General features: G+C 65.0%; 110 protein-coding genes, 1 tRNA gene and 2 pseudogenes (2 of these 113 cut by a window edge). 64 read left to right on the top strand and 49 right to left on the bottom strand.

The genetic code is table 11. The features are described from left to right. Positions 1-459 carry the 3' end of a xanthine dehydrogenase family protein molybdopterin-binding subunit gene (locus BCCGELA001_RS02145; RefSeq protein ID WP_202815408.1) on the top strand. Its footprint begins 1,809 nt before the window's first position, so 459 of the gene's 2,268 nt are visible here — the last part of the coding sequence; the start codon falls outside the window, past its left edge; its stop codon occupies positions 457-459. Between the two features lie 91 nt (positions 460-550). Here BCCGELA001_RS02145 and BCCGELA001_RS02140 read toward each other — a convergent pair. Beyond that, positions 551-640, bottom strand: a tRNA-Ser gene (locus BCCGELA001_RS02140). Between the two features lie 134 nt (positions 641-774). Between BCCGELA001_RS02140 and BCCGELA001_RS02135 the strand changes: the two are divergent. Further along, a pseudogene (locus tag BCCGELA001_RS02135) lies at positions 775-1,637 on the top strand (alpha/beta fold hydrolase). A gap of 169 nt (positions 1,638-1,806) precedes the next feature. Here BCCGELA001_RS02135 and BCCGELA001_RS02130 read toward each other — a convergent pair. Beyond that, a complete protein-coding gene (locus BCCGELA001_RS02130) occupies positions 1,807-2,961 on the bottom strand; it encodes an ROK family protein (RefSeq protein ID WP_060734509.1) in 1,155 nt (384 codons plus the stop codon). Positions 2,962-3,292: 331 nt separating this feature from the next. On the opposite strand from BCCGELA001_RS02130, the gene rplU reads away from it, so the two are divergent. From rplU to BCCGELA001_RS02115, 3 genes are all read left to right on the top strand, one after another. Next, the gene (rplU, locus tag BCCGELA001_RS02125) at positions 3,293-3,679 is read left to right on the top strand and encodes a 50S ribosomal protein L21 (protein ID WP_008538808.1); all 387 of its coding nucleotides are present in this window, start codon (positions 3,293-3,295) and stop codon (positions 3,677-3,679) included. A gap of 102 nt (positions 3,680-3,781) precedes the next feature. Next, positions 3,782-4,051 carry a 50S ribosomal protein L27 gene (rpmA, locus tag BCCGELA001_RS02120; protein WP_008538809.1) on the top strand — a complete coding sequence of 90 codons (270 nt, stop codon included), beginning with the start codon at positions 3,782-3,784 and terminating at the stop codon, positions 4,049-4,051. A gap of 152 nt (positions 4,052-4,203) precedes the next feature. After that, positions 4,204-4,797, top strand: coding sequence for a GNAT family N-acetyltransferase (locus BCCGELA001_RS02115; RefSeq protein WP_008538810.1), 594 nt, complete (start codon positions 4,204-4,206; stop codon positions 4,795-4,797). A 69-nt stretch (positions 4,798-4,866) separates the two neighbouring features. Here the strand turns inward: BCCGELA001_RS02115 and BCCGELA001_RS02110 are convergent, their stop codons facing one another. Then, on the bottom strand, positions 4,867-5,781 hold the full coding sequence (locus BCCGELA001_RS02110) for a DMT family transporter (protein WP_060734508.1): 915 nt from the start codon (positions 5,779-5,781) through the stop codon (positions 4,867-4,869). A 124-nt stretch (positions 5,782-5,905) separates the two neighbouring features. On the opposite strand from BCCGELA001_RS02110, the gene BCCGELA001_RS02105 reads away from it, so the two are divergent. The 3 genes from BCCGELA001_RS02105 to BCCGELA001_RS02095 all read left to right on the top strand — a co-directional run bounded on the left by BCCGELA001_RS02105 (position 5,906) and on the right by BCCGELA001_RS02095 (position 9,386). Next, on the top strand, positions 5,906-6,388 hold the full coding sequence (locus tag BCCGELA001_RS02105; RefSeq protein WP_060737444.1) for a MaoC family dehydratase: 483 nt from the start codon (positions 5,906-5,908) through the stop codon (positions 6,386-6,388). An 84-nt stretch (positions 6,389-6,472) separates the two neighbouring features. Further along, positions 6,473-7,513, top strand: coding sequence for a GTPase ObgE (obgE, locus tag BCCGELA001_RS02100; RefSeq protein ID WP_008538819.1), 1,041 nt, complete (start codon positions 6,473-6,475; stop codon positions 7,511-7,513). Positions 7,514-7,751: 238 nt separating this feature from the next. Beyond that, complete coding sequence (locus BCCGELA001_RS02095) at positions 7,752-9,386, top strand: alkaline phosphatase family protein (RefSeq protein WP_060734507.1); 1,635 nt, start codon at positions 7,752-7,754, stop codon at positions 9,384-9,386. A 180-nt stretch (positions 9,387-9,566) separates the two neighbouring features. Here BCCGELA001_RS02095 and BCCGELA001_RS02090 read toward each other — a convergent pair whose 3' ends face one another. Continuing rightward, positions 9,567-10,544 (bottom strand): Bug family tripartite tricarboxylate transporter substrate binding protein, encoded by a 978-nt coding sequence (locus BCCGELA001_RS02090; RefSeq protein ID WP_008538831.1) that lies wholly within the window; start codon positions 10,542-10,544, stop codon positions 9,567-9,569. Positions 10,545-10,741: 197 nt separating this feature from the next. Here BCCGELA001_RS02090 and proB point away from each other — a divergent pair, with 197 nt between their 5' ends. Continuing rightward, positions 10,742-11,863: a glutamate 5-kinase gene (gene proB, locus BCCGELA001_RS02085; protein ID WP_008538833.1), complete on the top strand. Its 1,122-nt coding sequence runs from the start codon at positions 10,742-10,744 to the stop codon at positions 11,861-11,863. Positions 11,864-11,880: 17 nt separating this feature from the next. Here proB and BCCGELA001_RS35655 read toward each other — a convergent pair whose 3' ends face one another. Together BCCGELA001_RS35655 and BCCGELA001_RS02080 are read right to left on the bottom strand one after the other, a co-directional pair. Then, entirely contained in the window at positions 11,881-12,003 is a 123-nt protein-coding gene (locus BCCGELA001_RS35655) for a type II toxin-antitoxin system RelE/ParE family toxin (protein ID WP_008538835.1), read from the bottom strand. 163 nt (positions 12,004-12,166) lie between these two features. Beyond that, positions 12,167-12,445, bottom strand: a complete 279-nt coding sequence (locus BCCGELA001_RS02080; RefSeq protein ID WP_008538837.1) for a type II toxin-antitoxin system ParD family antitoxin — start codon at positions 12,443-12,445, stop codon at positions 12,167-12,169. 180 nt (positions 12,446-12,625) lie between these two features. Between BCCGELA001_RS02080 and BCCGELA001_RS02075 the strand changes: the two genes are divergently transcribed. From BCCGELA001_RS02075 to BCCGELA001_RS02035, 9 genes are all read left to right on the top strand, one after another. After that, the gene (locus tag BCCGELA001_RS02075) at positions 12,626-13,921 is read left to right on the top strand and encodes a glutamate-5-semialdehyde dehydrogenase (protein WP_060734506.1); all 1,296 of its coding nucleotides are present in this window, start codon (positions 12,626-12,628) and stop codon (positions 13,919-13,921) included. A gap of 22 nt (positions 13,922-13,943) precedes the next feature. Then, entirely contained in the window at positions 13,944-14,588 is a 645-nt protein-coding gene (locus tag BCCGELA001_RS02070) for a nicotinate-nucleotide adenylyltransferase (RefSeq protein ID WP_060734505.1), read from the top strand. A 223-nt stretch (positions 14,589-14,811) separates the two neighbouring features. Then, on the top strand, positions 14,812-15,168 hold the full coding sequence (gene rsfS, locus BCCGELA001_RS02065) for a ribosome silencing factor (protein WP_008538851.1): 357 nt from the start codon (positions 14,812-14,814) through the stop codon (positions 15,166-15,168). A gap of 106 nt (positions 15,169-15,274) precedes the next feature. Next, positions 15,275-15,757, top strand: coding sequence for a 23S rRNA (pseudouridine(1915)-N(3))-methyltransferase RlmH (gene rlmH, locus BCCGELA001_RS02060; protein WP_060737443.1), 483 nt, complete (start codon positions 15,275-15,277; stop codon positions 15,755-15,757). Positions 15,758-15,788: 31 nt separating this feature from the next. Beyond that, positions 15,789-17,123, top strand: coding sequence for a murein hydrolase activator EnvC family protein (locus BCCGELA001_RS02055; protein WP_060734504.1), 1,335 nt, complete (start codon positions 15,789-15,791; stop codon positions 17,121-17,123). Beyond that, on the top strand, positions 17,120-18,478 hold the full coding sequence (locus BCCGELA001_RS02050) for a S41 family peptidase (protein ID WP_060734503.1): 1,359 nt from the start codon (positions 17,120-17,122) through the stop codon (positions 18,476-18,478). The genes BCCGELA001_RS02055 and BCCGELA001_RS02050 overlap by 4 nt, the downstream gene beginning before the upstream one ends. A gap of 159 nt (positions 18,479-18,637) precedes the next feature. Further along, the gene (locus BCCGELA001_RS02045) at positions 18,638-19,858 is read left to right on the top strand and encodes a divergent polysaccharide deacetylase family protein (protein ID WP_060734502.1); all 1,221 of its coding nucleotides are present in this window, start codon (positions 18,638-18,640) and stop codon (positions 19,856-19,858) included. Between the two features lie 78 nt (positions 19,859-19,936). Further along, positions 19,937-20,443 carry an RNA pyrophosphohydrolase gene (locus BCCGELA001_RS02040; RefSeq protein ID WP_008538863.1) on the top strand — a complete coding sequence of 169 codons (507 nt, stop codon included), beginning with the start codon at positions 19,937-19,939 and terminating at the stop codon, positions 20,441-20,443. Positions 20,444-20,506: 63 nt separating this feature from the next. Further along, positions 20,507-21,007: an RNA pyrophosphohydrolase gene (locus BCCGELA001_RS02035; RefSeq protein WP_008538866.1), complete on the top strand. Its 501-nt coding sequence runs from the start codon at positions 20,507-20,509 to the stop codon at positions 21,005-21,007. 103 nt (positions 21,008-21,110) lie between these two features. Here the strand turns inward: BCCGELA001_RS02035 and BCCGELA001_RS02030 are convergent. The 6 genes and pseudogenes from BCCGELA001_RS02030 to BCCGELA001_RS02005 form a co-directional block, all read right to left on the bottom strand. Continuing rightward, positions 21,111-22,756, bottom strand: a pseudogene (locus BCCGELA001_RS02030) (adenylate/guanylate cyclase domain-containing protein). A gap of 145 nt (positions 22,757-22,901) precedes the next feature. Continuing rightward, a complete protein-coding gene (locus tag BCCGELA001_RS02025; RefSeq protein ID WP_008538868.1) occupies positions 22,902-23,309 on the bottom strand; it encodes a F0F1 ATP synthase subunit epsilon in 408 nt (135 codons plus the stop codon). 96 nt (positions 23,310-23,405) lie between these two features. Then, positions 23,406-24,839 (bottom strand): F0F1 ATP synthase subunit beta, encoded by a 1,434-nt coding sequence (gene atpD, locus BCCGELA001_RS02020; RefSeq protein ID WP_060734501.1) that lies wholly within the window; start codon positions 24,837-24,839, stop codon positions 23,406-23,408. 83 nt (positions 24,840-24,922) lie between these two features. After that, positions 24,923-25,795: a F0F1 ATP synthase subunit gamma gene (locus BCCGELA001_RS02015; RefSeq protein ID WP_008538882.1), complete on the bottom strand. Its 873-nt coding sequence runs from the start codon at positions 25,793-25,795 to the stop codon at positions 24,923-24,925. Between the two features lie 143 nt (positions 25,796-25,938). Next, positions 25,939-27,468, bottom strand: coding sequence for a F0F1 ATP synthase subunit alpha (gene atpA / locus BCCGELA001_RS02010; protein WP_060734500.1), 1,530 nt, complete (start codon positions 27,466-27,468; stop codon positions 25,939-25,941). After that, positions 27,468-28,028, bottom strand: coding sequence for a F0F1 ATP synthase subunit delta (locus BCCGELA001_RS02005; RefSeq protein ID WP_008538894.1), 561 nt, complete (start codon positions 28,026-28,028; stop codon positions 27,468-27,470). Before BCCGELA001_RS02005 ends, atpA begins: the two co-directional genes overlap by 1 nt. 633 nt (positions 28,029-28,661) lie before the next feature. On the opposite strand from BCCGELA001_RS02005, the gene BCCGELA001_RS02000 reads away from it, so the two are divergent. Further along, positions 28,662-29,162, top strand: coding sequence for a septal ring lytic transglycosylase RlpA family protein (locus BCCGELA001_RS02000; RefSeq protein ID WP_060734499.1), 501 nt, complete (start codon positions 28,662-28,664; stop codon positions 29,160-29,162). Positions 29,163-29,401: 239 nt separating this feature from the next. On the opposite strand, the gene BCCGELA001_RS01995 is transcribed toward BCCGELA001_RS02000, so the two are convergent. After that, positions 29,402-31,612 (bottom strand): primosomal protein N', encoded by a 2,211-nt coding sequence (locus BCCGELA001_RS01995; protein WP_008538902.1) that lies wholly within the window; start codon positions 31,610-31,612, stop codon positions 29,402-29,404. A gap of 123 nt (positions 31,613-31,735) precedes the next feature. Between BCCGELA001_RS01995 and BCCGELA001_RS01990 the strand changes: the two genes are divergently transcribed. Beyond that, complete coding sequence (locus BCCGELA001_RS01990) at positions 31,736-32,701, top strand: tyrosine recombinase XerC (RefSeq protein ID WP_060734498.1); 966 nt, start codon at positions 31,736-31,738, stop codon at positions 32,699-32,701. A gap of 101 nt (positions 32,702-32,802) precedes the next feature. Then, positions 32,803-33,393: a DUF4337 domain-containing protein gene (locus tag BCCGELA001_RS01985; RefSeq protein WP_008566449.1), complete on the top strand. Its 591-nt coding sequence runs from the start codon at positions 32,803-32,805 to the stop codon at positions 33,391-33,393. 178 nt (positions 33,394-33,571) lie between these two features. Here BCCGELA001_RS01985 and BCCGELA001_RS01980 read toward each other — a convergent pair whose 3' ends face one another. The 11 genes from BCCGELA001_RS01980 to zapE all read right to left on the bottom strand — a co-directional run bounded on the left by BCCGELA001_RS01980 (position 33,572) and on the right by zapE (position 46,330). Next, positions 33,572-34,102, bottom strand: a complete 531-nt coding sequence (locus BCCGELA001_RS01980; RefSeq protein ID WP_008538915.1) for a hypothetical protein — start codon at positions 34,100-34,102, stop codon at positions 33,572-33,574. Between the two features lie 34 nt (positions 34,103-34,136). Beyond that, the gene (gene lpdA / locus BCCGELA001_RS01975; protein WP_060734497.1) at positions 34,137-35,537 is read right to left on the bottom strand and encodes a dihydrolipoyl dehydrogenase; all 1,401 of its coding nucleotides are present in this window, start codon (positions 35,535-35,537) and stop codon (positions 34,137-34,139) included. A 57-nt stretch (positions 35,538-35,594) separates the two neighbouring features. Then, positions 35,595-36,344, bottom strand: coding sequence for an SDR family oxidoreductase (locus tag BCCGELA001_RS01970; RefSeq protein WP_060734496.1), 750 nt, complete (start codon positions 36,342-36,344; stop codon positions 35,595-35,597). 25 nt (positions 36,345-36,369) lie between these two features. Further along, a complete protein-coding gene (locus BCCGELA001_RS01965) occupies positions 36,370-36,603 on the bottom strand; it encodes a hypothetical protein (RefSeq protein WP_008538925.1) in 234 nt (77 codons plus the stop codon). Positions 36,604-36,614: 11 nt separating this feature from the next. Beyond that, entirely contained in the window at positions 36,615-37,856 is a 1,242-nt protein-coding gene (odhB, locus tag BCCGELA001_RS01960) for a 2-oxoglutarate dehydrogenase complex dihydrolipoyllysine-residue succinyltransferase (protein ID WP_060734495.1), read from the bottom strand. Between the two features lie 178 nt (positions 37,857-38,034). Then, positions 38,035-40,992 (bottom strand): 2-oxoglutarate dehydrogenase E1 component, encoded by a 2,958-nt coding sequence (locus tag BCCGELA001_RS01955; RefSeq protein WP_060734494.1) that lies wholly within the window; start codon positions 40,990-40,992, stop codon positions 38,035-38,037. 137 nt (positions 40,993-41,129) lie between these two features. After that, positions 41,130-42,014, bottom strand: a complete 885-nt coding sequence (gene sucD, locus BCCGELA001_RS01950; RefSeq protein ID WP_008538936.1) for a succinate--CoA ligase subunit alpha — start codon at positions 42,012-42,014, stop codon at positions 41,130-41,132. Positions 42,015-42,047: 33 nt separating this feature from the next. After that, positions 42,048-42,527, bottom strand: a complete 480-nt coding sequence (locus BCCGELA001_RS01945) for a DUF1579 family protein (protein ID WP_008538937.1) — start codon at positions 42,525-42,527, stop codon at positions 42,048-42,050. A gap of 4 nt (positions 42,528-42,531) precedes the next feature. Next, complete coding sequence (sucC, locus tag BCCGELA001_RS01940; protein WP_008538940.1) at positions 42,532-43,728, bottom strand: ADP-forming succinate--CoA ligase subunit beta; 1,197 nt, start codon at positions 43,726-43,728, stop codon at positions 42,532-42,534. 208 nt (positions 43,729-43,936) lie between these two features. Further along, on the bottom strand, positions 43,937-44,905 hold the full coding sequence (mdh, locus tag BCCGELA001_RS01935; protein WP_025032846.1) for a malate dehydrogenase: 969 nt from the start codon (positions 44,903-44,905) through the stop codon (positions 43,937-43,939). 240 nt (positions 44,906-45,145) lie between these two features. Beyond that, the gene (gene zapE / locus BCCGELA001_RS01930; RefSeq protein WP_008538950.1) at positions 45,146-46,330 is read right to left on the bottom strand and encodes a cell division protein ZapE; all 1,185 of its coding nucleotides are present in this window, start codon (positions 46,328-46,330) and stop codon (positions 45,146-45,148) included. 195 nt (positions 46,331-46,525) lie between these two features. On the opposite strand from zapE, the gene BCCGELA001_RS01925 reads away from it, so the two are divergent. Together BCCGELA001_RS01925 and BCCGELA001_RS01920 are read left to right on the top strand one after the other, a co-directional pair. After that, complete coding sequence (locus BCCGELA001_RS01925) at positions 46,526-46,780, top strand: type II toxin-antitoxin system VapB family antitoxin (RefSeq protein ID WP_008538952.1); 255 nt, start codon at positions 46,526-46,528, stop codon at positions 46,778-46,780. After that, positions 46,780-47,184, top strand: coding sequence for a type II toxin-antitoxin system VapC family toxin (locus BCCGELA001_RS01920; RefSeq protein WP_008538955.1), 405 nt, complete (start codon positions 46,780-46,782; stop codon positions 47,182-47,184). Before BCCGELA001_RS01925 ends, BCCGELA001_RS01920 begins: the two co-directional genes overlap by 1 nt. A 4-nt stretch (positions 47,185-47,188) precedes the next feature. Here BCCGELA001_RS01920 and thpR read toward each other — a convergent pair whose 3' ends face one another. Continuing rightward, positions 47,189-47,725: an RNA 2',3'-cyclic phosphodiesterase gene (thpR, locus tag BCCGELA001_RS01915; RefSeq protein WP_008538959.1), complete on the bottom strand. Its 537-nt coding sequence runs from the start codon at positions 47,723-47,725 to the stop codon at positions 47,189-47,191. A 172-nt stretch (positions 47,726-47,897) separates the two neighbouring features. Continuing rightward, entirely contained in the window at positions 47,898-48,533 is a 636-nt protein-coding gene (locus BCCGELA001_RS01910) for an arylesterase (protein ID WP_060737442.1), read from the bottom strand. Positions 48,534-48,588: 55 nt separating this feature from the next. Between BCCGELA001_RS01910 and BCCGELA001_RS01905 the strand changes: the two genes are divergently transcribed. From BCCGELA001_RS01905 to BCCGELA001_RS01890, 4 genes are all read left to right on the top strand, one after another. Further along, a complete protein-coding gene (locus BCCGELA001_RS01905) occupies positions 48,589-49,311 on the top strand; it encodes an ABC transporter ATP-binding protein (RefSeq protein ID WP_060734493.1) in 723 nt (240 codons plus the stop codon). Continuing rightward, positions 49,308-51,878, top strand: coding sequence for an ABC transporter permease (locus tag BCCGELA001_RS01900; protein ID WP_060734492.1), 2,571 nt, complete (start codon positions 49,308-49,310; stop codon positions 51,876-51,878). Before BCCGELA001_RS01905 ends, BCCGELA001_RS01900 begins: the two co-directional genes overlap by 4 nt. Positions 51,879-52,158: 280 nt before the next feature. Beyond that, positions 52,159-52,950, top strand: coding sequence for a Bax inhibitor-1/YccA family protein (locus BCCGELA001_RS01895; RefSeq protein ID WP_008538981.1), 792 nt, complete (start codon positions 52,159-52,161; stop codon positions 52,948-52,950). A gap of 272 nt (positions 52,951-53,222) precedes the next feature. Continuing rightward, the gene (locus BCCGELA001_RS01890) at positions 53,223-53,753 is read left to right on the top strand and encodes a GNAT family N-acetyltransferase (protein ID WP_060734491.1); all 531 of its coding nucleotides are present in this window, start codon (positions 53,223-53,225) and stop codon (positions 53,751-53,753) included. Between the two features lie 101 nt (positions 53,754-53,854). Here BCCGELA001_RS01890 and BCCGELA001_RS01885 read toward each other — a convergent pair whose 3' ends face one another. The 3 genes from BCCGELA001_RS01885 to acnA all read right to left on the bottom strand — a co-directional run bounded on the left by BCCGELA001_RS01885 (position 53,855) and on the right by acnA (position 58,499). Next, the gene (locus BCCGELA001_RS01885) at positions 53,855-54,226 is read right to left on the bottom strand and encodes a DUF2794 domain-containing protein (protein WP_008569083.1); all 372 of its coding nucleotides are present in this window, start codon (positions 54,224-54,226) and stop codon (positions 53,855-53,857) included. 556 nt (positions 54,227-54,782) lie between these two features. Next, entirely contained in the window at positions 54,783-55,559 is a 777-nt protein-coding gene (locus BCCGELA001_RS01880) for a DUF1223 domain-containing protein (protein ID WP_060737441.1), read from the bottom strand. 219 nt (positions 55,560-55,778) lie between these two features. Further along, positions 55,779-58,499, bottom strand: a complete 2,721-nt coding sequence (acnA, locus tag BCCGELA001_RS01875) for an aconitate hydratase AcnA (protein ID WP_060734490.1) — start codon at positions 58,497-58,499, stop codon at positions 55,779-55,781. A 240-nt stretch (positions 58,500-58,739) separates the two neighbouring features. Here acnA and ccmA point away from each other — a divergent pair, with 240 nt between their 5' ends. The 5 genes from ccmA (at position 58,740) to BCCGELA001_RS01850 (ending at position 61,727) form a co-directional block, all read left to right on the top strand. After that, complete coding sequence (ccmA, locus tag BCCGELA001_RS01870) at positions 58,740-59,342, top strand: heme ABC exporter ATP-binding protein CcmA (protein WP_008539004.1); 603 nt, start codon at positions 58,740-58,742, stop codon at positions 59,340-59,342. 53 nt (positions 59,343-59,395) lie between these two features. Further along, positions 59,396-60,064, top strand: a complete 669-nt coding sequence (gene ccmB, locus BCCGELA001_RS01865; RefSeq protein ID WP_060734489.1) for a heme exporter protein CcmB — start codon at positions 59,396-59,398, stop codon at positions 60,062-60,064. A gap of 91 nt (positions 60,065-60,155) precedes the next feature. After that, a complete protein-coding gene (locus BCCGELA001_RS01860) occupies positions 60,156-60,941 on the top strand; it encodes a heme ABC transporter permease (protein WP_060734488.1) in 786 nt (261 codons plus the stop codon). Then, positions 60,938-61,123, top strand: coding sequence for a heme exporter protein CcmD (ccmD, locus tag BCCGELA001_RS01855; RefSeq protein WP_060734487.1), 186 nt, complete (start codon positions 60,938-60,940; stop codon positions 61,121-61,123). The genes BCCGELA001_RS01860 and ccmD overlap by 4 nt, the downstream gene beginning before the upstream one ends. A gap of 10 nt (positions 61,124-61,133) precedes the next feature. After that, the gene (locus BCCGELA001_RS01850) at positions 61,134-61,727 is read left to right on the top strand and encodes a DsbE family thiol:disulfide interchange protein (RefSeq protein WP_008568468.1); all 594 of its coding nucleotides are present in this window, start codon (positions 61,134-61,136) and stop codon (positions 61,725-61,727) included. Positions 61,728-61,856: 129 nt separating this feature from the next. Here the strand turns inward: BCCGELA001_RS01850 and BCCGELA001_RS01845 are convergent, their stop codons facing one another. Then, positions 61,857-62,459 carry a septation protein A gene (locus BCCGELA001_RS01845; RefSeq protein WP_060734486.1) on the bottom strand — a complete coding sequence of 201 codons (603 nt, stop codon included), beginning with the start codon at positions 62,457-62,459 and terminating at the stop codon, positions 61,857-61,859. 122 nt (positions 62,460-62,581) lie between these two features. After that, the gene (gene ftsY, locus BCCGELA001_RS01840; RefSeq protein WP_060734485.1) at positions 62,582-63,523 is read right to left on the bottom strand and encodes a signal recognition particle-docking protein FtsY; all 942 of its coding nucleotides are present in this window, start codon (positions 63,521-63,523) and stop codon (positions 62,582-62,584) included. A gap of 47 nt (positions 63,524-63,570) precedes the next feature. On the opposite strand from ftsY, the gene BCCGELA001_RS01835 reads away from it, so the two are divergent. Further along, positions 63,571-64,272 carry an RluA family pseudouridine synthase gene (locus BCCGELA001_RS01835; RefSeq protein WP_060737440.1) on the top strand — a complete coding sequence of 234 codons (702 nt, stop codon included), beginning with the start codon at positions 63,571-63,573 and terminating at the stop codon, positions 64,270-64,272. A gap of 255 nt (positions 64,273-64,527) precedes the next feature. Then, a complete protein-coding gene (locus BCCGELA001_RS01830; RefSeq protein WP_008539025.1) occupies positions 64,528-65,637 on the top strand; it encodes a DUF2336 domain-containing protein in 1,110 nt (369 codons plus the stop codon). A 171-nt stretch (positions 65,638-65,808) separates the two neighbouring features. Here the strand turns inward: BCCGELA001_RS01830 and mtaB are convergent, their stop codons facing one another. Next, positions 65,809-67,062: a tRNA (N(6)-L-threonylcarbamoyladenosine(37)-C(2))-methylthiotransferase MtaB gene (gene mtaB / locus BCCGELA001_RS01825; RefSeq protein ID WP_060734484.1), complete on the bottom strand. Its 1,254-nt coding sequence runs from the start codon at positions 67,060-67,062 to the stop codon at positions 65,809-65,811. Further along, positions 67,062-67,937: a diaminopimelate epimerase gene (gene dapF, locus BCCGELA001_RS01820; RefSeq protein WP_060734483.1), complete on the bottom strand. Its 876-nt coding sequence runs from the start codon at positions 67,935-67,937 to the stop codon at positions 67,062-67,064. Before dapF ends, mtaB begins: the two co-directional genes overlap by 1 nt. 250 nt (positions 67,938-68,187) lie before the next feature. Here dapF and BCCGELA001_RS35650 point away from each other — a divergent pair, with 250 nt between their 5' ends. Together BCCGELA001_RS35650 and BCCGELA001_RS01810 are read left to right on the top strand one after the other, a co-directional pair. Continuing rightward, complete coding sequence (locus BCCGELA001_RS35650; RefSeq protein ID WP_083543281.1) at positions 68,188-68,952, top strand: GyrI-like domain-containing protein; 765 nt, start codon at positions 68,188-68,190, stop codon at positions 68,950-68,952. 5 nt (positions 68,953-68,957) lie between these two features. Then, positions 68,958-69,662 carry an SIMPL domain-containing protein gene (locus tag BCCGELA001_RS01810; protein WP_060737439.1) on the top strand — a complete coding sequence of 235 codons (705 nt, stop codon included), beginning with the start codon at positions 68,958-68,960 and terminating at the stop codon, positions 69,660-69,662. 202 nt (positions 69,663-69,864) lie between these two features. Here the strand turns inward: BCCGELA001_RS01810 and BCCGELA001_RS01805 are convergent, their stop codons facing one another. After that, positions 69,865-70,275 (bottom strand): hypothetical protein, encoded by a 411-nt coding sequence (locus BCCGELA001_RS01805; RefSeq protein ID WP_236840810.1) that lies wholly within the window; start codon positions 70,273-70,275, stop codon positions 69,865-69,867. 170 nt (positions 70,276-70,445) lie between these two features. Then, on the bottom strand, positions 70,446-71,510 hold the full coding sequence (locus BCCGELA001_RS01800) for an MBL fold metallo-hydrolase (protein ID WP_008539042.1): 1,065 nt from the start codon (positions 71,508-71,510) through the stop codon (positions 70,446-70,448). Positions 71,511-71,819: 309 nt separating this feature from the next. Between BCCGELA001_RS01800 and ffh the strand changes: the two genes are divergently transcribed. The 7 genes from ffh to BCCGELA001_RS01765 all read left to right on the top strand — a co-directional run bounded on the left by ffh (position 71,820) and on the right by BCCGELA001_RS01765 (position 77,737). Continuing rightward, positions 71,820-73,367, top strand: coding sequence for a signal recognition particle protein (gene ffh, locus BCCGELA001_RS01795; RefSeq protein WP_008539043.1), 1,548 nt, complete (start codon positions 71,820-71,822; stop codon positions 73,365-73,367). Between the two features lie 85 nt (positions 73,368-73,452). After that, the gene (gene rpsP, locus BCCGELA001_RS01790) at positions 73,453-73,785 is read left to right on the top strand and encodes a 30S ribosomal protein S16 (RefSeq protein ID WP_060734480.1); all 333 of its coding nucleotides are present in this window, start codon (positions 73,453-73,455) and stop codon (positions 73,783-73,785) included. Positions 73,786-73,794: 9 nt separating this feature from the next. Further along, positions 73,795-74,364 carry a ribosome maturation factor RimM gene (gene rimM / locus BCCGELA001_RS01785; protein ID WP_008539046.1) on the top strand — a complete coding sequence of 190 codons (570 nt, stop codon included), beginning with the start codon at positions 73,795-73,797 and terminating at the stop codon, positions 74,362-74,364. Positions 74,365-74,465: 101 nt separating this feature from the next. Continuing rightward, positions 74,466-75,221 carry a tRNA (guanosine(37)-N1)-methyltransferase TrmD gene (gene trmD, locus BCCGELA001_RS01780; RefSeq protein ID WP_008539048.1) on the top strand — a complete coding sequence of 252 codons (756 nt, stop codon included), beginning with the start codon at positions 74,466-74,468 and terminating at the stop codon, positions 75,219-75,221. Positions 75,222-75,330: 109 nt separating this feature from the next. After that, positions 75,331-75,711, top strand: a complete 381-nt coding sequence (gene rplS / locus BCCGELA001_RS01775; RefSeq protein WP_008539050.1) for a 50S ribosomal protein L19 — start codon at positions 75,331-75,333, stop codon at positions 75,709-75,711. A 324-nt stretch (positions 75,712-76,035) separates the two neighbouring features. Next, positions 76,036-77,442 carry a 3-isopropylmalate dehydratase large subunit gene (leuC, locus tag BCCGELA001_RS01770; protein ID WP_008539054.1) on the top strand — a complete coding sequence of 469 codons (1,407 nt, stop codon included), beginning with the start codon at positions 76,036-76,038 and terminating at the stop codon, positions 77,440-77,442. Between the two features lie 94 nt (positions 77,443-77,536). Next, complete coding sequence (locus tag BCCGELA001_RS01765) at positions 77,537-77,737, top strand: hypothetical protein (RefSeq protein ID WP_008539056.1); 201 nt, start codon at positions 77,537-77,539, stop codon at positions 77,735-77,737. Between the two features lie 69 nt (positions 77,738-77,806). On the opposite strand, the gene BCCGELA001_RS01760 is transcribed toward BCCGELA001_RS01765, so the two are convergent. The 3 genes from BCCGELA001_RS01760 to BCCGELA001_RS01750 all read right to left on the bottom strand — a co-directional run bounded on the left by BCCGELA001_RS01760 (position 77,807) and on the right by BCCGELA001_RS01750 (position 79,152). Then, positions 77,807-78,376, bottom strand: a complete 570-nt coding sequence (locus BCCGELA001_RS01760) for a hypothetical protein (protein ID WP_060734479.1) — start codon at positions 78,374-78,376, stop codon at positions 77,807-77,809. A gap of 174 nt (positions 78,377-78,550) precedes the next feature. Beyond that, positions 78,551-78,790 (bottom strand): hypothetical protein, encoded by a 240-nt coding sequence (locus tag BCCGELA001_RS01755; RefSeq protein ID WP_335339436.1) that lies wholly within the window; start codon positions 78,788-78,790, stop codon positions 78,551-78,553. Between the two features lie 74 nt (positions 78,791-78,864). Further along, positions 78,865-79,152, bottom strand: coding sequence for a hypothetical protein (locus BCCGELA001_RS01750; RefSeq protein WP_008539062.1), 288 nt, complete (start codon positions 79,150-79,152; stop codon positions 78,865-78,867). Positions 79,153-79,308: 156 nt separating this feature from the next. Here BCCGELA001_RS01750 and BCCGELA001_RS01745 point away from each other — a divergent pair, with 156 nt between their 5' ends. The 5 genes from BCCGELA001_RS01745 (at position 79,309) to BCCGELA001_RS01725 (ending at position 82,878) form a co-directional block, all read left to right on the top strand. Beyond that, on the top strand, positions 79,309-79,707 hold the full coding sequence (locus tag BCCGELA001_RS01745; protein ID WP_060734478.1) for a metallopeptidase family protein: 399 nt from the start codon (positions 79,309-79,311) through the stop codon (positions 79,705-79,707). A gap of 81 nt (positions 79,708-79,788) precedes the next feature. Next, positions 79,789-80,394 (top strand): 3-isopropylmalate dehydratase small subunit, encoded by a 606-nt coding sequence (leuD, locus tag BCCGELA001_RS01740; RefSeq protein WP_008539074.1) that lies wholly within the window; start codon positions 79,789-79,791, stop codon positions 80,392-80,394. 80 nt (positions 80,395-80,474) lie between these two features. Beyond that, positions 80,475-81,260, top strand: coding sequence for a hypothetical protein (locus BCCGELA001_RS01735; protein WP_008539075.1), 786 nt, complete (start codon positions 80,475-80,477; stop codon positions 81,258-81,260). A 237-nt stretch (positions 81,261-81,497) separates the two neighbouring features. Next, positions 81,498-81,917 carry a hypothetical protein gene (locus tag BCCGELA001_RS01730; RefSeq protein ID WP_008539084.1) on the top strand — a complete coding sequence of 140 codons (420 nt, stop codon included), beginning with the start codon at positions 81,498-81,500 and terminating at the stop codon, positions 81,915-81,917. Positions 81,918-82,056: 139 nt separating this feature from the next. Further along, positions 82,057-82,878 carry an LssY C-terminal domain-containing protein gene (locus tag BCCGELA001_RS01725; RefSeq protein ID WP_060734477.1) on the top strand — a complete coding sequence of 274 codons (822 nt, stop codon included), beginning with the start codon at positions 82,057-82,059 and terminating at the stop codon, positions 82,876-82,878. A gap of 51 nt (positions 82,879-82,929) precedes the next feature. On the opposite strand, the gene BCCGELA001_RS01720 is transcribed toward BCCGELA001_RS01725, so the two are convergent. The 3 genes from BCCGELA001_RS01720 to BCCGELA001_RS01710 form a co-directional block, all read right to left on the bottom strand. Continuing rightward, complete coding sequence (locus BCCGELA001_RS01720; protein ID WP_144441094.1) at positions 82,930-84,402, bottom strand: tetratricopeptide repeat protein; 1,473 nt, start codon at positions 84,400-84,402, stop codon at positions 82,930-82,932. Positions 84,403-84,705: 303 nt separating this feature from the next. Then, the gene (locus BCCGELA001_RS01715; protein ID WP_008539087.1) at positions 84,706-85,029 is read right to left on the bottom strand and encodes an HAD hydrolase-like protein; all 324 of its coding nucleotides are present in this window, start codon (positions 85,027-85,029) and stop codon (positions 84,706-84,708) included. Positions 85,030-85,032: 3 nt separating this feature from the next. Beyond that, positions 85,033-85,914 carry an HpcH/HpaI aldolase/citrate lyase family protein gene (locus BCCGELA001_RS01710; RefSeq protein ID WP_008539088.1) on the bottom strand — a complete coding sequence of 294 codons (882 nt, stop codon included), beginning with the start codon at positions 85,912-85,914 and terminating at the stop codon, positions 85,033-85,035. A 99-nt stretch (positions 85,915-86,013) separates the two neighbouring features. Between BCCGELA001_RS01710 and BCCGELA001_RS01705 the strand changes: the two genes are divergently transcribed. Continuing rightward, a complete protein-coding gene (locus BCCGELA001_RS01705; protein WP_008539089.1) occupies positions 86,014-86,655 on the top strand; it encodes a carbonic anhydrase in 642 nt (213 codons plus the stop codon). Between the two features lie 62 nt (positions 86,656-86,717). On the opposite strand, the gene BCCGELA001_RS01700 is transcribed toward BCCGELA001_RS01705, so the two are convergent. Further along, positions 86,718-87,752, bottom strand: coding sequence for an aspartate-semialdehyde dehydrogenase (locus BCCGELA001_RS01700; RefSeq protein ID WP_008539090.1), 1,035 nt, complete (start codon positions 87,750-87,752; stop codon positions 86,718-86,720). Between the two features lie 116 nt (positions 87,753-87,868). On the opposite strand from BCCGELA001_RS01700, the gene BCCGELA001_RS01695 reads away from it, so the two are divergent. Both BCCGELA001_RS01695 and BCCGELA001_RS01690 read left to right on the top strand, forming a co-directional pair. Continuing rightward, the gene (locus BCCGELA001_RS01695) at positions 87,869-88,657 is read left to right on the top strand and encodes a hypothetical protein (protein WP_008539091.1); all 789 of its coding nucleotides are present in this window, start codon (positions 87,869-87,871) and stop codon (positions 88,655-88,657) included. Positions 88,658-88,813: 156 nt separating this feature from the next. Continuing rightward, the gene (locus BCCGELA001_RS01690) at positions 88,814-89,200 is read left to right on the top strand and encodes a hypothetical protein (RefSeq protein WP_060734476.1); all 387 of its coding nucleotides are present in this window, start codon (positions 88,814-88,816) and stop codon (positions 89,198-89,200) included. 112 nt (positions 89,201-89,312) lie between these two features. Here the strand turns inward: BCCGELA001_RS01690 and BCCGELA001_RS01685 are convergent, their stop codons facing one another. Then, a complete protein-coding gene (locus tag BCCGELA001_RS01685; RefSeq protein WP_008539093.1) occupies positions 89,313-89,948 on the bottom strand; it encodes a DapH/DapD/GlmU-related protein in 636 nt (211 codons plus the stop codon). 134 nt (positions 89,949-90,082) lie between these two features. Then, positions 90,083-91,195 carry a 3-isopropylmalate dehydrogenase gene (leuB, locus tag BCCGELA001_RS01680; protein WP_008539094.1) on the bottom strand — a complete coding sequence of 371 codons (1,113 nt, stop codon included), beginning with the start codon at positions 91,193-91,195 and terminating at the stop codon, positions 90,083-90,085. A 230-nt stretch (positions 91,196-91,425) separates the two neighbouring features. Here leuB and BCCGELA001_RS01675 point away from each other — a divergent pair, with 230 nt between their 5' ends. After that, positions 91,426-92,628, top strand: a complete 1,203-nt coding sequence (locus tag BCCGELA001_RS01675; protein ID WP_060737437.1) for a YbfB/YjiJ family MFS transporter — start codon at positions 91,426-91,428, stop codon at positions 92,626-92,628. 66 nt (positions 92,629-92,694) lie between these two features. Here the strand turns inward: BCCGELA001_RS01675 and BCCGELA001_RS01670 are convergent, their stop codons facing one another. The 4 genes from BCCGELA001_RS01670 to BCCGELA001_RS01655 all read right to left on the bottom strand — a co-directional run bounded on the left by BCCGELA001_RS01670 (position 92,695) and on the right by BCCGELA001_RS01655 (position 95,978). Next, positions 92,695-93,477: a molybdopterin-binding protein gene (locus BCCGELA001_RS01670; RefSeq protein ID WP_008539096.1), complete on the bottom strand. Its 783-nt coding sequence runs from the start codon at positions 93,475-93,477 to the stop codon at positions 92,695-92,697. Positions 93,478-93,547: 70 nt separating this feature from the next. Next, on the bottom strand, positions 93,548-94,177 hold the full coding sequence (locus tag BCCGELA001_RS01665) for a cytochrome b/b6 domain-containing protein (RefSeq protein ID WP_008539097.1): 630 nt from the start codon (positions 94,175-94,177) through the stop codon (positions 93,548-93,550). A 181-nt stretch (positions 94,178-94,358) separates the two neighbouring features. After that, a complete protein-coding gene (locus tag BCCGELA001_RS01660; protein ID WP_060734475.1) occupies positions 94,359-94,913 on the bottom strand; it encodes a fasciclin domain-containing protein in 555 nt (184 codons plus the stop codon). A gap of 303 nt (positions 94,914-95,216) precedes the next feature. Next, positions 95,217-95,978: an SDR family oxidoreductase gene (locus BCCGELA001_RS01655; protein ID WP_060734474.1), complete on the bottom strand. Its 762-nt coding sequence runs from the start codon at positions 95,976-95,978 to the stop codon at positions 95,217-95,219. 85 nt (positions 95,979-96,063) lie between these two features. Between BCCGELA001_RS01655 and BCCGELA001_RS01650 the strand changes: the two genes are divergently transcribed. Then, the gene (locus tag BCCGELA001_RS01650; protein WP_008539101.1) at positions 96,064-97,593 is read left to right on the top strand and encodes a malonate--CoA ligase; all 1,530 of its coding nucleotides are present in this window, start codon (positions 96,064-96,066) and stop codon (positions 97,591-97,593) included. Positions 97,594-97,775: 182 nt separating this feature from the next. Here BCCGELA001_RS01650 and BCCGELA001_RS01645 read toward each other — a convergent pair whose 3' ends face one another. Then, a complete protein-coding gene (locus tag BCCGELA001_RS01645) occupies positions 97,776-98,636 on the bottom strand; it encodes a sulfite exporter TauE/SafE family protein (RefSeq protein WP_060734473.1) in 861 nt (286 codons plus the stop codon). A gap of 504 nt (positions 98,637-99,140) precedes the next feature. Between BCCGELA001_RS01645 and sdhC the strand changes: the two genes are divergently transcribed. The 11 genes from sdhC to BCCGELA001_RS01590 form a co-directional block, all read left to right on the top strand. Beyond that, complete coding sequence (sdhC, locus tag BCCGELA001_RS01640) at positions 99,141-99,539, top strand: succinate dehydrogenase, cytochrome b556 subunit (RefSeq protein ID WP_008539103.1); 399 nt, start codon at positions 99,141-99,143, stop codon at positions 99,537-99,539. Beyond that, complete coding sequence (gene sdhD / locus BCCGELA001_RS01635) at positions 99,536-99,952, top strand: succinate dehydrogenase, hydrophobic membrane anchor protein (RefSeq protein ID WP_008539104.1); 417 nt, start codon at positions 99,536-99,538, stop codon at positions 99,950-99,952. Before sdhC ends, sdhD begins: the two co-directional genes overlap by 4 nt. Before the next feature lie 3 nt (positions 99,953-99,955). Beyond that, complete coding sequence (sdhA, locus tag BCCGELA001_RS01630) at positions 99,956-101,791, top strand: succinate dehydrogenase flavoprotein subunit (RefSeq protein ID WP_060734472.1); 1,836 nt, start codon at positions 99,956-99,958, stop codon at positions 101,789-101,791. A 101-nt stretch (positions 101,792-101,892) separates the two neighbouring features. Next, the gene (locus BCCGELA001_RS01625; protein WP_060734471.1) at positions 101,893-102,675 is read left to right on the top strand and encodes a succinate dehydrogenase iron-sulfur subunit; all 783 of its coding nucleotides are present in this window, start codon (positions 101,893-101,895) and stop codon (positions 102,673-102,675) included. A gap of 186 nt (positions 102,676-102,861) precedes the next feature. Continuing rightward, complete coding sequence (locus BCCGELA001_RS01620) at positions 102,862-105,000, top strand: hybrid sensor histidine kinase/response regulator (protein WP_060734470.1); 2,139 nt, start codon at positions 102,862-102,864, stop codon at positions 104,998-105,000. A gap of 53 nt (positions 105,001-105,053) precedes the next feature. After that, a complete protein-coding gene (locus tag BCCGELA001_RS01615) occupies positions 105,054-107,009 on the top strand; it encodes an ABC transporter ATP-binding protein/permease (RefSeq protein WP_060734469.1) in 1,956 nt (651 codons plus the stop codon). 224 nt (positions 107,010-107,233) lie between these two features. Then, complete coding sequence (locus tag BCCGELA001_RS01610) at positions 107,234-108,058, top strand: FkbM family methyltransferase (RefSeq protein ID WP_060737436.1); 825 nt, start codon at positions 107,234-107,236, stop codon at positions 108,056-108,058. Between the two features lie 24 nt (positions 108,059-108,082). After that, positions 108,083-108,469 carry a VOC family protein gene (locus tag BCCGELA001_RS01605; protein ID WP_060734468.1) on the top strand — a complete coding sequence of 129 codons (387 nt, stop codon included), beginning with the start codon at positions 108,083-108,085 and terminating at the stop codon, positions 108,467-108,469. 63 nt (positions 108,470-108,532) lie between these two features. Beyond that, entirely contained in the window at positions 108,533-109,018 is a 486-nt protein-coding gene (locus BCCGELA001_RS01600; protein WP_008539109.1) for a pyridoxamine 5'-phosphate oxidase family protein, read from the top strand. Further along, positions 109,018-109,260 carry a hypothetical protein gene (locus tag BCCGELA001_RS38650; RefSeq protein WP_008539110.1) on the top strand — a complete coding sequence of 81 codons (243 nt, stop codon included), beginning with the start codon at positions 109,018-109,020 and terminating at the stop codon, positions 109,258-109,260. Before BCCGELA001_RS01600 ends, BCCGELA001_RS38650 begins: the two co-directional genes overlap by 1 nt. A gap of 186 nt (positions 109,261-109,446) precedes the next feature. Next, positions 109,447-111,196: the 5' portion of an OmpA family protein gene (locus BCCGELA001_RS01590; RefSeq protein ID WP_060734467.1), read on the top strand. The gene runs 377 nt beyond the window's last position; the window shows 1,750 of its 2,127 coding nt (coding positions 1-1,750); the start codon lies at positions 109,447-109,449; its stop codon lies off the right edge, out of view.

Genomic DNA, 111,196 nt, shown 5'->3' with positions numbered 1-111,196 from the left:
TCGGCGCCGCTCGAGGTGCTGAAATTCTCGATGCACAGCCGGTCCGCGATCTTCTGCGAATTGCGCGTCAGCGAGGTGACGGGGGAGGTGCGCGTCGACCGTCTCGTCGGCTCGTTCGATTGCGGTCGCATCCTCAACCCGAAGACGGCGGCCAGCCAGTTTCGCGGCGGCATGATCATGGGGCTCGGCATGGCGCTGACGGAAGAAACCCTGCTCGATGAGCGCAGCGGGCGGATCATCAGTGCGTCCATCGCGGACTATCACATCCCGGCCCATCTCGACGTCCCCGAGATCGACGTGTTGTGGACCGATATTCCAGATCCCCGCACGCCAATGGGCGCGCGCGGCATCGGCGAGATCGGGATTGCCGGCGTGGCCGCGGCGATCGCGAATGCCGCCTTCAACGCCACCGGCAAGCGCATCCGCGATCTGCCACTGACGCCGGACAAGCTGCTGTAGGCTTGAGCCGCGCAGGAGCTTTCCGGACCACCGGGAAGCACCATGCCGTTCGGACCGAAGGGCTCGCTGTTTTCGGCTGGTTCGATTTTGATGGCGGAGAGGGAGGGATTCGAACCCCCGATAGGCTTGCACCTATGCCGCATTTCGAGTGCGGTGCATTCAACCACTCTGCCACCTCTCCTGAAGGCGCCATATAGGAGCAGGGCCCCTGTGGTTGGGGGCGTTAATAGGCGAGGATGGCGGGCCAGACAAGGCGCGAAAGGGGAAAATCCGCTGCCTCTTTCGCCGCCGTCCCGCCCCGCGAAAGGAACTGCCATGGAGCATCTGACGGTCACGGCCAATGGCGCCGATTTCCATCTGGTCCGCACCGGGCGCGGCAAACCGCTGCTTTTGCTGCATGGTTGGCCGGAATTCTGGCTCACCTGGGAGCCGGTGATGGCGCGGCTTTCGAACCGCTTCACCCTGATCGCGCCCGATCTGCGCGGCTCGGCGACAGCGACAAGCCGGATGGGCCTTACGGGCCGGACGGCCACGCGGCGGATATGCTGGCGCTGATGGACCGGCTCGGCATCGACCGATTCGGCGTGGTCGGCCACGATGTCGGCGGCGCCGTGATGCAGCCTTTGGCCCGGCAGGCGCCCGGGCGGCTCACTGGGCTGTTCTTCTTCGATTTCGTCTATCCCGGGATCGGTGCACGGATGGCCGCACCCGACAGGCTCAACCACATCTGGTACCAGTCCTTCCACCAGATGGAGATGGCGCCTGCGCTGGTCGGTGCCAGCCGCGAGAGCTGCCGGCTTTATATCGGCCATTTCCTGACAGGCTGGGCACACCGGAAGAACGCCTTCGACGATGTGCTCGACGCCTTCGCCGACAATTTCCTGAAAGAGGGCAATCTTTCCGGCGGCTTTGCGCATTATCGCGCCTCGCATGCCGGGCGCGTCGCGATGATGAAGGGTGAGGCGCCGCGTCTGCCGCCGATCGGCGTGCCGACCTGCGTGCGCTGGGCCGAGCACGATCCGCTGTTTCCCTATGCATGGACCGATCGGCTGTCCGAAACCTTCAGTGCGCTCGATCTCAAGATGTTTCCTGATGTCGGCCACTTCCCGCATCGGGAAGATCCGGATCGCGCGGCGGCGGAAATCGCGGCGTTCTTTCAGCGGGTGGGGTGGAGCTGAAGAACGGGGTGGGACCGCCAGACGCGGTAAACACTGGCGGTCCCGATGCCGCTCATTGAAATGCTGACCGTGAAGGGCGGCTTCGCCGGCCAGGTGAGGCGACGATTCGAACCTAGCGTGCGCCGGGCACGCCGCAACGCAATCCGGTCCTTAACCTAACCGGTCAAGGTTACTCGTCGTCGTTCTTCTTGCTGTCCTTACTCTTTTTCTTCCCGTTCTCCGTGGAATCCCGGGTTTTTCCATTGCCTCCACTGCCGCTCTCCTTGCGGCGATTGGTGAAGCGGGCGTTGCCGAGGCCGGTGCCGATGGTGAGCACGCCCCAGCGGTCGACGTCCTGCATGAACGGCACCTCGGAGAGGCCCTGCACCACCCCGTCATTGTGCATCAGGATCGCGGTGTCGTGCTCGCCGATCTCGGGAATCCCCTCGAGCAGGCTCGCCGGCAGGTTGAACTTGCTGCTCTCCCAATTGCCGGGAAGATTCTGCGCGCCCTTCTCGATCGATCCGTCCGGATTGATCACGCCGGGGCAGGCGATGCCGATGAAGGGAGCGAGCTTGAACCCTTCATTCTCGGCTTCCGTGATCAGCCCCTTCAGCATCTTGGTCAGCCGCTTGACTGCGCCTTCGCGCGTCGGCTCGTCGTCGGCATGACGCCACAGCTCGGAATGCACAACCTTGGCCTTCGACAGATCCTTGGCCTTCTTCCAGCTGGTTTCCACCAGGCCGCAGCGGATGTTGGTGCCGCCGATGTCGACGGCGAGGATGCTGTCATGGGCCTCGAAGATCCAGGACGGCGCCAGATGCAGCGCGCCGATCAGGCCGGCTTCGTCGGGGTGATGGCGGATCGGGAGCATGTCGATCTTGAAGTCCTCGGATTTCAGGATGATCTCGGTGCGCGCGATCGCGAGCTCGCCGAGCCGGGAATCGCGAAAGCCGCCGCCGACCACGATGCGCTCGGTCTTGGCCCAGGCCTTGGTCTTGAGGAAGCGACGCGTGACGTAAGCGAGCTCCTGGGCGAAATCCTCGATCGCGCTGTGCACCACCGCCGAGGCCTCGACGTCATCGCCAATGAGAATGTCGTCCAGCGTCTTCTTGCTGATGTTCTCGGAGGGTTCCTTGCCGAACGGGTCCTCCCCCGTTTTGCGCAGTGGCTTGCGCCAGCGGTCCAGGATTTCGCGGAAGGCGCCCTTGCTGGCGCGGTCGCCCAGGAAGCCGTCCTCGTCCTTGATCTCGATGTTGAAGCTGTCGACATCCACCGACGGCAGCCGTTCGGCGCCGTGCTGAGCAATGCCCGTCGTTGACTTGACCAGTTCGTCCGTTGCCATGAGAGCCCTGCCCGCTTGAGTGTTCCGGCCGGGACAACTGCGGGGGAACCCGTTTGTTGCATAGCCGGTCGAGATTCGGCTGCGCGCTTTCAGCACGGCCAAATCCTTCGAATTCCGGGCCTTTTCGGCGGTTTTCCTTGACTTGGCGCGATCGGCGGCTATAAGTCCCACAGCCGGCGCGGGGCGTTTCTCGCGCCGCTTGTTTTTGCGTGGGTTTTCAAAGGGATAACTCCCACCCGCACAAAACGCACATAAACCCGTAGCGACTGACAAAAAGCCGACCCGGACGATGCTCGTCCCGAGGCCGGGATTGAACACGGAGAAAAAAACGATGTTCGCAGTCATCAAAACCGGCGGCAAGCAATACCGCGTCGTGCCGGATGATGTTCTCGAAGTAGGCAAGATCGAAGGCGAAGTCGGCTCGATCGTGCAGTTGAATGAAGTGCTCGTGGTCGGCGGCGACACGCCGGTGCTGGGCATCCCGACGGTCGCAGGCGCGTCCGTTGCGGTCGAGGTGCTTGACCACAAGCGCGGACCGAAGGTCATCGCGTTCAAGAAGCGCCGCCGCAAGAACTCGCGCCGCAAGCGCGGCTATCGCGACGAGATCACCGTGCTGCGCATCAGCGAGATCCTGACCGACGGCGCCAAGCCCACCAAGGGCCCGCGTCCGAAGAAGGAAAAGGTGGCGAAGGAGCCGGCAGCGGAAGCCGCCGAATAAATAGATTTGATCACGCCAATTCACGAATTGATGCGTGAGAAATTGTGAAATGATTCCGTCAAGGAATTGATCTAGACATACGCAGGATTTCGGAGACGAGCCATGGCTCACAAAAAAGCAGGCGGTTCATCGCGCAACGGTCGCGATTCCAAGGGCAAGCGCCTCGGCATCAAGGCGTTCGGCGGCGAGATCGTCACGCCCGGCAACATCATTGCGCGTCAGCGCGGCACCACCTGGCACCCCGGCCTTAATGTCGGCATGGGCACGGACCACACTTTGTTCGCCAAGATTGAGGGTCGTGTTGCGTTCCAAGCCAAAGCCAACGGCCGCACCTTTGTATCGGTGCTCCCGATCGCAGAGGCTGCTGAATAGACGGTGGATCAAATTGGAGTCCGCCGGTCCCGACTGAACCGGCGGAGTCCAAAAGATCGAGAGATCGAAGGCTCCAAGGGGAGGCGGGAAACCGGCCTCCCCTTTTCTTTTGACTTGCTCACTTTGACTTAGTGACTTTCCAGGAGCCGGACATGTTGCAGGATTTCTCGAGCGTGACCTTGGCTGAGGCGAGACCCAGCGTCGTCGCCACCGAGCGGCTGACCTTGCGGCGACCGACACTCGCCGACGTCAGGACCATCGCCCGACTCGCCAACGACCGCCGCGTCGCGGAAAACACCCGCCGCCTCCCCCATCCCTATTCGCAGGACGACGCGGTCGAATTCATCCGCGCCACCGCCGCGCTCGGCAGCGAGAGCGTGTTCCTCATCGAGCACGACACCGGGCCGGTCGGCATGGTCGGCATCGACTGCTCCTCGCCCGACAATGCCGAGCTCGGCTACTGGCTCGGCGTCGAGCATTGGGGCCAGGGCTTCGCCACCGAGGCCGCGCGCGGCGCGATCGACTTCTTCTTCGAGGAGTTCGAGGACGAATATCTCTATGCCGGCGCGCGCGTCACCAATCCGGCCTCGCGCAAGGTGCTGGAGAAGTGCGGTTTCCAGTGGAGCGGCGTCCAGCTGCACCGTTTCCTGGCGCTGGGCTCCTCCACGCCGGTCGATTGCTTTCGCCTGTCACGCGGCGTCTGGGCGTCGCTGAAGAGCTGGAGCAGTGCGAGGAGAGTGAGGTAGGGCGCAGGCCACATACACGGCTGTCGTCCCGGGGCGCGACGAAGTTGCGAGCCCGGGATGACGATGCCGCTACGCCGGCGGATTCACGTCCGTGGTCTCGCGCCCCAGATCCCGCTCCCGCAGATAGATGTAGAAGCCGGCGCCGATGATGATGGCGGCGCCGACGAGTGTTGCGATGGAGGGCACGTCGCCGAACACGACGAAGCCGAAGATCACGGCCCAGACGATCATCGAATATTGATAGGGCACGACGACGCTGGCCGGGGCGAGCTTGAGCGAGCGGTTGACGCAGAACAGCGCGGTGACCGAGACACATCCGGCCAGTGCGAAGATTGCGAGGCTGCCAGGGGTCGGTGGCACCCAGTGGAAGGCCGACAGCACCGCCCCCAGCGAGAACGTGCCGACGAATTGCGAGGACGCCATCACGATGTCGGGCGTCTTGCGCAGGCTGCGCGTGATCAGCATCAGCGTTGCGAAGGAGAGACTGCCGCCGAGCGCGATCAACGCCGGCAGGCTGACCGTCTGCGCGGAGGGACGCAGTGCGATGAGGACGCCGCAGAAGCCGATCAGGATCGCGGTCCAGCGCCGCCAGCCGACCTTCTCCCCTAAGAAGATCGCCGACATCGCGGTGACGAAGATCGGCCCGGCGAGATAATAGGTGATGACGTCGGCAAGCGGCAGATACACCGTGGCGAGGAAGAACGCCGCGACCTCCAGCGTCGACAGCACGACGCGGATGAACTGCAGGCGCGGCCGCTCCAGCTCCAGGAACAGGTGACGCTGCCGCCAGATCAACGGCGCCAGCAGCAGCAGCGCCGCGCAGGCCCGCAGGAACAGGAGCTGTCCCACCGAATACGTCCCGACCAGGAACTTGCCCATGGCATCGCCGAACGAGAACATGAAGATCGACAGCACCATGAAGGCGATGCCGGCCAGCCGCGCCGATCGGTCGTCATAGGCGGAGAGTGATTTGAAGAGGGGCATTTGCTTTCGTTTTAATCAGGTGGGCGCGCGGGACAAGTCATCTCTGGCGAATTGAACGCATTGTCGCACTGCGTCCAGCGCGATACGGATTCGCTTTCGAAATCCGTTCAGAATGGTGCAGCGCATGACCGACTTCGATCCCACCCAGCATCGCATGATCCCCGCGCAACGCTGGTTTGAGGATTTCGTCCTCGGCGAGCGTTTCGTGCTGCCGAGCCGCACCCAGACCACCGCCGTATTCGCCGCATTCCAGACCGCGAGCGGCGACACCCATCCGGTGCACTATGATCTGGAGTACTGCCGCGCCCGCGGCATGCCGCATCTGCTCGCTCACGGCTTCCAGACCTTGATCCACACCGCGCCCGGCGCCGGCCTGTTTCCGTTCATGGTCGAGGAGTCCCTGGTCGGCTTCCTCGAGCAATCGAGCCGCTTCCTCAAGCCGGTATTTGCCGACGACACCCTCTATCCCGCGCTAGAGGTCACCGAGCTCGTGCCGGGCCGCTCGACCGGCGTGGTGACGCTGCGCAGCACCGTGTTCAACCAGCGCAAGGAGCTGGTGCTGGAGGGCATGCAGAAATTCCTGATCCGGAGACGCGCGGCGGGTTAAGTACGCCGCGAAATCGCGGAATTTCCGCCGATTTGCCGGTCGATCCGGGTTGCCGCGCGGGAGCGGCTGGCCTACCTATGGCCCATGAAATTCCTCGACGAAGCAAAGGTCTATATCCGCTCCGGTGACGGCGGGAACGGCTGCGTGGCGTTCCGCCGCGAGAAGTTCATCGAATTCGGCGGCCCCTCCGGCGGCAATGGCGGCCGCGGCGGCAATGTCATCCTCGAGGTCGCCGACGGCCTCAACACGCTGATCGACTACCGCTACCAGCAGCATTTCAAGGCCCAGAAGGGCGAGAACGGCATGGGCTCGGACCGCCACGGCGCCAACGGCAAGAACATCGTGCTGAAGGTTCCCGTGGGCACGCAGATCTTCGACGAGGATCGCGAGACGCTGATCCATGACTTCACCAAGGTCGGCGAGAAGTTCGTGCTGGCCGAAGGCGGCAATGGCGGTTTCGGCAATGCGCATTTCAAATCATCGACCAACCGCGCGCCGCGCAACGCCAATCCCGGCCAGCCCGGCGAAGAGCGCTGGATCTGGCTACGGCTGAAGCTGATCGCCGATGCCGGTCTCGTCGGCATGCCCAATGCAGGCAAGTCGACCTTTCTCTCCAAGGTCAGCGCCGCGAAACCGAAGATCGCCGACTATCCCTTCACCACGCTGCATCCGCAGCTCGGTGTCGTGAATGCCGACGGCCGCGAATTCGTGCTCGCCGACATTCCCGGCCTGATCGAGGGCGCGCATGAAGGCACCGGCCTCGGCGACCGCTTCCTCGGCCATGTCGAACGCTGCCGCGTGCTGCTGCATTTGATCGACGCAACCTGCGAGCACGCCGGCAAGGCCTACAAGACGGTGCGGACCGAGCTCGACGCCTATGGCGGCCAGCTCACCGACAAGATCGAGATCGTCGCGCTGAACAAGATCGACGCGGTCGAGCCGGACGAGCTGAAGAAGCAGAAGGATCGCCTCAAGCGCGCCGCCAAGAAGACGCCGCTGCTGCTCTCCGGCATCACCGGCCAAGGCGTCAAGGAAGCCTTGCGCGCGCTTGCGGAGGTGATCGGCGAGAGCCCGGTGTCGGCCAAGGCGAAGAGCGCGGCCGAAGCGGAGCCGTGGTCGGTGTAAGCTCTCTCCACCGTCGTCCCCGCCAACGCGGGGACCCATACCGCGTGATCCATCGGCTGCGATCGGTCGAGGTACCGAACGACGAGTCCTCGCCAAACCACTCCCTGTGGTTATGGGTCCCTGCGTTCGCAGGGACGACAGCGGAGTGCGTGGTTGCGGGCACGCGCATCACTGGCAGGTTGCCATCGCGACCACGATAGCGCAGCATCCAACAAACAAGAACCAACAGGAACGACGCATGGCGCGCGCGAAGAACGTCCTCTGGATCATGTGCGACCAGCTTCGCTATGACTATCTCGGCTGCACCGGCCATCCCACGCTGAAGACGCCGAACATCGACGCCATGGCGAGGCGTGGCGTGCTCTTCACCAAGGCTTACGTGCAATCGCCGATCTGCGGCCCATCGCGGATGTCGTTCTACACCGGGCGCTATATGCGCTCGCACGGCTCGCATTGGAACGGCTGGCCGCTACGTGTCGGCGAGCCCACGCTCGGCGATCACCTCAACAAGATCGGCGTGCGCAACGTGCTGGTCGGCAAGACCCACATGGCGCCTGATATCGAAGGCATGAAGGCGCTCGGCATTCCCCCGGAATCGGTGATCGGCGTGCATGTCGCCGAATGCGGGTTCGAGCCTTACGAGCGAGACGACGGCCTGCATCCGACGGGACGGCCGCGGCCGAAATACGATGACTATCTGCGCAGCCAAGGTTTCGACGCCACCAATCCCTGGGAGCATTGGGCCAATTCAGGCGCGGCCGACGACGGCTCGTTGCAGAACGGCTGGCTGCTGGTGCATGCCGACAAGACCGCGCGCGTGCCGGACGAGCATTCCGAGACGCCCTACATGACGCGGCGTGCGATGGACTTCATCAGCGAGGCCGAGGTCGACGGACGGCCGTGGTGTCTGCATCTATCCTACATCAAGCCGCACTGGCCCTACATCGCGCCAGAACCCTACGCCAGCATGTACTCGACATCAGACATGATCCCGGTGATCCGCTCCGAGCGCGAGCGGCAGAACCCGCATCCGGTGTTCGGCGCCTACATGGACATGCGCTACTCCCGCAACATGGCCCGCGACGATGCGCGGGAGAAGGTGATCCCGACCTATATGGGCCTGATCACCCAGATCGACGACCAGATGGGCGTGCTGATGAAATTTTTAGGCGAGCGCGGCCTGCTGGACACCACGATGATCGTGTTCACCTCCGATCATGGCGATTATCTCGGCGATCACTGGATGGGCGAAAAGGACCTGTTCCACGAACAGTCGGCAAAAATTCCGCTGATCATCATCGATCCTTCCAACGAGGCCGACGCCACGCGCGGCACGCGCAGTGACGCGCTGGTGGAAGGCATCGACCTCGCGCCGACCTTCGTCGATTATTTCGGCGGCAAGGTGCCCGGCCACATCCTCGAAGGACGTTCGCTATTGCCGCTGCTGCGCGGCTCGACGCCGTCGGACTGGCGCAAGGTGGCGTTCTCCGAATACGACTACGCCATGCAAGACGTGCGGCTGAAGCTGAACCAGCCGATCGAGCGCTGCCGCCTGTTCATGGTGTTCGACGGCCGCTGGAAATACATCCACGCATCCGGCTTCCGCCCGATGCTGTACGATCTCGAAACCGATCCGGAGGAGTTCCTGGATCGCGGCGACGACCTTGAATGCGCCGGCATCGTCGCGCGGTTGCAGGCCGAACTGTTCGACTGGGCGCTGCATCCGAACGGCCACATCACCACGCCGCGCGAGAAGATCGCAACCTATGCCGACAACCAGCTGCAGGTGAAGGGCGGCATTCTCATCGGCATCTGGGACGAGAAAGAACTCGCTGCGATCAAGGACGGCATCGCCCAGCGCGCGAAGATGTAGAACCCTCATGGTGAGGAGGCGCGGCGGCGCCGTCTCGAACCATGAAGGCCGAGTTGCAGCGGCGGGGCCTTTCATCTTTCGAGACGCGCGCAAGATCGCGCTCTACAGGACGACGGGATAGAGGGAATGCGGGCTCTCTCAACCCGTCATGCCCGGAGTGTTTTGCGCGCTCCGTCGATTCTAATTCTCGATCTTGTATCCCGTCGCCTTCACGATCGGCTGCCACAGCGCGATGTTCGCGGCGAGCTCCTTGGTCAATCCGTCCGGGGTCGAGCCGACCGGAATGAGCCCGATGGCGGTGAGCTTCTCCTTCACCTCGGGCTTGGCGAGCGCGGCGCTCGCGGCGGCACCGAGCTTGCCGGCGAAGTCCGGCGGGCTGCCGGCGGGAAGCCACATGCCGTACCAGGCATCCGCGACGAGATCGATGCCGCTCTCCTTCAGCGTCGGAACCTCGGGCGCGAACGGCGAACGTTCTGCACTGCTGACCGCGATGATCTTCACGCCCTTGGCGCGATGCTGCGGCAGCGCATCGGCCAATGTGGTGATGCCGAACGAAATGTGGCCGCCGACGAGATCGTTGAGGATGGGAGCGCTGCCGCGATAGGGCACACGCGTTAAGGGAATACCGAGATCCTTCTCGAGCTTGGAGCCCATGAAATGCGGAATGGTGCCGTTGCTCGGCACCCCGAACGAGGTCTTGTCCGGATGCGCCTTGAGCCAGGTCACGAAGCTCTTGAAATCGGTGGCATCGACCGCCGGGTTGATCACCAGTGCAAACTCGAACCGCGCCAGCAGCGAGACCGGCATGAAGTCCTTGGCGCTGTCGAAGCTCGGTGTCTTCTCCACCATCGGCAGCAGGTACATGGTCGGCCCGGTCGTCACCAGCACCATGCCGCCGTCGGGACTCGCGCCTTTGACCGCCTTGATGCCGATCAGGCCGTCGCCGCCGGTGCGGTTCTCGACCACGACGGTCCGCTGCAGCACCGGCGCCATCTCCTGCGCGACCAGCCGGCACAGCGTGTCGCCGCCGGCTCCCGCTGCGAACGGGAAGATGACCTTGGTCAGCCCGGCCTGCGCTAGCGCCCCACCCGCCTGCGCCAGAAGCGGCAGACCAAGATATCCCCCAAGGCATCCGGCCATGAATTTGCGGCGATCCATTCGTTTCCTCTTTCGGCCTGTTATCGTTGACCGCCATTAGAGCGAGGCGGACGCCCGGCACAAGGCCGACATGCGCCGTTTACTATCCCGGCTGCCTTGCGCCGGTCACCGTCCTGCTGCAAAAGCAGGCGCATCGGCGCCGCCTGTCGCTCCGCCGTTTCCCGAGCAATTCGCATCCAGCGCCAGCACACAGAGACATGGCCAGTCCCGAACTCAGTCAATTCCGCCGCATCGTCGTCAAGGTCGGCTCCGCATTGCTGGTGGATTCCGACCGGGGCGAGGTGCGCGCGTCCTGGCTGGCGGCGCTGGCCGACGACATGGCCAAACTGCACCGCGAGGGCCGCGACGTGCTGGTGGTCTCCTCCGGCTCGATCGCGCTCGGCCGCAGTCGGCTCAAATTGCCGCGCGGCCCGCTGAAGCTCGAGGAGAGCCAGGCCGCCGCGGCCGTCGGCCAGATCGCGCTGGCACGGATCTGGTCGGAGGTGCTGGGCGCCCACGGCATCGGCGCCGGCCAGATCCTGGTGACGCTGCAGGACACCGAGGAGCGCCGCCGCTATCTCAATGCGCGCTCCACCATCGGCAAGCTGCTGGAGTGGCGCGCCATCCCCGTGATCAACGAGAACGACACGGTCGCCACCAATGAGATCCGCTACGGCGACAACGACCGCCTCGCCGCGCGCGTCGCCACCATGGCAAGCGCCGACCTGCTCGTGCTGCTGTCCGACATCGACGGGCTCTACGACGCCCCGCCCAAGAACAACCCGAATGCCAGGCTGATCCCGGTGGTCGAGAGCATCTCCTCCGAGATCGAGGCGGTGGCGGGAGACGCCGAGTCCGAGCTGTCGCGTGGCGGCATGCGCACCAAGGTCGAGGCCGCCAAGATCGCCACCACGGGCGGCACCCATATGCTGATCGCCTCCGGCAAGATCGAGCATCCGCTCCAGGCCATCGCCGATGGCGGCCGCTGCACCTGGTTCCTGACGCCGGCCAATCCCATCACCTCGCGCAAGCGCTGGATCGCCGGCACGCTGGAGCCGAAGGGCACGCTGACCATCGACGCCGGCGCAGTGACGGCGCTGCGCGCCGGCGCCAGCCTGCTGCCGGCCGGCGTGGTCAAGGTCGAGGGCCAGTTCGCTCGCGGCGACGCCGTGATCGTGCGCGGCCCCGACAGCAGCGAGATCGGCCGCGGCCTGATCGCCTATGACGCCGAGGTCGCCGAGCGGATCAAGGGCCGCTCCTCGCCGGACGTGATGGCCATTCTCGGCATCAGCGGGCGGTCGGAGATGATCCACCGGGATGATCTGGTGGTGGGCGGGTAATACCAGCGGACGCCCAGCTATTGCATGTCGTCGGCGTCGATATCCAGCCGGCCGTGCATGACACGTACGATCTCCACGCCGTCAGGCAACGGGATGTAAAAAATCACGTAGTTGCCCACCGGGAAACTGCGCAAGCCCATACGCAATTCTCGGCGCTCTCGCTGGCCAGCGGGTTGTCAACGATCATCTCGAATATCTCGCCGATGCGCGCGATCTGCTTCTCGGCAGCGCGAATGCTATTCGATGCGATGAAATCCCAGATCGAGTTCGAGATCGCGGTCGGCTTGAGGAGACTTGCGGAATCTAGTCGCCACGTTTGCGCGCGGCCAAACGTTGCCGTCCCCGCGCCTTGATGTCGTTCATCCATTCCTGGACATCGACCTCCTGCATCGGCCCGCTGTCAAAGCCCTTCTGGATCTCCTCACGCAACGCCTCCAGCTTGAGCTTGCGCCGCTCCTCGCGCTCCTCGACGAGGCGCAGCCCTTCGCGCATCACCTCGCTCGCGGTGGCATAGCGGCCGCTCGCGACCAGATTGTCGATCAGGTCCTCGAAATGCTTGCCAATGCTGTAGCTGCTGGCCATAGGAGGCTCCGTTATCAAATAATGATATTTATTGATAACTGGGAAACGCGCAAGAGTTCCCCTTAACCCGGCCACTGGCCTCCGCTGGGCACGCACCGGGAGACCTGCCATACCCGTCCCGCCCTTCGCAGATGCGGGATTTCCGTGCTAGGACACCGCCTTAGCAGAAGGTTTTGACCCATGGCCGCCCCCCTCAAAGCCGTTGACGGCAATGCCGATCTTCAGGCGCTGATGTCCGATCTCGCTAGCCGAGCCCGCGCGGCCGCGCGCGTGCTGGCGCTGGCGCCGCCGGAGCAGAAGAACCGGGCGTTGGAAGCCATGGAGCGGGCGATCCGCGCGAACTCTGCGGCGATCCTCGCCGCCAATGCCGAGGACGTCGCGGAAGCCCGTGCGTCCGGCAATGCCACCTCCTCCTTCATCGACCGGTTGACGCTGACCGAGGGGCGGGTCGAAGGCATGGCCGAGGGCATCGGCATCGTGCGCGGGATCGCCGATCCGATCGGCATCGTCACCGAGAGCTGGCAGCGGCCGAACGGCATGACCATCGAGCGCGTGCGCGTGCCGCTCGGCGTCGTCGGCGTGATCTTCGAGAGCCGGCCCAACGTAGCCGCCGATGCCGGCGTGCTGTGCCTGAAATCCGGCAATGCCGTGATCCTGCGCGGCGGCTCCGACAGTTTCCGCTCCTGCCGCGCCATCCATGAATGCCTGGTGCAGGGTCTGCGCGAAGCGGGCCTGCCGGAAGCTGCGATCACGCTGGTGCCGACGCGCGACCGCGCCGCCGTCGGCATGATGCTATCAGGCTTGACCGGCGCCATCGACGTGATCGTGCCGCGCGGGGGAAAAAGCCTGGTCGCACGCGTCGAGCAGGAAGCGCGCGTGCCCGTCTTCGCCCATCTCGAAGGCGTCAACCACGTCTATGTCGACGGCAGCGCCGACCTCGCGATGGCGAAGTCGATCGTGCTCAATGCCAAGATGCGCCGCACCGGCGTCTGCGGCGCCGCCGAAACCCTGCTGGTCGATCGCGCCGCTGCCGCATCGAGCCTGAAGCCGCTGGTCGAGATGCTGCTGGACGCCGGCTGCGAGGTGCGCGGTGATGACGTCGTGCAGAAGGCCGACGCGCGCGTAAGACCTGCCAGCGAAGAGGATTGGGACACCGAATATCTCGACGCGATCATCGCCGCCAAGGTTGTCGACGGCGTCGACGGCGCGATCGCGCACATCCAGAGCCACGGCTCGCATCACACCGACGCCATCGTGAGCGCGGACGAAGGTGCGGCGAACAGATTCCTCAGCGAGGTCGATTCCGCGATCGTGCTGCACAACGCCTCGACGCAGTTCGCCGATGGCGGCGAGTTCGGCTTCGGCGCCGAGATCGGCATCGCCACCGGCCGATTCCACGCCCGCGGCCCGGTCGGCGCCGAGCAGTTGACGAGCTTCAAATATCGCGTTCGCGGCACCGGACAGACGCGGCCGTAAGCGTGACGTCGCGGGGCACGCATTGAGCAACACATTCGTCGTGCCGCGCTTTGTGGCGCAAGCGGCTCCCCCCTATGCGCAGGGCATGCGCATCGGCCTGCTCGGCGGCTCGTTCAACCCGCCGCATCAGGCCCACCGCGCCATCAGCCAGTTCGCGCTGAAGCGATTGCAGCTCGATCGCATCTGGTGGCTGGTGACACCGGGCAATCCGCTCAAGGAGAACGGCGCGCTGCACGAACTCGGCGCGCGCATGCAGGCGGCGCGCGAAATCGCCAACGATCCCAGGATCGAGGTGAGCTGTCTCGAATCCGTCATTCGTACCCGCTATACTATCGACACGATCAACATCCTGCGCCGCCGCTTCTCCGGCTTGCGCTTCGTCTGGATCATGGGCGCCGACAATCTCGCTCAATTCCACCGTTGGCAGGACTGGCGGCGCATCGCCGCCCAGGTGCCGATGGCAGTGATCGATCGCCCGCCGCAGAGTTTTCGCGCCCTCGCCTCTCCTGCCGGACAAGCGCTATCGCGCTACCGCCTACCCGAGGACAAGGCAGCGCTGCTTGCGGACCAAGCGGCGCCGGCCTGGGTCTTTTTGACCGGATTGAAGCTGAATCTCTCCTCCACGGGCCTGCGGAACCCGGACGGGAGCTGGAAAGGTACGAAATGAGACGGAGTGTTCCGACGGTGTGTGGGTGTCGGGGCTCTCTGGCATATTGAAACCCTTAACCCCACATGATGTAGTGTAACCAGTGAGCGCCGGATTCGGCGGTCGCGATACAGGAAAGGAATGGTCCCTGACCACATCTGTATTGTCCAAGTCAGCTTCGACGAAGTCCGTTTTACCCAAGGTTGCAAAGCCGGCGCGTAAAACATCGACCAAAGCTGCGGCCTTGGAGGCGCAACCCGACGCCGACAAGACGCTGAGCCTGATCCTCTCCCGCCTCGAGGACATGAAGGCGGAAGAGACGGTCACCATCGACCTTCGCGGCAAATCGGCGTACTCCGACTACATGATCGTCACCACCGGCCGGGTGAACCGGCATGTCGGCGCGATCGCGGAAAACGTCACCAAGAGCCTCAAGGAAAACGGCATCAAGAACATCCATGTCGAGGGCTTGCCCAATTGCGACTGGGTGCTGATCGATTCCGGCGACGTGATCGTGCACGTGTTCAGACCCGAGGTCCGTGAGTTCTACAACCTCGAGCGGTTGTACACGCAGGGCCCAGGGGCGGCGAAGGCGATCTAGGCTCGAAGGCGATTAGGTTCTGGCCGGTTTCGAATCGGCTGACGCGCATGCTAGCGTCGTGCGCGCGCCTGATGCGCGCGACCTCGAACACGACGCTGAAATCATCATGCGTGTTGCTGTCATTGCCGTGGGCCGGTTGAAGCAGGGCCCCGAACGGGAGCTTGCCGACCGCTATTTCGAGCGGTTCTGCGAAGCTGGCGGCAAGCTTGGCTTTCGCGGGCTGACGATCCACGAACTCCCGGAAAGCCGGGCGCGCGACGCCGCGACGCGGATGGCCGAGGAAGCCGCCGCGATCTCCGCGAATATTCCGGAGAAATCGATCCTAGTGGCGCTGGACGAGCGCGGCCAGAATCTGGAGTCCACCGTATTCGCACGGCATCTCGGCCGCTGGCGCGACGAGGGTGCCGTACATACTATCTTCGTGATCGGAGGGGCGGACGGACTTTCGCCCGAATTGCGCCGTAAGGCCAAGCTCGCGATCGCGTTCGGCTCTGCGACCTGGCCGCACCAAATGGTCCGCGTCATGCTTCTGGAACAGCTTTATCGGGCCGCCACCATTCTGGCCGGCCACCCCTATCACCGCGCGTGATGCGCGCACAACGAGCACCTTTGCCGACACGATGCGAGCGCCGCTCCTCAACCTGTTGCTGATCACGAGCTTCGCCGGCGCCAGCCTCGCGCAAGCTCAGACCGCGACGCCGCCGCAAACGGCGGCGGTCTCGCCCGACGCGATCAAGCAGCGCGAGCAGGAGCTCGAAGCCGCGCGCGCCAGGCAGAAGAGCGCCGAGGAAGCGCAGGCCAAGCTGAAGGCCGAGATCACCGCGCTCGGCCAGGACCGCACCCAGCTCAACCAGCAGCTGATCGACACCGCCGCCGGTGTGCGCAGCGTCGAGACCAAGATCGACGAGACCGAGGCGCGACTGCGCACCCTCAACGGCCGCGAGCAGGAGATGCGCGCTTCGCTCGATTCGCGCCGCGCCGACATCGTCGAGGTGCTGGCGGCCCTGCAGCGCGCCGGACGGCGGACGCCGCCGGCGCTTCTGGTACGTCCCGAAGACGCCCTGCAATCGCTGCGCACGGCGATGCTGCTCGGCGCCGTCGTGCCGGAGCTGCGCGGCCGTGCCGAAAAGATCGCGGGCGAGCTCGGCGAGCTCGTGGCGCTGCGCAAGACCATCGCCACCGAGCGCGACCAGCTCGCGACCGATCGCGACAGGGTCCGCAACGACCAGAGCCGGCTGACGGCTTTGGTGGACGAGCGGCAGCGCCAGCAGGCCGCGCGGGAAAAGGATCTCGACGCCGAGAATTCGCGCGCGATCGCCTTGTCAAAGCAGGTCGGCGATCTCCAGGGACTGATCACCAAGATGGAGCAGGACCTGCAGAGCGCGGCCAAGGCCGCGGAGAAGGCGGCCGAGGCTGCGAGGCAGGCCGAGGCCAAGGCGGCCGCCACTGCCGCCGCGAGCGCCAAATCCGGCCCCGCCGCTTTCAAGGACAAGTCCCGGACCACGCCAGCGATCGCCTTCGTCTCGGCCAAGGGACTCCTGCCTCTTCCGGTTAACGGTAATAAGATCAGGGACTTTGGCGGTTCCGACGGGGTCGGCGGGGTCCAGAAGGGCATTTCGCTGGCCACCAAGCCCGGCTCCCAGGTCACGACGCCGTGTGACGGCTGGGTGGTCTATTCCGGCCCCTTCCGCAGCTATGGACAACTCTTGATCCTTAACGCCGGGGGCGGGTATCATGTCCTGATCGCCGGGATGGAGCGCATTTCGGTCAACATCGGACAGTTTGTGCTCACGGGGGAGCCGGTCGCGACCATGGGGTCGACCTCTCAAGTCGCCTCCATTCTCGCCACGAACGCGAGTCAACCTGTGCTCTATGTCGAGTTCCGTAAAGACGGCACTCCAATCGATCCAGGCCCATGGTGGGCCGCAAATGAAGGCGAGAAGGTTCGCGGATGATGCGCAAGACTTCAGTAATCCTCCTCAGCGCGGCCACCGGCGCAGCGCTGACGCTGTTCGTGACCCAGCCGCGCGCCGTGTTCATGGGCTCGAGCGCGCGAGCCGCCACCGCGGACACGTATCGCCAGCTCAATCTCTTCGGCGACGTCTTCGAGCGCGTGCGCTCCGACTATGTCGAGAAGCCCGATGACACCAAGCTGATCGAATCCGCCATCAGCGGCATGCTCACCGGCCTCGATCCGCATTCGAGCTACATGGACGCGAAGAGCTTCCGCGACATGCAGGTGCAGACCCGCGGCGAGTTCGGCGGGCTCGGCATCGAGGTCACGATGGAAGACGGCCTGATCAAGGTGGTCTCGCCGATCGACGACACGCCGGCCTCGCGCGCCGGCATCATGGCCAACGACATCATCACCAATCTCGACGACGAGGCGGTGCAGGGCCTGACCCTGAACCAGGCGGTCGAGAAGATGCGCGGTCCGGTCAACACCAAGATCAAGCTGAAGATCATCCGCAAGGGCCAGGACAATCCGCTCGACGTCACGCTGGTGCGCGACAACATCCGCGTTCGCTCGGTGCGCGCGCGCGTCGAGCAGGACGACATCGGCTACATCCGCATCACCACCTTCAACGAGCAGACCACCGAAGGCCTGAAGCGCGAGGTCGGCAACCTCTCGAACCAGATCGGCGACAAGCTGAAGGGCTACATCATCGACCTGCGCAACAATCCGGGCGGCCTGCTCGAGGAAGCCGTCACCGTTTCCGACGCGTTCCTGGAGAAGGGCGAGATCGTCTCGACCCGCGGCCGCAATGCCGAAGAGACCCAGCGCCGTACCGCGCACTCGGGCGATCTGACCAAGGGCAAGCCGGTCATCGTGCTGGTCAATGGCGGCTCGGCCTCGGCCTCCGAGATCGTCGCCGGCGCACTGCAGGACCACAAGCGCGCGACCATCGTCGGCACGCGCTCGTTCGGCAAGGGCTCGGTGCAGACCATCATCCCGCTCGGCTCGGGCAACGGCGCGCTGCGGCTGACCACAGCGCGCTATTACACGCCGTCGGGCAAGTCGATCCAGGCCAAGGGCATCGTGCCCGACATCGAAGTGCTGCAGGACGTGCCGGACGAGCTGAAGTCCCGCACCGACACCAAGGGCGAGGCGTCGCTGCGCGGCCATCTCAAGAACGACGGAGACGAGAAGACCGGCTCGCAGTCTTACGTCCCGCCGGACGCCAAGGACGACAAGGCGCTCAAGCTCGCCGGCGACCTGCTCCACGGCATCAAGAACAGCGCCTCCGCCGCACCGACGCCGGGCGGCGACAACAAGGCCACGACCGACAAGCCCAAAGCTGCGAACTAAGGCTGCGAACTAAGGTCGGCGCATTCATTCGATCTGACAAAAGGGCGGCTCCTGGAGCCGCCCTTTTTGCTTGGAACTGCTGATGCCCCCGGCCTATCCCGGCCTGCCGCCGCTTGACCCCGGCGTGGTATCGTCATCGCGAGTGATTCGGGATCTCGCATGACTGAAACGGCCGATGATCTGAGCGCCCCGCTCGGACAGGACAAGCCGCGCCGCAAACGCCGGCTGCGGCTGCCGTTCACGGCCATGCAGCTGCTGGCCGTCCTGCTCGGCCTATTCCTGATCACCTTTGCCGGCTTCGCCATCTTCAACAAGGATCCGCTCGGCGGCGAGCCGATGACACGGATCGCGATCAATGCGACGGACAAGGCGGCGGACCAGAAGCCTGCCGCCGCAGGCCATGGCTCGGACACCAAGCCAGAGGGCAAGCACGAGACCAAGGACGCGCCGAAGCAGGCGGGCGAGCCAAAGACCGTCACCATGATCGACGGCTCCACCGGCGCGCGCCACGACGTGGTGATCGGTGGCGAGGCCACGGACAGGAGTGACGCCGCAGCCTCGTCGCCGCCGCCCGTCATGGCCGGGATCGACCAGAAGCTGCTGGAGAAGTCGCGCTACGGCATGATCCCGGTGGTCGCCGGCGACTTGAGGCCGTTCAACGTCTACGCCGCGGATGCGGACCGCGCCAAGGCCGCCAAGATGCCGGTGGTCGCCATCGTGATCGGCGGGCTCGGCGTCGGCGCTGCCAAGACCAATGATGCGATCATGAAGCTGCCGCCGGCGGTGACGCTGGCCTTCACGCCCTACGGCTCGGACCCCGGCAAGCTCGCCGAGCGCGCCCGCGCCCAGCGCCATGAGATCTTCCTGCAGATCCCGATGGAGCCCTACGACTTCCCCGACAACGATCCCGGGCCGCAGACACTGCTAACCTCGCTCAGCGCGGACCAGAACATGGACCGCCTGTACTGGCATCTCAGCCGGATGCAGGGCTATGCCGGCCTCGCCAATTTCATGGGCGCCCGCTTCATCGCAACGGAGCCGGCGATGCAGCCGATCATCCGCGAGGCGGCCAAGCGCGGGCTCGGCTTCTTCGACGACGGCTCCTCGCCCCGCAGCATCGCGTCCCTGGCCGCGGCCAACCAGGCGATGCCGTTCGGCAAGGGCGACATCGCGATCGACGTGGTGCCGACGCCGACCGAGATCGACCGCGCCCTGAACAAGCTGGAATCGACGGCGCGCGAGCGCGGCATCGCCATCGGTACCGCCTCGGCCCTACCGGTCTCGATCGAGCGCATCGGCGCCTGGACCAAGACCTTGGCCGACCGGGGTGTCCTTTTGGTGCCATTGACAACCGCGATGCTGAAATCAAAATCCAGCTAAATCAACGAATTGGTACGGCACGGATCCCCGCGGGGCCGCATCCGCCGACCGAGAACAGCATGCGAGGGGTCTGGCGGAATGGCACGTTACGAGGATCTGCCCTACCGGACCTGCGTCGGTGTGATGCTGATCAACAAGGACGGACTGGTGTTCATCGGCCGCCGCGCCGGCGGCATCGAGCATGTCGACGACACCCATGTCTGGCAGATGCCGCAGGGCGGCGTCGATCCTGGCGAGGACACCTGGGACGCCGCAAAGCGCGAGCTCTATGAGGAAACCAGCGTGCGCTCGGTCGAACGGCTCGGCGAGGTCCCGGACTGGCTCACTTACGACATTCCCCGCACGGTTGCCGGGCGTGCCTGGAAGGGCCGCTATCGCGGCCAGCGCCAGAAATGGTACGCGGTGCGCTTCACTGGCAAGGACGGTGAGATCAATGTCGAGAAGCCGGGCGGCGGCGGCCACAAGGCCGAATTCATCAGCTGGCGCTGGGAGCCGATGAAGAACCTCCCGGGATTGATCATCCCGTTCAAGCGTCCGGTCTATGAGCGTGTCGTGAAGGAATTTTCGCCGCTCGCGGACCAGTAAATCAAGTTGTCATCCCGGGTTCGGTGCTAAGGCATCGCCGGAGTGACAACGAGAGATCCGCGCGTGACCACTGAAAAGCCCTATCGCCCCAACGTGGGCATCGCCCTGTTCAATGCCGACGGCCGCGTTCTGATCGGCCACCGCTTCAAGGGCGACGGTCCCGAGATCATCCTGCCGGGGCTCGACTGGCAGATGCCGCAGGGCGGCGTCGACGAGGGCGAGAATCTGCGCGATGCGGCGATGCGCGAGCTCTGGGAAGAGACCAGCGTCGTCAGCGCCGAGTATCTCGGCGAGACCGATTGGTTCACCTACGAGTTTCCGCCCTATGACGGACCGCAGACCCATCGCCTCGCGAAATTCCGCGGGCAGCGGCAAAAATGGTTCGCGCTGCGCTTCACCGGCAAGGAGGATGAGATCGATCCGCTGACGCCGCGCAACGGCCAGCCGGCCGAGTTCGACGCCTGGCGCTGGGAGCGTCTCGACGTCGTCGCCGACCTCGTCGTGCCGTTCCGACGTGAGGTTTATCACGCCGTAGCGCGAGAGTTTGCAACCTTCGCAAACTGAAGTGCCAAAACAACCCCATGCACAGTAGCGATGTATTTGATACATCGAGCTGATTTCTGGCGACCGGGGAGATCGGCGGAGAGCCGACTGGCACGGCAGCACCTTAGTTGATCGGGCCCACCGTGAACGGGCCGATTGCGATGACATGGCAATCGCTGTCGCGCTTGGCGCAGTCAGCGAGCGCGGTGCTGACAGCGGTCTGCTCGTCGGCGGCCTTCAGGCCGAGGCCCGGCCGGCCTGCGGTGCCGACCGCGACGGCATTCCAGCCCATGGCGTCACCAAGCTTGCGCATGACCTCGGCGCGCGCATCCGCGACGATCGAGGCGTTGGCGGCGGCATTGAAGAAGCCGGTGATCCTGAACAGGGTCGGGATCGGCACGACGAAATTGTCGTCGACCGCGACGACAAGGCAAGCGACGCCGGCGATGGCGCCGCAGGATCCAGAGAGCGGCGAGCCGCGTCGTCCGCAGATGCGGCGCCCATCACCATGAAATACTGGCCGCCCGGCCCAAGCGCGACCGAGCGCGATTTCGCCGCCGGCACGAAGATGTTCTCGAGCCTGACCTTCTGGGGATCGCGCACCATCGGAAAGTCCTTCGACACGAACGGCCGCTCGGTCATGGCATCGCGTCGCACGAAAGGCTGCGGCGGCATCGGCGGCTTGCCGTGCGCGTAGACGACGGTGTTGCCGACTGCGTAGAGCTCGCAGCGCCGCGGCGATTGGGCGGCATCGGCCCGCTTCTGGCATTGCTCGACCGCCATGCGGCGCGCGGCGTCCTCGCTCGGCTGGTTCAGCGCCGAGCCGGTGAAGCCGCCGACATTGAGGGCGAAAGCCTTGTAGTCGCCGGAGGTGGCATAATCATCGGCGAGGAAGTTGCGCACGCGCTCGTTGATGAAGGGCACGCTGTCTGCCGAGAATTTGCCGGCCATCGGCGCGACGGATTGTGACGGTGCCGGCATCGGCGCCATCGCAGCGCCGGCATTCGCGGGAGCCATCGGCGTCATCGGCGCCTTCGCCATTTGCGTCGGCATCGGGCTCGGAGGCACGCTCGGTGTTGCGGCCGGTGTCGCCACAACGGTCGCGGTCTGCTTCAGCTTGGTGTTGTAGAGAAAGCCGCTGACGCCGATCGCGACGATCGACACCACGGCAACCACCAGCGGCCACATCCACACCGACGCAGCGGCGAGCTTTGCGTCGGCCCTCTTCGGCTGCGGCTTGGCATAGCTGCCGTCCTCGCGCCGCATCGCCACCATGTAGGCGTGCACGGGGGTCGGGATGTTCTTGACCTCCTGCGCGCCGATATCGGCGAACTGCACCGAGAGCTTGTTGGCGACCTGCTCGTGCACGGCGCGCGAGACGCAGATGCCGCCGACCTCGGCGAGCCCTTCCAGCCGCGCCGCGATGTTGACGCCGTCGCCGAGGAGATCGCCGTTGCGCTCGACGACGTCGCCGATGGTGATGCCGATGCGAAACGACATCTGCCGGCTCGGCGGATAGGCCAGGTTGCGGGTTCGCAGGCTTTCCTGGATGTCGATCGCGCAACGCACCGCATCGACCGCGCTCGGAAATTCCGCGAGCACGGCATCACCCGCCGTGTTGAAGATGCGTCCGCCGGCCTTGGCGATGAAATCGTCGACGACCTCGCGATAGGAGGCCAGACGCCGCAGCGTCTCCTCCTCGTCTTCCGCGACCAGTCTCGAATAGCCGGCAATATCGGCTGCGAAAATCGCTGCGATCTTGCGTTTCATCTGCGCCCGCCCCGGAACAATCCGCGAGGCAGAATGCCGCCATCGCAAGCGCGGTGCAACAAAGTTCAGCGCCCGTCACTTTCGTGACGAGCGCTGAATTCATTCGGAAGGGTCGAGCTTGAGCCCCGGAGCGATGCCCCGGGGCTTAGTGCATAGCCGTCGCGTTGAGCTGATGCTGGATGCTCTTGAAGTGGTCGAGCCGCTCGATGGCCTGATCGAGTTCGGAGCCTTCGTGCTCCTTCAGATTCTCTTCCATTTCCGCGATCGTCTCGGCGAACTGCGCACGATCGAGCTCGGCCAACGACGTCGCGACGTCGGCGAGCACGGTCAGGCCGCTTTCGGAGACCTCGGCGAGACCGCCGAGCACGATGATCTTCTCGTGGCGGCCGCCGGTGGTGATGGTGAGAATGCCGGGCCGGATCGCAGCCACGAACGGCGCATGCCCTGCCAGGACGCCGAAATCGCCTTCGACGCCGGGGATGTCGACCTGATCGACCTCACCCGAGAAGGCGAGCTTTTCCGGAGAGACGAGATCGAAATGGAAGGTGGCCATTGAGAACCTGCGAATGGTGAGTAGCGAACGGGCGAGTGGCGAGTAGCGAATGGCGAATAGATTCTATTCGCCACTCCCTATTCGCTATTCGCCAGCTTAGGCTGCCTCGGCAGCCAGCTTCTTGCCCTTCTCGACGGCTTCTTCGATGGTGCCGACCATGTAGAAGGCGGCTTCCGGCAGGTGGTCGTACTTGCCTTCCACGAGGCCCTTGAAGCCCTTGATGGTGTCGGCGAGGTCGACGAACTTGCCCGGCGAACCCGTGAAGATTTCGGCGACGTGGAACGGCTGCGACATGAAGCGCTCGACCTTGCGGGCGCGGGCCACGGTCAGCTTGTCCTCTTCCGAAAGCTCGTCCATGCCGAGAATGGCGATGATGTCCTGGAGCGCCTTGTAGCGTTGCAGCACCTGCTGGACCTGACGGGCGACAGCGTAGTGCTCCTCACCGACGACCAGCGGGGAGAGCATGCGCGAGGTCGAGTCGAGCGGGTCCACCGCCGGGTAGATGCCCTTTTCGGCGATCGAGCGCGACAGCGTGGTGGTCGCGTCGAGATGCGCGAACGAGGTCGCCGGCGCCGGGTCGGTCAAGTCGTCGGCGGGAACGTAGATCGCCTGAACCGAGGTGATCGAGCCCTTCTGCGTGGTGGTGATGCGCTCCTGCAGCGCGCCCATGTCGGTGGCGAGCGTCGGCTGATAACCCACCGCCGAAGGAATACGGCCGAGCAGCGCCGACACTTCCGAGCCGGCCTGGGTGAAGCGGAAGATGTTGTCGACGAAGAACAGCACGTCCTGGCCCTTGTCGCGGAAGTCTTCCGCGATGGTCAGACCCGTGAGCGCGACGCGGGCGCGGGCGCCCGGCGGCTCGTTCATCTGGCCGAACACCAGCGCGCACTTCGACTTCACGCTCGGATCCGGATTGTGCGGATCGGCGTTGACCTTGGACTCGATGAACTCGTGATAGAGGTCGTTGCCCTCGCGGGTCCGCTCGCCGACGCCGGCGAACACGGAGTAACCGCCATGCGCCTTCGCGACGTTGTTGATCAGCTCCTGAATCAGCACGGTCTTGCCGACGCCGGCGCCACCGAACAGGCCGATCTTGCCGCCCTTGGCGTAGGGAGCCAAGAGGTCGACGACCTTGATGCCGGTGACGAGAATTTCGGCTTCGGTCGACTGGTCGGTGTAGGTCGGCGCTTCCTGGTGGATCGCGCGCAGGTCGTCCGATTTGACCGGGCCGGCTTCGTCGATCGGCTCGCCGATGACGTTGATGATGCGGCCGAGCGTGCCTTCACCGACGGGCACGCGGATCGGAGCGCCGGTGTCGGTCACTTCCTGGCCGCGGACCAGACCCTCGGTGGTGTCCATCGCGATGGTGCGGACCGTGGACTCGCCGAGATGCTGGGCGACTTCGAGCACCAGGCGGTTGCCGCCGTTCTTGGTCTCGAGCGAATTGAGAATGGCCGGGAGGTGGCCTTCGAACTGCACGTCGACGACGGCGCCGATGACCTGGGTGACGCGACCGACCTGGGCTGCCATTGAATGTCTCCTTCGATCCGAACTTCTAGACCACGGTCAATCTGACCGGGATGTTGCGTGTGATGGGTGTTGAAGCGCCTTGGTCAGACGGCCTCGGCACCCGAGATGATTTCGATCAGTTCCTTGGTGATCTGCGCCTGACGGGTGCGGTTGTAGACCAGCGTCTGCTTGCGGATCATTTCACCGGCGTTGCGCGTCGCGTTGTCCATCGCGCTCATCTGTGCGCCGTAGAACGAGGCGTTGTTCTCGAGCAGCGCGCGGAAGATCTGGACCGCGAGGTTGCGCGGCAGAAGACGCGTGAGGATCTCGTCCTCTTCCGGCTCGTATTCATAAGACGTCGTGTTGGCGGCACCGCCCTCTTCGACGACCAGCGGGATGACCTGCTGGGCGGTCGGGATCTGCGCGATCACCGATTTGAAGCGCGCAAAGAACAGCGTGCAGATGTCGAACTCGCCGTTGTCGAACCGCGCCAGAACCTTCTTGGCGATCTCCTCGGCGTTGACGAAGCCGAGCTGGCGGACGCTGCGCAGGTCCATGTGCTCGACGATCTGCTTGTCGAACTGGCGGCGGAGCTGCTCGTAGCCCTTGCGGCCGACGCAGAAGAACTTCACTTCCTTGCCCTGCGCCATCAGCGCCAGGGCGCGCTCGCGCGCCAGGCGCACGATCGAGGAGTTGAAGGCGCCGGACAGGCCGCGCTCGCCGGTGCAGACCAGCAGCAGATGCACCTGATCCCGGCCGGTGCCGGCCAGCAGCACCGGCGCGCCGGGCGATCCGACGGCTGCGCTGGCGATGTTGGAGATCACCGCGGTCATCTTGTCGGCATAGGGACGCGCCGCTTCCGCGGCGGTCTGCGCGCGGCGCAGCTTGGAGGCCGCGACCATCTGCATGGCCTTGGTGATCTTTTGCGTCGCCTTGGTGGAGGCGATGCGGACGCGCATGTCTTTAAGTGACGCCATTCTTCGTCCCCGACGGTTCGATCCCTCGGATCAAGCCGTTAGCCTATCTCAGTCGTCATGCCCGGGCTCGTCCCGGGCATCCACGTCTTCGTCTCACGCAGCGCACGTGGACGGCCGGGCGGAGCCCGGCCATCACGGCGTTCTTACGAGAAGCCCTTCGCGAAGCCTTCGACCACCGACTTCAGCTTGGCAGCGGTATCGTCGGAGAGATCGCGGCTGTCGCGGATCGAGTTGAGGATGTCGACATGCTTGCCGCGCAGCAGCGAGAGCAGGCCGTCCTCGAACGCGCGCACCTTGTTGAGCGGAAGCGGATCGAGATAGCCGTTGGTGCCGGCCCAGATCACGCAGACCTGCTCTTCCATCTTCAGCGGCGAGAACTGCGGCTGCTTGAGCAGCTCGGTCAGACGCGAGCCGCGGTTGAGCAGGCGCTGGGTCGAGGCGTCGAGGTCGGAGCCGAACTGCGCGAACGCCGCCATTTCGCGGTACTGCGCGAGCTCGCCCTTGATCTTGCCGGCGACCTTCTTGGTGGCCTTGGTCTGCGCCGACGAACCGACGCGCGACACCGACAGACCGACGTTCACGGCCGGACGGATGCCCTGGAAGAACAGGTCGGTTTCCAGGAAGATCTGGCCGTCGGTGATCGAGATGACGTTGGTCGGAATGTAGGCCGACACGTCGTTGGCCTGGGTTTCGATGACCGGCAGCGCCGTCAGCGAGCCCGAGCCCATGTCCTTGTTCAGCTTCGCCGCGCGCTCGAGCAGGCGGGAGTGCAGATAGAACACGTCGCCCGGATAGGCTTCGCGGCCCGGCGGGCGGCGCAGCAGCAGCGACATCTGGCGGTAGGCGACGGCCTGCTTGGACAGATCGTCATAGATGATGACCGCGTGCATGCCGTTGTCGCGGAAGTACTCGCCCATGGTGCAGCCGGTGAAGGGCGCGATGTACTGCATCGGCGCCGGATCCGAGGCGGTGGCGGCGACGACGATCGAGTATTCGAGCGCGCCCTGCTCTTCCAGCACCTTCACGAACTGGGCGACGGTGGAACGCTTCTGGCCGACCGCGACGTAGACGCAGTACAGCTTGATGTTCTCGTCCGGCTGCGCGTTGAGCGGCTTCTGGTTCAGGATGGTGTCGAGCGCGATCGCGGTCTTGCCGGTCTGACGGTCGCCGATGATCAGCTCGCGCTGGCCGCGGCCGATCGGGATCAGGGCGTCGATCGCCTTGAGGCCGGTCGCCATCGGCTCGTTCACCGACTTGCGCGGAATGATGCCGGGCGCCTTGACGTCGACGCGCATGCGCTTCTCGGCCTGGATCGGACCCTTGCCGTCGATGGGGTTGCCGAGCGCGTCGACGACGCGGCCGAGCAGGCCCTTGCCGACCGGCGCGTCCACGATGGCGCGGGTGCGCTTGACGGTCTGGCCTTCCTTGATCTCGCGGTCGGCACCGAAAATGACGACGCCGACATTGTCGGTTTCGAGGTTCAGCGCCATGCCGCGGGTGCCGTTCTCGAACTCGACCATTTCACCGGCCTGGACGTTGTCCAGACCGTAGACGCGGGCGATACCGTCGCCGACGGACAGCACCTGTCCGACTTCGGAGACTTCAGCTTCCTGGCCGAAATTCTTGATCTGGTCCTTGAGGATCGCGGAAATTTCCGCGGCGCGGATGTCCATCAGCCTGCCTCTTTCATCGCGTGCTTGATCGAATTGAGTTTGGTGCGAAGCGAACCATCCACCATGCGGCTGCCCAGCTTGACGACGAGGCCACCGATGATCGAGGGATCGACTTTCACGTTCAGCGCGACGTCCTTGCCGGTCACCGACTTCAGGGCAACCTTGAGGGCGTCGAGATTCTTGTCGGAGAGCGCTTCCGCCACCGTGACGTCGGCCGTCGTCTCGCCTTTGAACTTGGCGACGAGGATGCGGTAGTCGCGGACGATGTCGGCCACCGCAAACAAGCGGCGATTGGCGGTCAGCACTTTGAGGAAGTTGGCGGAGATGCCGGCGATGCCCGCCTTGTCCAGCACGGCCGTCAGCGCCTTGGACTGGGCGTCGGCGGCGAACACCGGGCTGCGGACGAGGCGCTTCAGATCGGCGCTTTCGCTCAGCAAGGCATCGAATTTATCCAGATCGGCTTTGACCTCGTCGACCACTTTCTGGTCGCGAGCCAGCTCGAACAAGGCCGTTGCATAACGGCCGGACACACCGGAAACGGACGTATCTTCTGCAGCCACAGACGCGCTCTTTTTGCTGTCAAACTCGCAAGGGAAAAACCGTCGCCACGAAGCGGCGCCTAGCGATCCAAGCCCTTGGAATTCAAGCGGGACTTCGATTTCCGGCCAGCACGGGAGGTGCCGGGCTCGTTAAAATCGCGGCTTTGCTAACATAGCGGGTGCGCAGGTGCAACATGACGCCAAATTAAAGGCATCGGGTTCTGTCGCCAGTTCGTCGCAGTTCGAGACGACACGAGGGGACCTGCCACGTCACGGAATTGCCGAGAGCCTGGTCAGCACCGCGGCGTTTCGTTCCTGCCCCCAGCGCATAGCCGCCATGAACACGGATCGCTGAGGCGTGAATCCGGCACTGCGAGTTCCACACATCGAATACTTACTCAATTCTAAACAGCGGCCGCCAAGACTTCGCTTTACAATAATAGAAAGTATTCGTGAGGTTAATAAATCGTTAAAGCCGAAGATTTCGAACTTAACGCTGAATATCGGCTGCCGGTAACAAGATGTTTCAAGGCGACACAGAGCAGATTTACTGCCCAATTCACGCCTCATTAGGAATCGAAACGCGGTCCCGCTCACAAACTGATGGGGGCTCCACTTGCCACACATGTGGCAATACTAGCTAGGGACTGATAAATGCTGTCTTTGAAGACGCTGGGCTCTGTGACCCGGCCCCGCACGGCGATTGCTTTCGTTGCCGCAACTCTCCTTATCGGTGGAACTGCCACCGAGGCTTCCGCCAAATCCAGGCATCACCGTCACCACCATCATCACCGCCACCACGCCCAGGTCGACACCAACGCGACCTCCGATTGGCGTAACGCCAATGCGTCGATGACGCCGACCGCAGGCACCGGCCGCAGCTTCTCCGGGGTCGCCTCCTTCTATGGCAACGAGTCCGGCAGCAAGACTGCCTCGGGCCAGCGCTTCAACCAGAACGCCATGACCGCCGCGCACCGTTCGCTGCCGTTCGGCACCAAGCTGCGCGTCACCCATGGCGGCCAAAGCGTCGTCGTCACCATCAATGACCGCGGCCCGTTCATTCGCGGCCGTGTGCTCGACCTCTCCACGGGTGCCGCCCGCGCCATCGGCCTCACCAGTCGCGGCGTCGGCCGCGTCACCGCGGAAGTCATCTAAGGCGCTCTTCCAGCGCCTTCCTTCGCGCAGTTTTCATCAGTTTGATGCGCGCATGAAGCAAGCCCGCGGTCTTGGGGGACCGCGGGCTTTTTTTGTTCGGCCGTTTCGTAGACCGGATGGAGCGAAGCGTAATTCGGGATCTTCGTGCGCGGATCGACTTGCCCCGGATTGCGCTTCGCTCCATCCGGGCTACAGGCGTTGTTTGGCTCCGTCATTGCGTGGAGAGAGTGTGCGCAACCCTACAAGAAGCTCTGCGGATCGACGTCCACTTCGAGCTTCAGATTGCCCGTGGTCTTCGGGCACGCCGCGAGCCAGTTGCGCAAGTACTCGGACAGATCGAAGCCGCGCGCCGATTTGACCAGGATGCGAAAGCGGTAGCGGCCCTTGATCACCGCGAGCGGCGCCTCTGCCGGGCCGAGCACCACCACGCGCTCGTCGCGCGGCGCCAGCGTCACCAGCTTACGGCCGAAACCTTCCGCGGTCGGGCGATCGCCGGCGGAGATGATCAGGCTCGCGAGCCGGCCGAACGGCGGATAGAGCGTCTTCTCGCGCAGATCGATCTCGCTGTCATAGAAAGCCTCGCGGTCGCAGGCGATCAGCGCCTTCATCACGGGATGGTCGGGCTGATGGGTCTGGAGATAGCCGACGCCGCGGCCCTGCTCGCGCCCGGCGCGGCCGATCACCTGGTTGAGCAATTGCCAGGTGCGCTCCGCCGCGCGCGGGTCGCCGTTGCTAAGGCCGAGATCCGCGTCGACCACGCCGACCAGATTGAGCCGCGGAAAATTGTGGCCCTTGGCGACCAGCTGCGTGCCGATGATGATGTCGACCCGGCCCTCCGCGATTTCGGCAAGCTCGCTTCGCATCGTCTCGACCGAGGTGATGAGATCGCTCGACAGCACCATGGTGCGCGCCTCCGGGAACAGCGCCGCCGCCTCCTCCTGCAGGCGTTCGACGCCGGGCCCGACCGCGACCAGCGATTCCTCCGCCGAGCAGTGCGGGCAGAGATGCGGGCGCGGCATCGAGAAGCCGCAATGATGACAGACGAGGCGCTGGCGAAAGCGATGATCGACCAGCCAGGCATCGCAGATGGTGCAGGCAAAGCGATGGCCGCAGGCGCGGCACAGGGTCAGCGGCGCATAGCCGCGGCGATTGAGGAACAATAGCGCCTGCTCGCGCCGCTCGATCGCAGTCTTGATCTCGCCCGCAAGCCGCGGCGAGATGAAGCGGCCGCGCGCGGGCGGCTCGCGGCGCAGATCGATCGCCTCGATATGCGGCATGTGCTGGCCGCCGAACCGCGAGGGCAGCGCAATGCGCTGATAGCGGTTCTTGCGCGCATTGACCTCGGATTCGACCGAGGGCGTGGCGGAGGCCAGCACGATCGGAATCTTGGCGATATGCGCGCGCACCACTGCCATGTCGCGGGCGTGATAATGCACGCCCTCGTCCTGCTTGTAGGCCTGATCGTGCTCCTCATCGACCACGATGAGGCCGAGATTGGCGTAAGGGAGAAACAGCGCCGAGCGCGCGCCGACGACGACGGGCGCGGTGCCTGTTGAGATCGCCGCCCAGTTGCGCGCGCGGGTGCGCGGCGTCAGCTCCGAATGCCACTCGATCGGCCGCACGCCGAAACGTTGCGCGAAACGGTCGAGGAACTGGCCGGTCAGCGCGATCTCCGGCATCAGGATCAGCGATTGCTTGCCGCGGCGGATCGTTTCCGCAACGGCCTCGAAATAGACCTCGGTCTTGCCCGAGCCGGTGACGCCGTCGAGCAGCGCGACGTGGAAGGTGCCGTTGGCCGCGAGCGCGCGCATCGCATCGACGCCGGCACGTTGCAGCGGCGAAAAATCCGGGCGACCGAACTCCGGATCGGGGGCGGGCGGCGGCGCCGGCGGCGGCATCGCCTCGACCGTGAGCGTGCCCTCGTCGACGAGGCCGTCGATCACGCCCGTGGAGACGCCGGCCTCCTTGGCGGCCTCGGACTTGCCGTGCAGCAGCCGGTCCGACAGCACCGCGATCACGCGCTGGCGCGCCGGTGTCAGGCGCTTGGGGGGATCGCCGACCAGGCGCACGCCAGGACGGACCCGCTCGGGCCCGAGATTGTCGCCCATGCGCAGGCACATGCGCAGCACCATGCCGCGCGGGCTCAGCGTGTAATTGGCGACCCAGTCCACCACCGAACGCAGCTCGGGCTTGAGCGGCGGGACGTCGAGCTTCTCGCTGACCTCCTTGAGGCGGTTGTGCAGGCGCGGATCGGGATTGGCGTTCTCGCCCCAGACCACGGCCAGCACCTCGCGGGGGCCGAGCGGCACGCCGACGAGATCGCCGGCCTTGAGCTCCATGCCGCGCGGGATCTTGTAGGAATAGGTCTGGTCGAGCGCGATCGGCACCAGCACGTCGACCATGCGGGTCGCGTTGGCGGAAGGGGTCGTGCTGCGCGACGAATGGTCCATCAACAGTCTTTGGAAGGGAGAATCGGAACCTGGCGTGTCAAGGCTAGCGCCCCGGGGCGGCCTTAGCGAACAGTAAACGGGTGTGATGCGATATACTGAGCGGAATCAATCCGTCCAGAGCGCATGAGCAAAGCCGCCGCACCTCACATCGAGCTCGCCAGCGCCGATCCCTCGATTGCGCAGGAGATGGCGCGCTGGCTGTCGCATCTCGGCGCCGAGCGGCGGCTGTCGCCGAAGACGCTGGAGGCCTATGGCCGCGACCTGCGGCAATGCCTGGATTTCCTTTGCAGCCATTGGGGCGAGCGCGTGACGCTGGCACGGTTCGCGGCGCTGGAGGCGACCGACGTGCGCGCCTTCATGGCGATGCGCAGGGCCGACGACATTGCCGGCCGCAGCCTGATGCGCGCGCTGGCCGGCTTACGATCATTCGGACGATTTCTGGAGCGGGAGGGCAAAGGCAAGGTCGGCGCGCTCTCCGCGATCCGCGCGCCCAAGGTTGCCAAGTCGCTGCCGAAGCCGTTGCCGATGGCATCAGCCAAACGCCTTGCCGATGCCGACGAGCGCGCCGGCGAGGAACGCGAGACCTGGATCCTGGCGCGCGACGCCGCGGTGATGGCGCTGCTGTATGGCTCGGGCCTGCGCATCTCCGAAGCGCTCGGCCTGAAGCGGCGCGAGGTCCCGCGGCCCGGCGAAGGCGACGTGCTGATCGTGACCGGCAAGGGCAACAAGGCGCGCATGGTGCCTGTGCTCCAGAACGTGCTGGAGCTGGTGCAGGAGTACGTTGCGATGTGTCCGTATCCGCTGCCCGCGGATGGGCCCATCTTCGTCGGCGCGCGCGGCGGCCCCTTGAGCCCGCGCATCATTCAGCTCGCGATGGAGCGGCTGCGCGGTGCCCTCGGCCTCCCCGACAGCGCCACGCCGCACGCGCTTCGTCATTCCTTCGCCACGCATCTGCTCTCGCGCGGCGGCGATTTGCGCGCGATCCAGGAGCTGCTCGGCCATTCCTCGCTCTCGACCACGCAGGTCTATACCGGCATCGATTCCGAGCGGTTGCTCGAAGTGTATGCGAGCGCGCATCCGCGGCGTTGAATAGCCGCTGAATCCTGACATGAAGCTGTCACAACGTGTGTGCCTCTTGCGCGGCAGCCGCGGTTCGGTCAATCGTTGCGGAACCGACCAAGAGGGAAATCATGAGCGCACATGAAAGCATGGAGCATGCCGAGCACGCCGAACACGCGTCCGGCTCGAACAAGAAGATCGCGCTTCTGATTGCCGTTCTGGCGCTATTTCTGGCGATCTCGGAGACGCTCGGCAAAGGTGCCCAGACCGAATCGATCAGCAAGAACGTCGAGGCTGCCAATCTCTGGGCGTTCTTCCAGGCCAAGAGCATCCGCCGCACCGTGGTGCTGACCGCGGCCGAGCAGGGCAAGCTGACGTTGGGCGGCACGAGCGACGACGCCATGAAGGCGGCGGTGCAGAAGCAGGTCGACGACTGGACCAAGACCGCGCAGCGCTACCGCTCCGAGCCCGAGACCGGCGAAGGCACCGAGCAGCTCGCGGACAAGGCCAAGCACGCCGAGCACGCGCGCGACGAGGCGACCGCGAAATACCATCATTTCGAGCTGGCCTCGGCCGCCTTCCAGATCGGCATCGTGCTGGCGTCGGCGACCATCATCACCGGTATGCTGGCGCTCGCCTATGTCAGCGGCGTGCTGACGGTCGCCGGCCTGATCATGACCGCGCTCGGCCTGTGGTGGCCGCATCTGTTGCATTTGCATTGAGGGTGATGCGGACAAACCCGCGTCCGCCACACAGACAGTGTCATGCCCCGCGAAGGCGGGGCATCCAGTACGCCGCGACACCTCGGTTCCAGCCTCGCTGCCTCTCGAATACTGGATTGCCCGCCTTCGCGGGCAATGACAGCGAGTATGAGGCGATGACAGTGTACAAGCGGCGGGACTACCGCGCCTGGTGCACGCTCTTCCTGAAGCGCTGGATCAGACGCAGCGTGCGTGACGACCAGCCTTCGCCGTCCCCAGCGATCAGCTCCCGGATGCGCCGCTTGATCGGGTCGACCAGCGCGGCAGCCTTGGCGCGCACCTTCAGCACCAGATCATAGATCCGCTCGAACCAACGCATCTCCAGCAGCTTGGCGCGCGTCACGTCGAACACGAAGGCGGTGACGCCGACGCCGACCAGCTTACCGAACACGATCGTAAAGAACGCACCGGTCCAGTATTCGTGCGCGAGCAGCCACAGGCCGACGAGCTTGAGCGGAAACAGCGGAATGACCGGGACCGCGAACACAAGCAGCGTCATGGCCGGCGACAGCGAATCGACGCGCTCCGTCAGCCATTGCTTGAAGCGCGCCAGCGGGATGGCTGCGACGACCTTGGCAACGATCGGCTCGAGATGGTCCCACAGCCAGGCTTCGATCAGGAAGACGATCGCCAGCAGGACCCAGAGTGGTTGAAGAAGGCGGCGCAGCATATGTTTCCCGTCCGCTTCCGTGCTGGGCGCGTCGTTACATATGGATGGCCCGCTTGCCCACCGCAAGCGCGGCTTCCTTGACGGCTTCCGAGCGGGTCGGATGCGCGTGGCAGGTGCGCGCGAGATCTTCCGCACTGCCGCCAAACTCCATGAGAACGCAAGCTTCGTGGATCATTTCGCCGGCTTCGCGGCCGATAATGTGCACGCCGAGCACGCGATCGGTCTTCGCATCCGCGAGAATCTTCACGAAGCCGTCAGTGGTCTGGTTGACCTTGGAACGGCCATTGGCGGTGAACGGAAACTTTCCGACCGTGTAAGCCACACCCGCCTGCTTGAGTTCCTCCTCGGTCTTGCCGACGGAGGAGACTTCCGGCGTGGTATACACGACGCCTGGAATGACATCGTAATTCACGTGGCCAGCTTGTCCCGCGATGATCTCGGCGACTGCAACGCCTTCGTCCTCGGCCTTGTGCGCAAGCATAGGGCCTGCAACGACGTCGCCGATGGCATAGACGCCCTTCAGGCTGGTGGCGAAATGCGGATCGATCTGCACGCGACCACGCGCGTCGAGCGCAACGCCGGCTTCCTTCAACCCGAGCCCGTCGGTGTAGGGCACGCGGCCGATGCAGACGAGGACGACGTCGGCTTCCAATGTCTCCGCCGTGCCGCCGGCGGCGGGCTCGACCGTCGCCTTCAGCGTCTTGCCGGAGGTGTCGACGCCGGTGACCTTGGCGCCGAGCTTGAACGCAAAGCCTTGTTTCTCAAGGATGCGCTGGAATTGCTTGGCGATCTCGCCGTCCATGCCGGGCAGGATGCGGTCGAGGAATTCGACCACGACGACTTCGGCGCCGAGGCGCTTCCACACCGAGCCGAGTTCGAGACCGATCACGCCGGCGCCGACGATCAGCAGCTTGCCGGGGACCTTGTCCAGCGACAGCGCGCCGGTCGACGACACGACACGCTTCTCGTCGATCTCGATGCCCTTGAGGCGCGCGATGTCGGAGCCGGTAGCGATGACGATGTTCTTGGTCTCGACCACCTGCGACTTGCCGTCGGCGGAGACTTCGACCTTGCCGGCGCCCAGGATCTTGCCGGTGCCCTTGAGCACGTCGATCTTGTTCTTCTTCATCAGGAACTCGACGCCCTTGACGTTGCCGTCGATGCCCTGCTGCTTGAAGTTCATCATCGCCGGCAGTTCGAGCTTCGGCGCGGACACGCTCACGCCCATCTTGGCGAAGGAATGACCGGCTTCCTCGAACATCTCGGAGGCGTGCAGCAGCGCCTTCGACGGCATGCAGCCGACATTGAGGCAAGTGCCGCCGAGGGTTGCGTTCTTTTCGACCACGGCGACTTTCATGCCGAGCTGGGCTGCGCGCACCGCGCAGACATAACCGCCCGGTCCGGTGCCGATGACGACGAGATCGTAGGTAGCCATGAGAGAAAGTCCCGTGAGGTTAGGCGTGATGAGGATGTGTCAGCGTCCGCCGGTGCGTCAGCGTCCGCCGGACACATCGAGAGTGGCTGCGGTGATGTAGGAGGCCTCGTCCGACATCAGCCAGAGGATGGCATTGGCGATCTCGTCGGCGGTACCAACGCGCTTCATCGGCACCATATGAGCCAGACGGTGGTGCCGGTCGGGCTCGCCGCCCGAAGCGTGAATTTCAGTGTCGATCAGGCCGGGGCGAATGCCCGCGACGCGAATGCCTTCGTTTGCGAGCTCGTAGCCGAGGCCGGTGGTGAAGGAATCGATCGCGCCCTTGGACGCGGCATAATCGACATAGGTGTTGGGTGCACCTAACTTGGCCGCAACCGACGACAGATTGACGATGACGCCACCCTTGCCGCCATGCTTGGTCGACATCCGCTTCACCGCTTCGCGCGCGCAAAGGATCGAGCCGGTGACGTTGACCGCCAGCACGCGCTGGATGCGCTCGGCCGACATCTCGTCGACGCGGACGCCGCTGGTGCCGACGATGCCGCCATTGTTGACGAGCGCGCCGAGGGTGCCGAACTTGTCGGCTTCCTTGAACAGGTCGATGATGTCGCGTTCCTCGGCGACATCGCATTTCACCGCGACGGCCTTGCCGTTGCTGGCCTCGATCTGCGCGACGACCTCGTCGGCCGCCTTCTTGTTGCTGGCATAGCCGACCACGACACGGTAGCCGCGCGCGGCCGCTGCAATCGCGGTCGCGCGGCCAATGCCACGGCTGCCGCCGGTGATGACAACGACTTTATCGGTCACATCAATCCCTACGAGTTCGAGCGCACTACGACGTCTTGCCCTCAAGAGCTGCCAAGCGATCCAGCACGGACTTGTCCGTGAGGCTCACCAGATGGAACAGAATGAAGGGCGTGAGAAACGGAATCAGGCACCAAGCGGCAAAGCCGACCCCCTTACCTTTTCTTCGACTGATCGGAATCGCGAAGAAGAAAAAGATAAGGGTGGTCAGCAGGAACGGCACCACGGAGATGAGCGCATGCGCAAGCGACGGCTCCCCCATCGTCGCCTCCCTCAGAGATCGAGCACGAGGCGCGCCGGATCTTCCAGGCTCTCCTTGACGCGAACCAGGAAGGTGACGGCTTCCTTGCCGTCGATGACGCGGTGATCGTAGGACAGCGCCAGATACATCATCGGGCGGACCTCGATCTTGCCGCCGATCACCATCGGCCGCTCCTGGATCTTGTGCATGCCGAGGATGCCGGACTGCGGCGCGTTCAGGATCGGAGTCGACATCAGCGAGCCGTAGATGCCGCCATTGGTGATGGTGAAGGTGCCGCCCTGCATCTCGTCGATCTTGAGCTGGCCGTCGCGGGCGCGGCGGCCGAAATCGGCGATGCCCTTCTCGATGTCGGAGATCGACTTGTGGTCGCAGTCGCGGACGACAGGCACGACGAGACCCTTGTCGGTGCCGACGGCGACGCCGATGTGGTAATAGTTCTTGTAGATCAGATCACTGCCGTCGATCTCGGCGTTGACCGCCGGAATGTCCTTCAGCGCCTGCACGACGGCTTTGGTGAAGAATCCCATGAAGCCCAGCTTGGCGCCGTGCTTCTTCTCGAACGCGTCCTTGTAATGCGCCCGCAGCGCCATGACGTTGGTCATGTCGACCTCGTTGAAGGTCGTGAGCATGGCCGCGGTGTTCTGCACGTCCTTGAGGCGGCGGGCGATGGTCTGGCGCAGGCGGGTCATCTTGACGCGCTCTTCGCGGGCAGCGTCATCGGCCGGCGACGGCGCACGCACCTGCACGGCGGCAGCGGGCTGGTTGACCGGGGTCGGCGCCGAGGCCGCGCGCTCGATCGCAGCTAACATGTCGCCCTTGGTGACGCGGCCATCCTTGCCGGAGCCCGGAACGGTCGAGGCATCGACGCCGCTCTCGGCGGAGAGCTTGCGCACGGACGGAGCAAGGGGCGCGTCAGCGGGCGGCGCCTTCGCAGCAGCCGGGGCCGGCGCGGCAGCCGCAGCTTGTGCCGGAGCAGCGGCTGGCTTGGCGGGAGCCGCAGCGGGCTTGGTCGCGCCGGCACCATCGGTGATCTGGCCGAGCAGCGCGCCGACCGCGACGGTGGCGCCATCGGCGGCGATGATCTCGCTCAGCGTGCCCGCGGAGGGCGCGGGGACTTCGATGGTGACCTTGTCGGTTTCGAGCTCCACCAAGGGCTCGTCGACGGCGACGGGATCGCCGGCCTTCTTGAACCAGCGGCCGATAGTGGCCTCGGTGACGGATTCGCCGAGCGTCGGCACACGAATTTCAGTCATGGTCTTTGTCCTTAGGGATCGCAGTCGCGGTCATGAATTCATACGTCATTGCCCGCCTTGTGCGCACTTGCGCACTGGGGCGGGGCAATCCAGTACTCCGTGACTTTCGTGATAAAACGAAAAGCCGAAGAGTACTGGATGCCCCGCCTTCGCGGGGCATGACAGCGTCAAAAACTTCTCAGCTCAGTGCTTCGTCCAGGAACGCCTTCAACTGCGCCTGATGCTTGGACATCAGACCCGTGGCGGTCGCGGCGGAAGCGGCGCGGCCGACATAGCGCGGACGCCGGCTCGCGCCGTTCACCTGGTTCAGCACCCATTCCAGATAGGGCTCGATGAAGTGCCAGGCGCCCATGTTGCGGGGCTCTTCCTGGCACCACACCATCTCGGCCTTCTTGAAGCGCGACAGCTCGGCCACCAGCGCCTTCAGCGGCACCGGATAGAGCTGCTCGACGCGCATCAGATAGATGTCGTCGATGCCGCGCTTCTCGCGCTCCTCGTAGAGGTCGTAATAGACCTTACCGGAGCACAGCACGATGCGACGCACCTTCTCGTCGGGGACGAGCTTGATCGCCTCGTTCGGCAGCATCTGCGCGTCATCATAGAGGATGCGGTGGAAGGTCGTGTCCTTGGCGAGCTCGTCGAGGCGCGACACGGCGCGCTTGTGACGCAGCAGCGACTTCGGCGTCATCACGATCAGCGGCTTGCGGATCTCGCGATGCAGCTGCCGGCGCAGCACGTGGAAGTAGTTCGCCGGCGTGGTCGGATAGACCACCTGCATGTTGTCTTCCGCGCACATCTGCAGGAAACGCTCGAGGCGCGCCGAGGAGTGCTCCGGTCCCTGGCCCTCATAGCCGTGCGGCAGGAGGCAGACGAGACCGGACATGCGCAGCCATTTGCGCTCGCCCGAGGAGATGAACTGGTCGAACACGACCTGCGCGCCGTTGGCGAAGTCGCCGAACTGGGCTTCCCACAAGGTCAGCGTGTTCGGCTCGGCGAGCGAATAGCCGTATTCGAAGCCGAGCACGGCCTCTTCCGACAGCAGCGAGTTGATGACCTCGTAATGGCCCTGCTCGTGACCGAGATGGTTGAACGGCGTGTAGCGGCTCTCGTCCTCCTGGTCGATCAGGACCGAATGGCGCTGCGAGAAGGTGCCGCGCTCCGAATCCTGTCCGGACAGGCGGACATGGTGGTTTTCGTTGAGCAGCGTGCAGAACGCCAGCGCTTCGCCGGTCGCCCAGTCGATGCCGTTGCCGCTCTCGATCGCCTTCGAGCGGTTCTCCAGGAAGCGCTGGATGGTGCGGTGGACGCGGAAGCCGTCCGGCACCTTGGTGATCTTGCGGCCGATGTCCTTCAGGATCGGCAGGTCGACGCCGGTGACGCCGCGGCGCGCGTCCTCTTCCTGGTCAGCGATCTTGAAGCCGGACCACTTGCCGTCGAGCCAGTCGGCCTTGTTCGGCTTGTAGGAGGTGCCGGCCTCGAACTCGGCATCGAGCCGCGCGCGCCAGTCGGCCTTCAGCTTGTCGACCTCACCCTCGGTGACCACGCCTTCGGCGATCAGGCGCTTGGAGTAGAGAGTGAGGGTCGAGGGATGGGCCGCGATCCGCTTGTACATCACGGGCTGGGTGAACGCCGGCTCGTCGCCCTCATTGTGGCCGTAGCGGCGATAACACCACATGTCGATGACGACCGGCTTGTGGAACTTCTGCCGGAACTCGATCGCGACCTTGGCGGCAAACACGACGGCTTCCGGATCGTCGCCATTCACGTGGAAGATCGGCGCGTCGATCATCTTCGCGACGTCCGACGGGTACGGCGACGAACGCGAATAGCGCGGATAGGTGGTGAAGCCGATCTGGTTGTTGACGATGAAGTGCACGGAGCCGCCGGTGCGGTAGCCCTTCAGATCCGACAGGCCGAAGCACTCCGCAACCACGCCCTGGCCGGCGAACGCGGCGTCGCCGTGCATCAAGAGCGGCATCACGGAGATGCGCATGTCCGGGGGATCACCGTGCTGGTCCTGCTTGGCGCGGACCTTGCCGAGCACCACGGGATCGACGATCTCGAGATGCGAGGGGTTCGCGGTCAGCGACAGATGGATGCGGTTGCCGTCGAACTCGCGGTCCGAGGAGGCGCCGAGGTGATACTTGACGTCACCGGAGCCTTCGACCGCGTCGGGATTGGCCGAGCCGCCCTTGAACTCGTGGAACAGTGCGCGGTGCGCCTTGCCCATCACCTGGGTCAGCACGTTGAGGCGGCCACGATGCGGCATGCCCAGCACGATTTCCTTCACGCCGAGATTGCCGCCGCGCTTGATGATCTGCTCCAGCGCCGGGATCAGTGCTTCACCACCGTCGAGGCCGAAGCGCTTGGTGCCGGTGAACTTGGTGTCGCAGAATTTCTCGAAGCCTTCGGCCTCGACCAGCTTCATCAGGATGGCGCGACGGCCTTCGCGGGTGAACGAGATCTCCTTATCGGGTCCTTCGATGCGCTCTTGGATCCAGGCCTTCTGCGCGGCATTGCTGATATGCATGAACTCGACGCCGAGCGTCTGGCAGTAGGTGCGCTCGCAGATCGCGGTGATCTCACGCAGCGTGCCGTATTCGAGGCCGAGCACGTGGTCGAGGAAGATCTTGCGGTCGAAATCGGCCTCAACGAAGCCGTAGGTGCGCGGATCGAGCTCTTCGCGGTTGCGCTGGGCTTCGATGCCGAGCGGATCGAGCTTGGCGTGGAAGTGGCCGCGCATGCGGTAGGAGCGGATCAGCATCAGGGCGCGGACGGAGTCGCGCGTCGCCTGCAGCAAATCGGCGGAGGAGAGCCCCGCCCCCTTGGCCTGCGCCTTGGCGGCGATCTTGCCGCCGACCGCCTTCTCGACCTCGGCCCAATTGCCGTCGAGGGCGGAGGTGAGGTCATCCTGCCGGGTCAGCGGCCAGTTGTCGCGCTCCCAGGACGGGCCCTCGGCATTCTTCCGGACGTCACCGGGCTGGTCGTTCAGGCTCTTGAAGAACTCCTGCCACTCGGCGTCGACCGAGGACGGGTCCTTCTCGTAGCGGGCGTAGATTTCGTCGATGTAGGTGGCGTTGGTGCCCTGCAAAAAGGAGGAGAGGGCAAAGGCTGCGTTCGCGTCTTGGCGAGACATACTTGAGTTCCTGGCGATTTCGGTTCGCGCATAACAAACGGCGCTGGCGTCGGGCTCCCCGGCAGAGGCCCGACGCGATTGGCACCATTTACCCTATTTGCTGCGAAACTTCGCCCGGAAAAGCACGAAGAAGTGAATTAGCCCTTCAACTTTTCGGCAAGCGTATGGCCGAGGCGCGCCGGCGACGGAGACACCGTGATTCCAGCCGATTTCATCGCCTCGGTCTTGGAACCGGCATCGCCCTTGCCGCCCGAGATGATCGCGCCGGCATGGCCCATGCGGCGGCCGGGAGGTGCGGTAACACCGGCGATGAAGCCGACCATCGGCTTCTTGCGGCCGCGCTTGGCCTCGTCCTTGAGGAACTGGGCGGCGTCCTCCTCGGCGGAACCGCCGATCTCGCCGATCATGATGATGGATTCGGTCTTGGGGTCGGCCAGCAGCATTTCGAGGACGTCGATGAATTCGGTTCCCTTGACCGGGTCGCCGCCGATGCCCACCGCGGTGGTCTGGCCAAGGCCTTCCTGGGAGGTCTGGAATACGGCTTCATAGGTGAGCGTGCCAGAGCGGGAGACGATGCCGACCGAGCCGGTCTTGAAGATGTTGGCGGGCATGATGCCGATCTTGCACTCGCCGGCGGTCATGACGCCCGGGCAGTTCGGCCCGATCAGGCGCGACTTGGAGCCGAGCAGCGAGCGCTTGACGCGCACCATGTCGACGACAGGAATGCCCTCGGTGATGCAGACGATCAGCGGGATCTCGGCGTCGATGGCTTCGCAGATCGCGTCCGCCGCGCCCGGCGGCGGCACGTAGATCACCGATGCGTCGGCGCCGGTCTTCTCACGCGCCTCGCGCACGGTGTCGAACACCGGCAGGCCCAGATGCGTCGCGCCGCCTTTGCCGGGCGAAGTGCCGCCGACCATCTTGGTGCCGTAGGCAATCGCGGCCTCCGAGTGGAAGGTGCCGTTCTTGCCGGTGAAGCCCTGGCAGATGACCTTGGTGTTCTTGTCGATCAGGATGGACATGAGATCTGCTTTCGCGAACTAACGAGTGAGAGGTCAGTGGATGCGGCGGTAGACGCCGGTGAGCACGTCGGCCCAGCCTTCCGCGTCCGGCGAGAACTGGATCTTCAACGAATAGGAATTGTCGTCGATGATCTCGTAGACGTGGCGCGCATTGCCGCGGAGCGAGCCGCGCACCAGCGTCAGGGTCTTGCCGACCCAGCCGCCGGAGGCGGGCGAGGGCGGCGTGTAGCCGAGCGAGTCGTACCAGAACAATTTGTAGGTCCGGTCGTCGCGGTCGAAGGTGAAGATGCCGTGGGTGGCGAAGACCTGCTTGCCGTCGCGCATCTGGACGCTGTCCTGGATCAGATAGAACCCGTTCAGGTCCATGCGCGCGACGGTACGCGATGTGGCCGGCCCGCCCGCCGTCCAGCGCGACGGGAAGACCACCTCTTCGCCATCCCATTCGCCGGCGAACGCGGAAAGACGCGCGTGCTCGGGGAGCGGAGATGATGCGGCGAGATGGTCCTGGGCCATGGCCTTAGCCTCCCTTGACGGCCTTCACGATCTTCTGCGCGGCGTCGTCGAGATTGTCGGCGGGCACCACGTTGAGGCCGGATTCACGGATTATCTTCTTGCCGAGCTCGACATTGGTGCCTTCGAGGCGGACCACCAGGGGCACGCTGAGGCCGACTTCACGAACCGCAGCGGTGACGCCTTCGGCGATGACGTCGCACTTCATGATGCCGCCGAAGATGTTGACCAGGATGCCCTTCACGTTGGGATCGGCGGTGATGATCTTGAAGGCGGCCGCGACCTTTTCCTTGCTGGCGCTGCCGCCGACGTCGAGGAAGTTCGCCGGCGCCATGCCGTAGAGCTTGATGATGTCCATCGTCGCCATGGCAAGACCGGCGCCGTTGACCATGCAGCCGATATTGCCGTCGAGCGTGACGTAGTTGAGGTCGTACTTGGACGCCTCGATTTCCTTGGCGTCTTCCTCGGTCTCGTCGCGCAGCGCGAGCACCTCGGGATGGCGGAACAGCGCGTTGTCGTCGAACGACACTTTGGCGTCGAGCACGCGGAGCTGGCCCTGCTTGGTCACGACCAGCGGGTTGATCTCCAGCATCGACATGTCCTTGGCGATGAATGCCGCATAGAGCTGCGCGGTGAGCTTTTCCGCCTGCTTGGCGAGATCACCGGAGAGCTTGAGCGCATTCGCAACCGTGCGGCCGTGATGGCCCATGATGCCGGTGGCGGGATCCACCGAGAACGTGACGATCTTCTCGGGCGTGTTGTGCGCGACGTCCTCGATGTTGACGCCGCCTTCGGTCGAGACGACGAAGGAGACGCGGGACGTCTCACGGTCGACCAGGATCGAGAGGTAGAACTCCTTGTCGATGTCGGAGCCGTCCTCGATGTAGAGACGGTTGACCTGCTTGCCGGCAGGGCCGGTCTGCACGGTCACCAGCGTCGCGCCCAGCATCTGCTTGGCGAATTCGGTGACCTCAGCGGCCGACTTGGCGATGCGGACGCCGCCCTTGTCGCCGGCCGAGGCTTCCTTGAACTTGCCCTTGCCGCGGCCGCCGGCATGGATCTGGCTCTTCACCACATAGATCGGGCCGGGGAGCGCCTTGGCGGCGGCCTCGGCGTCGGCGGGCTGGAGGACCGGCACACCCTTGGAGATCGGCACGCCGAACTCACCCAGCAGCGCTTTGGCCTGATATTCATGGATATTCATATGGTCGCTCCCTGAACCCGCGGGCGGTGACCTCAAGGGCCCACCTCAGTCTTGTGGCTGGCATACCATATACCACAGGAACTGCAACACGGTTTCTTTGATTTCGAGATCTCTGGACTGTCGAACCCGGGACCCGCCCGGTCAATGGGCGCCGGAAGTGAAACCGCCGAAGACCGATTTTCGGTCTCCGGCGGGGCGTTGCTGGCGGTTAGCGACCGAGAAGATCGGGTGCGATCTTCTTGCAGGCATCGACCAGACCCTGCACGGCACCGACCGACTTGTCGAAGGCCTCGCGGTCCTTGCCGGCGAGCTCGATCTCGACGACGCGCTCGACGCCCTTGGCGCCGATCACGACGGGCACGCCGACATACATGTCCTTCACGCTGTATTCGCCGTTGAGATAGGCGGCGCAAGGCAGCACGCGCTTCTTGTCCTTCAGATAGCTCTCGGCCATGGCGATCGCGGACGCCGCCGGCGCGTAGAACGCCGAGCCGGTCTTGAGCAGGTTCACGATCTCGGCGCCGCCGTTGCGGGTGCGGTCGACGATCTCGTCGAGGCGCGCCTGCGAGGTCCAGCCCATCTTGACGAGGTCGGGCAGCGGAATGCCGGCGACGGTGGAGTATTTCACCAGCGGCACCATGGTGTCGCCGTGACCACCGAGCACGAAGGCGGTGACGTCCTCGACCGAGACGTTGAACTCGTCGGCCAGGAAGTAGCGGAAGCGCGCCGAATCCAGCACGCCGGCCATGCCGACGACCTTCTTGTGCGGCAGACCCGAGGCCTTCTGCAGCGCCCAGACCATCGCGTCGAGCGGGTTGGTGATGCAGATGACGAAGGCGTCCGGCGCATACTTCTTGATGCCGGCACCGACCTGCTCCATGACCTTGAGGTTGATGGAGAGAAGGTCGTCGCGGCTCATGCCGGGCTTGCGCGGAACGCCGGCGGTGACGATGCAGACCTTGGCGTTGTCGAGCGCCTCATAGGAGTTCGCGCCGGTGTAGTGCGCGTCAAAACCGTCGACCGGCGAGGACTGCGCGATGTCGAGCGCCTTGCCCTGCGGCACGCCCTCGGCGATGTCGAACATCACGACGTCGCCCAGTTCTTTCAGGCCGATGAGATGAGCCAGCGTTCCGCCGATCTGACCGGAGCCAATCAAAGCAATCTTGTCGCGCGCCATGTGAACCTGTCCTTTAGACACGTAAGGAGGGAAAACTGGGAGGGTGGTTATCCCTTTCGCCTCCCCCGTTCAAGTCGGTGGATGCCCAATTGTCGGGCTTGGCGCGATAGCAGCCATATCTTGTCTGTCATTCCGGAATGCCGACAGGCGCAGGTCCGGAATCCATAACCCCCATCGGGAGTATGGATTCCAGGCTCGCGCTGCGCGCGCCCCGGAAATGACAGCGCTGGCAAATAGGACTTAAGTCTCGACCAGGCCCTTGGTGGAGCCGCTGGCGGTGGAATCCTTGCGGCCGTGAGGCAGCGCCAGATAGGATTCCGAGCTCATTTCGATCAGACGCGACGCCGTCCGCTTGAACTCCATGGCCTCATTGCCCTCATGGCCTAGGTAGAGCGAGATCGGGTTGGCGTCGGCCGAGGCCATCAGCTTCACCGCATTGTCATAGAGCGTGTCGATCAGCGTGATGAAGCGCTTGGCGGCGTTGCGCTGGGAGGAATCCATCACTGGAATATGGTCGACCAGGATGGTGTGATAATCCTGCGCGAGCCTGAGGTAGTCGGATGCCCCGAGCGGCTTCTCGCAGAGATCGGTGAAGGAGAATCGCGCGATGCCATGGGCCGAGCACGGCACGTGCAGGATGCGGCCCTTGATCGAAATATCGCGCGAATTGCATTTGGCGCTGCCCGACATTTTCGACCAGGCGCGGTCGAGCGCCGCATCGGCGTCGCTGTCCGCCGGCGTCAGCCACATCGGCACGCCCTGAAGCTTCTCCAGGCGGAAGTCGGTGCGCGCATCGAGCCGCGCGACGTCCATGTGATCGGTGATCTGCCTGATGAAGGGCAGGAACAGCGAGCGGTTCAGACCGCCCTTGTAGAGATCCTCGGGCGCGACGTTGGAGGTCGCGACCACGACGGTGCCGAGCTCGAACAATTTCGCGAACAGGCGGCCCAGGATCATCGCGTCCGCGATGTCGGTGACGTGGAATTCGTCGAAGCAGAGCAGCCAGCTCTCCTCGAAGATCGCAGTCGCGGTCAGCGCGATGACGTCGCCATCGGCGATCTCGCCGCGCGCGATGCTCTGGCGATAGTCGTAGATGCGCTCATGCGCCTCGGCCATGAACTCGTGGAAATGCGCGCGGCGCTTGTGCTCGACCGAGGCGTGCTGGAAGAACAGGTCCATCAGCATGGTCTTGCCGCGGCCGACCTCGCCGTGGATGTAGAGCCCGCGCGGCGCCTCGTCCTTGTCGCTGCCGAACAGGCGGCTGAGCAGGCCCTGCTTGCGCTGCGGCTTGTAGTCAGCGAGCCGCTGGTCGAGCGCCGCATAGGCCTCGGCGACCTCGGCCTGCGCAGCATCGGGCTCGATCGCGCCGGAGGCGATCTGAGCCTGATAGGCTTCGCTGAAAGGGGAACTGGGGGTCGAGAGCATGGCCCTTTACCGCCAGAGACCGGTGAAAAATGCAACTGCGTATTGGCGCAACGGCTCATGCGCCTGTTTCTTCGACTCACAGATCCGTTGCAGGCCAACCCGACCATAAATGACCCGGTCGACCTTCTCATCGGCTTCCCATCTCGCCATCCAGGCAGGTAGAATATACCTAGCAAGGGACCAAGGAACCTCGATATGGCGCTGAGCATCAAGGACCCCGAAACGGAGCAATTGGCGCGAAGTCTCGCGCAATTGACCGGCGAGAACATCACGACCGCCACCAAGCGCGCCATCGAGGAGCGATTGCGCCGGCTCGGCGGTCAAGCTCGCAAGGACGCGCTGCTCGAAGACATGGCGGAGATCAGGCGACGCTGGAGCGAAATGCGAGCCTTGGACGATCGCACGCCCGAAGAAATTCTCGGATACGACGAGCACGGATTGCCGCGCTGATGGTGATCGACACATCGGCGATCATGGCCATCGCACTCAACGAAAACGATGCAGCCGGTATTGAGCGGCTGATCGCGGACGATCCGATCCGCCTGATCTCAGCGGCAACAGTGCTCGAAGCAACGATGGTGATCGAGACGCGGCTGGGTGATGCAGGCGGCCGTGAGTTCGATCTCTGGCTCGTGAAGATCGGCGCCGAGGTCGTGGCTGTCGATACCGTGCAAGCCGACGCAGCGCGACGCGCCTGGCGACGCTACGGCAAAGGACACCACGCCGCGTCGCTCAACTACGGTGACTGCTTTTCCTACGCGCTCGCGATCACGAGCAACGAACCACTGCTGTTCAAAGGCGAAGACTTCGCGAAGACCGACGTCCGCCGGGCAGGCGCGACGCCGCAGGGATGACGCGCTACTCACACAGCTCGTAGGCGTCCTCGACGACATATGGTCCGCCGCCCGTCGACGCACGCGAGGAGAACAGCACGAAGCGTTCAGCCAGGAAAGCCTTGCTCGGGAAGTAGCCGCGCAGCGAGAGATAGTCGGCGACGTCGCGGTCGGTGGCATCGTGCAACCGGGCCAGCGTGACGTGCGGGATGAACTTGCGCCCCTCGGGATCGAGGCCGATCCGCTGCATCATGCGTTCGAGCTCGGCCTGCAAGTCCATCAGCGGCTTGCTCGGCACGATCGTGGCGACGACCGCGCGCGGCTTGCGGCCACCGAAGCTCGTGAGCCCCTGCACCTTCACCTCGAACGGCTTACGGTCGACGCGAAACAGCATCGAGGCGATCTCGTTGGCGGAGACGCCGTCGATGTCGCCGATGAAGCGCAGGGTGACGTGATAATTTTCGGGATCGATCCAGCGGGCGCCGGGGAGGCCGCCCCTCAAGTTGGAAAGCGACTGGCCGATCTCGGCCGGAATTTCCAGACCGGTGAACAAACGCGGCATCGTTTCGCACTCCCGATGCTTGGCTACGACCCCTGAGCAGGATCATATCCAAATTAGAGCCGGCGACGAATCACCGGTACCCTGATTCCTATCGCAGTTGTGTGACTCTGCGAAGCTTAGGCGCCCCCACTCCGGTAAATCCCTGGGAATACCGGTGAACGCTGCCTGCGTTTCAACGCCGTTGCCCAGCGATCGTGCCAAGAAATGCCTCCACCGTGGGCATGATGTTGCCGACGATGATGTCGACACCGGCCGCGGTCGGATGGATGCCGTCGGGCTGGTTGAGCTTGGCATCGGCCGCGACGCCCTCGAGGAAGAACGGATAGAGCGGCACGTCGAATGTCTTCGCCAGATCCGGATAAATCGAATTGAAGCGCGCCGCGTATTCGGGGCCGTAATTCGGCGGCGCCAGCATGCCGCACAGCATCACCGCGATCTTGCGCGCCTTGAGCCGCTGGATGATCTCGGTGAGCGCGGCGCGCGTCACATCGGGATCGAGGCCGCGCAGCGCGTCATTGGCACCGAGTTCGACGATGACGCCCTCGGTTCCCTCCGGCACCGACCAGTCGAGCCGGTCGCGGCCGCCTGAGGTGGTGTCGCCGGACACCCCGGCATTGATCATGTCGACCGCTATGCCTTTGGCCTGCAACGCTTTTTGAAGCCTTTGAGGGAATGCCTCGCGGGCCGGCAGGCCGAGGCCGGCGCTTAAGGAGTCGCCGAGAACGACGAGCTTGACCGGCTTTGACGCTTCCGCCCAGGCGGGGTGCGCCATCGTCATCAAAGCGAGCATCAACACGGCTATGTGCATGAACAATCCGTAACGCCTCTCGACCGCGCCAGCGGAGTTGCCATATGACCGGACCATGGACACTCGCATCGAAACCTCTTCGCTCACCGCAGGCACTGCGGACACCATCGCCATCTCCAACGTCAATCTCTCATTGGGCACGGGCGCGGCACGCGTTCACATCCTCAAGGATATCAGCCTGCGCGTCGGCCGGAGCGAGACGATCGGCCTGATCGGCCCGTCAGGCTCGGGCAAATCCACGCTGCTGATGGTGATGGCGGGGTTGGAGCGTCCTGATAGCGGAGAGGTGGTGGTCTCGGGCACGCCTTTCAATGCCCTCGACGAGGACGCGCTGGCCCGCTTCCGCGGCCGCCAGGTCGGCATCGTCTTCCAGTCCTTCCATCTGATTCCGACCATGACGGCGCTGGAGAACGTCGCCGTGCCGCTCGAGCTCGCCGGCAATCCGGATGCCGCAAAGCGCGCGGCGCAGGAGCTGCAGTCGGTCGGGCTCGGCGATCGCCTGCATCACTACCCGACGCAGCTCTCCGGCGGCGAGCAGCAGCGCGTCGCGCTCGCGCGCGCGCTGGCGCCCGACCCCGCCATCCTCGTCGCCGACGAGCCGACTGGCAATCTGGACGAGGCCACGGGAAAGCAGATCGTCGATCTCCTGTTCAGCAAGCATGCCGAGCGCGGCATGACCCTGGTACTGGTGACGCACGATTCCTCGCTGGCGCATCGTTGCGACCGCGTCATTCGCCTGCGCTCCGGGCGCATCGACACACAGTCCGCGCCCGCATGAGCACTGCTGCCGAACCCTTCGCGAAGCCTAACGGCGTTGCACTGTCGCTGCGCTACGCGCTGCGCGAATTGCGCGGCGGCCTGCGCGGCTTCTACGTCTTCATCGCCTGCATCGCGCTCGGCGTGATGGCGATCGCCGGCGTCGGCTCGGTGTCGGCGAGCCTCTCCGACGGCCTCGCGCGCGAAGGCCGCACCCTGCTCGGCGGCGACGTCTCCTTCGTGCTGTTCCAGCGCGAGGCCAAGCCCGACGAAGTCGCCTTCCTGCGCTCGCGCGGCACCGTGTCGACCGCCGCCACCTTGCGCGGCATGGCGCGCTCGGCCGAGGGCAAGCTGGCGCTGGTCGAAATGAAGGCGGTCGACGACACCTATCCGATGCTCGGCCAGCTGAAGCTTGCGCCGCAGCTGGCGATGTCCGACCTGCTCGCCGAGCGCGACGGCGCCTTCGGTGCCGCCGCCGATCCGACGCTGCTGACGCGGCTATCGCTGAAGGTCGGCGACCGCGTCAGCATCGGCTCGGCGACCTTCCAGATCCGCTCGACGGTCGAAGCCGAACCGGACAAGCTCGCCGGCGGCATCGGCTTCGGACCGCGCTTCCTGATCAGCGAGGCGGGCCTGCGCGCCACCGACCTGATCCAGCCCGGCAGCCTGGTGCGTTGGGTCTACCGGGTGAAGCTGCCTGACGGCGCCAACAGCGAGCGCGCCACCGAGAGCTTCATCGCGGACGCGCGCAATGCCGCGCCGCACGCCGGCTGGGAGGTCCGCAGCCGCTCCAACGCCTCGCCGCAGCTCGAGCGCAACATCAACCGCTTCACCCAGTTCCTGACGCTGGTCGGCTTGGCCGCGCTGCTGGTCGGCGGCGTCGGTGTCGCCAATGCCGTGAAGAGCCATATCGACCGCAAGCTCGAGGTGATCGCGGCGTTCAAGGCCGTCGGCGCCACCGGCCGCGACGTGTTCGGCATCTATCTCGCGCAGGTCCTCCTGCTCGCCGCCATCGGCTCGGCGATCGGCCTTGCGCTCGGTGCCGCCATGCCTTTCGCCATCGTCGGCCTGTTCGGCAAGCTTTTGCCGCTGCCGGTGGTGCCGGCCGTGCATGCCGAGGAGCTCGCGCTGTCCTTCGTCTACGGCCTGCTCACCGCGCTCGCCTTCGGCCTGTGGCCGCTCGGCCGCGCCCATGACGTGCCGGTGGCCGCGCTGTTCCGCGACACCGTCAGCTCCGAATGGCACCGGCCGCGCGCGGGCTATCTCGTCTTCATGGCCGTCGTGATCGTCCTTCTCATCGCGGTCGTGGTCGGACTCTCGTTCGACAAGCGCATCGCCGCGGTGTTCGTGGCCTCCTCGGTCGTCGTGTTCGCCCTGCTCCGCGGCATTGCCGCGCTGCTGATGGCGATCGCGCGGCGGCTGCCGCGCACGCAGCTGCCGATGCTGCGGCTGGCGATCGCCAACATCCACCGGCCCGGCGCGCTGACGCCGTCGGTCGTGCTGTCGCTCGGGCTTGGGCTGGCCGTGCTCGTCACCATCACCCAGATCGACGGCAATCTGCGCCGCCAATTCCTGGCAGCCCTCCCCGATCAGGCGCCATCGTTCTTCTTCATCGACATTCCGAGCACGCAGGCCGAGCAGTTCGACGGCTATCTGCGCCAGATCGCCCCCGGCGCCAAGATCGAGGACGTGCCGATGCTGCGCGGCCGCATCGTCGGCGCGCGGGGGTTGCGCGCCGAGGAGCTCAAGCCCTCCACCGATTCCGAATGGGTGCTGCAAAGCGACCGCGGGCTGACCTACACCAGCGAGCTGCCGAAAGGCTCCAAGGTGGTCGAGGGCGAATGGTGGAGCGCGGACTATTCGGGCCCGCCGCTGGTCTCGATGGAGAAGAAGATCGCCGACGGCCTCGGCCTCAAGCTCGGCGACGAGATCGTGGTCAACGTGCTCGGCCGCGACATTCCGGCTAGAATCGGCAATCTGCGCACCATCGACTGGCAGGGGCTCGGCATCAATTTCGTGCTGGTCTTCTCGCCGAACGCGTTCAAGGGCGCGCCGCATACCCATATCGCGACGCTGACCGAAGCCGGCGGCCAAGCCGCAGGCGACGGCAACATCATCAAGCAGGTCGCCGACGCCTATCCCATGGTGACCAGCGTGCGCGTACGCGAGGTGATGGAGACGGTCGGCTCCGTCGTGACCAATCTGGCGCTCGCGATCCGCGGCGCCAGCGCCGTGACCCTGATCTCGGCGATCCTGGTGCTGGGCGGGGCGCTCGCCGCCGGCCACCGCCACCGGGTCTATGACGCCGTGATCCTGAAGACGCTGGGCGCGACGCGGCTGCGGCTGCTCGGCGCCTATGCGCTCGAATACCTCCTGATCGGACTCGCCACCGCATTGTTCGGCGTGATCGCCGGCAGCGTGGCGGCCTGGATGATCGTGACGCGGCTGATGACGCTGAGCTTCGTCTGGCAGGCCGGCAGCGCGGCCGGTGTGGTCGCGGCCGCGCTCGTCGTCACCGTCGGGCTCGGGCTCGCCGGCACGCTGCTGGCATTGAACAAAAAGCCCGCGACGGTGTTGCGGAATTTGTGACAAAATGTAGCGGGTGGGCGCGCCGGCACGGAATCGCACGATTCTTCCGATTAACCACGACTGCCCGTCAGCTTCCCGTCAGGATTGCCGCCGAGGGCGACATTCAGCCGCGCGTGGAAGGTTGCAGCGAATGTGTTAGTTTCCCACATATCGAGTGGGTTCGGAGCCCCGATTGTGAGCCAAAATTTAGTCGGCTGGCATCGGCATCCGAGATAGATTTGACGAACCGGCGGCATGGCGACCCTCGTGCCGGGCCGGGCCAACCAACGGGAATTCGACCATGTCGGACCTAGACCGTAACTACGCTTCTCCTTTCGGCAGGGCCGCCGGGCGTGTCGACGCCGCGACGGTCGATGCCGGCCTGCGCGCATATATGCTGCGCATCTACAACTACATGAGCATCGGCCTCGCCATCACCGGCTTGGCTGCGCTCGGCGTCTACATGGCGGCCGTGACTGACGTTCCGACGGCGGAATCCGTCCGCGTCGGCAAGTTGTTCCTGACGCCGTTTGGCTACGCGATGTTCGTGAGCCCCCTCAAGTGGCTGTTCATGCTGGCGCCGCTGGCGATGGTGTTCGTGATCTCGGCGGGCATCAACCGTCTCGCGCCCTCGACCGCCCAGATCCTGTTCTGGGTGTTCGCGGCACTGATGGGCATCTCGCTGTCGTCGATCTTCCTGGTGTTCACGCACACCTCGATCGTGCGGGTGTTCTTCATTACCGCGGCGACCTTCGGTGCACTCAGCCTCTACGGCTACACCACCAAGCGTGACCTGACCGGCATGGGCTCGTTCCTGTTCATGGGCCTGATCGGCATCGTCCTCGCCAGCCTTGTGAACCTGTTCCTGGCCAGCTCGCTGCTGCAGTTCATCGTGTCGGTGGTCGGCGTGCTGGTGTTCTCGGGCCTCACGGCCTGGGATACCCAGCGGTTGAAGAACGACTACATCTACGGCTACGCTTCCGCCGGCGGTGAGGTTGCGGAGCGTGCCGCCATCACCGGTGCGCTGTCGCTGTACCTGAACTTCATCAACCTGTTCACGCTGCTGCTGCAGCTCCTCGGCCAGCGCGAGTAAGCGCGAAACCAGAGTGAACGACATTAGCCCCGGCCGAGAGGCCGGGGTTTTTGTTTGAGGCGGCATTTAGTCAGACCCGCGCTGTCATCGCCCGCGGAGGCGGGCGATCCCGTACGCCGTGACGTCCGTAATTAAATCGAAAGGCCGCGGCGTACTGGATGCCCCGCCTGCGCGGGGCATGACCACGGAGAATGAGGCTGCGCTCGCAATGACGGGGGTGGAGGCGGCGGAACCCCTTCCGGCAGTCCCGGGAAGGCTCTAATCTTCCCGCCATGTCCGCACCTGAAATCAGGCCCACGACCGAGGCCGACCTTCCCGCCATCACCGCCATCTACCAGCAGGCCGTCCGCGAGGGCACCGCGACCTTCGAGCTGGAGCCGCCCGATCTTGCCGAGATGACACGCCGCTATCGCGCGCTGATCGACGGCGGTTATCCCTACTTCGTCGCCATGCTCGACGGCCGCGTCGCCGGTTATGCCTATGCCGGCGCCTACCGGCCGCGGCCGGCCTATCGCTTCACGGTGGAGAACTCGATCTATCTCGATCCCTCCTTCCACCGCCGCGGTGTTGGCTCGCTGCTCTTGGAGCGGCTGATCGTCGAATGCGAGGCGCGCGGCTTCCGCCAGATGATCGCGGTGATCGGTGATTCCGCCAATGCCGGCTCGATTGGCCTTCACACCAAGGGCGGCTTCAGGATGATCGGCACGCATCCCAATGTCGGCCTGAAATTCGGCCGCTGGCTCGACACGGTGATGATGCAGCGCGAACTCGGCGAGGGCGCGGCCACGGTGCCGGGGAAGTAGGGCGCTGTAATTCTCGTAGCCCGGGTGAGCGAAGCGATACCCGGGAACGGTGCTAGACGATTCCCGGATGTCGCTCGCTCATCCGGGCTACAAGACGGTCGTCAGACCACCGCCAGCTTCCGGTCGATCACCAGCAGCACGCGCTCGAGCTCATGACCGCGGCGCAGGATCAGACCCGTCGCCGAGATCACGCTGTATATGCCCTGCTTGCGCGCGAGCCGCGGGTCCTTCTCGATGCGATAGATCGGCACCTCGGAGGCGCGGCGATAGACCGAGAACACGGCGCGGTCCTTCAGGAAGTCGATGGCGTAGTCGCGCCACTCGCCGTCGGCGACCATGCGGCCGTAGAGATTGAGAATACGATGCAGCTCCAGCCGGTTGAACGTCACCCGGTTGGGCTGCGCAGTCGTAGCGGCGGGGCGCGCCGCCGCGCGCTGCTCGCTCGGATCGGCATCCTCCGACATCAGACTCATGGGAAGCGCCTCCTCATCTCACCACAATGACCCGCGTCCCCCGAAACCGTCCCGGACCCCGAGGGGATCATGACAATTGCATGATCGCGCCAACCGTTCCCGGCCGCAAGGGGCTCCTCGTTCAACCTATCGAATCGGCTGCAAATCCGGGCACACGCAGGAGTGGAACTCTGTCGCGACGACCGTCACGGGATCGTTAGCAGGAATCATAGTGTCGCCGCTTTTCCGCCAAGCGCCCGCCGCCCTGCGTTGCGAAAAGACTCACGTGCGTTGACCCGGTCCTTTCGGTTCCGGATTCCTCAGCCCCCAGCCCCCCGGGGTCGAACAGGATCGGGTCTGTACGCACGGCAAGGAGGGCCAACGCAAGTTGGTCCTTTTTTGTTTGTGTCGGGATGTTTCTGCCGATGCGCCGTCCGTCTGAGGGCCGCGCATTTGCGTGGCGTCTCGAAGGATCAAGGCCGAGCTACAGCAGCGGGGGCCTTCCATGGTTCGAGACGCGCGCAAGGGCGCGCTCACCATGAGGGTCGAGAGCGGAGTCTACGAGAAATTCTGAAAATCAGTGCAGCGACGTGTACGCGGCGCCCAGCATTGGGCCCGGCTTCTCCCGGCTGCCGTCCTGGATATAGACCACCGCGCCGTCGACGCCGTCGCGCGTGAGGTTCTCGATGGGCACCGTCCAAGATTCCGGACGGCCGGTCCAGTCACCGACCTTGAGCAGATTGCGCACCACATTGTGATAGGTGACCTGCTGTCCACGATTCTCACCGCGGGTGATGGTGATCGGCACCGACTTGGCGATCGAGCAGATCCAGACCTCGCCGTGGGAGACCGCGGGCTCCTTGCTCGCGGCCACCGAAACGTTGATCTGCTTGCCCGAGAGCGACATCGTCACCGGCACGCTCATCACGCCCACGCCCTTGTCGGTCTTGCCGATCGCATTCTCGATGCCGGTGCGATCGCTGCCGATGACATGTGTGGAGCCGTTGACCACGACCTGCGGCGTGTAGACCTCACGGTCGCCGCGCATGCGCGAATAGGCACGCTGCCGTGCAGAGAAGCGCGAATCCGCCAGCGTGTCCTTCCAGCCGAGATAGTCCCAATAGTCGATCGGCATGCTCAGCGCGATCACAGAGGGATCCTTGGAGAGATCGCCGATGATCTTGTCGGCGGGCGGGCAGGACGAGCAGCCCTGAGAGGTAAATAATTCGACGACGGCGCGGGGTTCAGCCTCGGCGGGGCGGATGACGGCGACGATGGCACAGATGCCCAGAGCTCCCGACCAGAGCGCACCAGACCAACGCGAAACCAGATGAGAAGCCGTCATTGCTGTCATGTCGAACGTCACACACCGTCACTCGTCGAGGAAGATCCTATCGCCTGATGGTCACCGTAGTCTTACGGGCACGGCACGTTCATCCGTCCAACGCGAAGTTTTCCGCCGGGCGGGCCCATCCGAAACGTGCCGCAAACTCGCGAAGGCGGCCTTGTGATAGGCCGCCTTCGTTCAGGCTTCTACTCACTTCGCAGTGAGCCATCGTTCACAAATCCGCGCTTAGGCCGCGAGCTTGCGCAGCACGTAGTGCAGAATGCCGCCGTTGCGGTAGTAGTCGAGCTCGTCCAGCGTATCGATGCGGCAAAGCAGCGAAACGCGCTGCAGCGAACCGTCGCCGGAGACGATCTCCGCGGTCAGCTTCTGGCGCGGCTTGAGGTCGCCGACGAGGCCGCGCAGCGTGACCTTCTCGTCGCCCTTCAGGCCCAGCGACTGCCAGGAGGTGCCTTCCTCGAAGGTCAGCGGCAGCACGCCCATGCCGACCAGGTTGGAGCGATGGATGCGCTCGAAGCTCTGGCAGATCACGGCGCGAACGCCGAGCAGACGCGTGCCCTTCGCGGCCCAGTCGCGCGAGGAGCCGTTGCCGTATTCGGCGCCGGCGAACACGACCAGCGGCACTTTCTCTTCCTGGTACTTCATGGCGGCGTCGTAGATCGACATCTGCTCGCCGTCGGGCCAGTGCTTGGTGAGGCCGCCTTCCGGAATGTTGCCGTCGGCGCCCTTCAGCATGAAGTTCTTGATGCGGATGTTGGCGAAGGTGCCGCGCATCATAACTTCGTGGTTGCCGCGGCGCGTGCCGTACTGGTTGAAGTCGGCAGGGCGCACCTGGTGCTCGCTGAGATATTTGCCCGCGGGCGAGGTCAGCTTGATCGAGCCGGCCGGCGAGATGTGGTCGGTGGTGATCTTGTCGCCGAACATGGCGAGGATGCGCGCCTCCACGATGTCGGTGACCGGCTCCGGCTCCTTCTTCATGCCATCGAAATAGGGCGGGTTCTGCACATAGGTCGACGACATGTTCCAGCGATAGGTCTCGCTCTCGACCGTCTTGATCTTGCGCCAGTTGGTGTCGCCCTTGAACACGTCGGCATACTTCTTCTTGAAGATCGACGCGGTCACGAACTTCTTCATGAAGGCGTTGATCTCCTTGGTCGTCGGCCAGATGTCCTTGAGGTACACCGGCTTGCCGTCCTTGCCCTCGCCGAGCGGCTCGACGGCGAGGTTCTTAGTGACGCTGCCGGCGAGCGCATGGGCGACGACCAGCGGCGGCGAGGCCAGATAGTTCGCCTGCACGTCCGGCGAGACGCGGCCTTCGAAGTTGCGGTTACCGGAGAGCACGGCGGCCGCGACGATGCCGTTGTCGTTGATCGACTTCGAGATCTCCTCCGGCAGCGGACCGGAATTGCCGATGCAGGTGGTGCAGCCGAAACCGACCAGGTTGAAGCCGACCTTGTCGAGATCCTTCTGCAGACCGGAGTCGGCGAGATAGCCGGCGACGACCTGGCTGCCCGGGGCGAGCGAGGTCTTCACCCACGGTTTTGCTTTCAGGCCTTTCGCGGCGGCGTTACGGGCCAGCAGGCCCGCGCCGATCAACACGCTCGGATTCGAGGTGTTGGTGCAGGAGGTGATGGCGGCGATCACGACGTCGCCATGGCCAATCTCGAAGTCTTTGCCCTCGACGGCAAAGCGCTTGTTGGGCTCCTCGGCCTTCTTGTACTCGCTGCCGAGCGCAAGCGAGAAGCCTTCGGCGACCGACGGCAGCGCGATGCGCCCCTCGGGACGCTTCGGACCGGCCATCGACGGCACGACGTCGGCGAGATCGAGCGTCAGCGTTTCCGTGAACACCGGATCGGGCGACTTGGCGGTGCGGAACAGCCCCTGTGCCTTGGCATAGGCCTGCACCAGCGCAACGCGCGGCGCCGCGCGCCCCGAGGTCTTGAGGTAATCGATCGCGGCGGCGTCGACCGGGAAGAAGCCGCAGGTCGCGCCGTATTCGGGCGCCATGTTGGCGATCGTCGCCTTGTCGGCGACCGAGAGATTGTCGAGGCCCGGGCCGAAGAACTCGACGAACTTGCCGACCACGCCGAGCTTGCGCAGCATCTGCGTCACGGTGAGCACGAGATCGGTCGCGGTCACGCCTTCCTTCATCGCGCCCTTCAGCTTAAAGCCGACGACGTTGGGCAGCAGCATCGACAGCGGCTGGCCGAGCATGCAGGCTTCCGCCTCGATGCCGCCGACGCCCCAGCCGAGCACGGCCAGACCATTGACCATGGTGGTGTGGGAGTCGGTACCGACCAGCGAGTCGGGATAGGCGACCTCGAAGGTGCCGGTCTTCTTGCCGACCGTCATCTTCTCCTTCTTGGTCCAGACCGTCTGGGAGAGATATTCGAGATTGACCTGATGGCAGATGCCGGTGCCGGGCGGCACCACCGAGAAGTTCGAGAACGCCTTCTGGCCCCATTTCAGGAACTCGTAGCGCTCCTGGTTCTGCTTGTATTCCTCGGTGACGTTCTTGCCGAAAGCCTTGTTGTCACCGAAGAAGTTCACGATCACGGAGTGGTCGATGACGAGGTCGACCGGCACCAGCGGATTGATCTTCTCGGCATCGCCGCCGAGCTTCTGCATCGCGTTGCGCATCGCGGCGAGGTCGACCACCGCGGGCACGCCGGTGAAGTCCTGCATCAGCACACGCGCCGGGCGGAACGCGATCTCATGCTCCAGCGACTTCTTGCGCAGCCATTTCGACACCGCAACGATGTCTTCCTTCTTGACCGAGCGGCCGTCCTCGTTGCGCAGCAAATTCTCGAGCAGGACCTTCATCGAATAGGGAAGTTTGGAAATTCCCTTCAGACCATTCTTCTCGGCCGTGGGCAGGCTGTAATAGACATAGGTCTTGGCGCCGACCTTGAGAGTCTTTTTGCATTTGAAGCTGTCGAGCGAGGTCATATAGGAATCCCAATTGTTAGTTATACCCGGCAGGGTATTTTAACACCGTCAGCGTATCAGGCTGGGCCGCTTGCAGGGGCAGGTTGAGTTGCTGCATCAAGTAGTTCCGGGCTTATAGAAGCTTTCTAACCGCGCCGCCACAGCCACAATCGTGCCGCAGCAATTCCCGAGCCAAAAATTCCCATGCGCTACCCCAAGTTTTCCTGAGGCCTGGCCTTGAGCGGGTTGAAACGAGGCGAGATGCAGCTTCATGGCCGCGGACTCCGCTGCGTGCGGGGCGGCCGCGAGGTGTTCGCCGAACTCGATTTCGCGGCCGCCTCGGGCGAGGCCGTGGCGGTCGTAGGCCGCAACGGATCGGGTAAGACCTCGCTGCTGCGGCTGATCGCGGGCCTGCTCGTTCCGGCCGACGGGACGATCGCGCTGGAGGGGGGCGATGGCGAGCTGACCTTGGCGGAGCAATGCCATTATCTCGGCCATCGTGACGCCCTGAAGCCGGCGCTGAGCGTTCAGGAAAACTTGGCATTCTGGGCCGATTTCCTGGGTGGCGAACGCCTTGATGCCGCCGAGAGCCTCGCCACCGTCGGGCTCGACCACGCCACTCATCTGCCCGCGGGCTTCCTGTCGGCGGGACAGCGCCGCCGCCTGTCGCTGGCCCGGCTGCTGAGCGTCCGACGTCCGGTCTGGCTGCTGGACGAGCCGACCAACGCGCTCGACGTCGCCGGCCAGGACATGTTCGGCGGCCTGATGCGGGAGCACCTCGCCCGCGGCGGCCTGATCATCGCCGCGACCCACGCCCCGCTGGGGATCGAATCGCGCGAGTTGCGGATCGGGGGTGTCGCGTGATTTCGATGGACCCTCAGCTTTTTTCAGGCGGCCAGCCTGCACGGGGTGGCGCCATGACCGCCCTCTCCGCGCTCATCCGCCGGGATATCAAGATCGCGCTTCGCGTCGGCGGCGGGGCGCTGATCGGGGTGCTGTTCTTCCTCACCGTGGTGGTGCTGATGCCGTTCGCGGTCGGGCCGGATCTGGCGCTGCTGTCGCGGCTGGGGCCGGCGATCCTGTGGCTGGGGGCGCTGCTCGCCAGCCTTTTGACCCTGGACCGGCTGTTCATGGCCGACCACGAGGATGGCTCGCTCGACCTGATCACGATGAGCCGGACGCCGCTGGAACTCGCCTGCGCCGCCAAGGCGCTGGCGCATTGGCTGGCCGCCGGCCTGCCGCTGATTGTCGCAACCCCCGTGCTCGGCCTCCTGCTCAATCTCGACATGGTCGCAACCGGCGCGGTGGCGCTGACGCTGCTGGCGGGAACGCCGGCGCTGACCTTCACCGGCATGATCGGCGCGGCGCTGGCAGTGACCCTGCATCGCGGCGGGCTGCTGATGGCCGTGCTGGTGCTACCGCTGTCGATTCCAGTGCTGATTTTCGGCGTTGCAGCCTCGCAGGCCGTGATCGTCGGGCCCATGACGTTCGGCGCGCCATTCTCGATCCTGTGCGCGCTGTCGCTGGTCAGCCTCGTGATCGGCCCCTTCGCGGCCGCAGCCAGCCTGCGGCATGGACTCGACTGAGAGGGGGCGGGCCGACCTTGACCCGGATCAACTTTCGCCGCGCGCTTTCGTGCTGATTGCCTGAGCGCTCCCAGGTGATTATCAGGGTACCATGTCGCTGATCGACCTTGCCAACCCCACGCGGTTCCTTGCGCTGACGGCGCGGGTGCTGCCGTGGCTTGCGGCCGCGACCGCCATCCTGCTCGCGATCGGCCTCTACCAGGCCGCGCTCGCGCCCGACGATTATCAGCAGGGCGCGACCGTCAAGATCATGTTTGTCCACGTGCCCAATGCCTGGCTCGCGATGTTCGTGTGGGGCGTGATGAGCATCGCCTCCCTGGGCACGCTGGTATGGCGGCATCCGCTCGCCGACGTCGCCGCGAAAGCGGCAGCTCCGATCGGCGCCGCCTTCACCTTCCTCGCGCTGCTGACGGGCTCGCTGTGGGGCCGGCCGATGTGGGGCACCTATTGGGAATGGGATGCGCGCCTGACCTCGGTGCTGATTCTGTTCCTGATGTATCTCGGCCTGATGGCGCTGTGGCGCGCGGTCGACGATCCCTCCCGCGCGGCGCGCGCCGCCGCCGTGCTGACCCTGGTCGGCGCGATCAATTTGCCCATCATCAAATTCTCTGTCGATTGGTGGAACACGCTGCACCAGCCGGCGTCGGTGATGCGCATGGGCGGCTCGGCGCTGGACAAATCGTTCCTGATTCCGCTGCTGGTGATGGCGATCGCCTTCACACTGCTGTTCGTCACGCTGCACCTGGCGGCGATGCGTAACGAGATCCTGCGCCGCCGGGTGCGCTCGCTGCAAATGATGCAGGCGAGCCGCATCGCGTTTTCGAGCGAAGCCGGTTCGCGTTCAGAAAATGCCTCGAACGAAGTCGGAGCCGCCTGACCATGTCGCTCGGTCCCTATGCTTCCTTCATCTTGGCGTCCTATGCCGCGGCGGCCGTCGTGATCGCGATCCTGATCGGCTGGGTCGTGCTCGACCATCGCAGCCTGACGGCGCGCCTGCGCGAGCTCGACCGCAGCGGCGTCACGCGCCGCTCGGGCCGCAGCGCGGTGGACCGGCCATGAGAGATCGATCATGAGCGATCAATCGACCTCGGCGTCGCCGCAGCGCCGCACCTTCCTGATGGCGCTGCCGCTGATCGCCTTCGTCGGCCTTGCGCTGCTGTTCTGGTTCAGGCTGGGCAGCGGCGATCCCTCGCGGATTCCGTCCGCGCTGATCGGACGGCCAGCCCCGCAAACGCTGCTGCCGCCGCTCGAGGGATTGCAGGCCGACAGTGCGCCGGTGCCAGGGCTCGATCCCGCCGCGTTCAAGGGCAAGGTTAGCCTCGTCAACGTCTGGGGGTCCTGGTGCGTGCCGTGTCATGACGAGGCGCCGCTCCTGACCGAGCTGGCCAAGGACAAGCGCTTCCAGCTCGTCGGCATCAACTACAAGGACGCCTCCGACAACGCGCGGCGCTTCCTCGGGCGCTACGGCAACCCGTTCAGCCATGTCGGCGTCGACGCCAACGGCCGCGCCTCGATCGAATGGGGTGTCTACGGCGTGCCCGAGACCTTCGTCGTCGGGCGCCAGGGCACCATCGTCTACAAGCTGGTCGGCCCGGTCACGCCGCAAAATCTCAAGACGGTGCTGATGCCAGAGCTGGAGAAGGCGCTGAAGGCGGGGTCGTAAACGGTCGCGTGCCCCGGACGCAGCGCAGCGCCTCTTCAGTGGTGCGCTGCAGAGCCGGGGCCCATATGACGGTTGTGGAGAGAGCCTGGGTCCCGGCTCGCGCTTCGCGCGTCCGGGACACGAGACCGACTACCCCTTGCTCACATCTCCCGCCTCGGCCTCGCTCGCCTCCAGCGACGCCGGCTCGAGATGATAGCGCTTGATCAGCGGCATCTGGATCATGCCGAAGATGGCGGTCAGCGGCAGCACGCCGAAGACCTTGAAGTTCACCCAGAAATCCGTGCTCTGGGTGCGCCAGATGATCTCGTTCAGCACTGCCATGCCGGCGAAGAACAGCGCCCAGCGCAGCGTGAGGATGCGCCAGCCCTGCGGCGTCAGGTTGAACACCTGGTCGAACATCACGGCGATGAAGGAGCGGCCGAACAAGAGGCCGCCGCCGAGGATCACAGCGAACAGGCCGTAGATAATGGTCGGCTTGACCTTGATGAAGGTCTCGTCGTGCAGCACCAGGGTCAGCGTGCCGAACACCAGCACGATTACGCCCGTCACGATCGCCATGACCGGGATGTGGCGCGTCACCATGTAGGAGGCGGCCATCGCGACCGCGATCGCCACCATGAAGGCGCCAGTCGCGGCGAACAGGTTGAATTTCGCGTTCACGAAGAAGAACACGAGCAGCGGACCGAGCTCGGTCGCGAGCTTGAACAGCGGATGCGGCTGGGTCTTGTCCATTCTCTCTTCCGTCTCTCCCATCCTTCGAGACGACCGCTCCGCGGTCTCCTCAGGATGAGGACCTCATGTGTGGCACGACCTCATCCTGAGGAGCCGCGCAAGCGGCGTCTCGAAGGATGACGCTATTCGATTCCGGCGATGGCGCGGGCGAAGTCGCGCGCGGTGAAGGGCGCGAGATCGTCGACGCCTTCGCCGACGCCGATGAAATGCACCGGCAGTTTATATTTCTCCGCCAGCGCCACCAGGATGCCGCCGCGCGCGGTGCCGTCGAGCTTGGTCATCACGAGGCCGGTGACTCCGGCGGTGCGATGGAAGGCCTCGACCTGCGACAGTGCGTTCTGGCCGACCGTGGCATCCAGCACCAGCAGCACCGCATGCGGCGCGGTGGCGTCCACCTTGCGGATGACGCGCACGACCTTTTCGAGCTCGTTCATCAGCTCGGCCTTGTTCTGCAAGCGGCCGGCAGTGTCGATCAGCAGCACGTCGGTGTTCTGCTCCTTCGCCGCGGTGAGCGCGTTGAAAGCCAGGCTCGCCGAATCCGAGCCCTGCGCCCCCGCAATGACGGGTGTCTTGGTGCGCTCGCCCCAGACCTTGAGCTGCTCGATCGCCGCTGCGCGGAACGTGTCGCCGGCGGCGAGCATCACCTTGCGGCCTTCGGATGCGAATTTTTGCGAGAGCTTGCCGATGGTGGTGGTCTTGCCGGAGCCGTTGACGCCGACCACGAGGATCACGAACGGCTTCTTGGCGGTGTCGATCACGAGCGGCTTCGCCACCGGCGCCAGCACCTTCTCGACCTCGGTCGCGACCACGTCCTTGACCTCGTCCGCCGAGATCGCCTTGTCGTAGCGGCCCGTACCGACGGCGTCGGCGATTCGCACGGCGACGGAGGTGCCGAGATCGGCGCGCAGCAGCACATCCTCGATGTCGTCGAGCATGGCGCGATCGAGCTTGCGCTTGGTGACGAGGTCGGCGACCGCGGTGCCGAGCGAGGACGAGGTACGCTTCAGCCCGTTGGACAGGCGGCGCCACCAGCTCAGCTTGGGGGTCTCGGAGGTATCGTTCATAGCGGGGGTGTGTTAGCCGTTCCGGCCCGTAAACGAAAGTCTTGCAATTGCTCGATGTTCCCGAATTGACCGCCGAGGAAATTTTGTCGCGCGTGCTCCATCGCGACGGGCTGATGCTGGTCATCAACAAGCCGGCCGGCCTGCCGGTGCATCGCGGACCCAAGGGCGGACCCAATCTGGAGGATTCCTTCGACGCGCTCCGCTTCGGCCTGCCGCGGCCGCCGGTGCTGGCCCACCGGCTCGACAAGGATACCTCCGGCTGCCTCGTGCTCGGCCGCCACCGCAAGGCGACCGCCTCGCTCGGTCTCCTGTTCAAGCACGGCAAGATCGGCAAGACCTATTGGACCGTGGTCGAGGGCGGGCATATCGAGAATGAAGGCACCATCGACATGCCGCTCGGTCGGCTCAATGCCGAGCGCGGCTGGTGGCAGAAGCCGGACCCGGAGGGGCAAAAGGCGATTACCAATTGGAAGGTGATGGGGCGGGGCGAGGGCCTGACCTGGCTCGCCATGGAACCCGTCACCGGCCGGACCCACCAATTGCGGGTGCATTCGGCCGCGACCGGCTGGCCGATCTTCGGCGATAACATTTACGGCAACGGCCCGCGTTTCGGCGAGCCGAAGCTGCATCTGCATTCCCGCGAGATCGTGGTGCCGATTTCCCGGAACAAGGAGCCGGTGCGAGTCGTCGCGCCGGCCCCGTCCCACATGCACGAGAAGCTCAGGGCCTGCGGCTGGAACGGGGAGTAGTGTCCGACCCTCATGGTGAGGAGGCCGCGTAGCGGCCGTCTCGAACCATGAAGGCCCTCGCCCGTCGCCATACTTCGAGACGCCCGCGGAGCCTGTCATCGGCCCGCGCTTTGCGCGGACCCGTTGGCGGGCTCCTCAGGATGAGGGTCGGTGCTCTCCTTCCGGCCATGGTTTACCAAACCTTCAGCGCTCGCCTCTAATGATAGCGGTTGCTTAGAACAAGCTTCCCTAATCGCTCAGGACGAGCAGCGCGTCATGTCCAAGGCCGAGCTATCGATCATCGACGAGGTCGAATCCGCTTTACGGATGGGCTCGCCGGAAAAAGGCCTTGAAACCGCGCGGCGCGTCACCGAGCTGTTCCTGTCCTCCGCCGGCAGCTTCGACGAGGAACAGATCGCGCTGTTCGACGACGTGCTCGAGCGCCTGATCGGCACCATCGAGCTGCGCGCCATCGCCGACATCGGCGCCCGCGTCGCGCTCGCCGAGATCAGCGCCCAGCTCGCGCCCATCGCGCAGGCGCCGCCCTCCGTGATCCGCCGCCTCGCCAGCAACGATGAGATCCGCATCGCCGGTCCGGTGCTGCAGGAATCCGCGCGGCTCGACGACGGCGAACTGGTGCAGATCGCATCATCCAAGGGCGAGCTGCATCTGCTCGCGATCGCCGGCCGCTGGTGGCTGAAGGAGATCGTCACCGACGCGCTGCTGGCCCGCCGCTATCCCAGCGTCAGCCGGCGGCTTGCGGCCAATCCCGGCGCGCGCGTCTCCGGCAAGGGATTTGCCGCCATCGTCGGACAGGCCGAGAGCGATCCGGAGCTCGCCGTCAGCGTCGGCGTTCGCATCGATCTGCCCTCGGAGCTGCGCCGCCAATTGCTGCGTTCGGCTACGGACGCCGTGCGCACCCGCCTGTTGTCGCGCGCCCCGGCGCATCTGTTCGAGGAAATCCAGAGCGCGATTGCCGCCGTCACCGTCGGCATCGAGCGCGAGATGTCCGGCGCGCGCGATTTCGAAGGTGCCAAGCGCGCCATTGCCGGCCTGAAGGCCACCGGCCAGCTCAACGAGGCGACGCTGCTCGGCTTCGCCAGACAGCGGCGCTACGAGGAAACCGCAGCCGCCCTTGCAGCGCTGTCCGGATCAACCGTCGAAGTCATTCGTCCGCTGATGCAGAGCCTGCGCGACGACGGCCTGCTGGTGCCGTGCAAAGCCGCGCAGCTCAGCTGGGAGACGACGGCCACCGTGCTCGAAAGCCGCTTTGCGACCGGCGCGATGAAGCCGGTGGACCTAGCGCAGGCGCAGCGCCATTTCGCGAAAATGACACCGGAGAACGCAAAGCGGACGCTGCGATTCTGGCAGGTTCGAGCGTCGTAGCTGTCTTCCCCTCTCCCCTTGCGGGAGAGGGTGTCTCGCCGCGACAGCGGCGAGACGGGTGAGGGGTATCTCTCCGCGATTCCAACTCTCATTTGAATTCGCAGCAGCAACCCCTCATCCGGCGCTTCGCGCCACCTTCTCCCGCAAGGGGAGAAGGAAGAAAGCGGCGCGTTATACCGTCAGCCGCTCGCCATCGCTGCCAGCGATCCTCAGCGGCACCACGCTGCCCACGCGCTCGCCCGCAATCGCCACCGGCAGATAATGCTCTGTCCGCCCCTGCCCTTCGCTCTCGATCAGCACATCGCGCGTTGCGCCGATCTCGGTCTGCAGCCGCTGCCGCAGAGCCGCTTCGCCGGACGCACGCAACCGCTTCGCGCGGTCCTTGATCGCGCCGCCCGCAACCTGCGGCATCCGCGCGGCCGGCGTGCCGGGACGCGGCGAGTAAGGGAAGACATGCAGGAAGGTGAGGCCGCATTCTTCGACGAGATCGAGCGAGCGCGCGAACATCTCCTCGGTCTCGGTCGGGAAGCCCGCGATGATGTCGGCGCCGAAGACGACGTCCGGACGCAGGCGGCGGACCTGATCGCAGAACGCGATCGCATCGCGCCGCGAATGCCGCCTTTTCATGCGCTTCAGGATCATGTCGTCGCCTGACTGCAGCGACAGATGCAGGTGCGGCATCAGCCGTGCATCGCCGGCGATGGCATCCAAGAGATCGTCATCCGCCTCGATCGAATCGATCGAGGAGATGCGCAACCGCTTCAGCTCCGGAACGTGCCGCAGAATCTGCTTGGTCAACATGCCGAGCTTGGGCGCGCTTGGCAGGTCTGCGCCGTAGCTGGTGAGGTCGACGCCAGTGAGCACGATCTCGGCATGGCCGCGCGCGGCGAGTGTCCGCACCTGCTCGACGACGGCGCCCATCGGCACCGAGCGTGAATTGCCGCGACCGTAGGGGATGATGCAGAAGGTGCAGCGATGATCGCAGCCGTTCTGCACCTGGACGAACACCCGCGGCAGGCCTGCCGCAAAGCCATCGATCAGATGCGGCGCCATCTCCTTCACGGCCATGATGTCGCTGACGGCAATCTTCTCACTGGCGCCGAGATCAAAGGCATTGCGGGCATCGCGCCAAGCTTCGCCGCGCATCTTGTCGTCATTGCCGACGACGCGGTCGACCTCGGCCATCTCGGCGAACATGGCGCTTTGCGTCTGCGCCGCGCAGCCGGTGACGACGATGCGCGCAGCGGGCCGCTCGCGCTTCAATTTGCGGATCGACTGGCGCGCCTGCGCCACCGCCTCGTTGGTGACGGCGCAGCTGTTGATGACGATGGTGTCGGAGAGGCCCGCGCCCTCCGCCTCACGGCGGATCACCTCGGCCTCGAAGGCATTGAGGCGGCAGCCGAAGGTGACGACGTCGACAGACATTACCGGGCCTGCGCGAACAGCGCCGGATCGAATTTGCCCTCATATTCGAAGCTCGCAGTGCCCGTCATCAGCACGTGATCGTCGCGCTCGCGCCATTCGATGCCGAGCTTGCCGCCGGGCAGCGTGATCTCGACCTTGCGCTCGGTACGCTTCAGCCGCGCCGCGGCGACCGCCGTGGCACAGGCCGCCGAGCCGCAGGCCTTGGTGAGGCCGGCGCCGCGCTCCCAGGTGCGGATCGTGACGTGGTCGCGATCGACGATATGGGCGAGCGTGATGTTGGCGCGCTCGGGAAAGATCGGATGATTTTCCAGGAGCGGACCAAAGCGCCCGAGATCATAGGCGTTGACGTCGTCGACCCAGAACACCGCGTGCGGATTGCCCATGCTCACGACGGAGGGCGAATGCAGGATCGGATTGTCGATCGGCCCGATCTGCAACTCGATGTAGCGGGTGTCGCGAAACTCCTCCGCCAGCGGAATGTCCTGCCAGCCGAATTTCGGCGCACCCATGTCGACGGTGTAGAGATCCGGCGCCGGGCCCTGCCAGGCATTGAGCAGGCCGGCCGCCGTCTCGAACGTGGCCGTGGTCTGGCCGCTCTTCTCGAAGATGCGGCGCACGACGCAGCGCATGCCATTGCCGCAGGCGCCGGCTTCGGAGCCGTCATTGTTGTAGATGCGGATGAAGGCTTCGGTGCCGTCGAGCCGCGGCTTCTGCAGCACCATGAGCTGGTCGTAAGCCACGCCGCCGTTTGCGGACGCCACCGCGCGGGCATCGTCCGGCGTCACCCGGCCCGCGGAATCGCGCATGTCGACAACGACGATGTCGTTGCCGATGCCGTTCATCTTGGCAAATGCGTGGTTGGCCAGCGCGCTCATGAAAATTCCCGAATTTCGCCTGCCTTATATGGCGATCCTTGCCGGCTTGGCCAGTGATTTGCCGCCCGAGCCGGGACATCGGCCAAGGTGCCTGCCATGACGCATCTGTCATGGGACGAATTCGGCGCTCGCGTGTTAGAACGGCGCCGTTGGCGCGAACCGGGGCGCGACCGGGCGCTACCGGGAGTTCGGCCTTGGTGGGCAAGGTCTTGATGCCCAGGGTCTTGATACCCAGGGTGGGGAGAACAGAATGATCAGGTTTCGTCGTCTCGCTCTGGCCGCGCTGATCCCGGCAGCGGCCATATCGCTGGGTCTGTCCGCCGCCCGGGCCCAAACTCCGAGCCCGGCGCCCGCCGCGTCGGCCAGCCCCTCGCCGGCTCCGTCGGCTTCGCCGACCCCTGCCGCGAGCGCTTCGCCTGCACCGGTGGCAACGCCCGCGCCGGCCGCCAGCGCCTCGCCCGCCCCTGCGGCAACACCCTCCCCTGCAGCCAGCGCTTCACCCAGCCCGGCTCCGCCGCCCGCGGCGGCCGCCACCCCCGCCCCGGTGCAGACCGCCGACCCCTTCGGCCTCGAGACCACTCTCGAGTCCAGGAAGGTCGTGATGGTCAAGGGCACCGCCAATTGGGACTCGGCCTTCGACACCCTGGTCGACGCCTTCAAGGCGCTGAACACGCTGCTGGACAAGCAGGGCATCAAGGCCGCCGGCAATTCGATGATCGTCTACACCTCGACCGACGACACCGGCTTCACCTTCCTCGCCGAGATCCCGGTCGACCAGGACCCCAAGAACCTCACCAAGGACATGAGCATCGGCAAGTCGCCGGAGGGCAAGGCGCTGAAATTCGTCCATCGCGGCTCCTACGACAACATGGACAACACCTACGAGGCGATCACCAATCACCTCGACGACAAGAGACTGGAAGCCAAGGATACCTTCATCGAGGAGTACCTCACCGATCCCCTGAAGACGGCCGAGGACAAGCTCGTGATCAATGTTTTCGTGCCGCTGAAGTGAGAATGATGAAAAAGCCTGCCGTACTCGCCGCCGTTTTCGCCACCACGTTGCTGGCCACGCCCGCGCTCGCCGACGATTTTCCCTCCGCCATCTCGGTGAGCGGCGAAGCCACGATTTCCGCGGCGCCCGATCTCGCACAGATCGATGCCGGCGTCGCCAACGATGCCAAGACCGCGAAGGAAGCCTCCGACGCCAACAATGCCGCGATGGGTAAGGTGCTGCTGGCGCTGAAGGGCGCCGGCATCGCCGAGAAGGACTACCAGACCTCGCGGCTGTCGCTGCAGCCGCAATACGGTCAGAACAAATCCACCGGCGCATCCCCGGTGGTCGGCTTCCGCGCCTCCAACCGCGTTACCGTGAAGATCCGCGACGTGACCAAAATCGCCGGCATCATCGACACGCTGGTCGGCGCCGGCGCCAACGACGTCGGCAATATTTCCTTCGAGGTGACGCAGGCCTCGAAGCTGCTCGACGACGCGCGCGAGCAGGCGATCGCCGATGCGCGGCGCAAGGCGGAGGTCTATGCCAAGGCCACCGGCGTGACGCTGGGTGCGCCGCTCAGCGTGTCCGAGGGCGGTGGCCCCGTGCCGCTGTTCAAGGGTCGCATGGCATCGCCGATGGCCGCAGCGCCGCAGGCCGCCGTCGCACCGGGCGAGGAGACGCTGTCGGTGACGGTGAATGTGAGCTGGGCGATCAAGGCGGGGCAGTAGCCCCGTTCATAAGAGGCACGTCGCCGCAACACCAATGGTGTCGTCCCTGCGAGCACGTTCGCAGGAACTGAGCACGCATGCCGTACTCGCGGCGAATCTTTCCGTTGCTAAGTCTGCCCATCGCTCAGATTGCCGTATCCAGTGTCGCTGCGCGAGGCGACCGACCATACGTCCGGCAGCAGTGGATAGCATTGTTGCCTGATCAATCATTCGGGCTGATATCAGTAAAAAGAAACCCCGCCGGCGTCTTGCTAAAGACGAAGATGAGCTCGCCGCAGAAGACGAAGTAACTTTCGTTCTTGTAATCATCGCGATCGTAGACGGCCTTGCCGCGCTGGATACATGCGCGATTTTTCGCCGTGAACGAGGTCCGATAGATCTTGGCGCCAAATTGCGCGGCGCCGCGAATTGCGTTGTCGTTCATGAACGGCAATCGTGTCATAGCGGCGACGGCGGCGGAATCGTTTGCCTTCAGCGCCGCGCGAAACTTCTCGATGAAGCCATCGAACTCCTTCTGCAAGGCAGGAGAAGCGACGGCGCTCTTCGCCTGGGCGACGGCAGGAGCAAGGTTCACGAGAGCGGCTGCAAGCACAATTCTCAGCAAAAATCCCACAGGCCGGCTCCATCCATCGATCAAGCAAGGTCTTCCGACCGAACCCATGGTGTTTGTTGCGTCGTGGGCTATCTGGTTCAACGGCGCAGAGCCGCAGGCACTTGTCGCCATGGGAGCAAAGCGGACATTGCTCTCGTCGCATCACGCCGCCGGGTCTATGGGTACACGAGCTAAATCTCCACCACCTGCCCCGGCTGCATCGCGACGAACCGCTCCTGCGGAATCTTCGCGGCGTCGAGCGCTTCCACCAGCGCCTTGGCGGGCGCGTCGATCGCCTCGTCCGTCAGCTGGAACGTGCCGTGGTGATGGCCGAGCGCAGCTTCCGCACCGCAATCAGCCAGCGCCTTCACTGCATCCTCCGGATTCATGTGCTGGTCGCGCATGAACCAGCGCGGCTCGTAGGCACCGATCGGGAGGATCGCGAGCCGCAGCTTGCCATGCTTCTCGGCGACGCGGCGGAAATGCCGGCCGTCGCCATAACCGGAATCGCAGACCACGTAGATCTTCCCGGCCGGCGTCTCCAATACGAAGCTCGCCCACAGCGCCTTGTTGCGGTCGAACAGGCCGCGCGCGGTCCAGTGCCGGGTCGGCACCAGATGCACGGCGATGCCGCCGCCGAGCTCGACGCGGTCGTGCCAGTCGAACGCCTCCACCTTGATCGTGGAATCCCAGCTGCGCATCGTGACGTCGTTGCCGAGCGGGGTGACGACGCGCGGGGCAAAATTCTTGGTGAGCCGCGACAGCGTCGCGATGTCGAGATGATCGTAATGGCCGTGCGAGACCAGCACGATGTCGATCTTCGGCAACTTCTCGAAGGCGACGCCGGGATCGTTGTGCCGTTTCGGCCCGGCCCAGGCGACCGGCGAGACCCGCTCCGACCAGACGGGATCGACCAGGATGTTGAGGCCGCCGGTCTGGATCAGCCAGCTGGCATGGCCGACGAAGGACAGCCGCACCTTGTCGCCATCGACGCGTGCCGGCGGGGTGTCGGCATGGGGACTGGGAGCCCAATCCGGCCATGCAGCGCGCTGCCGCTTGCCGCCGAACTGCCACCGCAGCACTTCTCGCAGCGATTTCGGCGGAGCCCCGTCCGGATCGAAGAAATTCAGGCCGTCGAAATGGTCGGAAACCGGGCCATCGTAGGTTTTCATGCGGGAGATCCAGATGGATGAGGCGCCGACCAGGGCACCGGCCCCGGCAAGCAGTCCGAACAGGCGGCGGCGGGTGATGGGCACGGGTTCAGCGATGGCAGCGAGGGCAGGTCATGACCTCTCATATGGGTGGAACCCTCGGAAAAGGAACCGGCAGGCAAAACGGTCCTGTTTTCAGGATCTTGCCCTGGCAAAGGCGCCCTTGCACCCTAACTTTCCTTGACTTTTGGGCGTGAGCGGCGTTTAACCCCGCCACTTCATCGGAAAGGCTTTCTTTTCGACCCGCCGACCGGCCCTCGAGGCCGGAGGTCAACGCCCGACAGCGCTGTGCGCCCTCGGGCGTGATGGTGTTTGGAAGATCGCTTTCTGGCGAGCAGGACAAGGACAACGGCATTGTTCGACAATCTGTCGGAACGGCTTGGTGGCATTCTCGATCGTCTGACGGGGCGCGGTGCGCTGACCGAAAAGGACGTCGACGCCGCAATGCGCGAGGTGCGCCGCGCGCTGCTGGAAGCCGACGTCGCGCTCGAAGTGGTGCGCAGCTTCACCGAGCGGGTCCGCGAGCAGGCAATCGGCGCCACCGTCGTCAAGTCGGTCACGCCAGGCCAAATGGTGGTCAAGATCGTCCATGACGAGCTGATCAACACGCTCGGCGCCGAAGGCCAGACCATCGACGTCAATTCCGTGCCGCCGGTGCCGATCATGATGGTCGGCTTGCAGGGCTCCGGCAAGACGACCACCACCGCGAAGCTCGCCCGCCGCCTGGTCCAGCGCGACAAGCGCAAGGTGCTGATGGCCTCGCTCGACGTCTATCGTCCGGCGGCGATGGAGCAGCTGGCCGTGCTCGGCCGCGATCTCGATATCCCCACTTTGCCAATCGTTGCCGGCCAGCAGCCGCCGCAAATTGCAAAACGCGCGCTGGAAGCCGGTAAGCTCGGCGGCTACGACATCGTGCTGCTCGACACCGCCGGCCGCACCACGCTCGACGAAGAGATGATGGCGGAGGCCGCCGCGATCAAAGCCGCAGCCAATCCGCATGAAGTGCTGCTGGTCGCCGACAGCCTCACCGGCCAGGACGCCGTGAACCTCGCGCGCTCGTTCGACCAGCGCGTCGGCCTCACCGGCATCGTGCTCACACGTGTCGACGGCGACGGCCGCGGCGGCGCCGCGCTGTCGATGCGCGCGGTCACCGGCAAGCCGATCAAGCTGATCGGCACCGGCGAAAAGACCGATGCACTTGAAGATTTCCATCCCGATCGTATCGCCGGCCGCATCCTCGGCATGGGCGACGTGGTCTCGCTGGTCGAACGCGCCGCCGCCAATATCGACGCCGAGAAGGCCGCACGCACCGCCGAGCGCATGCGCAAGGGTCAGTTCGACCTCAACGACATGCGCGAGCAGCTGTTGCAGATGTCCAACATGGGCGGCATCAGCGGCCTGATGGGCATGATGCCCGGAATCTCCAAGATGAAGAACCAGATCGCGGCCGCCGGCATCGACGACAAGATTTTGAAGCGGCAGGTCGCGATCATCGATTCCATGACGCGCGACGAGCGCCGTCATCCGGACCTGTTGAAAGCAAGCCGCAAGAAGCGCATCGCGGCAGGCAGCGGCCAGAGCGTCGAGCACGTCAACAAGCTGCTGAAGATGCACCGGAACATGGCCGACGTGATGAAGGCGATGGGCTCCGGCAAGCGCGGCCCGCTCGCCGGCATCGCCCAGGCGATGGGCTTCGGCGGCGGCATGAAGATGCCGTCTCCGGAAGAGATGAAGGCGATGCAGGAGAAGATGCAAAGCGGCGGCGGACAAGGCCTGCCGAACCTGCCGAAGGATCTGCCGGCCGGCTTGCGCCAAGGTCTGCCCAATCTTCCTGGACTGACCGGGATGAGCGGCAAGCCGACGCTGCCGGGCCTCGGCGGCTTCCCGGGCAAGAAGAAATGAGGAATTCGTCACGAGGGATCGCACGGTCTCGCGCGGCGCGAAAATACCAATCAACCGAACAAAACGTACTTTGAAGGAGAACTAAATGTCCGTCGTCATCCGCCTCGCCCGCGCAGGCACCAAGAAGCGTCCCGTCTATCACGTCGTCGTCGCCGATTCGCGCTTTCCGCGCGACGGCCGCTTCATCGAGCGTCTCGGCTATTTCAACCCGCTGCTGCCCAAGGACAACGAGACCCGCCTCAAGCTCGACATGGACAAGGTGAAGACGTGGCTCGCCAAGGGTGCGCAGCCGTCGGATCGCGTATCGCGTTTCCTCGACGCCGCCGGCGTCAAGAAGCGCGAAGCGCGCAACAACCCCGAGAAGGCCGTGCCGCGCAAGGAGCGCAAGGCGCAGGCCGAAGCCGCCGCGAAATCGTAAGGTCGGGCCATGTCGGCGCTGGTCTGCGTCGCGCGGATCGGCGCCGCGCATGGGGTGCGCGGTGCGGTCAAATTGTGGACCTTCACCGAAGATCCCTTTGCCGTCAGGCGCTACGGTCCGCTGCTCGCCAAGGACGGCAAGCGCCAGTTCGAGTTGGCGACGGCACGCGAGGCCAGGGATCATCTGGTCGCGACGTTCAAGGGCGTCACGACCCGCGATGAGGCCGAGCGGCTCAACGGCATCGAGCTCTACGTCCCGCGCGAAAAACTGCCCGCGACCGAGGCGGACGAATATTACCACACCGATTTGATCGGGCTCGCCGCCGTCACCACCGACGGCGACGCGCTCGGCCGCGTGCTCGCGATCCATAATTTCGGCGCCGGCGACATCATCGAGATCGCCCCGCCCAAAGGCACCACGATGCTACTGCCGTTCTCGAACGCGGTGGTGCCGGAGGTCGACATCGCCGGCGGCCGCGTGGTGATCGCGTTGCCTCAGGAGGTCGAGGGGGAGGACGAAGCCGAGGAGCCTGGCGATGCTCCCTCCGCGAGGCGTCCCCGCGAAGGTGGGGACCCATGACCACAGGCTGAAATTTTTCGCTAAGCTGATCGCTCCAGCCATCGCAAAACGAAGTGCGGTGGCTATGGGTCCCGGCCTTCGCCGGGACGACGATGGAAACTATGACCAACCCCTCCCCCTGGCGCGCGACGGTGCTGACGCTGTTTCCGGAGATGTTTCCGGGGCCGCTCGGCGTGAGCCTCGCCGGCCGGGCCCTTGCCGCCGGGATCTGGGAGATCGAGGCGCGGGACATCCGGGCCTCCGCCACCGACCGTCATCGCAGCGTCGATGACACCCCGGCCGGCGGCGGGCCGGGCATGGTGTTGCGGGCAGACGTGCTGGCGGCGGCGATCGACGCCGCTGACATAGGCCCGGACCGCCCCCGCCTCCTGATGAGCCCGCGCGGTCGGCCATTGACGCAGGCCCGCGTTCAGGAACTGGCCACTGGTCCCGGCCCCCTGATCGTCTGCGGCCGGTTCGAGGGCGTGGACCAGCGGGTGATCGACGGGAGGGGCCTGGAGGAGGTCTCGATCGGCGATTACGTGCTCTCCGGAGGCGAAATCGCAGCTTTAGCCCTGATCGACGCCTGCGTCCGGCTGCTGCCGGGGGTGATGGGCAAGGAGGCCTCGGGAACCGAGGAGAGCTTCTCGGACGGCTTGCTCGAATACCCCCAATATACCCGCCCGCAGCTGTTCGAGGGGGCTCCGATCCCGGAGATCCTGACCTCCGGCGACCATGCCAAGGTCGCATCCTGGCGGCGCGCTGAATCCGAGGCCCTGACGGCGGCCCGGCGGCCGGATTTGTGGGCGCAAGTCCCGGCCAAGCCGCCGAATCGGGCCCGCGGCCAAAAAACGCCAAAAAACAAGACAGACGGGTGACAAACGCTCCGGCTTGCCTTATAGGAGCGGCCACATCCGCAATGGCTGGATCAACGAATTTCACGCAGCCCCCGTTTCGAAGGCTGGGCGCGCCGATGGAGATTTACCCATGAACCTGATCAAGCAGCTCGAGCAAGAGCAATTCGAAAAGCTGTCCGCCGGCAAGGACATCCCGGAATTCGGTCCCGGCGACACCGTGATCGTCAACGTGAAGGTCGTCGAAGGCGACCGCACCCGTGTGCAGGCCTATGAAGGCGTCTGCATCGGCCGTTCCGGCGGTGGTCTCAATGAGAGCTTCACCGTCCGCAAGATCTCCTACGGCGAGGGCGTCGAGCGCGTGTTCCCCGTGATGTCGCCGATGATCGACTCGATCAAGGTGGTGCGGCGCGGCAAGGTGCGTCGCGCCAAGCTCTATTACCTCCGCAACCTGCGCGGCAAGTCGGCCCGCATCGTCGAGAAGCAGGACCGCCAGGCCGCCGTCGGCGAGTAAGCTTCGCCCCACCAGGCAAGTTTCCAAAGCGCGGGGCTCGGCTCCGCGCTTTTTTGTTGCCTCAGCCGTGCGCGTCAAAGCTCTCGCGCTTCCAGATCGGCCTGCTATATATCCCTAGAATGTTTCCAGATCTGACCAGCCCCTCGTCCGTCAAGCGCATCGTCATCGATGATCGCTCGAGGCTGCCTGGCCGGTTCTTCGGGCGCTTCGCGACCTCGGCAACGTCAGAGCTTACTCGCGCAGCCTAAAAGCTGCGCTGACGATCTGTTGCCCGCGCGGCCTGCCGCGCTCATCGCTGACACACATTCTTCGGAGCTCAAGCTCATGTCCAAGCCGACCACTCTGTACGACAAGATCTGGAACGACCATCTGGTGCACGAAGCCGAGGACGGCACGTGCCTGCTCTATATCGACCGCCATCTGGTGCACGAGGTGACCTCGCCGCAGGCGTTCGAAGGCCTGCGCGTAACGGGCCGCAAGGTGCACGCCCCCGAGAAGACGCTCGCCGTCGTCGACCACAACGTGCCGACTACCGATCGCACCAAGCCGAATCCCGACCCTGAGAGCATCGAGCAGATCAACGCGCTGGCCGAGAACGCCAAGGAATTCGGCATCGAATATTACAACGAGTTCGACAAGCGCCAGGGCATCGTCCACGTCATCGGCCCCGAGCAGGGCTTTACGCTGCCCGGCACCACCATCGTCTGCGGTGACAGCCACACCTCGACGCATGGCGCGTTCGGCGCGCTCGCGCACGGCATCGGCACCAGCGAGGTCGAGCACGTGCTGGCGACGCAGACGCTGATCCAGAAGAAGGCGAAGAACATGCGCGTCACCGTCGACGGCACATTGCCGGAGGGCGTGACAGGCAAGGACATCATCCTGGCCATCATCGGCGAGATCGGCACCGCCGGCGGTACCGGCTACGTGCTGGAATATGCCGGCTATGCGATCCGCGCGCTCTCGATGGAGGGCCGCATGACGGTCTGCAACATGTCGATCGAAGGCGGCGCCCGCGCCGGCCTCGTTGCGCCCGACCAGAAGGCCTATGACTTCCTGCGCGACCGTCCGAAGGCGCCGAAGGGCGCGGCCTGGGACGCAGCAATGCGCTATTGGGAGAAACTGCGCTCCGATGAAGGTGCGCATTTCGACCACGAGCTGCGCCTCGACGCCGCCAAGCTGCCACCGATCGTGACCTGGGGCACGAGCCCAGAGGACGTGATCTCGGTAACAGGCATGGTGCCCGATCCCGACAAGATCGCGGACGAGGCCAAGCGCATCTCCAAGCATCGCGCCCTGAAATACATGGGCCTGACCGCAGGAACGAAGATCACCGACATCAAGCTCGACCGCGTCTTCATCGGCTCCTGCACCAACGGCCGCATCGAGGATTTGCGCGCGGCCGCGAAGATCGCTGAAGGCAAGACCGTGTCGGCGAACGTCAACGCCATGGTCGTGCCGGGCTCCGGCATCGTGAAGGAGCAGGCCGAGGCAGAAGGTCTGGACAAGATCTTCATCAAGGCCGGCTTCGAATGGCGCGAGCCGGGCTGCTCGATGTGCCTCGCCATGAACCCGGACAAGCTGAAACCGGAAGAGCGCTGTGCCTCGACCTCGAACCGCAATTTCGAGGGCCGCCAGGGCTTCAAGGGCCGTACCCATCTGGTGTCGCCGGCGATGGCGGCGGCCGCGGCGATCGCCGGTCACTTCGTCGACGTCAGGGACTGGCGTTAAGCCCGTCCCCGCAATTGTAGCGATCGCGGCAAACCGCCCTTAATCCGCCTCGCCTCATGCTCGTCCTCGCGAGGGTTTCGCGAGGACGTTGCCTATGGCCAACAAGCCGGAATATGTCGATCTGATCAGCGAGGCCACCCGCCAGAACCGGCGGCGCGCGATGCCGCTTCGCGTCGCCAAGCCGGAGGTCGAGGAGACCTCAAAGCTCAGCCACTGGCCGCCGGCGATGTTCAAGCAATGGAAGCTGGACAACCTGATGCGGTGGAGATCCACATCGTGGAAGCTGAAGGATTAGCTGTAACAAGTCCCTCCGTCATGGCCGGGACAAGCCCGGCCATGACGAATGCGGAGCTAGCAGCTCACATCACCAATACCGATACGGATAGTGCCAGCGCGGCCAGTGGCAGACGCGGCGCGGGCCGTAATAGGTGAAGATGATCCGGCAGCGGCGCGGATAGTGATAATAGGGATAGTAGCCGCCGACATAGTAGCGCCGGTGGAAGTGACGATGGCCGAAATGGGGGCGATGATGGCCCCAGTGGCGGTGGTAGCCGCCATATCCGCCGTGGCGAAAGCCGCCATGGTGATAGCCGCCGACATGCCGGAAGGCCGGCGCGGCGCGGAAGCCGCCGATATGGCGGCCGTGAAATCCACCGCCGCGAAAACCGCCGATATGTCCTCCGCGGAAGCCGCCGCCATGGAAGCCGCCACCGCGGAAACCTCCGCCGTGAAAGTGGCCACCATGACCATGCCCGCCGCGAACCTGCGTGACGAGGTCGTCGGCCGCCGCCTTGGTCGCGGGCGAGGTCGCCGGATTGATCAAGGTGAGTGCTTCAGCGCGCCGCGCGGTGCCAACCGACAGCATCAATGTCGCGGCGGTCGCGAGCCCGAGCAAGCGCATCGGGCTTGCTCGAAGTCCCAATATCCTCAGCATGAAATCCTCTCTGAAGTCGGACAGCGAAAGTTACGAGCCGACGTCTCGGCCGCGCCATCGCTGTTCAATTACGATCGCTCCCACGACAAACTGAGGAGAGCCACGTGAACGCGCCATGAATGAACGACGCTGCGCTCCGCGATGCGACGCAGTGCCGCGACAAGCGGCGTCTCGTCAGAAGGGGCCGTAGCCGAACACGAAGGGTGCTGGCACGCCGTAGGGATAGGGACGGTAGTAAACCGGCCGCGCGTAGTAGCGTGGATCACGGCGGATGGCAGGTCGCGCGATGACATGGGTCCGCGCCGTTCGTCGCGCATCGAAGATCGCGACCCCTGCCGAGGCCTCCGGCACCGTCACCCTTTGCGCAGCGAAGGCGCGCGGCACACCAGCGGCAAGCGTGACAGCGACGGCCAATGGAACCCATCTCATCGCGATCAGCCCGATGAGGCGACGGCGCTGTTTCGCTGGCGACGGCGTTAAGCCAGGCATCAGCCGCGGCGCCAATAGCAGCTCACGCGGGGCACGATCACCGTGCCGCTCGGCCGGTATTCCTGAACATAGGTGGCATTGCAGACGCGGAGGGCGTCAGGGCCGGGATTGTAGCGCGGATAGACGCCGTCGGGGCTGTAATAGGGCGTGACGCGCAGGCGCCGCTGCTTGCGCGGGGGCGGGACCTCGTCCGGGGGGGCCGCCTGGGCGAGACGGATCGTGGGGCCAGCGGTCTGGGCCTGAGTTTGAGCTTGAGCATCAACGCCAAGCTGCGAAAACAACCCCATGCACAGTAGCGTCAGCGCTGTTTTCGCTCGCATTTTTCTGCCCACCTGAAACGTCCCCTTCGAGCCCCCACGCTCCCCGTTTTGGCGGCGCGCGTCAACCTCGCCGCGCTTATAAAGCGGGATGCATCGCCGCGGAACCCACGCTAAGAGAGGGTCATGTGGACTGAATTGAAAGCGCCCTCGCTGGCCGAGATGGAAGCGACGGCGCACGACATCTTCGAGCGCCTGCCGGCGGAGTTTCGCAAGCTCTGCGAGGGCGTGATCATCCGCGTCGACGACTTCCCGACCGAGGAAGTGTTGGACGAGATGCAATGCGAAAGCGAGTTCGACCTGCTCGGCCTGTTCCAGGGCGTCGGCCTGCCGCAGCAGAGCCTCGGCGACGTGGCGCGGCTGCCCAATATGGTCTGGCTCTATCGCCGACCGATCCTGGACTATTGGGCCGAGCACGACGAGACCCTCGGCCACATCGTCCGTCACGTGCTGATCCACGAGATCGGCCACCATTTCGGCCTGTCGGACGACGATATGGCCGCGATTGAGGCGCAAGCAGACTAGATCTGCCGAATTCGGCCTAGGATTTCCGCCCCGATCGCGATAAACACCGGTTCCTCTAGACCCATCCGGGAAAGCGCAACCATGGACAAGTTCACCACGCTGGAAGGCGTTGCGGCGCCGCTGAAGATCATCAATGTCGACACCGACATGATCATTCCGAAGCAGTACCTCAAGACCATCAAGCGCACCGGCCTTGGCAAGGGGCTCTTCTCCGAGCAACGCTACAAGGACGACGGCAGCGAGAACCCGGACTTCGTGCTGAACCAGCCGGCCTATCGCAATGCGAAGGTGCTGGTCGCCGGCGACAATTTCGGCTGCGGCTCAAGCCGCGAGCACGCGCCCTGGGCGCTGCTCGATTTCGGCATCCGCTGCGTGATCTCGACCTCGTTCGGCGACATCTTCTACAACAACTGCTTCAAGAACGGCATTCTGCCGATCCGCGTTTCGCAGGAAGATCTCGACAAGCTGTTCGACGACGCCGAGCGCGGCGCCAACGCGACGCTGACGATCGACCTGCCGAACCAGGAGATCCGCGGCCCCGACGGCGGCAAGGTCAAGTTCGAGATCGATCCGTTCCGCAAGCACTGCCTGATCAACGGCCTCGACGACATCGGCCTCACGATGGAGAAGAAGGCCTCGATCGACACTTACGAGGACAAGCTCAAGCGCGAACGCGCCTGGGCCTAATCTCGCGTTTCATTCGAGCCCCGGCGTGACGAGCGCCGGGGCTTTTTCTTTGTTCAAATTGTCCTTTATAGCTTCCGCGCATGCTGCCCGAGATCGTCACCTTCTGGCATGGCCCGATGGACGCGCTGCGCCAGACCTGTCTGCGCTCGCAATTGGCTGCCGGCCACAAAGTCACCGTCTACAGCTTCGACACCATTCCGGGCCTGCCTGCAGGGATTGCGAACGCGGATGCGGAGGCGATCCTGCCGCATGCATTCTCGGAACGCTTGCGTCCGCCGCAGCCCGACGGCAGCTGGCGCGACTGGACCACGCTGCAGTTCAGCGACTTCTTCCGCATGAAGCTGATGGCGAAGAGTCTCGGCCTCTGGCTCGACGCCGACGTGCTGCTGCTCAAGCCGGTCGAGATTGATCCGGCAAAGCCGTATTTCGCCTGGGAGCGGCCGCGCCAGCTCGGCAATTCCGTGATCTATCTTCCGCCCGAGCACGGCATCGTCGCCGCGTTCGAGGAGCTGATGGAGCAGGAGGAGCTGACGCCGAACTGGCTCTCCATGCGCCACCGCATCACCTTCATGATGCGTCGCCTGCGCGGCGGTTCGAACCGGCTCTCCGATATCCGCGTCGCGATCTACGGCCCCGCGGCGCTCACCGCACTCGCGCGGCGCACCGGCGAGCTCGCTTGCGCGCTGCCGAAGCAATCGTTCTACGCCGTGCATGCCGAGCCGAAGCTGTTCTTCGATCCCTCGAGCTATCTCGGCGTCGTCACCAACCCTGACATCATCGGCCTGCACATCTCGCCCAAGGGCCGCGGCGGCGAAAAGCCGATTCCGGGCAGCCTGTATGCGTGGGCGACGGAGCGGTTTGGCTGACTCTCGTGCCCCGGACGCGGCGCAGCACCCCTTGGTGATGCGCTGCTGAGCCGGGGCCCAGCAATGTGGCGAGATGGGGAGATGGGTCCCGGCTCTGCGCAGCAGCGTTTCACGCTGCAGCGCGTCCGGGACACGAGACCATTTTGCTTCTCCCTTCCCAATTTGATCCAGCGCAACGCGTCCCTGCACCATTGTGCCTAATCTGGCTCCATTTCCACGATCCCAACGGAGCCTCGCATGAGCACCGCAAGCAGGCCTTATCCCATCGTCCAGGACCTCATCGAGTCCTTTGCCGGCTGGCTGAAGCATCGCCGCGAGATCAACGAGATGCGGCGGCTCGACCGCGCCGATTTCGACCGGATCGCCAGCGATCTCAGGATCGCGCCTGACGATCTCGAGGAGCTGGTCCGCCATGGCAAGCACGCCGCCGACGAACTGCCGAAGCTGCTGGACCAGCTCGGCATCGATGCCGAAGGCCTCGGCCGCGCGCAACCGCTGCTGCTGCGCGACATGGAGCGGGTCTGCTCACTCTGCGATCACAAGGGCCAGTGCGACCGCGACCTCGCCGCCGGCACCGCCGCGGAGAATTGTCATGGCTATTGCGCCAATGCCGCGACACTGGAGTCGCTCGATCGCGCAGAGATCGTGCCGCACTGAGCCGCGGAGGCGCCGACGAATGAGTTTCTCGGCCGGAACGCGGCCGTCGGCCTAACGCACGTCGCAAGCCTCGCGCCGGTCGTTGTAACGCGCTATCCTGAATCGGTATGGTGTCGCCATACTGACTCAACGATACCGCATGATCCATTCCGCGAAGACGGGGACGAGGAAGCGACGATGGGCTTACGGGCTGGCCTTTGTCGTGCTCGTCTATCTGGCCCTCGCATACGTTCTGGTGCCAACCCTGTGGATTCACCACGAGCATGAAGCAGGGCTCGCTTCGTTGCCGATGCTCACCAGGACGTCGGACGATATCCCTGGCGATCCCCTGAACGTTGGACTTGTTGGCGACGGCGAGGATGTGGTCCGCGCCATGCATGCGGCCGGATGGTTCGCGGCCGACGCCGTGACGCTGCGATCGAGCATCGAGATCGTCGGGAGCGTGGTCCTGGATCGACCGTATCGCGACGCTCCTGTCAGCCCGCTCTATTATCTGGGAAGGAAGGAGCAATACGCGTTCGAGAAGCCTGCAGGGAAAAGTGCCGATCGGCGGAATCATGTTCGGTTCTGGAAGGCCCTTGAAAAGGGTGATGACGGTCGTCCCGTCTGGCTCGGTTCAGCGACTTTCGACCGAGGCGTCGGGCTAAGCCACGATACGGGACAGGTCACCCATCACATCGCGGCCAACATCGATGCCGAGCGGGATCTCTTGATGGGCGACTTGCGAGCGGCCCGCGTCGTCAGCAAGTTCTTTCAGATCTCCGGCATAGGCCCGACCCTGTTCGGCCGAAACGGTGGCGGCGACCCCTACTATACGGATGGCGCGATCCACGCCGCCGTCCTGGTGCCGGGAGCGGCAAACGGGCCTGCCGATCCGCCGACCGTTCCACCGCCCTCACTCATCGCTCTCAAGGATGCCATCTGGCACGGCATCGCTCGCCAAGCCGAAACGAAGCCCTAGAGCGCGACGAGATCAGGATGAATCGTCATCGCGCTGCTACCAAGCCCGGCGTCACTTGCCGGACACGAAATAAAAATCCTGCCGGCCGGAGATCGAGCCGTAGCTGAACGGCTTCTGCTTGCGGCCGGTCGCTTCCATGACGTCATCGCGCACGAAGTCGAACAGCCTGCGGACCTCGAGGCCCGGCGTCGGGACGTTCTTGACGAAGGCGGCCGCGAACGGGCTGTTGCTCCCGTCGCCATCGAGCGCGGTCTCGCCATCCTTGGCGGCGTAGACCACCAGCGTTCCAGCTTCCGGCTCGACAGGGGCCAGACCTCGCGACACCGAACGCGACGCCACCGTCATCGTGCGCTTCATCTGGGCCGCGAACGGGTTGTCACGGCAGGCATCGAGAATGACGAGGCGCAATTTCTTCGCGCGCTCCGCGGCATTGAGCACCTGATCGACCGGCACGGCTTCAAATGCGATCTCGCGATCCGCGGCGATCCTGGCATCCGTCGGGATGAGATAATTGACGCCACCGACCTCCATGCCGTGCCCGGCATAATAGACGACGGCCCAATCCGCCGTTTCCGCGCGTGCAGCGAACTCGCGCAAGGCATTCACCAAGGCGTCCTTGCGAAGATCGGTCAACAGCGTGACCGCTTCGAACCCGGTGAGCTTCAGCACGTCGGCGACGAGGCTTGCGTCGCGCACGGGGTTCGGGAGTGCGGCGACGTTTTCATAAGCCGAATTGCCGATGACGAGGGCGATACGACGATCACCGTTCGCAGCTCCGGGCGCCACGACGGCCGGAGGAACGCTGGGTTTTTCGACCAATATCGTTGTTGGCCGCGGCGCAGGCAAGACAGCAAGCCGCTCGCGTGCCTTGTCCAAAGCCCATTTCGTGGCACTCTGGGTCAGGCCGAGCGTCGCGTTGAAATCGGCTCTTGCCCTGGCGAAATCTCCGCGCTTCTCGTAGGCGAGACCGCGGTTGACATAGGCGTTCGCGTATGTCGGATCCACGCGTAGCGCTTCCGTGTAGTCCGCGATGGCCCGGTCCGAATCGCCCTTGTTGCCGTATGCGTTGCCGCGATTGAAATAGGCGTTCGCATTCGTCGGCTGCAGGCGGACCGCCTCGGTGTAATCGGCAATGGCGCGACCCGTGTCGCCCTTGTTGCTGTAGGCATTGCCCCGGTTGTAGTAGGCGTTCGCATAGGCCGGATCGAGCCGGATCGTCGCCGTGTAGTCCGCGATGGCGCGCTCCGTGTCGCCTTTGTTGCTGTAGGCGTTGCCCCGGTTGTAATGCGCATTCGCATGGGCGGGATCGAGCCGGATCGTCGCGCTGTAATCCGCAATGGCGCGGTCCGTGTCGCCCCTGGCGCTGTAGGCGTTGCCGCGGTTGTAATACGCATTCGCGTCCCTGGGATCGCGCCGTATCGCCTCAGAGGCGGCGACGATGGCCGCGCTCGCCTCGCTTTTGGCGCGGTCGTTCGCGGCAGCCAGAACAAGAAGTGCGAGGCAATAGAATAATTTGCGAAACATGAGGACGCCCACTCACCGTATCGGGACTGGAAGCAGTATTTAAACGGCACAAATCTAACGAAGCAATCGACTGGGGCGTGTGACTGAGATCACAGCGAGCTCGACGCTGGAGTGCTCGACGGGACCTCGCCGTGAACGTCAGAGCCTTCGCAGACACCACCAAAAGCTGCAAGCGCTTCAGCGAAGCCGCCCTGACGGATCAAATGGCAGCTAAATCCGTAGCGTTGAATGCCAGCCAATCCCGCGCAGTGGTCGCGGGGGCAGTGGCTGGGCTGGCGATCGATGAACTCCGTCACAATCAGACTAAATACCCAACATGGAGAGAACCGCATGCGCCAGATTGGCGGACATCTCCACCAATTGATCTGCGCCTGCCGTTTCCAGCTCCTCCCGGCTGCCGTATCCCCAGAGCGCGCCGAGGCCACGCATCCCGACCGCGTGAGCACCAGCGATGTCGTGGCGATGATCGTCGACCATGAGGCTGTGCGATGGTGAGATACCATGCTTGGACAGGATATGAGCGAGCAGCTCCGGCTTGTGGTCCAATTCGCCGCCCGGCACAATGCCGGGCTTGGAATCGGCCAGCGTTCCGTCGAGATCGAGCAGGACGGAACGCGCCGGGTCCACCCCTCAGCCCTTCCCCATCGCTGCGATCGCATCCGCGATTGCGATCGTACGGCGCGCCATGTCGGCATGGAGCCGCTCCACCATCGCACCGTCGAGACGGATCGCGCCGCGCGAGACGTTTTCCGGGAGCTCGAACGCCGCGATGATCTTTCGCGCGCGCGCGACTTCTTCCTCCGGCGGGGTGAAGATCGCGTTGCAGGCGTCGATCTGCGAGGGGTGGATCAGCGTCTTGCCGTCGAAGCCGAGGTCGCGGCCCTGCGCGCATTCGGTGGCAAAGCCGTCGGAATTGGCGATGTCGCTGTAGGGGCCGTCGAGGATTTCCAGGCCATAGGCGCGCGTCGCCAGGATGCAATGGGTGATCATCGGGATCATCGCCGCGCGGCCCGGCAGCATCCGGATGCGCGTCTCGCGCGAGATGTCGTTCGGGCCGAACACGAAGCCGGAGAGGCGCCGCGACGGATCGCGGCCGGCTGCCGCGAGTTCCTCCGCATGCAGCACGGCGCGCGCGGTCTCGATCATCGCCCAGACTTTCACGGTGGGCGCGGCGCCAAGCTCGGAGAGCTTTCGGCCGATCGCGTCGAGATCTTCGACACTGGAAACTTTTGGAACCAGGATGCCGTCGGGCGAAGCCTTGGCGGCCATGGCGACGTCGTCGGCCCACCAGGGCGTGTCGAGGCCGTTGGTCCTGATCAAAATCTCGCGTTTGCCAAAGCCCTTGGCCGCGATCGCCGCGGCGATGCCGTCGCGCGCCACCGCCTTGGCATCGGGCGCAACGGAATCCTCGAGATCGAGGATCAGGCCGTCGGCGGCGAGATTGCGCGCCTTTTCCAGCGCGCGGGGGTTGGAGCCGGGCATGAACAGATGGCTGCGGCGCGGGCGGGTCATGCTACGTTCCTTCCTCGTCTTTCCGGCCTCAGCCGATAGCATTTGGCCTGCCTATTCGAAAGGCTTGTTCGCGCCTGCGGTCTATGATTAGGCATAGGTATGATGACATTCCCGAAGCATTTGCTGGAAGGCTACAAGGCCTTCGCAACCCAGCGGCTGCCGACCGAGCAGACCCGCTATCGCGAGCTGTCGGTGAAGGGGCAGTCGCCGCAAGTGATGGTGATCGGCTGCTGCGACAGCCGCGTCTCGCCCGAGGTGATCTTCGACGTCGGCCCCGGCGAATTGTTCGTCGTCCGCAATATCGCCAACCTCGTGCCAGTGTATCAGCCCGATGGAAACGCGCACGGCGTCTCGGCGGCGCTGGAATATGCGGTGACGGTGCTGAAGGTGAAGCACATCGTCATCCTCGGCCACGCCCAATGCGGCGGCATCCGCGCCTTCGTCGACAAGATCGAGCCGCTGACGCCCGGCGACTTCATCGGCCGCTGGATGCAGATGTTCATCAAGCCGGGCGAGGTGGTGGAGCAGCGCGAGCACGAGAGCATGGCGCAGTTCGTCGAGCGCATCGAGAAGGCCGCAGTGTTCCGCAGCCTGGAAAACCTGATGACGTTCCCGTTCGTGCGCAAGGCGGTCGAGAGCGGCCAGATGCAGACCCACGGCGCCTATTTCGGCGTCGCGGAAGGATCGCTGTTCGTGCTGGACAAGGCGACGAAGGAATTCAAGAAAGCGAATGGCGAATAGCGAATGGCAAGTAGGGAATAGAAGTTTCTATTCGCCACTCGCTACTCCCCATTCGCTTGTTTTCACGCCGCCTTCTTCTTCGCGCTGATCAGCTTGCGGTTGATCAGGACTTCCGCGATCTGGATGGCGTTGAGGGCTGCGCCCTTGCGGAGGTTGTCCGACACGCACCACAGCACGAGGCCGTTCTCCACCGTCGCATCCTCGCGGATGCGGCTGATATAGGTCGCGTCCTCGCCGGCGGCTTCATACGGCGTGGCGTAGCCGCCGGGCTCCTGCTTGTCGATGACGAGGCAGCCGGGCGCCTTGCGCAGGATCTCGCGGGCTTCGTCCGCGCTGATCGGGTTCTCGAACTCGATGTTGACGGCTTCGGAGTGGCCGACGAAGACCGGCACGCGCACGCAGGTGGCGGTGAGCTTGATCTTGGGATCGAGGATCTTCTTGGTCTCCGCCATCATCTTCCACTCTTCCTTGGTGAAGCCGTCTTCCATGAAGACGTCGATGTGGGGGATGACGTTGAAGGCGATGCGCTTGGGGAATTTCTTCGCGACCAGCTCGTCATTGGTGTAGACGGCCTTGGTCTGCGAGAACAATTCGTCCATCGCGTCCTTGCCGGCGCCCGACACCGATTGATAGGTCGAGACCACGACGCGCTTGATCGTCGCCTTGTCGTGCAAGGGCTTGAGCGCGACGACGAGCTGCGCGGTCGAGCAGTTCGGGTTGGCGATGATGTTCTTCTTCTTGAAGCCTTCGGTCGCGCCCGCGTTCACCTCGGGCACGACCAGCGGCACGTCCGGGTCCATGCGCCAGGCCGAGGAGTTGTCGATCACGACGGCGCCGGCGGCGCCGATCTTCGGCGACCATTCCTTCGACACCTCGCCGCCCGCCGACATCAGGCAGATGTCGACATCGGAGAAGTCGTAGTGCTCGAGCGCTTTGCACTTCAGGGTGCGGTCGCCATAGGAGACCTCGACGCCGACGCTGCGGCGCGAGGCCAGGGCCACGACCTCGTCAGCGGGGAATTTGCGCTCATCCAGAATGTTGAGCATTTCCCGTCCGACATTGCCGGTCGCGCCGACGACTGCGACTTTGTAACCCATCGTTCACTCTCCGATGAAAAAGCCCGTTCCCGAAGCTGACGCTTAAACGGGAAGAGCAGCGCTTCTATGCGAGAACCGGCCTCAAGACAATGTGAGACCATGCCTGAAGGCCGTGGATGCAGTCGCCCGAGGCCAGCACGGCCGCAAGCCCTACCCAGATCCAGCTGACGCTCCTGGCTGTCGCCGACGAGGTCGTCGGCACGCTGGCACATCTGGTCGCCTATGTGGGGGCGCTCGCGCTGTTTGCCATCCTCGCCCTTGCGGCGCTGGGCCAGCTGCCTGAGCTGCGCGGCGATGAGCCCGCGGACAAGCCGGGCTGGAGCACGGCCGATCGCTCACACCCGGCCTTCGCCGTCAGCCGCACCGATTCATCTGAGAAAACAGCCTCTTACACCATCCTCAGGCATCCCGAGGGCGGCCGCAGGGACGTGCTGCGCTGGATCGGCGAGGCCGACAGGCCCTTGGCCGAACTCGAGATCTACCGGGAAGGCGGCGAATTCGATGTGGCCCGCCCCGCGACCGCGGATCTCGCCGCTCAGATGGGATTGGGCGCGGCCACGGCGCTGGAGCAGGCCGGACTGATCGATACCAAATTTGGCCCCGTTGCCCTGTTCCGTCCGGTCGGCGCGGCGGAGGGGATGCGGGCCTGCCTCGGCTACCTCAAGCGCTACGAGGAGCCGGCGCTCCAGATCTCCGGCTTCTCCTGCCAGGGCGACACGCTGCCCACCCGGCGCGCGGCGGTCGCCTGCACGCTGAACCGGCTGACGCTGCTGGCCTCTGGCAACGAGCCCAAGCTCGCGGAATTGTTCGCCCATGCCGAGCTGAAGCGCCGCGGCTGCGAGTCTCAGGGATCGTCGGACTGGCTGCTGGGCGCCGCCAACGCACAATTGCGCGGGGCGCTCTGAGCGGCATCCGGCCCAAGTGGCTGGTATTGATGCAACTTTTGCCGGCACGCACGATTATTCCCCCCTGGTGTGACCCAATTGACCTAGTTGCATCCGCCCCGGCCGGGCTAGTATGGGGTGAAATCGACTGGCGGCCTGCCGCCTGAAGGGGACGTGATGAGCTTGAAATTCTCTGCGGCGAACACCTTGGCGACCTGGCTTGCGGCGGGCGCCGTCATTGCCATCGCGTTTGCGTCGCCGGCTTCCGCCGACACCCGGACCAAGCAGCGCTATGACGAGCGCGGCCGGCCCTATTATGGCCCGACCGGCCCCAACGCAGTCTATCAGCAGGGCCGCACCCGCATCTATGTGAGCAAGCGCTCCTGGCTGGACGGCGGCACCGAGGTCAATCCCGGCGATCGCAAGTTCACCGACTACGCCTTCCCGCCGGCCGTCGGCTATCCGACCTTCGCCCGCGAGAACCTCAACCGTCCGATCGACCGCCAGCCGCTCTCACCGCCGCAGGACGTCGGCGGCTATCCGCAGAACTTCCCGCTGTACTGAGCGGGCATATCTCTCGAATCAAATGGCCGGGCTCGCGCCCGGCCATTTTGTTTGGGCACGCTGCGCTTTACCCACCCTACAATTCCTGTTGCTCGGGTGAGATGCGTGCGCGTCACGCGTTCGCAGCCGGGTCGTAACGTCTGCAAAATTCGTCGATCGCCTCGGAGCGGAAATCGCCGAGCCGTTCGAAGATCAGCTCATCCGGCCAATTCCACCAGGCGATGCGGCGCAGGCTCGCCGCAACGGCGTCATCGAAGCGCTTGCGGATCGAACGGGCGGGAACGCCGCCGACGATGGTGTAGGGCGCGACATCGCGGCTGACGACCGCGCCCGCGGCGATCACCGCGCCGTCGCCGACATTCACGCCCGGCAGCAGGATGGCGGCGTGGCCGATCCAGACGTCATTGCCGACGATCACGCGGTCGCCGCGGCGGTCGGCGAAGAAGTCGCGGTCGCGCGTTGCGCCCGCCTCGTAATATTCGGGGACATAGGTGAAGCGGTGCTGCGAGGGACGGCCCATCGGATGGTTCGGCGCCCCGATCCGCACCGAGTTGGCGATCGCCGTGAACTTGCCGATCACTGCGTCGGCGACGTCGCAATTCTCGCCGAGATAGGAGTAATCGCCGAGCGAGGCATATTCGATGCGCGTGTTGGCGAGCACCTCGCAACGGCGCCCGATCTGCGCCTCGCGCAGGCGCACCGTCTCATGGACGATGGTATCCGCGATCTTCGGGCGGGGCGTATCCATGGGAGGCTCCGACAGGAGGTGCCGTAGGGTGGGCAAAGGCGCACTTGCGCCGTGCCCACCATCTTTCGTCAATCGCACTGGATGTGGTGGGCACGCTCGCGCTTTGCCCACCCTACGATTGCGGCGCTTGCCGCTTACGCGTGCAGTTTCTGCAATTCCTTCAGGATCGCTTCGCCCATCTGCGTGGTCGAGACGGCGGTGGTGCCTTCCGACTTGATGTCGGCGGTGCGCAGGCCGCCGGCGAGCACGGCGGCGATCGCGGCATCGACCTTGTCGGCAAGCGCGCCCATGTCGAAGGAATAACGCAGCGCCATGCCGAAGGACGAGATCATCGCAATGGGATTGGCGAGGCCCTTGCCGGCGATGTCAGGCGCAGAGCCGTGTACGGGTTCGTACAGCGCCTTGCGCTTCTTGCTCTTGACGTCCACTTCGCCGAGCGAAGCCGAGGGCAGCATGCCGAGCGATCCCGTCAGCATCGCCGCGATGTCGGACAGCATGTCGCCGAACAGATTGTCGGTGACGATGACGTCGAACTGCTTCGGCCATTTCACCAGCATCATGCCGCCGGAATCGGCGAGCTGATGCTCCAGCGTGACGTCGGCATATTCGCGCTTATGGACCTGGGTCATGACCTCGTTCCAGAGCACGCCCGACTTCATGACGTTGCGCTTCTCCATCGACGTCACCTTGTTCTTGCGCTTCCTGGCAAGCTCGAAGGCGACGCGGCCGATGCGCTCGATCTCATAGGTGTCGTAGACCTGGGTATCGATGGCGCGCTTCTGGCCGTTGCCGAGGTCAGTGATGGTCTTGGGCTCGCCGAAATAGACGCCGCCGGTGAGCTCGCGCACGATGACGATGTCGAGGCCCTCGATCGCATCGCGCTTCAGGCTGGAGGCATCCGCCAGCGCCGGATAGCAGACGGCCGGGCGGAGGTTGGCGAACAGGGCGAGATCCTTGCGCAGGCGGAGCAGGCCGGCCTCCGGGCGGACCTCGTAAGGCACGGCATCCCATTTGGGGCCGCCGACCGCGCCGAAGATTACGGCGTCGGCATCCTTGGCCTTGGCCATGTCGCCCTCGGAGATCGACACCTTGTGCGCGTCATAGGCGGAGCCGCCGACGAGGCCGGTGTCGGTCTCGAACTTGGCGATCCCGGCCGAATTGAGCCAGTCGATCAGCCGCTTCACCTCACCCATCACCTCGGGGCCGATACCGTCGCCGGGGAGCAGCAGCAATTTGTGGGTCGCCATGGTCGTGTCCTCAGTTTATCTCGTCATTGCCGGGCTTGACCCGGCAATCCAGCTTTCTTGAAAGGATGGGTGCCCGGGTCAAGCCAAGGTCGATCCCTGGCATGACGAGCGGGCATGAATTTCGGCCGGAGTGCTAGAGCGGCGTTGCGCGCTTGGCAAGACACCATTGCCGGGGAGCCGGCTGTGCAAAGCGGATGGAGCCTGCCACACTCGGCCCGCCGGAGTACCCCTTGCACGCCCCAGACCGTCCTCCAGAAGAGGCCCATCCCGCGCGGCTGATCCTGACCCTGTCGCTGGCCGCAACGGTCGGGCTCGGCATCGGCCGCTTCGCCTATGCGCTGGTGCTGCCGGACATGCGGGAGGACCTCGGCTGGTCCTACTCGGCCGCCGGTTTCATGAACACCATCAACGCCGTCGGCTACCTCGTGGGGGCGCTGGTGGCATCGCGGCTGATCCAGCGCATCGGCTGGGCGGCGGCGATCCGGCTGGGAACACTGGCCTGCGTCGCCGCCCTCGCGACCTGCGCGCTGACGGGCAATTTCATCGCGCTGAGCCTGGCGCGCCTCGTGCTGGGCCTCGGCGCGGCAGCCGGCTTTGTCGCCGGCGGCGCGCTGGCCGCCACCATCGCGCAATCGCGCCCCGAGCGGGCCAATTTCCTGCTGAGCCTGTTCTATGCCGGGCCGGGCATCGGCATCTTGTCCTCGGGGCTGATCGCGCCGTTCACGCTGCAATATTTCGGGCCGGGCTCGTGGTGGATCGTCTGGTGGGCGCTGACGCTGCTGTCCGTCGCGATGACGATCCCGCTGTTTTTGATCCGCATCGAGAGCAGCACCCGCTTCTCCGAAGGCAGCCACGCCTCGTTCGCGATCCTGCCGGTGCTGATCTATCTCGCCGGCTACTTTCTGTTCGGCGCCGGCTACATCGCCTACATGACCTTCATGATCGCCTATGTGCGCGACGGCGGCGGCGGGGCCGCGGCGCAGGCGGCATTCTGGAGCCTGATCGGGCTCAGCGCTTTCGCAACACCCTGGGCCTGGCGGGGCGTGCTGGCGCTCGACCGCGGCGGGCTGGCCACCGCCATCATCCTCGGCACCAACGCGCTGGGGGCCGCCTTGCCGATGCTGGGACATTCGCCGGCCTGGCTTGCGGTCTCGGCCGTGGTGTTCGGCGTCGCCTTCTTCGCCGTGGTCGGTTCAACCACCGCCTTCGTCCGCTTCAACTATCCGCCCGAGGTATGGCCGACCGCGATCGCGGCAATGACGATCTCGTTCGGCGTCGGCCAAACGCTAGGTCCGATCGTGGTCGGCGCGATCACGGACGCACTGGGGAGCCTGAGCTACGCGCTGAACGTCTCGGCGGCATTGCTGGCGCTCGGGGCGGTGGCGGCGTTGTGTCAGCGCAAGGTGGGACCGAAAGCGGCGAATGGCGAATAGCGAGTGGCGAATTGTGAGCCGCGAGTGCGTTACCTACTCGCCACTCCCCATTCGCTACTCGCTGTGTCAACTTCCACTGAACGAATTATACCCCTGGTCTTCCCAATAGCCGCCCTTGTAGTCGTTGGTGACTTCCATGGAGACCACGTATTTCGGGTTCTTGAAGCCGAGCTTTGTCGGCACGCGGATCTTCATCGGAAAGCCGTAGGCGCGCGGCAAAATCTCGTTCGCATATCTGAACGTCATCTGGGTCTGCGGATGCAGCGCGCTGCGCATGTCCAGGGGCGAGTTGTAGCCGTCCTTGTCGGCGCATTGGAACCAGACGTATTTCGCGCGCGTGTCGGCGCCGATCAGCTTGAGGAAATCGCGCATGGGCGTGCCGGTCCAGCTGCCGATCGCGCTCCAGCCCTCGACGCAAATGTGACGGGTGATCTGCGTGACCTGCGGCAATTGATAGAGCTCGTCCAGCGTCCAGGACTTCTTGTTGTCGACGAGGCCGCGCACCTCGAGCTTCCAATCTTTGCCGTCGATGTCGGGCGCGTCGTCGAGATCGTAATAGGCGTTGAACGGAAACGGTTTTGTGATCGCGCTCTCGGGGAAGGTTGGCGCCAGCGCGTCGGGATTGAAGATGAAGGCCTGCACCGCGTCGTTGAATTTCGAGACTTTCGCCAGCATGGTCTCGGCCGAGGACGAATCGATCACGTCGCAGCCTGTAAGCAGCGTCAGCGCGCCGAGGCTGGCGCCGCCCGCGATGAAACGGCGCCGGGTGACGTCGGGCATGGTCTTGAGGGAGTCCTTGATCAGCAGCCGCTTGTCGACGCCGGGGATCAGGAATGAACGCTTGGCCATGGTCTCCTCACATATCTATTCTGAGCATGATCTTGTCGGAAAACCGCTTCACACTTTTCCGGATCATGCTCTAGCGACCGATGATCATCGCGCGCAGGCTCTTCGGCACCAAGAGCGCGAGCAGGACGTGGATGACGAGGAAGGCGCAGATCGCGGCCATGCAGAAGAAGTGCACGTAACGCGCGGCCGGATAATCGCCGAACAGCATCACGAGGTAATAGAGCTGCACCGGCTTCCAGATCGCAAGACCGGACAGCACGATCAGCACGCCGACGACGATGATGCCGGCATAGAGCAGGCGCTGCACGTAATTGTAGACCGTGAGATCGTCATGGCCGAGCTTGAAGGTCAGTGCGGCCCTGACGTCGTGAAGCACGCCGGACGCCGTGATCGGCAGCAGCTTCTTCCGGAAACGTCCGGTGGCAAGACCGGTGACGAGATAGGCGAGGCCATTGATCATCAACAGCCACATCGCCGCAAAATGCCAGAGCAGGCCGCCACCGAGCCAGCCGCCGAGAGTGTACTCGCGCGGAAAGGTGAAGCCGAACAGCGGTGAGGCGTTATAGATCTGCCAGCCCGATAGAATCATCAGGATCATGGCAAGTGCATTGACCCAGTGCATGATCCGGACCCAGGCCGGCTGGATCACTTTGGCCGGGGTAGCCCCGACCTGCTCGTCGCTGACTGTGAGGCTCGCCATGATGGTTCCGTTCTGAAGGTCGTGTGACAGCAATTATACGCCCGTCCTGCGGCTTCCGTTACGCCCTGTCCTGCATCGAATTTATACCGGCCAGCTATGGTGGTCACAAAAAAGCGAGCCGGGCACCCCGGCTCGCTGTCTCGAGGCATCCTGTTCGGGGATGAAACAGGACCGCGCGGTGTTACGTCGCGGGCATCAGCACGGTGTCGACCACATGGATGACGCCGTTGGACTGGTTGACGTTGGAGATCGTCACCATCGAGGTGCCGCCCTTGGCATCGACGATCCAGACCTTGCCGTCCTGCTTCTTCACCGTCAGCTCCTCGCCTTCGGCGGTCTTCAGCTTCTTGCCGTCGGTGAGATCGGTGGCCGCGAGCTTGCCGGGCACCACGTGATAGGTGAGGATCTTGGTCAGCGTCGCCTTGTTCTCGGGCTTGACGAGGTTGTCGACGGTGCCGGCCGGCAGCTTGCCGAAGGCGGCGTTGGTCGGCGCGAACACCGTGAACGGGCCCTTGCCTTCCAGCGTCGGCACGAGGCCGGCGGCCTTCACCGCCGCGACCAGCGTGGTGTGGTCCTTCGAATTGACCGCGTTCTGGACGATGTTCTTGGACGGGAACATCGCCGCGCCGCCGACCATGACGGTCTTCTCTTCGGCGCTGACAGGCGCGACAACGGTCGCGGTGATGGCCAGGGCGCTGAAGGCGGCGGCAGCGAGATAGGCAATGCGCTTCGACATGGAGAGTCTCCCGATTGAATTGAGACCGGCGATCGCCGGCGTTGAGTTGGGGCAACAACGGCGTCTGCGACGTGAGGTGATGCAGCTGTGCCGTCGTTGGACCGAACTACGGGAGGGTTCGCCGGCCGGTTTCGGAGAAAAATTCTTTGTGATGCGTGAAACTATGGGGCGATTTGTTCGTGTGATGGCTCAGGCGTCATTGCGAGGAGCCCTTGCGACGAAGCAATCCAGACTGTCTCTGCGGACGCATTCCTGGATTGCTTCGCTTCGCTCGCAATGACGAGTTCGCGGCTCCCCCGCGCCTCAATCCCTGTTGTTCGGCGTCTGGATGAAGCCGCGATTATGCGTCGGGCTGATCAGCACCTCGTTGATGCAGACGCGCGCCGGCATGCTGGCGATGAAGGCGATGGTGCGGCCGAGATCTTCGGATTGCAGCATCTTCGCCTGCTCATCCTCGCTTGGCACGACCGGGCGCAGCTTCAGGATCGGCGTTGCCACCTCGCCCGGCATCAGGCAGCAGGCGCGCAGGCCGTTGACGCATTCGTCCATGTTGAAGGAATGGGTCAGCGCCAGCACCGCGTGCTTGGTCGTGGTGTAGGCCGGGCCCGGCATCTTCGAGACGTGACGACCGGCCCAGGAGGAGACGTTGATGATCGCACCGTCCTGCTGCTTGCGCATGGTCGGCAGCACCGCGCGCATACAATAGAGCACGCCGTTGAGATTGACCTGGACCAGCTGATTCCAGCCTTCAAGTTCCATGTCCTTCCAGCTGCGCTTGGGGACATTGATGCCGGCATTGTTCACCAACAAATCGATCCGGCCGTGTTTGGCGACGATCTGATCGGCCGCCTTCTGAGCTTCGGTGGCGCTGGATACATCCAGCGCCATGGCTTCGGCCGCCCCGCCCGCCTTGGTGATCTTCGCGACGACGGCGTCGAGGGCCTCTTTGCGCCGGCCCGAGACCACCACCGTCCAGCCATCGGCAGCCAATGCCTCGGCGCCGGCCTCTCCGATCCCGCTGCCGCCGCCCGTGACCCAGGCCACGCGTTTCCCGGTTTTTGTCATGCAAACTGTCTCCGTTGCTTGTGCGGGGCGGTTTTTGCTAATCCAGCCCTCGGTTTGACCGGCCTTCGCCGGCGAGGAATGTTGCATGAACCAAGCTGCCGACGCCAACCTGTTTTCCCGCCTGTTCGACGGCCTTTCCGATCCCAAGCGCCTCGCGATCGAGACGCATGACGGCGGCCGGATCAGCTATGGCGATCTGATCGCGCGGGCCGGGCAGATGGCGAACGTGCTGGTCGCACGCGGCGTGAAGCCGGGCGACCGCGTCGCGGTGCAGGTGGAGAAATCGGTCGCCAACATCGTGCTGTATCTCGGCACTGTCAGGGCCGGCGCGGTCTACCTGCCGCTCAACACCGCCTATACGCTGAACGAGCTCGACTATTTCATCGGCGACGCCGAGCCGTCGCTGGTGGTCTGCGATCCCTCCAAGGCGGAAGGGCTCGTGCCGATCGCCGCCAAGGTGAAGGCCAAGGTCGAGACGCTCGGACCCGACGGCAAGGGCTCGCTGACGGACGCCGCCGACAAGGCGAGCCGCGAGTTCACGACGGTGTCGCGCGCAAACGACGATCTCGCGGCGATCCTCTACACGTCAGGCACCACGGGGCGCTCCAAGGGCGCGATGTTGACGCACGACAATCTCGCGTCGAACTCGCTCAGCCTCGTCGACTACTGGCGCTTCACCGACAAGGACGTCTTGATCCACGCGCTGCCGATCTATCATACGCATGGCCTGTTCGTTGCGACCAATGTGACGCTGTTCGCGCGCGCCTCGATGATCTTCCTGCCGAAGCTCGACCCGGACCTGATCATCAAGTTGATGGCGCGCGCCACCGTTCTGATGGGCGTGCCGACCTTCTACACGCGCCTTCTGCAAAATCCGGCGCTGTCGCACGAGACGACCAAGCACATGCGCCTGTTCATCTCGGGCTCGGCGCCGCTGCTGGCCGAGACCCACCGCGAATGGTCGGCCCGCACCGGGCACGCCGTGCTCGAGCGCTACGGCATGACCGAGACCAACATGAACACGTCGAACCCCTATGACGGCGAGCGCGTGCCCGGCGCGGTCGGCTTTCCCCTCCCCGGCGTCTCGGTGCGCGTCACCGATCCTGAGACGGGCAAGGAGCTGCCGCGCGAGGACATCGGCATGATCGAGGTGAAGGGGCCGAACGTGTTCAAGGGCTATTGGCGCATGCCGGAGAAGACCAAGTCCGAATTCCGGCCCGACGGCTTCTTCATCACCGGCGACCTCGGCAAGATCGACGGCAAGGGCTACGTCCACATCCTCGGCCGCGGCAAGGACCTCGTCATCTCCGGCGGCTTCAACGTGTATCCCAAGGAAATCGAGAGCGAGATCGACGCCATGCCCGGCGTGGTCGAGTCGGCTGTGATCGGCGTGCCGCACGCCGACTTCGGCGAAGGCGTGACGGCAGTGCTGGTTTGCAATAAGGGCGCCGACGTCACGGAAGCTGCCGTTCTGAAGGCGCTCGACGGCCGGCTGGCAAAATTCAAGATGCCCAAGCGCGTCTTCGTCGTCGACGAACTGCCGCGGAATACCATGGGCAAGGTGCAGAAGAACATTCTGCGCGAGACGTACAGGGATATCTACGCGAAGAAATAGGTGGCTCGCGGCGTTGTGCGGCGAGCGGCGCCACATAACGCGATGTCATGCCCCGGCTTGACCGGGGCATCCAGTACGCTGCGGCCTCTCGGCTCAATTATCGATGTCTCTGGATTACTGGATCGCCCGATCAAGTCGGGCGATGACGGCGGAGTGTGCGGTAAGTTCTGGCCCCACGCCAATTACAATCCGCCCACCAAACTCAGCACGAACCGGCTGCCGACGATGAACAGATAGACCCCGAACGCCACTTCCAGCGTCCGCTTCGACATCGCATGCGCGGCCTTCACGCCGAGCGGTGCCGTGACGAGGCTCATCGGCATCACCAGCACGGCACCGATCAGCGACACGTAGCCGAGCGCGAACGGGACTTGCAGCGCCGCAACGGCGGGATAGTTCGCGGCCGCCGGCCACCCCGCGTAGATGTAGCCGAGCGCGCCGGGGATCGAGATCAGCACCGCGAGCGCCGACGAGGTCGCGACCGCCTGGTGGATCGGCCGGCCGTAGAACGTCATCAGCAGGTTCGAGAACAATCCACCGCCGATGCCCATCAGGGTCGAGAGGATGCCGACGCAGAAGCCGTAGGCGCGCATCAAGGGACCCTTCGGCAGGTCCTCGCCGAACCTCCAGCCTTCGCGCGCGAGGATCAGGCGGGCGGCCGCCGAATAGGCGACGGCGACGAACACGATCTTGAACAGCCGCTCGGGCGCGTAGCGAGCGATCACGCTGCCGGCGACGACGCCGATCACGATCGGCAGCCACCAAGCCCGCAGGATCGTCATGTCGACGGCGCCGCGCTTGTAGTGCGCCTGGAATGAGCGGATCGAGGTCGGAATGATCACCGCGAGCGAGGTGCCGACGCACAGCGGCATGCGAACCTCCAACGGCACGCCGGCAATGCGGAAGCACTCATAGAAGACAGGCACGAGGATCGCACCGCCGCCGATGCCGAACACGCCGGCGAGGAATCCGGAGAGCGCGCCTGTCGCGATCAGCAACAGCGCCAGCTCGACGATTTCCTCGATATCAAGACCTGCGATCACCCCTGACCTGCCCTGGCGACTGGCCGCAACCTCTCCGAGCCGTCGCTTGGGAACGCTGCGCATGGAGCATTAGGCGATCTGATTCCCGCGGTCGACAGGTCGGGCCTCCCGGCTGGGGTGGGATGCAGAGTGCGCATATCCAATTTGCGGCAGGTTGGATCGGATTGAAGCGCGGGTTGCGTGTGCGGGTCCCATCGGAGCCTCGACTGGGTGCCGCTCGACCATTTGGACGGCATGGTCCGTTTAGATGCGTTCCAATAGCAATTTCAACGCATCGCGCTCAGTTCTCAAATAATGAATATTTATTCTGTTCTTTCTTGGTGGATCGACGCTCTGGTATACCAAGCCGCTGATTGGCCTTGGTTCATCAAGGCTCTAGAGCTGAACGACGGTTCGATTTATGGCCATTTGGTGATTGCGCGGGGGAAATCGACTCCGTAAATAGAGCCGACCTTTCCGATCCCCGCGCGCCCCCTTACGGGCCGCCATACAACATCAAAGCCCATGACCGCACGGATCGAACGACCACTCTCGCCACACATGCAAGTGTACCGCTGGACGCTGACGATGGCGCTGTCCATCGTCCATCGCGCCACCGGTATTGCCCTCTATGTCGGAACCCTGCTGCTGGTCTGGTGGCTGGTCGCCGCGGCCTCCGGGCCGGCCGCTTACGCGCACGTCCAGGCCTTCTCCAGCAGCATCATCGGCCGGCTGATCGTGTTCGGCTACACCTGGGCCTTGATGCACCATATGCTCAGCGGCATCCGGCATTTCGTCTGGGATCTCGGCTACGGCTTCAAGGCCAATGAGCGCGAAGCGCTGACCTGGGGCGCCCTGATTGGCGGCATCGCGCTGACCGTGCTGATCTGGATCATCGCCTACGCGAACGGAGGCGGCCGATGAGTTTCGACGAATCCCACGGCTCTCCGAAGCCTCCCTCGATGCGCACGCCGCTCGGCCGCGTCCGCAACCTCGGCGCCGCGCATTCCGGCACGTCCGATTTCTGGCGCCAGCGCATCACCGGCGTCGCCATGACGCTGCTGATGATCCCGGCGGTGGTGATCATCATCATGCTGCTCGGCCGCAACCAGGTTTACGCTGCGCAGACCCTGAGCTCGATTCCCGTCGCGGTGATCCTGCTCCTCTTTATCCTCGCCTGCGCCTGGCACATGAAGATCGGCATGCAGGTGGTGATCGAGGACTACATCCATAACGAGAAGCTGAAGCTCACCGCGATCATGCTCAACAACTTCTTCTCGTTCGCCGTGGCGCTCGCCGCGACCTATGCGATCCTGAAACTGTCATCCGGAGTGTAACCCATGGCCAACACAACGAATGGCTCGGGCAACAGCGCTCCCGCCACTAACGGCAAGGCCTATCCGATCGAAGACCACACTTACGACGTCGTCGTAGTGGGTGCCGGCGGCGCCGGCCTGCGCGCCGTGGTCGGCTGCAGCGAAGCGGGCCTGCGCACCGCCTGCATCACCAAGGTGTTTCCGACCCGCTCGCACACGGTCGCGGCGCAGGGCGGCATCTCCGCCTCACTCGGCAACATGCACAAGGACGACTGGCGCTGGCACATGTACGACACCGTGAAGGGGTCGGACTGGCTCGGCGATCAGGACGCGATCGAATACATGGTGCGCAACGCGCCCGACGCGGTCTACGAGCTCGAGCATTGGGGCGTGCCGTTCTCGCGCACCGAGGACGGCAAGATCTACCAGCGTCCGTTCGGCGGCATGACCACCGAGTTCGGCAAGGCCCAGGCGCAACGCACCTGCGCCGCCGCCGACCGCACCGGCCACGCCATGCTGCACACGATGTATGGCCAGTCGCTGCGCCACGCGGCCGAGTTCTTCATCGAGTTCTTCGCCATCGACCTGATCATGGACGATCAGGGCACCTGCCGCGGCGTCATCGCGCTCAAGCTCGACGACGGCACGCTGCACCGTTTCCGCGCCCAGACCACGATCCTGGCGACCGGCGGCTACGGCCGCGCCTATGCCTCCTGCACCTCGGCGCACACCTGTACCGGCGACGGCGGCGGCATGGTGCTGCGCGCCGGCCTGCCGATGCAGGACATGGAGTTCGTGCAGTTTCATCCGACCGGCATCTACGGCTCGGGCTGCCTCGTCACCGAGGGCGCGCGCGGCGAGGGCGGCTATCTCGTCAACTCTGAAGGCGAGCGCTTCATGGAGCGTTACGCGCCGTCGGCGAAGGATCTCGCCTCGCGGGACGTGGTCTCGCGCGCGATGACCATCGAGATTCGCGAAGGCCGCGGCGTCGGCAAGAAGAAGGACCACATCTTCCTGCATCTCGACCATCTCGATCCCGCGGTGCTCGCCGAGCGCCTGCCCGGCATCTCGGAATCGGCAAAGATCTTCGCCAATGTCGACGTGACGCGCGAGCCGATCCCGATCGTGCCGACCGTGCACTACAACATGGGCGGCATCCCCACGAACTATCACGGCGAGGTGCTGACCAAGAAGGATGGCGACGACAACGCCATCATCCCAGGCCTGATGGCGATCGGCGAAGCCGCCTGCGTCTCCGTGCACGGCGCCAACCGCCTCGGCTCCAACTCGCTGATCGACCTCGTGGTGTTCGGCCGCGCCGCGGCGCTCCGCCTCGCCGAGAAGCTCACACCCAATGCCAAGCAGCCCGAGCTGCCGTCGAACTCGGCCGAGCTCGCGCTGGGCCGCCTCGACCATTACCGCTACGCCTCCGGCGGCACGCCGACGGCGAAGCTGCGCGAAGGCATGCAGAATGTGATGCAGACCAATTGCGCGGTGTTCCGCACCGGCGAAGTGCTCAGCGAAGGCCAGAACCTAATCGCGAAGGTCCACAGCGGCATCACCGACATCGCGGTGTCCGACCGCTCTCTGGTGTGGAATTCGGATCTCGTCGAGACGCTCGAATTCGACAATCTGATCTCGCAGGCGGTGGTGACGATGAACTCGGCCGCCAACCGCACCGAAAGCCGCGGCGCCCATGCCCGCGAGGACTTCTCCGAGCGCGACGACAAGAACTGGATGAAGCACACGCTGGTCTGGCTGGACGATGCCGGCAAGGTCAAGATCGAGTATCGCCCGGTTCACAACTACACCATGACCAACGACGTGCAGTACATCCCGCCGAAGGCGCGCGTGTATTGATTGCTGCTTGTCATTGCCGGGCTCGACCCGGCAATCCATCCCTTAAAGATGGATGCGCGGGTCAAGCCCGCGGATGACGAAAGAAACCAGAGGCAGGACTTATGGTTGAATTCGCACTTCCGAAGAACTCGAAGATATCAGGCGGCAAGACCTGGCCGAAGCCCGCGGGCGCGACCGAGCTCCGTGAGTTCAAGGTCTATCGCTGGAATCCGGACGACGGCAAGAATCCGAGCGTCGACACCTATTACGTCGATACCAATGATTGCGGTCCGATGGTGCTGGACGGCCTGATCTGGATCAAGAACCACATCGACCCGTCGCTGACCTTCCGCCGCTCCTGCCGCGAGGGCGTGTGCGGCTCCTGCGCGATGAACATCGACGGCCAGAACACGCTGGCCTGCACCCGCTCGATGCACGACGTGAAGGACGGCGCGGTCAAGATCAACCCGCTGCCGCACCAGCCGGTGGTGAAGGATCTCGTTCCCGACCTCACCAATTTCTACGCGCAGTACGCTTCCGTCGAGCCGTGGCTGAAGACGACCTCGCCGACGCCGCAGAAGGAATGGCGCCAGAGCCACGAGGACCGCGAGAAGCTCGACGGCCTCTACGAGTGCATCCTGTGCGCCTGCTGCTCGACCTCGTGCCCGAGCTATTGGTGGAACAGCGAGCGCTATCTCGGCCCGGCCGCGCTGCTCCAGGCCAACCGCTGGGTGTCCGATTCGCGCGACGAGGCGACCGGCGAGCGGCTCGACAATCTCGAGGATCCGTTCCGCCTCTATCGCTGCCACACCATCATGAACTGCGCCAAGGCCTGCCCGAAGGGCCTCAATCCCGCCGAGGCCATCGCCGAGCTCAAGCTCAAGATGGTCGAGCGGCAGATCTAGAGGCGATTCGTGCTGCGACCCCCGGCCTGAGCGGCCGGGGCATTCCACGATGGGGGCCGGCCGCAGCGGAATTTGCCTCCGCCAAGCGCCGCGGGTGTACCGGCACATTGCAACCTCCGGTTCCCATCACAAGCGACTTCCTTTTGAGCGGGAATCTCCGCTAAGCTCCGGTCAGGGACCGGAGCCGTGCAGGGCGCGCAACGCAATTCGCTAAAATTGTTGCAGTGGATGATGGCGGCATCCCTGGCGCTTCCGATTGCGCTGTTCGCTATCGCCTCGGCGATCTCCTTCACCTCGACCAAGGACACTTCCGACCGCGAGATCGAGCGCACGCTCGACGTCGCGCATGAGCATGCGCTCAAAGTGTTCGAGACCATCGACCGCAGCCTTGCCGAGCTGGGCGAGGTCGCGCGCGGCCTTTCCGACGACACCATCCGCGCGCGCGAACCGGCTTTGCACCGTCGCCTGAAGCGGCTGGCCGATTCGCTGCCGCAGCTCAAATCGGCCTGGATCTTCGATGCAGACGGAAAGGCGCTGGTCAACAGCCTCGCCTCGCCGCCGCCGCAACTCGGCTTTGCGGACCGCGACTATTTCTACGCTCATGTCGACCAAAGCATCGGCACCTACATCGGCACGGCCCTGACGCCGCGTCCGCCCTATCAGGGCGCCCGCTTCTTCGGGATGAGCCGCCGCCGCGAGTCCGACGACGGTCATTTCATCGGCGTGATCCAGGCCTCGGTCCTGCCGGAATATTTCGAGAGCTTCTATGCCAGGATCGGCTCCGATCCCGGCAGCTTCTTCGCGATGGGGCGCGCTGACGGCGCCGTGCTCGCGCATTTCCCGCGGCTCGACCGCGACTTCCGGCTCGATCCAAGCGGTCCGGTCGGCCAGAAGATCGCGTCGAGCCCCGAGCATGGCCTGATCACCGTGACCTGGCCGTCGGACGGAATCGAGCGCCGCATCGGCTACCGGCGCGTCGCCGAATATCCGATCTACGTCAGCGCCGGGCTCGAGACTTCTGCGATCCGGGCACGCTGGTTCGCCACCATCGGCCAGCATCTGGTGTTCGGCATTCCCGCCACCGCGCTGTTGTTCCTGCTGCTCGCCTTCGCATTCCGCCGCACCCAGCATCTCCAGGCCGAGGCCGCCGCGCGGCGCGAAGCCGAGGATGCGCTCAAGCACAGCCAGCGCCTGGAGGCGCTCGGGCAGCTCACCGGCGGGGTCGCGCACGACTTCAACAATCTGCTCACCGTGATCCGTGCCTCGGTCGACCTGCTCAATCGGCCGCAACTGACGGAGGAGCGGCGGCAGCGCTACATCACCGCCATCGCGGATTCGGTCGCGCGCGCGGCCAAGCTGACCTCCCAGCTCCTCGCCTTTGCGCGACGCCAGACCCTGAAGCCGGAGGTGTTCGACGTCGGCCAGCGAATGCAGTCGCTCCACGACATGCTTGCGACGCTGCTCGGCCCCGCCATCGAGATCGCGATGCGGCTGCCGGGGGAGCCCTGTCTCGTCAATGCCGATGCCGGCCAGTTCGAGACGGCACTGATCAACATGGCGACCAATGCGCGCGATGCCATGCAGGGCAAGGGCAGGATCACCTTCGCGGTCGAGGCTACGAGCGCCATTTCGGGCACGGCGGCCTCGATCGCGGACAACCATGGCTTCGTCCGCATCACCGTCAGCGACACCGGGGTCGGCATTCCGGCAGCGCGCCTCGGGCGCATCTTCGAGCCGTTCTTCACCACCAAGCAGGTTGGTCACGGCACCGGTCTCGGCCTCTCCCAGGTGTTCGGCTTTGCCCGGCAATCGGGCGGCGAGGTGACGGTGACGAGCGAGGTGGGGCAGGGCAGCACCTTCTCGCTCTATTTGCCGCACGTGCCGCGGGACCTCTTGCCTCAGCGGCACGCGCCGAACACCGCACCGGCGGTGGCCGGCAGCGGCATGTCGGTGCTGGTGGTCGAGGACAATCTCGAGCTTGCCAACTTTGCCGCCGACGGCCTCACCGAGCTCGGCTACAGCATCACCCTGGTCGACAATGCGACCGATGCGCTCGCCGAGCTCGTGGTGGATGCGGATCGTTTCGACGTCGTGTTCTCGGACGTGGTGATGCCGGGCATGACCGGACTCGATCTGGCAAAGGCGGTCCGCGAGCGCGGCATCGGCGTGCCGGTCGTGCTGACCACGGGCTACAGCCAAGCCCTGTCGCAGGAGGGCGCGGTCGGCTTCGATCTCGTGCAAAAACCCTATTCGATCGAGGAATTGTCGCGGGTTCTGCACCGGGCCGCGCGGCTGCGGCGCGTGCGCGACGGCGCCGCCGAGTGATTCGGAGCCGGGAACCGGGGGGAACCGGTTGATTTCCTTTGCGTTGTCCGCTCATGCACAAGCGGGCCGCAAAGCGCGAACAGGACAAGAAGCCGCCCATCGTCGCGATCAAGGGCGAGAACGGTGATGACGTAGCGCCTCCGCCTCCCGAGCTGGTCGAGCCCGATCCCGAACTGTCTCCTGAGGAAGCCGAGCAGGTTCGCAAGGATTATCTGCTGACACGCTTCTGGATCAGCGCGCGCGGCTTCTGGGGGCGCCATGGCGACCGCCTGGCCTGGCCGTTCTCGATCGGCCTCGGCGTGCTGATCGTCCTGACCGTCGGCTTCCAGTACGGCATCAATGTCTGGAATCGCGAGATCTTCGACGCCATCGAGAAGCGCGATGCGGCCAGCGTCTTCCATCTCACGGCGCTGTTCTTCCCGCTCGCGATCGGCAGCATCGTGCTCGCCGTCGCGCAGGTGTTCGCGCGCATGAGCATCCAGCGGCGCTGGCGCGCCTGGCTCACGAGCAGCGTGCTGACGCGCTGGCTTACCAACGGACGCTACTACCAGCTCAATCTCGTCGGGGGCGACCACAAGAATCCGGAATACCGGATCGCCGAAGACCTGCGCATCGCGACGGACTCGCCGGTCGATTTCCTCGCCGGCGTGACCTCTGCGCTGCTGTCTGCCGTGACCTTCATCGTCGTGCTCTGGACCATCGGCGGCGCGCTCACCGTCACCCTCGGCGGCGCGAGCATCACCATTCCCGGCTTCCTGGTGATTGCCGCGATCGTCTACGCTGCGATCGCCTCCGGCTCGATCGTCGTGATCGGCCGCCGCTTCGTGCAGGTGTCCGAGGCCAAGAACCAGGCCGAGGCCGATTTCCGCTACACGCTGACGCGCGTGCGCGAAAACGGCGAGAGCATCGCGCTGCTCGGCGGCGAAGAAGAAGAGCGCGGCGGCATCGACCGCAATTTCACTGGCGTGCTCAAGCAATGGGCACGACTCGCGGGCCAACACATGCGCACCACGCTGGTCTCGCAGGGCTCCAGCCTCGTGGCGCCCGTGGTGCCTCTCCTGCTCTGCGCGCCAAAATTCCTCGACGGCAGCATGACGCTCGGACAGGTGATGCAGGCGGCCTCTGCCTTCACCATCGTGCAGAGTGCATTCGGCTGGCTGGTCGACAATTATCCGCGGCTCGCCGACTGGAATGCCTGCGCGCGCCGCATCGCCTCGCTGATGATGTCGCTCGACGGCCTCGAACGCGCCGAGCAGGGCGATGGCCTTGGCCGCATCAAGCGCGGCGAGACCAGCAACGAGGCCATGCTGGAGTTGAAGGACCTCTCGGTCACGCTCGACGATGGCACGGCCGTGGTCGGCGAGACCGAAGTGGTGATCGAACCCGGCGAGCGGCTCCTGGTCGCCGGCGAATCCGGCACCGGCAAGAGCACGCTGGTGCGCGCCATCGCCGGCCTCTGGCCCTGGGGCGGCGGCAGCGTCAATTTCCATCCCGACCGTCGGCTGTTCATGCTGCCGCAACGGCCTTACGTGCCCTCGGGATCCCTGCGCCGTGCAGTGGCGTATCCGGGCGCGGCCGAGGATTGGACGATTGAGGAGATCAGCGAGGCCCTGCACAAGGTCGGCCTCGATCATCTCAAGGAGAAGATCGAGGAGGAAGCGCCGTGGGACCAGACGCTATCCGGCGGCGAGAAGCAGCGCCTCGCCTTCGCCCGGCTGCTGCTGCACAAACCCGACATCATCGTGCTCGATGAGGCCACCTCCGCGCTCGACGAGAAGAGCCAGGACAGCATGATGAAGATGGTCACCGACGCCTTGCCCAATGCGACCATCGTCAGCGTCGCGCACCGCGCCGAGCTGGAGGCCTTCCACAGCCGCAAGATCGTGCTGGAGCGTCGCAAGGGCGGCGCCAAGCTCGTCAGCGACGTCGACCTGATCCCACGCAAGGGCAGGCGCAAGCTGCTCGGGCGATTCCTGCGCCAGCGCAAGGCCCCGAAGAAGGCGGCGTAGCGCTCTCTCTGTCGTCCCGGACAAGCGCGCCACAAGCGCGCGCAAATCCGGGACCCATACCCCCAAGGGAGAACTTGTGCGAAGACTCGGAGTGGGCATCTCGTGTCAAACTCCGCCCAGTGATTATGGGTCCCGGGTTCGCTGCGCGCCCTGGGACGACGCCGAAATTGTAGCTCTCATCAAAACCGGCTATTCATGCGCCGCCTGCAATGAGGATCGCCTGCTTGACGCCCGACAACGCCCCTTCGTCCGCGCCGTTCGGCGCGTTTGCGCCGAACGCCGCGCAGGCCGCGATCATCAGCCTCGCGACGCGATCGGGGTTGAAGCGCGGCGCGTTCCGGCCGTGGATGTCGCGGCTGGTCAATTTGCTGCGTGGCGGCCCGGTCGACGTGCAGTACCAAGGGGCCTCGTTTCGTCTCTATCACCAGGGCAGCGCGACCGAGCGCGGCGCGCTGTTCAATCCAGACTACAATCTCGACGAGCTCGATTTCCTGCGCCAGCACACGCCAGTGGGCGGCACATTCGTCGATGTCGGCGCCAATGTCGGCACCTTCGCGCTGGTGATGGCGCGGCAGGTCGGCGCCAACGGCAAGGTCGTCGCGATCGAGCCGCATCCCCTCACATATGGGCGGCTGGCATTCAATCACGCCGCCTCGCATGCAACGCAGGTGCGCCTGGTGCAGGCGGCTGCCGGTGACAACGACGGCGAGCTGATGATCGAGAGCGGCGGCGGCAATCTCGGCGCCACCCACGTCGTCACCGGCTCCGCCAGCGCCGACGCGATCAAGGTACCATCGCTGCGCCTGACGCGCATTCTCGACGAGGCAGGCGTCACACAGGTCGATGCGCTCAAGATCGATGTCGAAGGCTTCGAGGACCGCGTGCTGATCGGCTTCTTCCGCGACGCGCCGCCATCGCTGTGGCCGCGCGCGGTCGTCATCGAGCACCTGTCACAGAACGAATGGCAGCAGGACTGTATTGCCGACATGGTCGCGCGCGGCTTTGCCATCGTGCGCAAGACGCGGAGCAATACGTTCCTGTCGCGCTGACGGAAGCGAACAACGGAGGCAGCGATGATCGACCATCTGGGCTTCTCGGTCTCTGACTACGAGCGCGCCAAGGCGTTCTACACCAAGGCGCTGGCGCCGCTCGGCTACGGCCTGATCATGGAGGTGACGGCGGAGCAGACCGGGCACGCCGCGGCCGCTGGCTTTGGCGCCGACGGCAAGCCGGACTTCTGGTTCGGCGCGGAAGGCGCGATGAACAAGCCGGTGCACATCGCCATTCGCGCCGAAGACCGCGCCACGGTGGACGCGTTCTACAAGGCGGCGATGGCGGCGGGTGGGCGCGACAACGGCCCGCCCGGCATTCGCCCGCATTACCATGCGAACTATTACGGCGCGTTCGTGCTCGATCCTGATGGCCACAACATCGAGGCCGTCTGCCACGCACCGGAATAGGCGGGGTTTCGGGGAACCTCGCTCTCTGCAGGCCGTTATCGTCGCTTGCAATAGGAGCACGATATGGCCAACGACAATTCCCGCGACGTCGACCGTGCCTGGGAGCTGATGAAGAAGATCGGCTTCGCAATGCTGGTGACGCGCGACGGCGACAAGCTGCGCGCGCGGCCGATGAGCGCTCATCTTGACCGCGACGCGAACACGATCTTTTTCCTTACCGACGCGCGGCATCACAAGGATGAAGAGATCGCGAGGTATCCCTCCATCAACCTGTCGTTCGCGGATGCGAGCAGCCAGAAATACGTCTCATTGACCGGCGCTGCCGTCGTCTCCAACGACCGTGCGAAGATCAAGGAATTGTTCTCGACGCCGGCCAAGGCGTGGTGGGACTCTGCGGAGGATCCAAACATCCGCGTGCTCAAGGTGACGCCTGACGATGCCGAGTTCTGGGATTCACCCGGCACAGTGATCTCGTACGTGAAGATGGCTGCCGCGGCGGTGACTAACACGCGTCCCGACCTCGGCGATAACCGCAAGGTTTCGATGTGATGCCGATAGAGCCGCCCGAGATACCGCCGTCAACGCCGGGCACTCCGACCGAGCCGCCGCCGGGAATTCCGCCCGGCAATCCGCAGCCCGAAATCGCGCCGCCGGTGCGCGAGCCAGGCGAATCACCGCGTCCCGACGAGTTGCCGGGGCGCGTGCCTGAAGAGATTCCATCGCGCGGACCCAACGGACCGCTTACACCGAATCCCGCGACGGACGCGCGTTCGCCGCGGGATCAGGTCTGAGGCGAGCGATCACATGTGAGGCGATTGCAACCTGCGTCTGAATGCGCAATGAACGTCACCATAGTGAGGTTATTTGCGTGCAGAAATAAATCGGGCCGCGACTTCTTCGCCCGCCACAATGCGGCCTAACGCGTAGCTGTTCATCTCGACACTTCGTCAAAGAACCTTCCGGGGAAGTTCACCACCATGACCAACCTTCGTCTCGTGCTGCTTGCAACGACGGCTCTCACCGCGATGCAATTCGCAAGCTCCGCATCGCATGCGCAAAGTGCGCCGCCGCTCGTTGTCGCCCAGGCCCAGCCTGAGGCTGACCAAAAAGCGAAGCAGCCTCCGAAGGGACCGCCTGCGGCAGCTCCGCCCGCGGCACCGGCACGCCCGGCCGCACCTCCGCCCGCTGCGCCGCCGCCGGCTGCCGCGCCGCCGCGCCCGGCTGCGCCGCCGCCACCCCCGCCCGCAGCTCGTCCGGCTCCGCCGCCACAGCCGCCCCCACCTGCGGCCCGTCCGGCTCCGCCGCCGCCACCTCCGCCGCCTGCTGCTCCGAAGCAGCCCGCGCCGCCACCGGCCGCGGCCCCGCAGCAGCATGCTCCACCCGCCGCACGCCCGGCTCCCACGCCGCCAGCACCGCCTCCCGCCGCAGCTCCCCAGCAGCGCACGCCTCCCGCGCCGCCGCCCGCCGCACGGCCGGCCCCGACGCCACCTCCGCCTCCGCCGCCTCCCGCAGCGGGTCCTGCAGGACGGCCGACGCCTGCGCCGACGGCGACACCCCCTGCTCCGACAGCCGCGCCACCGGCGCGTCCAGGTGCACCTGCGCCGGCGACCACGCCTGCACCGGCAACGTCTCCCGCACCGACCGCGACCCCGGCTCCCGGCAGCACGCCCCCCGCGCCACCGCCGGGCCGTCCGGGTGCACCTCCGCCCGGCGTACGTCCCGGCACGCCTCCGGCTGCGGGATCGCCGACGCCGGCTCCCGGCGCACCGCCCGCTCCGACGGCCACCCCGGCGCCCGGCAGCACCCCGACTCCGCCAGCCGGACGTCCCGGCGCAGCACCGGCACCGGGCGTAGCCCCGGCGCCGACGGCAACGCCTGCCCCCGGCCAACAGGGTGGAACACCTCCTGCCGGCGCGCCCGCAGCCGGAGCTCCGGCTGCGGCTCCGCAGGCTGGCGCCCCGCCCCGGCCCCCGGCGCCTCCCGCCGGCGCCGCAGCCCCGACCGTCGTCCCCGGCACGCCGGCCGCCGCGCCGCCGCCGGACAGGGCACAATACAGGCCACCGACGGTCGCGCCGGCTTTCCGGGCCGCGCCAACGGTCGCAGCACCGCTACCGCCACCGCCACGTCCCCCGCAGCGTGATCTGACGCCGCTCGCGATCGGTGCGGGCGTGGTGGCCGGTGCCGTGATCGGCGCGACCATCGCCGACATCCACGGCCAGCGACGGGAGACCATCGAAGGCGGCCGCACCGTCTACACCGAGCCGGACCGGATCATCGTCCGCGATCCGGGCGGGCAGGCCTATGTCCGCGGCAACGACCTCTATCGCTTCCGCTATGGCGCCCGCGACATTCGCACCGACACCGTCGGCGGCGAGACCCGCACGGTCGTGATCCGTCCAGATGGCAGCGAGATCATCACTGTCGTCGGTACCGACGGGCGGCTGATGCGGCGCATCCGCAGGGATCCTCGCGGGCGTGAGATCGTGATCATCGACAACACCTACCGCGATCCGCGGGCGGTCGGCGGCTTCTACGTCGACGTGCCGCCGCCGGTGGTCAGCATCCCCTATGATCGCTACATCGTCGACGCCCAAGAGGCACCGCCGCAGGTGATCTACGACACGATGCGGGCCCCGCCGGTACAGCGGATCGATCGGCGCTACTCGCTCGACGAGATCCGCTACAGCCCGAACGTTCGCATGCAGATGCCGAGCATCGATGTCAACA

Origin of the sequence: Bradyrhizobium sp. CCGE-LA001 (genome assembly GCF_000296215.2) — a bacterium.
Lineage (GTDB): Bacteria > Pseudomonadota > Alphaproteobacteria > Rhizobiales > Xanthobacteraceae > Bradyrhizobium.
Note: the sequence above shows the minus strand (reverse complement) of the source record. Positions and strands in the feature narration are given on the sequence as shown.

What these genes read in the sequence shown, in the direction of transcription:
- BCCGELA001_RS02130 (WP_060734509.1), bottom strand. Translation starts at nt 2,961, where the DNA reads ATGGCAACGGACGAACTGGTCAAGTCAACGACGGGCATTGCTCAGCAC.
- rplU (WP_008538808.1), top strand. Translation starts at nt 3,293, where the DNA reads ATGTTCGCAGTCATCAAAACCGGCGGCAAGCAATACCGCGTCGTGCCG.
- rpmA (WP_008538809.1), top strand. Translation starts at nt 3,782, where the DNA reads ATGGCTCACAAAAAAGCAGGCGGTTCATCGCGCAACGGTCGCGATTCC.
- BCCGELA001_RS02115 (WP_008538810.1), top strand. Translation starts at nt 4,204, where the DNA reads ATGTTGCAGGATTTCTCGAGCGTGACCTTGGCTGAGGCGAGACCCAGC.
- BCCGELA001_RS02110 (WP_060734508.1), bottom strand. Translation starts at nt 5,781, where the DNA reads ATGCCCCTCTTCAAATCACTCTCCGCCTATGACGACCGATCGGCGCGG.
- BCCGELA001_RS02105 (WP_060737444.1), top strand. Translation starts at nt 5,906, where the DNA reads ATGACCGACTTCGATCCCACCCAGCATCGCATGATCCCCGCGCAACGC.
- obgE (WP_008538819.1), top strand. Translation starts at nt 6,473, where the DNA reads ATGAAATTCCTCGACGAAGCAAAGGTCTATATCCGCTCCGGTGACGGC.
- BCCGELA001_RS02095 (WP_060734507.1), top strand. Translation starts at nt 7,752, where the DNA reads ATGGCGCGCGCGAAGAACGTCCTCTGGATCATGTGCGACCAGCTTCGC.
- BCCGELA001_RS02090 (WP_008538831.1), bottom strand. Translation starts at nt 10,544, where the DNA reads ATGGATCGCCGCAAATTCATGGCCGGATGCCTTGGGGGATATCTTGGT.
- proB (WP_008538833.1), top strand. Translation starts at nt 10,742, where the DNA reads ATGGCCAGTCCCGAACTCAGTCAATTCCGCCGCATCGTCGTCAAGGTC.
- BCCGELA001_RS35655 (WP_008538835.1), bottom strand. Translation starts at nt 12,003, where the DNA reads ATGGGCTTGCGCAGTTTCCCGGTGGGCAACTACGTGATTTTTTACATC.
- BCCGELA001_RS02080 (WP_008538837.1), bottom strand. Translation starts at nt 12,445, where the DNA reads ATGGCCAGCAGCTACAGCATTGGCAAGCATTTCGAGGACCTGATCGAC.
- BCCGELA001_RS02075 (WP_060734506.1), top strand. Translation starts at nt 12,626, where the DNA reads ATGGCCGCCCCCCTCAAAGCCGTTGACGGCAATGCCGATCTTCAGGCG.
- rlmH (WP_060737443.1), top strand. Translation starts at nt 15,275, where the DNA reads ATGCGTGTTGCTGTCATTGCCGTGGGCCGGTTGAAGCAGGGCCCCGAA.
- BCCGELA001_RS02055 (WP_060734504.1), top strand. Translation starts at nt 15,789, where the DNA reads ATGCGAGCGCCGCTCCTCAACCTGTTGCTGATCACGAGCTTCGCCGGC.
- BCCGELA001_RS02050 (WP_060734503.1), top strand. Translation starts at nt 17,120, where the DNA reads ATGATGCGCAAGACTTCAGTAATCCTCCTCAGCGCGGCCACCGGCGCA.
- BCCGELA001_RS02045 (WP_060734502.1), top strand. Translation starts at nt 18,638, where the DNA reads ATGACTGAAACGGCCGATGATCTGAGCGCCCCGCTCGGACAGGACAAG.
- BCCGELA001_RS02040 (WP_008538863.1), top strand. Translation starts at nt 19,937, where the DNA reads ATGGCACGTTACGAGGATCTGCCCTACCGGACCTGCGTCGGTGTGATG.
- BCCGELA001_RS02025 (WP_008538868.1), bottom strand. Translation starts at nt 23,309, where the DNA reads ATGGCCACCTTCCATTTCGATCTCGTCTCTCCGGAAAAGCTCGCCTTC.
- atpD (WP_060734501.1), bottom strand. Translation starts at nt 24,839, where the DNA reads ATGGCAGCCCAGGTCGGTCGCGTCACCCAGGTCATCGGCGCCGTCGTC.
- BCCGELA001_RS02015 (WP_008538882.1), bottom strand. Translation starts at nt 25,795, where the DNA reads ATGGCGTCACTTAAAGACATGCGCGTCCGCATCGCCTCCACCAAGGCG.
- atpA (WP_060734500.1), bottom strand. Translation starts at nt 27,468, where the DNA reads ATGGACATCCGCGCCGCGGAAATTTCCGCGATCCTCAAGGACCAGATC.
- BCCGELA001_RS02000 (WP_060734499.1), top strand. Translation starts at nt 28,662, where the DNA reads ATGCTGTCTTTGAAGACGCTGGGCTCTGTGACCCGGCCCCGCACGGCG.
- BCCGELA001_RS01995 (WP_008538902.1), bottom strand. Translation starts at nt 31,612, where the DNA reads ATGGACCATTCGTCGCGCAGCACGACCCCTTCCGCCAACGCGACCCGC.
- BCCGELA001_RS01990 (WP_060734498.1), top strand. Translation starts at nt 31,736, where the DNA reads ATGAGCAAAGCCGCCGCACCTCACATCGAGCTCGCCAGCGCCGATCCC.
- BCCGELA001_RS01985 (WP_008566449.1), top strand. Translation starts at nt 32,803, where the DNA reads ATGAGCGCACATGAAAGCATGGAGCATGCCGAGCACGCCGAACACGCG.
- BCCGELA001_RS01980 (WP_008538915.1), bottom strand. Translation starts at nt 34,102, where the DNA reads ATGCTGCGCCGCCTTCTTCAACCACTCTGGGTCCTGCTGGCGATCGTC.
- lpdA (WP_060734497.1), bottom strand. Translation starts at nt 35,537, where the DNA reads ATGGCTACCTACGATCTCGTCGTCATCGGCACCGGACCGGGCGGTTAT.
- BCCGELA001_RS01965 (WP_008538925.1), bottom strand. Translation starts at nt 36,603, where the DNA reads ATGGGGGAGCCGTCGCTTGCGCATGCGCTCATCTCCGTGGTGCCGTTC.
- odhB (WP_060734495.1), bottom strand. Translation starts at nt 37,856, where the DNA reads ATGACTGAAATTCGTGTGCCGACGCTCGGCGAATCCGTCACCGAGGCC.
- BCCGELA001_RS01955 (WP_060734494.1), bottom strand. Translation starts at nt 40,992, where the DNA reads ATGTCTCGCCAAGACGCGAACGCAGCCTTTGCCCTCTCCTCCTTTTTG.
- sucD (WP_008538936.1), bottom strand. Translation starts at nt 42,014, where the DNA reads ATGTCCATCCTGATCGACAAGAACACCAAGGTCATCTGCCAGGGCTTC.
- BCCGELA001_RS01945 (WP_008538937.1), bottom strand. Translation starts at nt 42,527, where the DNA reads ATGGCCCAGGACCATCTCGCCGCATCATCTCCGCTCCCCGAGCACGCG.
- sucC (WP_008538940.1), bottom strand. Translation starts at nt 43,728, where the DNA reads ATGAATATCCATGAATATCAGGCCAAAGCGCTGCTGGGTGAGTTCGGC.
- mdh (WP_025032846.1), bottom strand. Translation starts at nt 44,905, where the DNA reads ATGGCGCGCGACAAGATTGCTTTGATTGGCTCCGGTCAGATCGGCGGA.
- zapE (WP_008538950.1), bottom strand. Translation starts at nt 46,330, where the DNA reads ATGCTCTCGACCCCCAGTTCCCCTTTCAGCGAAGCCTATCAGGCTCAG.
- BCCGELA001_RS01925 (WP_008538952.1), top strand. Translation starts at nt 46,526, where the DNA reads ATGGCGCTGAGCATCAAGGACCCCGAAACGGAGCAATTGGCGCGAAGT.
- BCCGELA001_RS01920 (WP_008538955.1), top strand. Translation starts at nt 46,780, where the DNA reads ATGGTGATCGACACATCGGCGATCATGGCCATCGCACTCAACGAAAAC.
- thpR (WP_008538959.1), bottom strand. Translation starts at nt 47,725, where the DNA reads ATGCCGCGTTTGTTCACCGGTCTGGAAATTCCGGCCGAGATCGGCCAG.
- BCCGELA001_RS01910 (WP_060737442.1), bottom strand. Translation starts at nt 48,533, where the DNA reads ATGCACATAGCCGTGTTGATGCTCGCTTTGATGACGATGGCGCACCCC.
- BCCGELA001_RS01905 (WP_060734493.1), top strand. Translation starts at nt 48,589, where the DNA reads ATGGACACTCGCATCGAAACCTCTTCGCTCACCGCAGGCACTGCGGAC.
- BCCGELA001_RS01900 (WP_060734492.1), top strand. Translation starts at nt 49,308, where the DNA reads ATGAGCACTGCTGCCGAACCCTTCGCGAAGCCTAACGGCGTTGCACTG.
- BCCGELA001_RS01895 (WP_008538981.1), top strand. Translation starts at nt 52,159, where the DNA reads ATGTCGGACCTAGACCGTAACTACGCTTCTCCTTTCGGCAGGGCCGCC.
- BCCGELA001_RS01890 (WP_060734491.1), top strand. Translation starts at nt 53,223, where the DNA reads ATGTCCGCACCTGAAATCAGGCCCACGACCGAGGCCGACCTTCCCGCC.
- BCCGELA001_RS01885 (WP_008569083.1), bottom strand. Translation starts at nt 54,226, where the DNA reads ATGAGTCTGATGTCGGAGGATGCCGATCCGAGCGAGCAGCGCGCGGCG.
- BCCGELA001_RS01880 (WP_060737441.1), bottom strand. Translation starts at nt 55,559, where the DNA reads ATGACAGCAATGACGGCTTCTCATCTGGTTTCGCGTTGGTCTGGTGCG.
- acnA (WP_060734490.1), bottom strand. Translation starts at nt 58,499, where the DNA reads ATGACCTCGCTCGACAGCTTCAAATGCAAAAAGACTCTCAAGGTCGGC.
- ccmA (WP_008539004.1), top strand. Translation starts at nt 58,740, where the DNA reads ATGCAGCTTCATGGCCGCGGACTCCGCTGCGTGCGGGGCGGCCGCGAG.
- ccmB (WP_060734489.1), top strand. Translation starts at nt 59,396, where the DNA reads ATGACCGCCCTCTCCGCGCTCATCCGCCGGGATATCAAGATCGCGCTT.
- BCCGELA001_RS01860 (WP_060734488.1), top strand. Translation starts at nt 60,156, where the DNA reads ATGTCGCTGATCGACCTTGCCAACCCCACGCGGTTCCTTGCGCTGACG.
- BCCGELA001_RS01850 (WP_008568468.1), top strand. Translation starts at nt 61,134, where the DNA reads ATGAGCGATCAATCGACCTCGGCGTCGCCGCAGCGCCGCACCTTCCTG.
- BCCGELA001_RS01845 (WP_060734486.1), bottom strand. Translation starts at nt 62,459, where the DNA reads ATGGACAAGACCCAGCCGCATCCGCTGTTCAAGCTCGCGACCGAGCTC.
- ftsY (WP_060734485.1), bottom strand. Translation starts at nt 63,523, where the DNA reads ATGAACGATACCTCCGAGACCCCCAAGCTGAGCTGGTGGCGCCGCCTG.
- BCCGELA001_RS01830 (WP_008539025.1), top strand. Translation starts at nt 64,528, where the DNA reads ATGTCCAAGGCCGAGCTATCGATCATCGACGAGGTCGAATCCGCTTTA.
- mtaB (WP_060734484.1), bottom strand. Translation starts at nt 67,062, where the DNA reads ATGTCTGTCGACGTCGTCACCTTCGGCTGCCGCCTCAATGCCTTCGAG.
- dapF (WP_060734483.1), bottom strand. Translation starts at nt 67,937, where the DNA reads ATGAGCGCGCTGGCCAACCACGCATTTGCCAAGATGAACGGCATCGGC.
- BCCGELA001_RS35650 (WP_083543281.1), top strand. Translation starts at nt 68,188, where the DNA reads ATGATCAGGTTTCGTCGTCTCGCTCTGGCCGCGCTGATCCCGGCAGCG.
- BCCGELA001_RS01810 (WP_060737439.1), top strand. Translation starts at nt 68,958, where the DNA reads ATGAAAAAGCCTGCCGTACTCGCCGCCGTTTTCGCCACCACGTTGCTG.
- rpsP (WP_060734480.1), top strand. Translation starts at nt 73,453, where the DNA reads ATGTCCGTCGTCATCCGCCTCGCCCGCGCAGGCACCAAGAAGCGTCCC.
- rimM (WP_008539046.1), top strand. Translation starts at nt 73,795, where the DNA reads ATGTCGGCGCTGGTCTGCGTCGCGCGGATCGGCGCCGCGCATGGGGTG.
- trmD (WP_008539048.1), top strand. Translation starts at nt 74,466, where the DNA reads ATGACCAACCCCTCCCCCTGGCGCGCGACGGTGCTGACGCTGTTTCCG.
- rplS (WP_008539050.1), top strand. Translation starts at nt 75,331, where the DNA reads ATGAACCTGATCAAGCAGCTCGAGCAAGAGCAATTCGAAAAGCTGTCC.
- leuC (WP_008539054.1), top strand. Translation starts at nt 76,036, where the DNA reads ATGTCCAAGCCGACCACTCTGTACGACAAGATCTGGAACGACCATCTG.
- BCCGELA001_RS01765 (WP_008539056.1), top strand. Translation starts at nt 77,537, where the DNA reads ATGGCCAACAAGCCGGAATATGTCGATCTGATCAGCGAGGCCACCCGC.
- BCCGELA001_RS01760 (WP_060734479.1), bottom strand. Translation starts at nt 78,376, where the DNA reads ATGCTGAGGATATTGGGACTTCGAGCAAGCCCGATGCGCTTGCTCGGG.
- BCCGELA001_RS01750 (WP_008539062.1), bottom strand. Translation starts at nt 79,152, where the DNA reads ATGGGGTTGTTTTCGCAGCTTGGCGTTGATGCTCAAGCTCAAACTCAG.
- BCCGELA001_RS01745 (WP_060734478.1), top strand. Translation starts at nt 79,309, where the DNA reads ATGTGGACTGAATTGAAAGCGCCCTCGCTGGCCGAGATGGAAGCGACG.
- leuD (WP_008539074.1), top strand. Translation starts at nt 79,789, where the DNA reads ATGGACAAGTTCACCACGCTGGAAGGCGTTGCGGCGCCGCTGAAGATC.
- BCCGELA001_RS01735 (WP_008539075.1), top strand. Translation starts at nt 80,475, where the DNA reads ATGCTGCCCGAGATCGTCACCTTCTGGCATGGCCCGATGGACGCGCTG.
- BCCGELA001_RS01730 (WP_008539084.1), top strand. Translation starts at nt 81,498, where the DNA reads ATGAGCACCGCAAGCAGGCCTTATCCCATCGTCCAGGACCTCATCGAG.
- BCCGELA001_RS01725 (WP_060734477.1), top strand. Translation starts at nt 82,057, where the DNA reads ATGATCCATTCCGCGAAGACGGGGACGAGGAAGCGACGATGGGCTTAC.
- BCCGELA001_RS01720 (WP_144441094.1), bottom strand. Translation starts at nt 84,402, where the DNA reads ATGTTTCGCAAATTATTCTATTGCCTCGCACTTCTTGTTCTGGCTGCC.
- BCCGELA001_RS01710 (WP_008539088.1), bottom strand. Translation starts at nt 85,914, where the DNA reads ATGACCCGCCCGCGCCGCAGCCATCTGTTCATGCCCGGCTCCAACCCC.
- BCCGELA001_RS01705 (WP_008539089.1), top strand. Translation starts at nt 86,014, where the DNA reads ATGATGACATTCCCGAAGCATTTGCTGGAAGGCTACAAGGCCTTCGCA.
- BCCGELA001_RS01700 (WP_008539090.1), bottom strand. Translation starts at nt 87,752, where the DNA reads ATGGGTTACAAAGTCGCAGTCGTCGGCGCGACCGGCAATGTCGGACGG.
- BCCGELA001_RS01695 (WP_008539091.1), top strand. Translation starts at nt 87,869, where the DNA reads ATGCAGTCGCCCGAGGCCAGCACGGCCGCAAGCCCTACCCAGATCCAG.
- BCCGELA001_RS01690 (WP_060734476.1), top strand. Translation starts at nt 88,814, where the DNA reads ATGAGCTTGAAATTCTCTGCGGCGAACACCTTGGCGACCTGGCTTGCG.
- BCCGELA001_RS01685 (WP_008539093.1), bottom strand. Translation starts at nt 89,948, where the DNA reads ATGGATACGCCCCGCCCGAAGATCGCGGATACCATCGTCCATGAGACG.
- leuB (WP_008539094.1), bottom strand. Translation starts at nt 91,195, where the DNA reads ATGGCGACCCACAAATTGCTGCTGCTCCCCGGCGACGGTATCGGCCCC.
- BCCGELA001_RS01670 (WP_008539096.1), bottom strand. Translation starts at nt 93,477, where the DNA reads ATGGCCAAGCGTTCATTCCTGATCCCCGGCGTCGACAAGCGGCTGCTG.
- BCCGELA001_RS01665 (WP_008539097.1), bottom strand. Translation starts at nt 94,177, where the DNA reads ATGGCGAGCCTCACAGTCAGCGACGAGCAGGTCGGGGCTACCCCGGCC.
- BCCGELA001_RS01660 (WP_060734475.1), bottom strand. Translation starts at nt 94,913, where the DNA reads ATGTCGAAGCGCATTGCCTATCTCGCTGCCGCCGCCTTCAGCGCCCTG.
- BCCGELA001_RS01655 (WP_060734474.1), bottom strand. Translation starts at nt 95,978, where the DNA reads ATGACAAAAACCGGGAAACGCGTGGCCTGGGTCACGGGCGGCGGCAGC.
- BCCGELA001_RS01650 (WP_008539101.1), top strand. Translation starts at nt 96,064, where the DNA reads ATGAACCAAGCTGCCGACGCCAACCTGTTTTCCCGCCTGTTCGACGGC.
- sdhC (WP_008539103.1), top strand. Translation starts at nt 99,141, where the DNA reads ATGACCGCACGGATCGAACGACCACTCTCGCCACACATGCAAGTGTAC.
- sdhD (WP_008539104.1), top strand. Translation starts at nt 99,536, where the DNA reads ATGAGTTTCGACGAATCCCACGGCTCTCCGAAGCCTCCCTCGATGCGC.
- sdhA (WP_060734472.1), top strand. Translation starts at nt 99,956, where the DNA reads ATGGCCAACACAACGAATGGCTCGGGCAACAGCGCTCCCGCCACTAAC.
- BCCGELA001_RS01625 (WP_060734471.1), top strand. Translation starts at nt 101,893, where the DNA reads ATGGTTGAATTCGCACTTCCGAAGAACTCGAAGATATCAGGCGGCAAG.
- BCCGELA001_RS01615 (WP_060734469.1), top strand. Translation starts at nt 105,054, where the DNA reads ATGCACAAGCGGGCCGCAAAGCGCGAACAGGACAAGAAGCCGCCCATC.
- BCCGELA001_RS01605 (WP_060734468.1), top strand. Translation starts at nt 108,083, where the DNA reads ATGATCGACCATCTGGGCTTCTCGGTCTCTGACTACGAGCGCGCCAAG.
- BCCGELA001_RS01600 (WP_008539109.1), top strand. Translation starts at nt 108,533, where the DNA reads ATGGCCAACGACAATTCCCGCGACGTCGACCGTGCCTGGGAGCTGATG.
- BCCGELA001_RS38650 (WP_008539110.1), top strand. Translation starts at nt 109,018, where the DNA reads ATGCCGATAGAGCCGCCCGAGATACCGCCGTCAACGCCGGGCACTCCG.